General features: G+C 46.1%; 107 protein-coding genes, 3 tRNA genes, 1 pseudogene and 1 other annotated feature (2 of these 112 cut by a window edge). Of the genes and pseudogenes, 83 read left to right on the top strand and 28 right to left on the bottom strand.

Features of this window, described 5'->3' with window-relative positions; translation table 11 throughout:
* Positions 1-1,200, top strand: partial view of a PhoH family protein gene (locus AC3WTJ_RS29200; protein ID WP_127451916.1) — the 3' portion only. It extends 132 nt beyond the left edge of the window; only the last 1,200 of its 1,332 coding nucleotides appear in the window; its start codon lies beyond the left edge, outside the window; the stop codon is at positions 1,198-1,200.
* Positions 1,201-1,254: 54 nt separating this feature from the next.
* Here the strand turns inward: AC3WTJ_RS29200 and AC3WTJ_RS29195 are convergent, their stop codons facing one another.
* The 3 genes from AC3WTJ_RS29195 to AC3WTJ_RS29185 form a co-directional block, all read right to left on the bottom strand.
* On the bottom strand, positions 1,255-1,743 hold the full coding sequence (locus AC3WTJ_RS29195; protein WP_492524716.1) for a hypothetical protein: 489 nt from the start codon (positions 1,741-1,743) through the stop codon (positions 1,255-1,257).
* Between the two features lie 37 nt (positions 1,744-1,780).
* Positions 1,781-2,875: a coiled-coil domain-containing protein gene (locus tag AC3WTJ_RS29190; RefSeq protein WP_492524715.1), complete on the bottom strand. Its 1,095-nt coding sequence runs from the start codon at positions 2,873-2,875 to the stop codon at positions 1,781-1,783.
* Between the two features lie 103 nt (positions 2,876-2,978).
* Complete coding sequence (locus AC3WTJ_RS29185) at positions 2,979-3,944, bottom strand: hypothetical protein (RefSeq protein WP_492524714.1); 966 nt, start codon at positions 3,942-3,944, stop codon at positions 2,979-2,981.
* 90 nt (positions 3,945-4,034) lie between these two features.
* On the opposite strand from AC3WTJ_RS29185, the gene AC3WTJ_RS29180 reads away from it, so the two are divergent.
* Positions 4,035-5,156, top strand: a complete 1,122-nt coding sequence (locus tag AC3WTJ_RS29180) for a class I SAM-dependent methyltransferase (protein WP_492524713.1) — start codon at positions 4,035-4,037, stop codon at positions 5,154-5,156.
* 59 nt (positions 5,157-5,215) lie between these two features.
* On the opposite strand, the gene AC3WTJ_RS29175 is transcribed toward AC3WTJ_RS29180, so the two are convergent.
* On the bottom strand, positions 5,216-5,446 hold the full coding sequence (locus AC3WTJ_RS29175) for a DUF2626 domain-containing protein (RefSeq protein WP_028558057.1): 231 nt from the start codon (positions 5,444-5,446) through the stop codon (positions 5,216-5,218).
* 367 nt (positions 5,447-5,813) lie between these two features.
* Between AC3WTJ_RS29175 and AC3WTJ_RS29170 the strand changes: the two genes are divergently transcribed.
* The 38 genes from AC3WTJ_RS29170 (at position 5,814) to ileS (ending at position 48,808) form a co-directional block, all read left to right on the top strand.
* A complete protein-coding gene (locus AC3WTJ_RS29170) occupies positions 5,814-6,467 on the top strand; it encodes an RsfA family transcriptional regulator (RefSeq protein WP_157321609.1) in 654 nt (217 codons plus the stop codon).
* Positions 6,468-6,576: 109 nt separating this feature from the next.
* On the top strand, positions 6,577-7,536 hold the full coding sequence (locus AC3WTJ_RS29165) for a ketopantoate reductase family protein (protein WP_492524712.1): 960 nt from the start codon (positions 6,577-6,579) through the stop codon (positions 7,534-7,536).
* A gap of 15 nt (positions 7,537-7,551) precedes the next feature.
* On the top strand, positions 7,552-7,953 hold the full coding sequence (locus tag AC3WTJ_RS29160; RefSeq protein WP_492524711.1) for a DUF3397 domain-containing protein: 402 nt from the start codon (positions 7,552-7,554) through the stop codon (positions 7,951-7,953).
* A gap of 401 nt (positions 7,954-8,354) precedes the next feature.
* Positions 8,355-10,037 carry a peptide ABC transporter substrate-binding protein gene (locus tag AC3WTJ_RS29155; RefSeq protein WP_492524710.1) on the top strand — a complete coding sequence of 561 codons (1,683 nt, stop codon included), beginning with the start codon at positions 8,355-8,357 and terminating at the stop codon, positions 10,035-10,037.
* 105 nt (positions 10,038-10,142) lie between these two features.
* A complete protein-coding gene (locus AC3WTJ_RS29150) occupies positions 10,143-11,075 on the top strand; it encodes an ABC transporter permease (protein ID WP_407867912.1) in 933 nt (310 codons plus the stop codon).
* A 3-nt stretch (positions 11,076-11,078) separates the two neighbouring features.
* On the top strand, positions 11,079-12,011 hold the full coding sequence (locus AC3WTJ_RS29145) for an ABC transporter permease (protein ID WP_157321598.1): 933 nt from the start codon (positions 11,079-11,081) through the stop codon (positions 12,009-12,011).
* 13 nt (positions 12,012-12,024) lie between these two features.
* Positions 12,025-13,062, top strand: coding sequence for an ABC transporter ATP-binding protein (locus AC3WTJ_RS29140; protein WP_157321596.1), 1,038 nt, complete (start codon positions 12,025-12,027; stop codon positions 13,060-13,062).
* On the top strand, positions 13,055-14,017 hold the full coding sequence (locus AC3WTJ_RS29135; protein WP_157321594.1) for an ABC transporter ATP-binding protein: 963 nt from the start codon (positions 13,055-13,057) through the stop codon (positions 14,015-14,017). Before AC3WTJ_RS29140 ends, AC3WTJ_RS29135 begins: the two co-directional genes overlap by 8 nt.
* Positions 14,018-14,169: 152 nt before the next feature.
* Positions 14,170-15,804 carry a bacillithiol biosynthesis cysteine-adding enzyme BshC gene (gene bshC, locus AC3WTJ_RS29130; RefSeq protein WP_492524709.1) on the top strand — a complete coding sequence of 545 codons (1,635 nt, stop codon included), beginning with the start codon at positions 14,170-14,172 and terminating at the stop codon, positions 15,802-15,804.
* 12 nt (positions 15,805-15,816) lie between these two features.
* Entirely contained in the window at positions 15,817-17,079 is a 1,263-nt protein-coding gene (locus AC3WTJ_RS29125; protein ID WP_407867909.1) for an adenosylhomocysteinase, read from the top strand.
* 137 nt (positions 17,080-17,216) lie between these two features.
* A complete protein-coding gene (locus AC3WTJ_RS29120) occupies positions 17,217-18,302 on the top strand; it encodes a DUF4349 domain-containing protein (RefSeq protein ID WP_492524708.1) in 1,086 nt (361 codons plus the stop codon).
* Between the two features lie 125 nt (positions 18,303-18,427).
* Positions 18,428-18,865, top strand: coding sequence for a division/cell wall cluster transcriptional repressor MraZ (gene mraZ / locus AC3WTJ_RS29115; protein ID WP_157321586.1), 438 nt, complete (start codon positions 18,428-18,430; stop codon positions 18,863-18,865).
* Between the two features lie 27 nt (positions 18,866-18,892).
* Complete coding sequence (rsmH, locus tag AC3WTJ_RS29110) at positions 18,893-19,843, top strand: 16S rRNA (cytosine(1402)-N(4))-methyltransferase RsmH (protein WP_407867907.1); 951 nt, start codon at positions 18,893-18,895, stop codon at positions 19,841-19,843.
* Between the two features lie 20 nt (positions 19,844-19,863).
* Positions 19,864-20,298: a septum formation initiator family protein gene (locus tag AC3WTJ_RS29105; protein ID WP_492524707.1), complete on the top strand. Its 435-nt coding sequence runs from the start codon at positions 19,864-19,866 to the stop codon at positions 20,296-20,298.
* Between the two features lie 15 nt (positions 20,299-20,313).
* Positions 20,314-22,521 carry a penicillin-binding transpeptidase domain-containing protein gene (locus tag AC3WTJ_RS29100; protein WP_492524706.1) on the top strand — a complete coding sequence of 736 codons (2,208 nt, stop codon included), beginning with the start codon at positions 20,314-20,316 and terminating at the stop codon, positions 22,519-22,521.
* Between the two features lie 94 nt (positions 22,522-22,615).
* Positions 22,616-24,544 carry a stage V sporulation protein D gene (locus AC3WTJ_RS29095; protein ID WP_492524705.1) on the top strand — a complete coding sequence of 643 codons (1,929 nt, stop codon included), beginning with the start codon at positions 22,616-22,618 and terminating at the stop codon, positions 24,542-24,544.
* Between the two features lie 112 nt (positions 24,545-24,656).
* On the top strand, positions 24,657-26,144 hold the full coding sequence (locus AC3WTJ_RS29090) for a UDP-N-acetylmuramoyl-L-alanyl-D-glutamate--2,6-diaminopimelate ligase (protein ID WP_492524704.1): 1,488 nt from the start codon (positions 24,657-24,659) through the stop codon (positions 26,142-26,144).
* Complete coding sequence (locus AC3WTJ_RS29085; RefSeq protein ID WP_492524703.1) at positions 26,141-27,523, top strand: UDP-N-acetylmuramoyl-tripeptide--D-alanyl-D-alanine ligase; 1,383 nt, start codon at positions 26,141-26,143, stop codon at positions 27,521-27,523. Before AC3WTJ_RS29090 ends, AC3WTJ_RS29085 begins: the two co-directional genes overlap by 4 nt.
* A 96-nt stretch (positions 27,524-27,619) precedes the next feature.
* Positions 27,620-28,555 carry a phospho-N-acetylmuramoyl-pentapeptide-transferase gene (gene mraY / locus AC3WTJ_RS29080; RefSeq protein WP_127452395.1) on the top strand — a complete coding sequence of 312 codons (936 nt, stop codon included), beginning with the start codon at positions 27,620-27,622 and terminating at the stop codon, positions 28,553-28,555.
* Positions 28,556-28,558: 3 nt separating this feature from the next.
* Positions 28,559-29,953 carry a UDP-N-acetylmuramoyl-L-alanine--D-glutamate ligase gene (murD, locus tag AC3WTJ_RS29075; protein WP_492524702.1) on the top strand — a complete coding sequence of 465 codons (1,395 nt, stop codon included), beginning with the start codon at positions 28,559-28,561 and terminating at the stop codon, positions 29,951-29,953.
* A gap of 101 nt (positions 29,954-30,054) precedes the next feature.
* Entirely contained in the window at positions 30,055-31,152 is a 1,098-nt protein-coding gene (gene spoVE, locus AC3WTJ_RS29070; RefSeq protein ID WP_157321576.1) for a stage V sporulation protein E, read from the top strand.
* 7 nt (positions 31,153-31,159) lie between these two features.
* Positions 31,160-32,230, top strand: coding sequence for an undecaprenyldiphospho-muramoylpentapeptide beta-N-acetylglucosaminyltransferase (murG, locus tag AC3WTJ_RS29065; RefSeq protein ID WP_492524701.1), 1,071 nt, complete (start codon positions 31,160-31,162; stop codon positions 32,228-32,230).
* Positions 32,231-32,430: 200 nt separating this feature from the next.
* Positions 32,431-33,336 (top strand): UDP-N-acetylmuramate dehydrogenase, encoded by a 906-nt coding sequence (gene murB, locus AC3WTJ_RS29060; protein ID WP_407867900.1) that lies wholly within the window; start codon positions 32,431-32,433, stop codon positions 33,334-33,336.
* A gap of 15 nt (positions 33,337-33,351) precedes the next feature.
* Entirely contained in the window at positions 33,352-34,632 is a 1,281-nt protein-coding gene (gene murA, locus AC3WTJ_RS29055; protein WP_492524700.1) for a UDP-N-acetylglucosamine 1-carboxyvinyltransferase, read from the top strand.
* A 115-nt stretch (positions 34,633-34,747) separates the two neighbouring features.
* Complete coding sequence (locus AC3WTJ_RS29050; protein ID WP_492524699.1) at positions 34,748-35,638, top strand: cell division protein FtsQ/DivIB; 891 nt, start codon at positions 34,748-34,750, stop codon at positions 35,636-35,638.
* A 302-nt stretch (positions 35,639-35,940) separates the two neighbouring features.
* Entirely contained in the window at positions 35,941-37,188 is a 1,248-nt protein-coding gene (gene ftsA / locus AC3WTJ_RS29045; protein WP_127451985.1) for a cell division protein FtsA, read from the top strand.
* A gap of 30 nt (positions 37,189-37,218) precedes the next feature.
* A complete protein-coding gene (gene ftsZ / locus AC3WTJ_RS29040) occupies positions 37,219-38,355 on the top strand; it encodes a cell division protein FtsZ (protein WP_157321566.1) in 1,137 nt (378 codons plus the stop codon).
* A gap of 234 nt (positions 38,356-38,589) precedes the next feature.
* Positions 38,590-39,513, top strand: a complete 924-nt coding sequence (gene spoIIGA, locus AC3WTJ_RS29035) for a sigma-E processing peptidase SpoIIGA (RefSeq protein WP_407867896.1) — start codon at positions 38,590-38,592, stop codon at positions 39,511-39,513.
* 139 nt (positions 39,514-39,652) lie between these two features.
* A complete protein-coding gene (gene sigE, locus AC3WTJ_RS29030; RefSeq protein WP_090816111.1) occupies positions 39,653-40,375 on the top strand; it encodes an RNA polymerase sporulation sigma factor SigE in 723 nt (240 codons plus the stop codon).
* Between the two features lie 215 nt (positions 40,376-40,590).
* On the top strand, positions 40,591-41,373 hold the full coding sequence (sigG, locus tag AC3WTJ_RS29025; RefSeq protein WP_127451991.1) for an RNA polymerase sporulation sigma factor SigG: 783 nt from the start codon (positions 40,591-40,593) through the stop codon (positions 41,371-41,373).
* A gap of 136 nt (positions 41,374-41,509) precedes the next feature.
* Positions 41,510-41,809 (top strand): YlmC/YmxH family sporulation protein, encoded by a 300-nt coding sequence (locus tag AC3WTJ_RS29020; RefSeq protein WP_127451993.1) that lies wholly within the window; start codon positions 41,510-41,512, stop codon positions 41,807-41,809.
* 107 nt (positions 41,810-41,916) lie between these two features.
* Entirely contained in the window at positions 41,917-42,768 is an 852-nt protein-coding gene (pgeF, locus tag AC3WTJ_RS29015; RefSeq protein ID WP_492524698.1) for a peptidoglycan editing factor PgeF, read from the top strand.
* Between the two features lie 45 nt (positions 42,769-42,813).
* Entirely contained in the window at positions 42,814-43,500 is a 687-nt protein-coding gene (locus AC3WTJ_RS29010; protein WP_492524697.1) for a YggS family pyridoxal phosphate-dependent enzyme, read from the top strand.
* Positions 43,501-43,541: 41 nt separating this feature from the next.
* Positions 43,542-43,964, top strand: a complete 423-nt coding sequence (locus tag AC3WTJ_RS29005) for a cell division protein SepF (protein WP_127451999.1) — start codon at positions 43,542-43,544, stop codon at positions 43,962-43,964.
* Positions 43,965-43,996: 32 nt separating this feature from the next.
* Positions 43,997-44,269, top strand: coding sequence for a YggT family protein (locus AC3WTJ_RS29000; protein ID WP_309491760.1), 273 nt, complete (start codon positions 43,997-43,999; stop codon positions 44,267-44,269).
* A 2-nt stretch (positions 44,270-44,271) separates the two neighbouring features.
* Positions 44,272-45,054 carry a YlmH family RNA-binding protein gene (locus AC3WTJ_RS28995; RefSeq protein WP_127452001.1) on the top strand — a complete coding sequence of 261 codons (783 nt, stop codon included), beginning with the start codon at positions 44,272-44,274 and terminating at the stop codon, positions 45,052-45,054.
* Positions 45,055-45,170: 116 nt separating this feature from the next.
* Positions 45,171-45,650 (top strand): DivIVA domain-containing protein, encoded by a 480-nt coding sequence (locus AC3WTJ_RS28990; RefSeq protein WP_127452003.1) that lies wholly within the window; start codon positions 45,171-45,173, stop codon positions 45,648-45,650.
* Between the two features lie 73 nt (positions 45,651-45,723).
* Positions 45,724-45,970: a binding site (T-box leader), on the top strand.
* Between the two features lie 69 nt (positions 45,971-46,039).
* Positions 46,040-48,808, top strand: coding sequence for an isoleucine--tRNA ligase (gene ileS, locus AC3WTJ_RS28985; protein ID WP_492524804.1), 2,769 nt, complete (start codon positions 46,040-46,042; stop codon positions 48,806-48,808).
* 55 nt (positions 48,809-48,863) lie between these two features.
* Here the strand turns inward: ileS and AC3WTJ_RS28980 are convergent, their stop codons facing one another.
* Positions 48,864-49,604, bottom strand: a complete 741-nt coding sequence (locus AC3WTJ_RS28980) for a TraR/DksA C4-type zinc finger protein (protein WP_127452004.1) — start codon at positions 49,602-49,604, stop codon at positions 48,864-48,866.
* Between the two features lie 179 nt (positions 49,605-49,783).
* Here AC3WTJ_RS28980 and lspA point away from each other — a divergent pair, with 179 nt between their 5' ends.
* Genes lspA through AC3WTJ_RS28965 form a run of 3 tightly spaced genes read left to right on the top strand, consistent with a single transcriptional unit; the run spans position 49,784 to position 52,413 of the window.
* Complete coding sequence (lspA, locus tag AC3WTJ_RS28975; protein ID WP_127452400.1) at positions 49,784-50,302, top strand: signal peptidase II; 519 nt, start codon at positions 49,784-49,786, stop codon at positions 50,300-50,302.
* A complete protein-coding gene (locus AC3WTJ_RS28970) occupies positions 50,277-51,227 on the top strand; it encodes an RluA family pseudouridine synthase (protein WP_157321559.1) in 951 nt (316 codons plus the stop codon). Before lspA ends, AC3WTJ_RS28970 begins: the two co-directional genes overlap by 26 nt.
* Positions 51,228-51,258: 31 nt before the next feature.
* Positions 51,259-52,413 (top strand): aminotransferase A, encoded by a 1,155-nt coding sequence (locus tag AC3WTJ_RS28965; RefSeq protein ID WP_492524696.1) that lies wholly within the window; start codon positions 51,259-51,261, stop codon positions 52,411-52,413.
* A 53-nt stretch (positions 52,414-52,466) separates the two neighbouring features.
* Here the strand turns inward: AC3WTJ_RS28965 and AC3WTJ_RS28960 are convergent, their stop codons facing one another.
* The 4 genes from AC3WTJ_RS28960 to AC3WTJ_RS28945 all read right to left on the bottom strand — a co-directional run bounded on the left by AC3WTJ_RS28960 (position 52,467) and on the right by AC3WTJ_RS28945 (position 58,034).
* Positions 52,467-53,588: an N-acetyldiaminopimelate deacetylase gene (locus AC3WTJ_RS28960; RefSeq protein ID WP_492524695.1), complete on the bottom strand. Its 1,122-nt coding sequence runs from the start codon at positions 53,586-53,588 to the stop codon at positions 52,467-52,469.
* A 20-nt stretch (positions 53,589-53,608) separates the two neighbouring features.
* On the bottom strand, positions 53,609-54,319 hold the full coding sequence (dapD, locus tag AC3WTJ_RS28955) for a 2,3,4,5-tetrahydropyridine-2,6-dicarboxylate N-acetyltransferase (protein WP_492524694.1): 711 nt from the start codon (positions 54,317-54,319) through the stop codon (positions 53,609-53,611).
* A gap of 107 nt (positions 54,320-54,426) precedes the next feature.
* On the bottom strand, positions 54,427-56,313 hold the full coding sequence (locus AC3WTJ_RS28950) for an ABC transporter ATP-binding protein (protein WP_492524693.1): 1,887 nt from the start codon (positions 56,311-56,313) through the stop codon (positions 54,427-54,429).
* Entirely contained in the window at positions 56,310-58,034 is a 1,725-nt protein-coding gene (locus AC3WTJ_RS28945; RefSeq protein ID WP_492524692.1) for an ABC transporter ATP-binding protein, read from the bottom strand. The genes AC3WTJ_RS28950 and AC3WTJ_RS28945 overlap by 4 nt, the downstream gene beginning before the upstream one ends.
* 405 nt (positions 58,035-58,439) lie before the next feature.
* Here AC3WTJ_RS28945 and pyrR point away from each other — a divergent pair, with 405 nt between their 5' ends.
* The 7 genes from pyrR to pyrE all read left to right on the top strand — a co-directional run bounded on the left by pyrR (position 58,440) and on the right by pyrE (position 67,185).
* Entirely contained in the window at positions 58,440-58,994 is a 555-nt protein-coding gene (pyrR, locus tag AC3WTJ_RS28940; protein ID WP_127452017.1) for a bifunctional pyr operon transcriptional regulator/uracil phosphoribosyltransferase PyrR, read from the top strand.
* A gap of 2 nt (positions 58,995-58,996) precedes the next feature.
* The gene (locus tag AC3WTJ_RS28935; protein WP_157322282.1) at positions 58,997-59,896 is read left to right on the top strand and encodes an aspartate carbamoyltransferase catalytic subunit; all 900 of its coding nucleotides are present in this window, start codon (positions 58,997-58,999) and stop codon (positions 59,894-59,896) included.
* A 19-nt stretch (positions 59,897-59,915) separates the two neighbouring features.
* The gene (gene pyrC / locus AC3WTJ_RS28930) at positions 59,916-61,199 is read left to right on the top strand and encodes a dihydroorotase (protein WP_492524691.1); all 1,284 of its coding nucleotides are present in this window, start codon (positions 59,916-59,918) and stop codon (positions 61,197-61,199) included.
* A 158-nt stretch (positions 61,200-61,357) separates the two neighbouring features.
* Positions 61,358-62,542, top strand: coding sequence for a carbamoyl phosphate synthase small subunit (locus AC3WTJ_RS28925; protein WP_127452021.1), 1,185 nt, complete (start codon positions 61,358-61,360; stop codon positions 62,540-62,542).
* 14 nt (positions 62,543-62,556) lie between these two features.
* A complete protein-coding gene (carB, locus tag AC3WTJ_RS28920; RefSeq protein ID WP_492524690.1) occupies positions 62,557-65,766 on the top strand; it encodes a carbamoyl-phosphate synthase large subunit in 3,210 nt (1,069 codons plus the stop codon).
* A gap of 55 nt (positions 65,767-65,821) precedes the next feature.
* Positions 65,822-66,511, top strand: coding sequence for an orotidine-5'-phosphate decarboxylase (gene pyrF / locus AC3WTJ_RS28915; protein ID WP_492524803.1), 690 nt, complete (start codon positions 65,822-65,824; stop codon positions 66,509-66,511).
* Positions 66,512-66,543: 32 nt separating this feature from the next.
* On the top strand, positions 66,544-67,185 hold the full coding sequence (gene pyrE / locus AC3WTJ_RS28910; protein WP_127452026.1) for an orotate phosphoribosyltransferase: 642 nt from the start codon (positions 66,544-66,546) through the stop codon (positions 67,183-67,185).
* A gap of 130 nt (positions 67,186-67,315) precedes the next feature.
* Here pyrE and AC3WTJ_RS28905 read toward each other — a convergent pair whose 3' ends face one another.
* Positions 67,316-68,200: a LysR family transcriptional regulator gene (locus AC3WTJ_RS28905; RefSeq protein ID WP_492524689.1), complete on the bottom strand. Its 885-nt coding sequence runs from the start codon at positions 68,198-68,200 to the stop codon at positions 67,316-67,318.
* Between the two features lie 123 nt (positions 68,201-68,323).
* On the opposite strand from AC3WTJ_RS28905, the gene dapA reads away from it, so the two are divergent.
* Positions 68,324-69,199 carry a 4-hydroxy-tetrahydrodipicolinate synthase gene (gene dapA, locus AC3WTJ_RS28900; protein ID WP_492524688.1) on the top strand — a complete coding sequence of 292 codons (876 nt, stop codon included), beginning with the start codon at positions 68,324-68,326 and terminating at the stop codon, positions 69,197-69,199.
* A gap of 19 nt (positions 69,200-69,218) precedes the next feature.
* Entirely contained in the window at positions 69,219-69,608 is a 390-nt protein-coding gene (locus tag AC3WTJ_RS28895) for a RidA family protein (RefSeq protein ID WP_492524802.1), read from the top strand.
* Between the two features lie 98 nt (positions 69,609-69,706).
* Here the strand turns inward: AC3WTJ_RS28895 and AC3WTJ_RS28890 are convergent, their stop codons facing one another.
* Positions 69,707-70,213, bottom strand: coding sequence for a GNAT family N-acetyltransferase (locus AC3WTJ_RS28890; RefSeq protein WP_492524687.1), 507 nt, complete (start codon positions 70,211-70,213; stop codon positions 69,707-69,709).
* An 18-nt stretch (positions 70,214-70,231) separates the two neighbouring features.
* Entirely contained in the window at positions 70,232-71,614 is a 1,383-nt protein-coding gene (locus tag AC3WTJ_RS28885) for a dipeptidase (RefSeq protein ID WP_492524686.1), read from the bottom strand.
* A gap of 189 nt (positions 71,615-71,803) precedes the next feature.
* Here AC3WTJ_RS28885 and AC3WTJ_RS28880 point away from each other — a divergent pair, with 189 nt between their 5' ends.
* The 15 genes from AC3WTJ_RS28880 to AC3WTJ_RS28810 all read left to right on the top strand — a co-directional run bounded on the left by AC3WTJ_RS28880 (position 71,804) and on the right by AC3WTJ_RS28810 (position 90,238).
* Complete coding sequence (locus AC3WTJ_RS28880) at positions 71,804-72,349, top strand: GNAT family N-acetyltransferase (protein WP_492524685.1); 546 nt, start codon at positions 71,804-71,806, stop codon at positions 72,347-72,349.
* Positions 72,350-72,602: 253 nt separating this feature from the next.
* Positions 72,603-73,373 carry an ABC transporter ATP-binding protein gene (locus AC3WTJ_RS28875; RefSeq protein WP_492524684.1) on the top strand — a complete coding sequence of 257 codons (771 nt, stop codon included), beginning with the start codon at positions 72,603-72,605 and terminating at the stop codon, positions 73,371-73,373.
* Complete coding sequence (locus AC3WTJ_RS28870) at positions 73,336-74,430, top strand: efflux RND transporter periplasmic adaptor subunit (protein WP_492524683.1); 1,095 nt, start codon at positions 73,336-73,338, stop codon at positions 74,428-74,430. Before AC3WTJ_RS28875 ends, AC3WTJ_RS28870 begins: the two co-directional genes overlap by 38 nt.
* A complete protein-coding gene (locus tag AC3WTJ_RS28865) occupies positions 74,430-77,375 on the top strand; it encodes an ABC transporter permease (RefSeq protein ID WP_492524682.1) in 2,946 nt (981 codons plus the stop codon). Before AC3WTJ_RS28870 ends, AC3WTJ_RS28865 begins: the two co-directional genes overlap by 1 nt.
* A gap of 1 nt (position 77,376) precedes the next feature.
* Positions 77,377-78,300: an ABC transporter ATP-binding protein gene (locus tag AC3WTJ_RS28860; protein WP_407867878.1), complete on the top strand. Its 924-nt coding sequence runs from the start codon at positions 77,377-77,379 to the stop codon at positions 78,298-78,300.
* Positions 78,297-79,769 (top strand): ABC transporter substrate-binding protein, encoded by a 1,473-nt coding sequence (locus AC3WTJ_RS28855; RefSeq protein ID WP_407867877.1) that lies wholly within the window; start codon positions 78,297-78,299, stop codon positions 79,767-79,769. Before AC3WTJ_RS28860 ends, AC3WTJ_RS28855 begins: the two co-directional genes overlap by 4 nt.
* A gap of 53 nt (positions 79,770-79,822) precedes the next feature.
* Complete coding sequence (locus AC3WTJ_RS28850) at positions 79,823-81,973, top strand: COG1470 family protein (protein WP_492524681.1); 2,151 nt, start codon at positions 79,823-79,825, stop codon at positions 81,971-81,973.
* 287 nt (positions 81,974-82,260) lie between these two features.
* Positions 82,261-85,371: an efflux RND transporter permease subunit gene (locus AC3WTJ_RS28845; RefSeq protein WP_492524680.1), complete on the top strand. Its 3,111-nt coding sequence runs from the start codon at positions 82,261-82,263 to the stop codon at positions 85,369-85,371.
* Positions 85,372-85,400: 29 nt separating this feature from the next.
* Positions 85,401-86,660, top strand: a complete 1,260-nt coding sequence (locus AC3WTJ_RS28840) for an efflux RND transporter periplasmic adaptor subunit (protein ID WP_492524679.1) — start codon at positions 85,401-85,403, stop codon at positions 86,658-86,660.
* Positions 86,661-86,683: 23 nt separating this feature from the next.
* The gene (locus tag AC3WTJ_RS28835; RefSeq protein WP_492524678.1) at positions 86,684-88,435 is read left to right on the top strand and encodes a hypothetical protein; all 1,752 of its coding nucleotides are present in this window, start codon (positions 86,684-86,686) and stop codon (positions 88,433-88,435) included.
* Positions 88,436-88,592: 157 nt separating this feature from the next.
* A complete protein-coding gene (locus AC3WTJ_RS28830; RefSeq protein WP_164484139.1) occupies positions 88,593-88,757 on the top strand; it encodes a hypothetical protein in 165 nt (54 codons plus the stop codon).
* A gap of 89 nt (positions 88,758-88,846) precedes the next feature.
* Positions 88,847-88,923, top strand: a tRNA-Met gene (locus tag AC3WTJ_RS28825).
* 10 nt (positions 88,924-88,933) lie between these two features.
* A tRNA-Ile gene (locus AC3WTJ_RS28820) sits at positions 88,934-89,007 on the top strand.
* Positions 89,008-89,082: 75 nt separating this feature from the next.
* The gene (locus AC3WTJ_RS28815; protein ID WP_127452054.1) at positions 89,083-89,370 is read left to right on the top strand and encodes a DUF2277 domain-containing protein; all 288 of its coding nucleotides are present in this window, start codon (positions 89,083-89,085) and stop codon (positions 89,368-89,370) included.
* A 133-nt stretch (positions 89,371-89,503) separates the two neighbouring features.
* Entirely contained in the window at positions 89,504-90,238 is a 735-nt protein-coding gene (locus AC3WTJ_RS28810) for a DUF1906 domain-containing protein (RefSeq protein WP_492524677.1), read from the top strand.
* A gap of 46 nt (positions 90,239-90,284) precedes the next feature.
* Here AC3WTJ_RS28810 and AC3WTJ_RS28805 read toward each other — a convergent pair whose 3' ends face one another.
* Entirely contained in the window at positions 90,285-91,514 is a 1,230-nt protein-coding gene (locus AC3WTJ_RS28805) for a hypothetical protein (RefSeq protein WP_492524676.1), read from the bottom strand.
* Between the two features lie 87 nt (positions 91,515-91,601).
* Between AC3WTJ_RS28805 and AC3WTJ_RS28800 the strand changes: the two genes are divergently transcribed.
* From AC3WTJ_RS28800 to AC3WTJ_RS28780, 5 genes are all read left to right on the top strand, one after another.
* Entirely contained in the window at positions 91,602-92,447 is an 846-nt protein-coding gene (locus tag AC3WTJ_RS28800) for an alpha/beta hydrolase family protein (RefSeq protein ID WP_492524675.1), read from the top strand.
* Positions 92,448-92,455: 8 nt separating this feature from the next.
* Complete coding sequence (locus AC3WTJ_RS28795) at positions 92,456-93,796, top strand: Na+/H+ antiporter NhaC family protein (protein ID WP_492524674.1); 1,341 nt, start codon at positions 92,456-92,458, stop codon at positions 93,794-93,796.
* A gap of 19 nt (positions 93,797-93,815) precedes the next feature.
* Positions 93,816-94,328, top strand: coding sequence for a metallophosphoesterase (locus AC3WTJ_RS28790; RefSeq protein ID WP_492524673.1), 513 nt, complete (start codon positions 93,816-93,818; stop codon positions 94,326-94,328).
* Positions 94,329-94,404: 76 nt separating this feature from the next.
* Positions 94,405-94,578 carry a hypothetical protein gene (locus AC3WTJ_RS28785; protein ID WP_157321493.1) on the top strand — a complete coding sequence of 58 codons (174 nt, stop codon included), beginning with the start codon at positions 94,405-94,407 and terminating at the stop codon, positions 94,576-94,578.
* A gap of 321 nt (positions 94,579-94,899) precedes the next feature.
* Positions 94,900-95,406 carry a hypothetical protein gene (locus tag AC3WTJ_RS28780; protein ID WP_492524672.1) on the top strand — a complete coding sequence of 169 codons (507 nt, stop codon included), beginning with the start codon at positions 94,900-94,902 and terminating at the stop codon, positions 95,404-95,406.
* A gap of 71 nt (positions 95,407-95,477) precedes the next feature.
* On the opposite strand, the gene AC3WTJ_RS28775 is transcribed toward AC3WTJ_RS28780, so the two are convergent.
* The 4 genes and pseudogenes from AC3WTJ_RS28775 to AC3WTJ_RS28760 all read right to left on the bottom strand — a co-directional run bounded on the left by AC3WTJ_RS28775 (position 95,478) and on the right by AC3WTJ_RS28760 (position 97,071).
* On the bottom strand, positions 95,478-96,131 hold the full coding sequence (locus tag AC3WTJ_RS28775) for a DUF3231 family protein (RefSeq protein ID WP_492524801.1): 654 nt from the start codon (positions 96,129-96,131) through the stop codon (positions 95,478-95,480).
* Between the two features lie 9 nt (positions 96,132-96,140).
* A pseudogene (locus AC3WTJ_RS28770) lies at positions 96,141-96,556 on the bottom strand (DUF3231 family protein); the annotation flags it as partial.
* A 197-nt stretch (positions 96,557-96,753) separates the two neighbouring features.
* Positions 96,754-96,826, bottom strand: a tRNA-Val gene (locus AC3WTJ_RS28765).
* 77 nt (positions 96,827-96,903) lie between these two features.
* Positions 96,904-97,071, bottom strand: a complete 168-nt coding sequence (locus AC3WTJ_RS28760) for a hypothetical protein (protein WP_492524671.1) — start codon at positions 97,069-97,071, stop codon at positions 96,904-96,906.
* A 127-nt stretch (positions 97,072-97,198) separates the two neighbouring features.
* Here AC3WTJ_RS28760 and AC3WTJ_RS28755 point away from each other — a divergent pair, with 127 nt between their 5' ends.
* Positions 97,199-97,393 carry a hypothetical protein gene (locus AC3WTJ_RS28755; protein ID WP_079420361.1) on the top strand — a complete coding sequence of 65 codons (195 nt, stop codon included), beginning with the start codon at positions 97,199-97,201 and terminating at the stop codon, positions 97,391-97,393.
* A gap of 97 nt (positions 97,394-97,490) precedes the next feature.
* Here the strand turns inward: AC3WTJ_RS28755 and AC3WTJ_RS28750 are convergent, their stop codons facing one another.
* The 3 genes from AC3WTJ_RS28750 to AC3WTJ_RS28740 all read right to left on the bottom strand — a co-directional run bounded on the left by AC3WTJ_RS28750 (position 97,491) and on the right by AC3WTJ_RS28740 (position 98,485).
* Positions 97,491-97,784, bottom strand: a complete 294-nt coding sequence (locus tag AC3WTJ_RS28750) for a hypothetical protein (protein ID WP_157321486.1) — start codon at positions 97,782-97,784, stop codon at positions 97,491-97,493.
* 198 nt (positions 97,785-97,982) lie between these two features.
* Positions 97,983-98,192, bottom strand: coding sequence for an alpha/beta-type small acid-soluble spore protein (locus AC3WTJ_RS28745; protein WP_127452072.1), 210 nt, complete (start codon positions 98,190-98,192; stop codon positions 97,983-97,985).
* Positions 98,193-98,329: 137 nt separating this feature from the next.
* Complete coding sequence (locus AC3WTJ_RS28740) at positions 98,330-98,485, bottom strand: hypothetical protein (protein ID WP_492524670.1); 156 nt, start codon at positions 98,483-98,485, stop codon at positions 98,330-98,332.
* Between the two features lie 305 nt (positions 98,486-98,790).
* Between AC3WTJ_RS28740 and AC3WTJ_RS28735 the strand changes: the two genes are divergently transcribed.
* The 3 genes from AC3WTJ_RS28735 (at position 98,791) to AC3WTJ_RS28725 (ending at position 100,388) form a co-directional block, all read left to right on the top strand.
* A complete protein-coding gene (locus AC3WTJ_RS28735; protein ID WP_127452074.1) occupies positions 98,791-99,117 on the top strand; it encodes a hypothetical protein in 327 nt (108 codons plus the stop codon).
* Between the two features lie 169 nt (positions 99,118-99,286).
* Positions 99,287-99,835, top strand: a complete 549-nt coding sequence (locus AC3WTJ_RS28730; protein WP_492524669.1) for a superoxide dismutase family protein — start codon at positions 99,287-99,289, stop codon at positions 99,833-99,835.
* Between the two features lie 22 nt (positions 99,836-99,857).
* Positions 99,858-100,388: a hypothetical protein gene (locus AC3WTJ_RS28725; protein WP_492524668.1), complete on the top strand. Its 531-nt coding sequence runs from the start codon at positions 99,858-99,860 to the stop codon at positions 100,386-100,388.
* A gap of 336 nt (positions 100,389-100,724) precedes the next feature.
* Here the strand turns inward: AC3WTJ_RS28725 and AC3WTJ_RS28720 are convergent, their stop codons facing one another.
* The 4 genes from AC3WTJ_RS28720 to AC3WTJ_RS28705 form a co-directional block, all read right to left on the bottom strand.
* On the bottom strand, positions 100,725-101,816 hold the full coding sequence (locus tag AC3WTJ_RS28720) for a Ger(x)C family spore germination protein (RefSeq protein ID WP_492524667.1): 1,092 nt from the start codon (positions 101,814-101,816) through the stop codon (positions 100,725-100,727).
* On the bottom strand, positions 101,813-102,889 hold the full coding sequence (locus AC3WTJ_RS28715; protein ID WP_492524666.1) for a GerAB/ArcD/ProY family transporter: 1,077 nt from the start codon (positions 102,887-102,889) through the stop codon (positions 101,813-101,815). Before AC3WTJ_RS28715 ends, AC3WTJ_RS28720 begins: the two co-directional genes overlap by 4 nt.
* A gap of 42 nt (positions 102,890-102,931) precedes the next feature.
* On the bottom strand, positions 102,932-104,242 hold the full coding sequence (locus AC3WTJ_RS28710; protein WP_492524800.1) for a spore germination protein: 1,311 nt from the start codon (positions 104,240-104,242) through the stop codon (positions 102,932-102,934).
* Between the two features lie 357 nt (positions 104,243-104,599).
* Positions 104,600-105,031, bottom strand: coding sequence for a CBS domain-containing protein (locus tag AC3WTJ_RS28705; RefSeq protein WP_161405984.1), 432 nt, complete (start codon positions 105,029-105,031; stop codon positions 104,600-104,602).
* 161 nt (positions 105,032-105,192) lie between these two features.
* On the opposite strand from AC3WTJ_RS28705, the gene AC3WTJ_RS28700 reads away from it, so the two are divergent.
* Positions 105,193-105,654 (top strand): divergent PAP2 family protein, encoded by a 462-nt coding sequence (locus tag AC3WTJ_RS28700; RefSeq protein WP_407867861.1) that lies wholly within the window; start codon positions 105,193-105,195, stop codon positions 105,652-105,654.
* 75 nt (positions 105,655-105,729) lie between these two features.
* Positions 105,730-106,167, top strand: a complete 438-nt coding sequence (locus AC3WTJ_RS28695; protein WP_157321469.1) for a GNAT family N-acetyltransferase — start codon at positions 105,730-105,732, stop codon at positions 106,165-106,167.
* A 30-nt stretch (positions 106,168-106,197) separates the two neighbouring features.
* Here the strand turns inward: AC3WTJ_RS28695 and AC3WTJ_RS28690 are convergent, their stop codons facing one another.
* Together AC3WTJ_RS28690 and AC3WTJ_RS28685 are read right to left on the bottom strand one after the other, a co-directional pair.
* Positions 106,198-107,775, bottom strand: coding sequence for a sensor histidine kinase (locus tag AC3WTJ_RS28690; RefSeq protein WP_492524665.1), 1,578 nt, complete (start codon positions 107,773-107,775; stop codon positions 106,198-106,200).
* A 167-nt stretch (positions 107,776-107,942) separates the two neighbouring features.
* Entirely contained in the window at positions 107,943-108,695 is a 753-nt protein-coding gene (locus AC3WTJ_RS28685; protein ID WP_492524664.1) for an MBL fold metallo-hydrolase, read from the bottom strand.
* Between the two features lie 145 nt (positions 108,696-108,840).
* On the opposite strand from AC3WTJ_RS28685, the gene AC3WTJ_RS28680 reads away from it, so the two are divergent.
* From AC3WTJ_RS28680 to AC3WTJ_RS28670, 3 genes are all read left to right on the top strand, one after another.
* Positions 108,841-109,734, top strand: coding sequence for an alpha/beta hydrolase (locus AC3WTJ_RS28680; RefSeq protein ID WP_492524663.1), 894 nt, complete (start codon positions 108,841-108,843; stop codon positions 109,732-109,734).
* An 81-nt stretch (positions 109,735-109,815) separates the two neighbouring features.
* Entirely contained in the window at positions 109,816-110,436 is a 621-nt protein-coding gene (locus AC3WTJ_RS28675; protein WP_315951327.1) for a stalk domain-containing protein, read from the top strand.
* Between the two features lie 91 nt (positions 110,437-110,527).
* Positions 110,528-110,839: a DUF1292 domain-containing protein gene (locus tag AC3WTJ_RS28670; RefSeq protein WP_127452090.1), complete on the top strand. Its 312-nt coding sequence runs from the start codon at positions 110,528-110,530 to the stop codon at positions 110,837-110,839.
* 135 nt (positions 110,840-110,974) lie between these two features.
* Here AC3WTJ_RS28670 and AC3WTJ_RS28665 read toward each other — a convergent pair whose 3' ends face one another.
* Together AC3WTJ_RS28665 and AC3WTJ_RS28660 are read right to left on the bottom strand one after the other, a co-directional pair.
* The gene (locus AC3WTJ_RS28665; protein ID WP_326062152.1) at positions 110,975-111,394 is read right to left on the bottom strand and encodes a DUF1885 family protein; all 420 of its coding nucleotides are present in this window, start codon (positions 111,392-111,394) and stop codon (positions 110,975-110,977) included.
* Positions 111,395-111,479: 85 nt separating this feature from the next.
* Positions 111,480-112,949 carry an aminotransferase class I/II-fold pyridoxal phosphate-dependent enzyme gene (locus tag AC3WTJ_RS28660; RefSeq protein WP_127452094.1) on the bottom strand — a complete coding sequence of 490 codons (1,470 nt, stop codon included), beginning with the start codon at positions 112,947-112,949 and terminating at the stop codon, positions 111,480-111,482.
* A gap of 170 nt (positions 112,950-113,119) precedes the next feature.
* Here AC3WTJ_RS28660 and AC3WTJ_RS28655 point away from each other — a divergent pair, with 170 nt between their 5' ends.
* Positions 113,120-114,370: an MFS transporter gene (locus AC3WTJ_RS28655; protein WP_492524662.1), complete on the top strand. Its 1,251-nt coding sequence runs from the start codon at positions 113,120-113,122 to the stop codon at positions 114,368-114,370.
* Between the two features lie 34 nt (positions 114,371-114,404).
* On the top strand, positions 114,405-115,343 hold the 5' portion of the coding sequence (locus tag AC3WTJ_RS28650; protein WP_492524661.1) for an MFS transporter. The gene runs 234 nt beyond the window's last position; 939 of the gene's 1,173 nt are visible here — the first part of the coding sequence; the start codon lies at positions 114,405-114,407; its stop codon lies beyond the right edge, outside the window.

The raw sequence follows: 115,343 nt of genomic DNA, 5'->3' as shown, positions 1-115,343 counted from the left end.
GATGAAATAGGCCGAAATGCGAGACATGTCTCCCGATTACTCGATGGGTTAAGGACCAAAGGTACCTTATCTGACGGCATTAGCCTTGAACGAGGCGGAAGCATTAAAGTGGAGCTTAACCATCGAAGTTTTGCGAAATTGCAGGATACTTTCTCCGAATTAACGAATGATAACCGCATACTTGCCGTGGCGCTCAACTATCATCTGGAAGAGCAGGCGAATGATATTCCGAGACCCGTTATCATCGTTAGTAAAGATACGTTGGTGCGGATCAAAGCTGATGTGCTGGGCATTCCTGCACAAGACTATTTAACCGATCGCATCGTAGCTCAAACAGATATGTACACTGGCTGCATCACCTTATATGTTCATCCGTCTGTGATTGACGAATTTTACTCATATCGCTTCTTAACCGTGACATCATTGAATTTGGGTTATATGCTTCACCCGCATGAATTTGTTATCTTACGGGATGAGCTGGGTTCTTCGAAATCCGCTCTGCTGAAAGTAACGACAGATGCCAAAAAACTTGAGCCGCTCTTTATGAGTAACGATCCCATCTGGGGAATTGCCGCGCGAAATGCGCAGCAGCGCATGGCTCTTGAGCTTTTGCTCAATGACGATATCCCGCTCGTCACCCTGACTGGGAAAGCGGGAACTGGTAAGACGCTATTAACGCTTGCTGCGGGTCTCATGAAAATTGAAGATGACCGCAAATACAAAAAGCTGCTTATTGCTCGACCAGTTGTTCCTATGGGCAAGGATATTGGTTATCTGCCTGGTGAAAAAGAAGAGAAGCTGCGCCCATGGATGCAGCCGATCTATGATAATCTGGAGTATTTGTTTGATACGAAGAAACCCGGAGATATTGAGAAGGTACTGGCTGGTCTTGGCAGCATTCAAGTCGAGGCGCTCACTTACATTCGTGGGCGTTCCATCCCGGGACAGTTCATCATTATCGATGAGGCTCAAAACTTATCGAAGCATGAGATCAAAACGATCGTATCTCGTGTGGGTGAGGGCAGTAAAATTGTTCTGTTAGGCGATCCGGATCAAATTGATCATCCTTATTTAGATGCTTCGAGCAACGGATTAACCTATGTGGTCGAACGATTCAAGCAAGAAGGCATCAGCGGTCATATTACGCTGGAGCGAGGCGAACGTTCGCATCTAGCGCAGTTAGCGGCTGATTTACTCTAACACAAATAAACCCCTCCTCCCAGGTAATCTGGGAAAGAGGGGTTTATTTGTGTGTTAAGCGAGCATGTCGATGCGGCATCGATAAGCTTTGGCGATACCTTGCATCAGCTCTTCGAGCTGACGATCGACAACGTAAATATCACGCCCATGATCCTTATAAAGGGCGAGGAGATGTTCTTCGATTTGCAGCGAGGCTTGATCGACATCCGCTTCCTTACTGTCTTCTGTGAAACGGAAGGAGACGACCAGCTTCTCGTACAAGTAGTTGTTCTCACCTTCGCTAGTAAATCCATAATCGCTGAAAAGATCCGTTAATTCAGCATCTGATGGCAGCATCAGCAATTTCATTTGATCCGTATTCACGCCCAGTCCTGCCATCACCTCGATAACGGCGAATTTCTCTGCCTCCGAACTGACAATGATCATTTCGTTGTCTTGATCGAAGATATTTGCTTTGCCTGCCAGAGCTTTTTCAATTTGCGTATAGAAATCGACCAGCTTGCCATCAGGTACATCCATTAAAAGTCCAATTTTTGCTTCCATGCTAGGTCCTCACTTTATTTAATTATCCATAGCTAGTTTACAGGGATAATTTAAGTTTCACAACTGCGGTGCCGTTTTTCGTTTCTACACTGACGACATCCAGGTAACTGACGATTTTTTTCGGGATGAAGCCAAGTTGGAATTCCTTCGAAAAATCTTCAATTGTCGTATCAGGCAGCTGAAAGCCGTTGAATTCAAGCTTATCCGCGACAAACCGAACTTCATTCATGTCGGGATTTTCCTTCAACAGGAATCGGCCTTCGATGGTCATCTGTATTTGATCTTTTTGGCCTTTGGCAATAATGGAACCGTCGGTAAATTGAAAATTCAAATTTTGCAGCGACTCATTTTTGCCGTGCAGATAGGCGTTGAAATCCGTATCGCTGATCGTAATGACTGGATTTTTGATGGAAGATAAGTCCATAAATTTGCTTTCTTTCGTTACATATTGCGGAAGCTCCCGAAACGCAGCGGACAGATTTTTCAAATACTCGCGGAACAAAGGGATGCCTTCTGATTTCCATTGATCGTTTAAACTCTTTATCTGTTCTTGAATGACACCGGCTTGAGCGCTGACAGCGAGTTGTTTGTCCAATTCATCTTGGAGTTTGACGAGCCTTTCCCGCTGTTCCAGATAGGTATCTTTTGTCTTTTGCAGGTCGGTACGGGATGTTTCCAGATCTTTTTGTAAGCTTTTCAATTTATTGAACGAATCTGTAAAAGCAGCTAACGCGCGGTGATCATTGGATATGATCATTTGCAAATACTCGAACATCCGCAAGGCATCGGCGAAAGAATGGACGGAAAACAGCAGCATCCAAATCGAATCTCGATCCCCTGTGTAATAAGCCCTCATCACATTGCCGGCGTGTTTGCGTGTGCTGTCAACATGACTGTTTTGTTTCGTGATATCTTGTTCATTTTGCTTGATTTGCAGGACGATTTTGGCGTCTTGTTCATTAAGCCGGCTTACTTCTTTATCGATTTCAAAAATGGTAAGTCCTTTCTGGACGAGTTCCTTGGCATCGTCGACTGCTGGCTTATTCTCTTCAGCAAATGCAGGATGGAGCGGAAGCGTAAGCTGCATCATCAGCAGGATGGACATCATGATTGATAGGCATTTATATCTCATTGAACGCATTCTCCCCCTATGAACAGATTATCATATTTCTATTAAATGAAGCACAAAAAAATACTTACCTCGGGGGACGAAATAAGTATTTCCTATAGGTTTCTTATTTCTTGACAGGTGCTATTAGCTTCAGAATCTCATCAAAACTTTTGACATTCTTCGGTATTTCCTTCGTTAAAGCAGTTGCTTGGTTGATAGCGTCATACGTTTGATGAACGACGATGTGGTTCTCCTGGGGCTTGCCATCCACGGTCATTTGAAACACAACATCGATGGATTGGTCCCGGATAAAACCGCTGTCGTCAATCGCGACAACCATTTTGCTCGGAGCTTTCAGCTGGATGGCACTCGACTGTGATATCTTTAGCTGTTCCGCTTTGTCGGCAGGTATAAAGCCGTTATTTTGAAGTGTCCCGATAAACTCAGGCAGCTTAGTTTGAAATACGGTATTAATGTCTTTTTCATTTTTGCTTGTGAGCTCAACACTGATGGACTTGGCCGATGATCCGTCCTTTAACTTGACAGGCTCCTTGGCTTCTTTGTACCATTTTGGATCAATGCCGCTAAATACTAGATTGCCTAATGAAGTGGAGAGCTGGGAAGTATTTTTCAACGTATCCAACGTTAATGGGCTTTTGCTGGTTTGACTCATTTGCTGTAAATCAATCGCATAATACTCGTCAGCCGTCTTATTTAATGCTGGCATATTAAAATACATTTTGCTATCTTTAATGAGAATTGGTATCTCGAAAGGTGACGTAGAGCCCTTAGGGGTAATTTTCAAATCCGTTTGGAATTGAAGCGGTTCTACATTGCTGATGCCTTTCCAATCTATCGTGCTGTCTTTGACCAGAGATAAAAGGCTATTCGTCAAAGGGTTGGATGTTTTCAACAAAGCATCACTGATGGCGAGTGTTGTGCTTCCTTCAAAGGTGTAAGACTTCATTTCCTTCTGTTTATTGAGAGATTGTTCCAAAGCTTCTTTTACTTTTGTGTTGTCTGTACAAGCTGTCAACGATACCAAGCTGATGGCTGTTACCGCTGTAAGGGTTATCCACTTCTTTGTCATGCGTGATTTGTCTCTCCTTCCATGATCCTTATTCATTATAATGGTTTCCTGCTGCTTTGTCTTTAAGTAAAGAAATGGAGGTGGCTTCAATTGGATCATAAGCTCGGACATCCTGAGTTGGTTTCAACGATCATTCACGCTATACATTCCTCAGATAAACAGGCGATTTCGTTCCGGGACTATATGGAGCTATGCCTCTATAGCGAACCGTACGGGTATTATCGAAATGAGAGCCTCAAAATCGGAAAAGAAGGCGATTTTTATACCAGTTCTTCCATCGGATCTGTGATGGGGGAAATGATAGCCTCTTTTATTGGAGATGAGCTTCAAAGAATGGAACTTCTCGGTTTGGAACCGCTGCATCTCGTTGAGTGGGGCGGGGGAAATGGTCGCATGGCTCTGCATCTCTTGGATGAATTAGAAAGAAGTGCGCCGTCAGTTTACGAACGCGTGACCTATACAATCATTGAAACTAGCGCTTTTCACCGTGGACTTCAGCACAGTGCTCTGAATAAGCACGAGCAGCATCTTCGGTTTACAAGTGAGCAGGAATGGTTGGACGAGGAACCTCAAGCGAATATGTTTATTTTGGCAAATGAACTGTTGGATGCTTTTCCGGTCCATCGAATCCGATATGTAGACGGGACTTTTCAAGAATCTTATGTCACGTGGCAGGAGCGAGATCGGACTTTTAGTGAAATTTGGCTGCCTATTAAGTCCAAGCCTCTATTAGACACCATAGATCGCCTAAAGGTTCATTGGTTAGATGGCCAAATCGGTGAGCTTAATCTTGAGAACGAGGCTTGGATATCACGAATTTCCAAACGGATGACTAGCGGCAGTTGTCTCATTATTGACTATGGCGACACCGAAGAAGAGTTGTTCGCGGCTCACAGGCACTTGGGCACATTGATGTGTTACCGGAAGCATCAAGCGCATGAGAATGCGTGGATCTATCAGGGCGAACAGGATCTAACTTCCCATGTAAACTTTAGTGCAGTGGAAGCGGCCGCCCGACAGAACGGTTTTGCCAATTGCCGACTTCTGACGCAGAGAGATTTTCTGGTGGAACGTGGTATTTTGGAAAAATTGCAAAATCATTACGATCCCAATCCCTTTAGTGAAGTTTCGAAGCGCAACAGGGCTATAAGGCAATTGCTCCTTAGTGATCAAATGAGCGAATTGTTCAAGGTGCTAATTGCCGCGAAATGAAAAAAGGTGAACCGATGGACAACCATCGGCTCACCTTTTTGTTTGTTGTTGTCCTTGCACTAGATGGACATTTTGAAAAATGACCAGTACGTAAACCCACTGAAGGAAATAATCATATATCCCCAGAACAACAATATGTAAGTTCGTTCTGACAAGCGCATATAGCCTAGAATGACGAATACAGCTGTTTGGAAAAAGAAAATCAGAGACATAGGTATCATATCGCCTGCTAAACTCATCAGTGCGATAACAAGTGTCCAAAAACCTAGAACCCGAAACATGCGATCCATTCTCGTTACATCCCCCTCTCGTACCACGTTGCACTTTAACTACAACACATTATACCTTTTGAACTGAAGAGTGTAAACCGTCAAACGGTGACGAAATTGCAAACATTTCATCATATAGATGTAGTATGTCTTTTTATCGGAATCCCATGTATGAGTGTCAAAAAATTTGGCAATACCATTTAGTATCAAATAGATTCTATGAACTCTAGTACGGGCATAGAAATAGTAATAATGGCACGAATCAATTTATACACGGGTACTCACGAATTGATTCTTCTTTATTCATACTGAAAGATGGCCCACTGAATCATGGGTTCACCTCTTTCAGTTCGTTGCATCTGTACATTATGTTAGGAGGTTTAACCTTATGTCGGCTATAAGACAAGATGCTTGGAGCGATGAAGACGATTTGATCTTAGCGGAAGTGACTTTGCGTCACATTAGAGAGGGAAGTACGCAATTATCTGCGTTTGAAGAAGTTGGGGAGCGAATTGGACGTACGGCGGCAGCATGCGGATTTCGATGGAATAGCTTTGTAAGAAAAAAATACGAGGCGGCCATCCAAATTGCGAAAGCTCAACGCCAAAAAAGGACGCAGCTCAAGAAGCATGCGGCTGTATCCATTTCCGGATCATCTTCCATTGGATTACTGGATGCTCCGGAACTGTCAACGGGCAAAACGGAAGCTTTTACAGAAGAAACGTTATCTATTGATGCCGTGATCAGGTTCTTGAGACAATGGAGAAATACGTATCAAGATATGAATCGCCATATTAAAAACTTGGAAAAAGAACTGCAGGACAAAGAAGACGAACTAGATAGACTGGGCAGAGAAAATAATAAGCTCAATAAACAAGTAAACGAAGTTGAAACAGATTATCGGGTTGTCAACGATGATTACAAGGCGCTGATTCAAATCATGGACCGTGCGCGGAAGATGGCCTTCTTGGTGGAAGAAGAGGAAGAAGAGAAGCCTCGTTTCAAAATGGATGCCAACGGCAATTTAGAGAGAGTAGAGTAAACCAACCTGCTGCTCCAGTCGAGAGAAAAGCTTCAGATCAAGGTGAATCCTTGGACTGAGGCTTTTTTGTTGTATAATGAGGACGAATGCTATGAGTGGAGGAACTAGAATGCGAATTATGATAATTGGAGCAGGCTCGTTAGGTCTTTTATTTGCTGCCAAGCTGTCCGCTTTGTGTGAGCATTTGACCGTAATTGCACGAACGAAAGAACAAACTGATCAGCTTGCTCAAGAAGGCATAATGCTAGGCGGAACGACCGAGCGACATAGGACAACTCGCGGTGGTTTCATAGAATTTAGTCATTATCAAGAAGACAAGGAGTCTTTGGCTAGTTCTACTGGTCCTGTACATCCTTATGATTATATATTTCTCATGGTCAAGCAGCCCGCAATTACGAAAAAACTCGCGCGATATATAGATTCTCGGCGCTCAGAGAATACGTATCTAGTTAGTTTCCAGAACGGAATCGGACATGAGGCTGATCTGAGTGAAAGTGACGGAGAAAATAAGCTGCTGCTTGCTGTGACAACAGAGGGAGCTAGGCGCGAAAGTCCAACTGAAGTCTCTCACACAGGTCATGGCGTAACCTATATAGGTGCGTCTAGGTGCACGGATCCTGATCATAAAAAATCCACGCACTTTTTGTTAGTGAACTTGCTGGAAGAGGCAGGATTTCGGGCAGAGATGTCGAAGAACATGGAAGTAAGAATTTGGAGTAAATTGATTATTAATGCTGTGATTAATCCGCTTACAGCTATTTTGCATGTGAAAAATGGGGAGTTATTGGAGTCAACTTATACTAAGGAATTGATGTTTGACCTTTACCGAGAGGCTTGTTTCGTGGCTGATGGCAAAAATATCAAGCTGCCTGATACGTTATGGCAAACCATTTTAACTGTTTGTGAGGCTACAAGTAGGAACCATTCATCTATGCTACAGGACATCGAGCAGTCCAGGCCCACAGAAATAGACCGAATAAACGGAAGTTTATTGCAGATGGCTGATGAACTGAACCTCGAGCTTCCTACACATCGTACGGTGTACCGATTAGTGAAAGCACTAGAATAAAATAGGTGGTTGAAGATGATGGATGTATTGATGAATTGGATTTCCACACTTTATGCAGTCCTGGCTGTTGCACCGTTTATTACTTTTGTTTTATTATGGTTTCTAGTGTTTTACTTCCTTCGTGATAAGAAAATGACGACTAGACTGACCATGGATGTTACGACCTTTTTTCTCCTGGGTTCGGTTTCGTTAATGTGGAATCGATTGTTTGATACAAATTTTGGGTTCTGGATGATCGCGCTTGTACTGCTTATTGCTTTTGGCATTATTGGCGGTTATCAAACGCATTTAAAAGGGAAAACAGATTTGCTTAAAGTAAGCAGAGTGGTTTGGAGGCTTAGCTTTTTAGGGCTTTCGATGCTTTACATTTTGCTTTTTTTCGTCCATATTGGCAAAAATTACATTTTTTCGACATAAATGAAAGTCTCTTTTGTTGAAATTACACGAAAAAAGAGACTTTTCTTCTGTTCTTTGTAATATTTATTTGAGATTTGTAGAAAATAACAATGAAAATCGTGTAGATTTTATTGACCGATGGTTGTATAATTAGAATCCGGAAGACACTATAAATTCCAATGTTTCTAACATTTATTCTTACTTAGGTAAATTAAGTCTGGACAAAGCGTGGTTATATGTTATAATTCCTTGCGTAGAGTCTAGTAAATTTTTTTACCAGAGGTTTGCGTGATATATTATGACATGTCTGAAGCGGTTTCATTTATTTTCGGGTCTGAGGTGTGAGGTTGATGTTAATTAAACTATCAAATGCACCTAACCATAGATATTCTAGACATACATAATTTTAGAGGAGGCGTTTTATGAAAGCGACAAAGTGGGTTACAACAGCAGTAGCATTAACACTTATGGGTAGCGTAGCGATTGGTTGCGCGAAGAATGAGGAAACTCCTTCTACGTCCCCATCTGGAGATACGAAAGGTACTTCAGCACCAGCTTCCAACAAACCGCAAGAAATTAAAATTAACTTTAGTGCAGAGCCTCCGATCATGGATAGCTCCAAAGCAACAGCAAATGCCGCTTTTACATTTATCAGCGCATTTAACGAAGGTCTTTATCGTACGGACAAAGACGGTAAAGCCGTTGCTGGTCTTGCTAAAGACATGCCGAAAATCTCTGCTGACGGTTTGACTTACACAATCGACATTCGTGACAATGCGAACTGGTCGGATGGACAACCGGTTAAAGCACAAGATTTCGTTTATTCCTTCAAACGTACATTAGATCCTGCTACAAAAGGGCAATATAGTTTCGTAGTAGCTTGGATTAAAGGTGGAGAAGCTGTTACAAAAGCTACAACGCCTGAAGAAGTTAAAAAAGCTCAAGATGCTCTTGGTGTAAAAGCGATCAGCGACAAACAACTTGAAATCACACTTGAGAAACCAGTTACTTTCTTTACACAAATGCTTGCGTTCGGAACTTTCTTGCCACAACGTGAAGATTTCGTAACAAAAGCTGGCGATAAATACGGCGCGGAAGCTGATAAAGTTATCGGTGCAGGTCCGTTCATCCTTAGCAAATGGGATCACGGCCAAACGCTTGAACTTGTTAAAAATGAGAAGTATTGGGATGCTGCTAACGTAAAAATTACTAAAGCAACAGTTAACATTGTGAAAGATCCGAATACAGGTCTTAACCTGTATGAAACTGATGCTGCTGATTTGACTGAAATCAACCGCGATCAATTGAAACTTTACGCTGGCAAACCGGACAACCTGCCTAAACCAGAGTTGACTAACACATACTTGATGTACCAAACGAAAAAAGTTCCAGCCTTGGCTAACAAGAAAATTCGTCAAGCACTAGGCATGGCAATTGATCGTCAAGCCTTTGTTGATACCGTTCTTGCGAATGGTTCCGTTCCTTCCACAGGGCTAGTACCTGGTGGTACTTCCGACGGTGCAGGCGGCGATTTCCGTAAATCTGCTGGCGATACTCAACCAAAATTCGATGCTGCTAAAGCTAAAGAATTGCTTGCTGAAGGTTTGAAAGAAGCTGGCTTGACAGCTCTTCCAAAAATGAAAGTGAATGCAGATGACACTGAAACTGCTAAAAAATCACTTGAGTTTATCCTTGCACAATGGAAACAAAACCTTGGATACGAAGCAGAAGCGAACCCGGTTCCACACGCACTCCGTATCGAATTGTCTTCCAAACATGACTTCGACATCGCTCTTTCCCTATGGGGCGCAGATTACAACGATCCAATGACATTCTTGGATATGTGGGTAACTGGTGGAGAGTTTGACGAAGGTGATTACAGCAACCCTGAGTATGACAAACTAGTTAAAGCAGCTCAAACAGAAATTGACCCATCCAAACGCGCGAAAAACTTGGTTGATGCTGAGAAAATCCTGATGGATGATCAAGGTGTAGCTCCAATTTACTTCCGTACTCGTGCTTACTTGAAAAAGCCAAATATCGATGGTTTGATCCTTCCTTCCTTCGGTCAAGAGTGGGAATTGAAATGGGCTTCTGTTAAGTAATTTTTGAACTATAAGGTTTTAATCAAAGGAAGGGGCCGTTCGCACCTCGTGGGAGCGGCCTCTTCTAAATTTCTTAGAGCTGTAAATTATTAAAGGAGGAGCAATATGGTCAAGTTTATTCTTCGCCGTCTCTTATATGCGCTTATCACGTTATGGCTGATCTCATCATTTACTTTCGTATTGATGAAAAACTTACCAGGGAATCCACTAGGAGAAGGCGCCGAAAAGATTCCTAAAGCTACAAGAGATATGCTGCTTAAGCAATACGGACTAGATAAGCCGTTATGGGAACAGTATTTGACTTTCTTGAACAATATCATCCATGGCGATCTAGGAGCTTCCTTTCAATTCCCTGCACACAAAGTTACAGATATTATCAAACAAGCGTTCCCGTCTTCATTGGAGCTTGGTTTGATCTCAATCGCTATTGCGATTATTGCTGGTCTAACTTTAGGGATTATTGCGGCGCTTAAGCATAACAAAGCAGGCGATTACACCGCTATGTTTATCGCGATTTTGGGTGTTTCAATCCCATCATTTGTATTAGGTCCATTGCTTTCGTATTATGTTGGTGTTAAATGGGGAATTCTTCCGGCTGGTTTGTGGAAAGGACCAAGCTATCGTGTTTTGCCGGCGATTGCGCTCTCTTTCGGAACCATTGCCATTTTGGCCCGCTTGATGCGTACATCCATGCTAGATGTTCTTAACCAAGATTACATTAAAACGGCCAAATCCAAAGGTTTATCCAATATGACGGTTGTTGTGAAGCATACAATTCGAAATGCGATATTACCCGTTATCACAATTATCGGCCCAATATTTGTAAACGTTATTACAGGTACCCTTGTCGTTGAACAAATTTTCTCAGTGCCAGGTTTGGGTAAACACTTCGTTTCATCGGTTTACTCCAACGATTACACCATGATTTCTGGATTGACGATTTTCTATTCAGCCATTCTCATTTTGGTTATCTTTATCACAGACATTGTGTATGGTTTTGTAGACCCTAGAATTCGTCTTGGGAAAGGCGGGAAATAATTCATGCAAACTCCGAATAACGCAACAGAGAATAGCTACAAGTTTGCTCCCGTTGCAAAAGAAACATTAACTGGCGAAAGAATCGTAAGACCTTCGCTTAATTATTGGCAGGACGCTTGGAGACGACTTAAGAAAAATAGACTGGCTATGGCTGGCTTAATTATATTGGTTGCTTTAATCGTATTAGCGATTATTGTTCCTTTTGTTTCAAGCTACGATTATCAGACGCAGGATCTTAAAATTAAAAATATAACGCCTAACGCCCAACATTGGTTCGGGACAGACGACTTCGGTCGTGATCTCTGGACACGTGTATGGTGGGGAACTCGTATCTCGTTATTCATCGGGATTGTTGCTGCATTAATTGACTTGGTTATTGGTGTAATTTATGGTGGTATTTCTGCTTATTACGGCGGAAAAGTGGATGAAGTGATGCAGCGTGCGATTGAAATCGTTTATGCGATTCCTTTCTTGTTGATCGCGATCCTACTTATCATGGTTATTGGATCAGGTGTTTCTTCTATTATCTTGGCGATGGCAATAACGGGTTGGGTTCCTATGGCTCGTTTGGTACGTGGTCAAATGTTGACGCTCAAAGAACAAGAATTCGTACTTGCTTCTCGTACACTTGGCGCATCGCCAATGAGAATCATCTTGCGCAGTTTGATTCCGAATGCGCTTGGGATCATCATCGTACAAATTACATTCGTTGTTCCATCAGCGATTTTTACGGAAGCATTCTTAAGTTTTATCGGTCTTGGCGTAAAGCCGCCGCTGGCATCACTGGGTAACTTGTTGTCTGACGGCGCCAACTATATTCGGTTATATCCGCATCGCCTCATTTTCCCGACAATCATTTTCAGCTTAATTTTGTTAAGCTTCAATTTGCTCGGCGATGGGCTTCGTGATGCGCTTGATCCAAAAATGCGCAAGTAAGAAGGGGTGAATAATGATGAGCACCAAAGACAATTTGCTTGAAGTGAAAGATTTGCGAGTTTCTTTCCGTACGTATGCGGGGGAAGTTCAAGCTGTTCGCGGCGTATCTTTTTCTTTGAAAAAAGGTGAAGTGTTGGCGATTGTAGGCGAATCCGGTTGCGGTAAATCCGTTACGGCACAAACGCTCATGCGTTTAATTCCTACTCCGCCTAGTTATATAAAAAGCGGCTCTATCATGTTTGACGGAAAAACGGATATTACCAAACTTTCCAACAAACAAATGGAAAAAATTCGCGGATCCGAGATCGGCATGATTTTCCAAGATCCGATGACCTCCCTGAATCCGACGATGAAAATCGGCGATCAAATTACAGAAGGTCTTATCAAGCATGAAGGATTAAGCAAGAAGGCGGCAACCGAGAAAGCGATTGAAATTCTAAAGCTAGTCGGAATCAACTCGCCGGAGGGCCGTATCCATCAATATCCGCATGAGCTCTCTGGTGGTATGCGTCAACGCGTTATGATCGCGATTGCGCTAGCTTGTTCCCCTAAGCTTCTAATTGCGGATGAGCCAACAACAGCTCTGGACGTTACGATTCAAGCTCAAATCATCGATTTGATGAAAACTATTTCCGTGAAGACGGACTCATCTATTATTTTAATTACGCATGACCTCGGTGTTGTAGCTGATATGGCGCAGCGCGTCGTGGTTATGTACGCAGGTAAAATTATCGAGCAAGGAACTGTAGACGAGATTTTCTACAATCCGCAGCATCCGTATACATGGGGTTTGCTTCGTTCTGTACCACGTTTGGATACAAATGCGAACGAAGAACTTGTACCGATTCCTGGTACACCGCCAGATTTATTTGCACCTCCAAAAGGTTGTGCCTTTGCAGCTAGATGTCCATATGCAATGAATCATTGCTTGGAAGTAGATCCGGAACACACTACGCTATCCGAGACGCATAGTTCTGCTTGCTGGCTGTTGCATCCTGATGCGCCGAAAGTTGAACGTCCTGTTGGAGTGGGAGGTCATCAACATGTCTAATGCCAATAAACCAATTCTGCAAATTCGCAATATGAAGAAGCATTTTAATCTTGGCAACGGGAAAGTGTTGAAAGCCGTTGACAATTTTTCCATCGAAATCAACCGCGGTGAAACATTTGGTCTCGTAGGAGAATCCGGATGTGGTAAATCCACGGCAGGTAGAACGATTATTAAGCTTTATGATGCGACAGAGGGCGAAGTTATTTTCGACGGCGAAGATGTCCATAAGCTGAAAGGCAAAAAGCTGAAAGAATTTAACCGGAATATGCAAATGGTATTCCAAGATCCTTACGCATCCTTGAATCCGCGTATGACAGTTGGGAATATCATTGCCGAAGGTATTGATATTCACGGATTGTACAGCGGTGCGAAACGCAAAGAACGCGTTATGGAGCTGCTTCGCGCAGTTGGTCTGAATGATGAGCATGCGAACCGTTTCCCGCATGAGTTCTCCGGTGGTCAACGTCAGCGTATCGGGATTGCCCGCGCGCTTGCGATCGAGCCGAAATTCATTATTGCCGATGAGCCGATCTCGGCATTGGACGTTTCCGTACAAGCTCAAGTTGTTAACTTGTTTAAGAGATTACAGAAGGAAATGGGCCTGACTTACTTGTTTATCGCGCATGATTTGGCGATGGTGAAGCATATCTCCGACCGTATCGGAGTTATGTATCTTGGTAACTTGGTTGAAGTTACAACATCCGATGATCTTTACGCGAAACCGCTGCACCCGTATACGCAATCGCTGCTTTCAGCGATTCCGATTCCAGATCCGGAAATCGAGCGTACACGCGAGCGTATCATTCTTCAAGGCGACGTACCAAGCCCGCTCAACCCGCCTAGCGGTTGTCCGTTCCGTACGCGCTGTCCGCAAGCGATGCCGCAATGCGCGGAATCCATGCCGCCAAGCAAAGAAGTGGAACCGAATCACTTTGTAGCTTGTCACTTGTACTAAGCCTGCATTTGCCGTCCCGATAGGGGCGGCTTTTTGGCATTCGTGTATTCAATTGTAATGATTTGAAATACAGTTTTGACGATTGGATGCCTACCGTGTACAATCAAAGGATAGTCGTTTTATTTGGTATGAAGAGGGGACACTAGTCGCATATGCAAATGGAAACTTTTCATTGGAAAAAGAGTCAGAAGCTAGCTGAAGATTATATTCAACAGTCAGCAGAAGCTGCACCATTATTTCCATATCATTTTGGAAATCAAGAAGATTGGCAATCTCGCGTTAAGTGGCTGGATGAAGGGCATTCCGCACGGAAGGCTGATCGCGGACGCTTGGTGGAAGTGCTGAAAACATACAACGAGCGAATTGGTAATACCGGGGCTGCCCTGGATCAAATTACCGCGCTAGCGAGCCAAGAGGCACTTGCCATTGTTGGAGGACAACAAGCAGGGCTGTTTGGCGGTTCGCTGCTTGTTTTGTACAAAGCCATCACGATTATTCAGCTCGCCCGTGAATGGAGTTCCAAATTAAATCGTCCAGTCGTTCCTGTCTTTTGGATCGCTGGCGAAGACCATGATTTTGACGAAGTAAATCATATGTACGTCCTGTCAAATGCGCAGCAGATTGACAAAATGAAGGTGGATCACCCAACGGGGCACCGCACGTCAGTCAGCAAGCTTCCGCTGGAGCCTGAAGCGTGGAAGGACGCTCTGGCGGCCTTGGATCAGACCTTGATGGATACAGAGTTCAAAGCTTCCTTGATGGCGAAGTTAGAAAGCACGACGGAAAGCGGCGCTACGTTATCCGATGCATTTGCCCGTTGGATGGCTGTTCTGTTTGGCGAATACGGACTTGTTCTGATTGATTCCGATGAACCCGCGCTTCGTGCAATAGAAACGGAGATGTTCGAACAGCTTGTTTTGCAAAATGAAGCCTTCGCTGCATCACTCATGAAGAGTCAAGACGAGGTACAGCGGGCAGGTTACAGCAGTCAAGCGGAAATTGCAGAGGATGGGGCTAATCTTTTCATTTATGCAGGAGGGCACCGTTTGCTTCTGCATCGAGAAGGTGAATATTTTACAGATAAGAAAAAGGAATATCGCTTCACGAAAGAGCAGCTGCATGATCTGGCGGTAACAAGCCCCGAGCAGTTGAGCAACAACGTCATGTCCAGACCGCTGATGCAGGAGTTTCTGTTCCCTGTGTTGGCCAGCGTGTTAGGTGCCGGTGAAATTGCCTACTGGGCGCTCACGAAGCAGGGGTTTGAGCAGTTTGGTATGAAAATGCCGATTGTTGTTCCACGCTTGGAATTTACCTTAATTGAAGGTACTGTTCAGAAGCAGATGCACAAATATGATTTTACATTTGAGGATGTTCTGCATCGTTTTGAGCAAAAGAAACAGAATTGGCTGGATGCGCAAGATACAATGCGGTTAGGCGAGCGTTTCGATAAGGTGAAAACTGAGTTTGAGACCAGCTATGCGCCTCTTGTTGAATCACTGGCCCAAATTAATCCAGGCATTAAAAAGCTTGGAGATACGAACTTGACGAAGATTATAGAACAGATTGAATTCCTGCAAAATAAAGCTTCGGATGCGTACAAAACACAGTTTGATGCGACGTTAAGACAGTTAGAGCGCATTCGACTAACCATAATACCGTTAGCAAAGCCGCAAGAAAGAGTGTATAATGGGTGTGTTTATATGAATCGATATGGGAATGATTGGCTGCGTGCGCTTGTCGAGACGCCGATTCCTGTGGACGGTTTGCACCGTGTTTATTATTTGTAGGAGGAAATAGATATGACAACTGTTGAAAAAAGTATTGTTACGGATATGGCGTTGGCCCCTGAAGGCCATTTGAAAATTGATTGGGTTCAGGCGCATATGCCTGTTTTGAACCGAATTCGTGAGCAATTTGAAAAAGAACAACCTTTTAAAGGGTTAAAAGTAACCATCTCCTTGCACTTGGAAGCCAAAACAGCTTACTTGGCTAAAGTGGTAAAAGCAGGCGGAGCGGATGTTACGATTACAGGCAGTAATCCTCTTTCTACACAGGATGACGTTTGTGCTGCGCTTGTCGAGGACGGTATTACGGTATTCGCGAAATACAACCCTAGCCCGGAAGAATACAAGGAATTGTTGATTAAGGCGCTTGAAACGAAGCCTGACCTGATCATTGACGATGGCGGGGATCTGGTATCCATTCTTCACTCCGAGCGTAAAGATCTCGCTGCTCAAGTTCGCGGCGGTGCGGAAGAAACAACAACCGGTATCCTTCGTTTGAAAGCAATGGAAAAAGAAGGGAAACTGGAATTCCCGATGGTTGCTGTGAATGATGCCTTCTGTAAATACTTGTTTGACAACCGCTATGGCACAGGCCAATCCGTTTGGGACGGTATTAACCGTACAACGAACTTGGTTGTTGCGGGTAAAACAGTTGTTGTTGTCGGCTACGGCTGGTGCGGTAAAGGTGTGGCGATGCGGGCTAAAGGCCTTGGCGCTAATGTGATCGTAACAGAGATTGACGCTATCAAAGGCGTTGAAGCTTACATGGACGGTTTTGCGGTGATGCCGATGATTGAAGCGGCGAAATTAGGTGATTTCTTCGTGACGGTAACGGGCAACAAGGATGTTATCCGCGGCGAACACTATAAAGTGATGAAGGATGGCGCTATTCTTTCGAATGCAGGCCATTTCGACGTAGAAGTTAACAAACCTGAGCTTGAAGCACAATCGGTTTCCAAACGTACGGTTCGTCGCAACATTGAAGAATATCAACTGACTGATGGCCGTAAAATCTATGTATTGGCTGAAGGTCGCCTTGTCAACCTTGCTGCAGGTGACGGACACCCGGCTGAAATCATGGATATGACGTTTGCGCTGCAAGCGATGTCTCTCAAATATGTGAATGACGAGTATAATAAATTAGGGAAAACAGTTGTTAACGTGCCTTATGTACTGGATGAGCAAGTGGCCAGATTCAAATTGGAGTCGTTAGGCACTAGCATTGATTCCTTAAGTGACGAGCAAAAGCTGTACCTTGACAGTTGGGCAGAGCATTAAAAGAACTAGAGAACCTTTCGGACCGCTTTTCAGTGGTCTGAGAGGTTTTTTTTATTTGTAAAAATTTTGCAACATTTTTTATTCGTTACCCGTTTATAGGGTGTATAACCTATATTTGGTAGCGAGGAGATGGCAAGATGGGGGTCAAAAAGTGGGGTCGAAAAGTTTCATTGCTGCTTGCTGTGAGTATGCTGGTTAGCAGCCTAGTAACTGGATGCAGCTCATCCAAAAATGATACCGGATCATCTTCAGAGCAAAAAATGAGTTCAAGCAGTGAGGCAATGGCGAAAGAAGCATCGCGTGCCGAAAGTCAAAATGCCGCGGCTCCTGCCGTTCAGGTACATGCGACGAGTGACCTCAAAGCGGCAGAGTCAGGGACGGCTCAAACGCCGGCCGATGGCAAAGATGCGACGATGACTGTCATGCCGGCATTGGGCAGCGATGAAGCAGCGGGATTTAATCGTAAGCTGATTTACCGGGCTAATTTGGTTATGCCCGTTGATGACTACGGGAAGGCTCAAACAGCGCTTAGAGACCTTGTGACTTTGAGTGGTGCTTACATCCTGCAGTTTTCGGAGAACGCTAATACAGGAGAGAGAGGTGGCACATATACCATCAAAGTAGCGGCCAATGGCTTTGTTTCTTTGTTGGATGGCCTGGAGAAGATTAGTCCGTCTCTGCAAAGGAATGTGCAAGGGCAGGATGTAACGGAAGAATACGTTGATCTCAGCTCGCGTTTGAAAGCCAAACAGCTGGTTGAAACGAGGTTGCTCGGATTTATGGAAAAAGCCTCAAAGACGGATGATTTGCTGGCTTTTTCGAATGAGCTCTCGAAAGTGCAAGAGGCAATCGAACAGATCAAGGGTCGAATGAGGTATTTGGATCAAAATGTTGCTTATTCCACGATTGAAATTCGGATGTATCAACAAACGGATAAGAAGCCGTTCCTTTCGGATCCAAGCAAACTTAGCTTAAACGAGCGGATCGAGAAAGCATGGAACTCTAGCCTAAATGTACTAGTAGCTGTGCTGCAAGGGATCCTTGTTTTCCTGGCGGCTGCGTTCCCAATCCTCGTAATTGCACTGTTGATCGGTATTCCGATTTGGGTATACAGGCGCAAAAGAAACAAGCAATTGGCTGCGATGCGAAATCAGCTCAAAGAGCAAAATGCTTCTTTCAACTCACTTGAAGATGAGAAACAAGGAACAATAGACGCAGAATAGACCCAAAAATGAAAATTTTTTCACAAATCCTGCTCAAAAAGCAGGATTTGTTGCGTTATTGGCGAATTAACATTAAAAAGTGGTGAAAAGTGGTACGAAGTGGAGGGAAAGGGGGACGCCATGCTATGTTCATGGGGGAATATCAACATAGCATAGACGAAAAAGGCCGAATGATCATCCCGGCCAAGTTTCGCGAAGCCCTTGGCGAATCCTTCGTTATCACTCGCGGTCTAGATCAGTGTTTGTTCGTGTACCCTCGCTCCGAGTGGACCATTCTCGAACAAAAACTGAAGGCATTGCCGCTGATGAAATCAGATGCACGTGCATTCACCCGCTTTTTCTTCTCGGGCGCAACCGAATGCGACCTTGATAAACAAGGTCGGGCGAATATTCCTGGCAATCTCGTCGATCACGCCAAGCTTGAAAAAGATTGCGTCGTTATCGGTGTTTCCAACCGAGTAGAGATTTGGAGTAAGCAAATTTGGGAAAGCTATGCCAATGAATCGGAACAGTCGTTCAATGAAATAGCGGAGAAACTCGTCGACTTTAATTTTGATTTATAGATGCTTGATATTTAGGAGGACACCAAGTTGTTTCATCATGTGACGGTACTAAAAGAAGAATCAGTTGAAGGTTTACATATAAAGCCTGATGGCGTATACGTGGATTGTACGATGGGAGGTGCGGGGCATAGTTCCCTCATAGCTTCTAAATTAGGTCCTAATGGGTTACTGATTGCCCTTGACCAGGACGATGTTGCTCTTGCTAATGCTCAAACCGTACTAGCTCCATACCTGGATCGCGTGAAAATCGTGAAAAGCAACTTCAGAGACTTGGAGCAGGTGCTCATGAATGAGCCAAGAGCACTACGGGATGGAAAACCGCAGGTTGATGGGATTCTCTTCGATCTTGGCGTATCGTCCCCGCAGTTGGATGATGGAGAGAGAGGCTTCTCCTATCATCAAGATGCAGAGCTTGATATGAGAATGGATCGTACGACGGAATTAACCGCCAAAACGATCGTCAATGAATGGGCTCCTGAGCGAATCGCGAAAATTTTGTTTGAATACGGGGAAGAGAAATTTTCACGGCGCATTGCAGGCGTCATTGCCGAAGCTCGGACCAAAGGGCCGATTGAAACCACAGGTGAGCTTGTTGAGCTGATTAAGGAAGGAATTCCCGCAGCCGCAAGAAGAACAGGCGGCCACCCGGCTAAGCGAAGTTTTCAAGCGCTGCGCATTGCGGTAAACGATGAGTTGGGCGCTTTTGAAGAAGCGTTGGAGCAATCTGTGAGATGTTTGGCTCCGGAGGGCAGAGTAGCGGTTATCACGTTCCATTCTTTGGAGGATCGCATCTGCAAGCAATTTTTCGTCAAAAATGTGGAGAAATGTACGTGCCCGCCGGCGTTTCCGATGTGTGTTTGCGATAAATCCGGTGATCTTAAATTAGTAACACGTAAACCGATCATACCTAGTGAGAATGAACTTGAGGTGAACCAAAGAGCAAGATCCGCCAAATTACGTATTGCCGAAAAGCTTTGACACAAAAGGAGGAAGTTGATATGCCATCTTACATCCAGGGGAATTTAGCTCTTGACCGGAAACGGACTGTTCCAGCAGCTAAGGTTAAGATTAAAGAGACAACGAAAGTTGTGTACCGTAATAAATCGCTGCCGACCCAAGAAAAAATGCTGTATCTGTTCACAGTTCTCCTCTGTGTCCTTGTTGCAGGTGTGATCATTTGGCGGTACGCGTCCATCTATCAAATGAATGCAAGCATATTGAAAATGCAAGGAGAAATTCGCGAGATTCAAGCTCAGAACAGCGCTTTGAAGCAGGAAGTAGAGAAGCTGCAAAGCCCTGATCGTATGAAAGAGGAAGCTGTGCGCCTCGGATTTAATTTGGATGATGACAAGAAGGTAAGTTTAGTGACTCCGGCCAAACCGAAAACTAGCACGAGCAGCAGTAAAAATACTAAAGCTGCTTCTAAACCGTAACGGGCAGGTATCGATATGACAAAAAAAATTAAGCTGCGTTCTTTACTCATTGGAGGGTTTTTCACCCTTCTTTTTGTTGTCCTTATTGCTAAAGTCTATTGGATTCAAGTAGTAGATGCCTCTTGGTTGCTAGAACAAGCGGAAGAAAAATGGGAGACGGACAAAATTATCGCGCCTGTTCGTGGAACCATTCTGGATCGGAATAATAAAGTGCTCGCTGAAGAAGGAACCGCCTACACCGTTACGCTGAATCCCAAAATGATTGATAGTCTGCGTGCGGCGGATGATATCGCCAGAGGGTTGGCGGATATTTTGAAAGAATCCGATGTGACCAAAGCAACGCTTGAAAACAAGATCCGCGAGCTGGCCACGAGAAAGAAGCCGGACGGCAGCGATTTCGCGGTCAATGTCGAAATTCGCAACGAAGGTTGGAAAATTGACAAGGAGAAAGCGGATCAAGTTCGTGACTTCATTACAACCATGCAAACGCGATTGAATAAATCGGCGAAAACGAACATCGGGATTGGGATCATTGAAGAAAAGAAACGGTATTATCCAGGTGAAACGCTAGCTGCGCATATTCTTGGATATACGAACAAAGAAGGTAAAGCTTCACTTGGCTTAGAGTTGAAGCTGGACGACACGCTGAAAGGCGTTCCTGGCATGCTGAGCTATGAAAAAGACGGCAAAGGCGTGGAGCTGCCGGATGCCAAAGTTGATTTTAAACCGGCGGAAGACGGCAATAATGTGCGGCTCACCATTGACAAGAACATTCAGTTCTATTTGGAAAGCGCGTTGGCCAAAGTAAATGATAAATGGCATCCCAAAAGCTTGACGGCTATTGCGGTCGATCCGCAAACAATGGAAATTTTGGGTATGGCGAACACACCGACCTTTAATCCGAATACGTACTGGAATATTAAAGATCAAAGTGATTTTAAAAATAATGCGGTAGCATCCCGATATGAGCCTGGCTCGACATTCAAGATTGTCACTTTAGCTGGTACGGTCGAAGAGGGGTTGTTCAATCCCAATGAGATGTATCAGTCAGGTATGATTCGTGTGCAGGATAGAGAGCTGCATGACCACAACCGTGTTGGTTGGGGCAAAATTTCGTATCTGGATGGTCTTAAGCGGTCTAGTAACGTAGCTTTCGTCAAATTAGGAATTGAGAAGCTCACACAACCTAAACTCAAGAGTTACATAGAGAAATTTGGATTTAACGAAAAAACGAACATCGATATGCCTAATGAAGTATCCGGACTCATCGACATGAAATATCCATCGGAGTATGCAACTGCAACTTATGGGCAAGGGAAAGTCGTTGTTACGGCCATTCAGCAAACGGCCGCTTATGCAGCAATGGCCAATGGTGGCAAATTAATGTGGCCGCACATTGTGAAGGACATCTTAGACCCCAAAACAGGGAAACCCATTCAATCCTTCGCACCGCAAGTCGTGCGTCAAGTCGTGAGCGAGAAGACGGCAGCTACGGTCAGCGGCTACTTGGAACAAGTCGTCTCCGATCAAGATATCGGAACAGGGAAGTTAGCCTACATGGAAGGGTACCGCGTAGCCGGCAAAACAGGTACGGCAAACTTGGTACTTCCTGGAGAAAAAACGTACTCAACCAATACCTGGGTTATCTCTTTTATTGGTTATGCACCCGTTGAAGATCCGAAAATCCTCGTCACGCTGATCGCAGATCAACCTGATCTTGGCGGCAATTACCATTTGGGCGGACAAGTTTTAGCGCCGGCTTTTAAAGATATTGTTGGGGAATCCCTGCAATATATGGGGGTTAAATCAAGCAAGCAAACACAAATGGTTGCCAAAGAAGCGAACAAATTAAAAGTGCCTAATTTCATGGAAATGACATCGGCCAATGCGAAAGCAGCGGCGAAAGAGAGCAATTTACCATTGGAAGTTTTCGGCAAGGGAGATCAAGTTGTCGATCAATTCCCCAAACCGGGAACTGAAATCTTATCCACGCAACGAATATATGTGGCCATGCAGAACGTTAGTGAAATGCCCCTGCCAAACCTAGTGGGTCGATCCTTGCGCGATGCTGTAGAAGCTTGCTCCTTCTTCAAAGTGGATTGCCAAACTTCTGGCGAAGGTTATGTCTCGGAGCAAACGAGTGCAGGTGAGGGGGAAGGGCGCAGCGCAACACTGACGTTGAAACCATTAAGTGATAAACCGGCGGTAGCAAGTACAAAGTAGCCTGAAAGTGGCAGGCTTGTTCTAACCCCTGTTTGTCCCGAATAGTCATGTTAGGAATGAGACTGACTTATTTGGGAAGGGAGATTGAACGTTCATGCGTGCTTCTAACGTTACTGTTCGCCGCAGACTGTTTACTGCGCTCATCATTGGCACGATTATTTTCACTGCACTTATTCTCCGTTTGGCCTACGTCCAGCTATGGATTGGACAAGACTTGGCGAATAAAGCGGAGGATAGCTGGAGGAGACAGATTGAGTTTGCGCCGAAACGAGGAGAAATTCAGGATCGCAACGGGATCACTTTGACTTATAGCATGAGCACGCCGACGATCGTGGCGATACCGGTTCAAATTCAAGATCCTCAGAGTACGGCAGCCAAACTGGCGGAAGTGCTTCAAGGAAATGCGGATGATATCTATAAGCAAATTACGAAAAAAACGTCCCAAGTCGACATCAAGCCGTCCGGTCGGAAAATAACGATTGAGAAAGCACAGGAAGTCCGCAATCTGCACCTTCCCGGGGTAGTAGTCGCCGAAGATAATAAACGATACTACCCATTTGGCAGCTTGGCAGCACACATCCTGGGCTTTGCAGGCATAGATAAAGGTCTTACAGGGATTGAAGCAAAATACGATAAGGAATTGACGGGCATCCCCGGCAACATTTCGTATATGACAGATGCTGCTGGCAGGCCTCTGGCAGGGACGACGGATAAGTATACAAGCCCGAAAGACGGGCTTAACGTGAAACTGACCATCGATAATCATTTGCAGTCTGTGATGGAAAGAGAATTGGACCAAGCCATGGTTCAGTATCAAGCGCAAAATGTCGTCGCCATTATGATGGATCCAAATAATGGTGAAATATTGGCAATGGGCAGCAGACCGACCTATGAGCCGGGCAATTATAAGAATTTTCCAGCAGAAACGTATAACAGGAACTTGCCGATTTGGAAAACATACGAGCCAGGTTCGACGTTTAAAATCATCACGCTTGCAGCAGCTTTGGAAGAAAAGAAAGTGGATCTCAAGAATGAACCTTTCTATGATCCTGGTTTTATTGAAGTTGGGGGAGCTAGACTGCGCTGTTGGAAACGTGGCGGCCATGGCAGTGAAACGATGCTCCAAGTTGTTCAAAACTCTTGCAACCCGGGCTTTGTCGTCATGGGGCAGCGGCTGGGCAAAGAGAAGTTGTTTGACTATATTTCCAAATTTGGCTTCGGGAAAAAGACAGGTATCGACCTCGGCGGTGAAGAGAACGGGATTATGTTCAAACCTTCCCAGGTAGGGCCCGTGGAACTTGCAACGACCGCTTTCGGTCAAGGGGTTTCCGTAACGCCGATTCAACAAATTACAGCTGTATCTGCAGCAATCAATGGCGGGAAGCTGTTTAAGCCTTATGTGGCCAAATCGTTCTCGAACCCGGATACGGGCGAAGTCGTTGATGTCGTAGAGCCGGAGCTTGTGCGCAATGTCATCTCCGAGGGAACCTCGAAACAGGTCCGAGAAGCGCTCGAAAGCGTAGTAGCTCTAGGTACAGGGCGCAATGCTTTTATCGACGGCTACCGGGTCGGAGGGAAAACGGGAACCGCGCAAAAGGTTATCAACGGCCGTTACTCACCCGATGAACATATCGTGTCCTTTATCGGTTTTGCCCCGGCGGATAACCCGAAAATTGTTATTTATGCGGCGGTGGATGACCCCAAAGGCATTCAATTCGGTGGCTTGATCGCAGCGCCTTTAGTGAAGAATATGATGGCTGACGCTTTGCGCTATATGAAGGTTGAGCCGAATAAGCAGCAACTTGATAAAGAGTACCGATATGGGGAAACACCGGTTGTTGAGGTGCCGGACTTGGTTGGAGCGTCAGTTGATGATATATTAGAAGATCTGAACATGAATTTTAAGCTGGCGAAGTCCGGCAATGGCAAATATGTGATCAGCCAAGCGCCGAAAGCAGGCACAAGGGTCGATCAAGGTTCAACGATTCGTATTTTTTTATCGAACAATGCGCCGCCGCAATAGGGAGTTAGCTTCCGATTCAAAAAAAAGATTTGCAAGTAAGACATGTTTAGCTTTTCCATATGCATAAAATTGTCCATAATAGATAGGAAAAATGTTAAGGAGAGGGTTGCTCATGAAACTGCAGGAGCTTGCTTCCGCACTGCTCATTACCCACATACATGGAAATGCGGATACGGAGATTACGGGGATTGAAGCAGACTCTCGTAAAATTAAACCAGGCGATATATTTTTGTGCATCCCAGGACTGACGGTTGACGGCCATGATTACGCCCCAAAAGCGATTGCGCTTGGGGCTTCTGCGCTTGTTACCGAAAGAGTGCTGGATTTGCCGGTTCCACAACTGGTGGTGAAGGATGCCAGATACGCGATGGCCGCATTGTCTGCTCATTTCTACGGATATCCTAGTAAGGAATTAAAGTTAATCGGAATTACAGGGACCAACGGCAAAACAACATCGACCTACTTGCTGGAAAAAATATTGCGCGATCAAGGCTTTACCACGGGTCTGATGGGCACGATTCAAATGAAAATCGGTGATACGTACTCCGAGATGGAGCGGACAACGCAAGAGTCCGTTGACCTGCAGCGCAGTTTTCGCAGCATGTGCGAGGCTGGAACCGATTACTGCATTATGGAGGTTTCAAGCCATGCTTTGGAGATGGGCCGTGTGAAGGGCATTCACTTCCGATCAGGCATTTTTACGAACCTGTCCCAGGATCATTTGGACTACCACAAAACCATGGAAGCTTATGCAGCGGCAAAAGGGCTTTTGTTCTCCAGGTTGGGCAACGGTTTTTCAGGCAATCCCCAAGATCGTCAGTATGCGATCTTAAACGCGGATGATGCGGCATCAGAAACGTTCAACAGACTTACTGCCGCACAAGTGATTACATACGGGATAGAGCAGCCATGTGACGTTCGTGCGACGGACATTCGGATTACCGCAAAAGGCACAGCTTTCCAATTAGTCTCTTTTGCCGGAGAAGCGTTCTTCGAAATGAAATTGGTTGGCAAATTTAATGTATATAACGCTCTTGGGTCTATCGCAGCCGCATTGGCAGAAGGTATTCCGTTAGAGGCAATTCGGAACAGCTTGGAAAGTATTGCTGTCGTAGATGGACGGATGGAGGTCGTGGATGAGGGCCAGGATTACTTGGTTCTGGTTGACTACGCCCATACGCCGGATGGACTTGAGAATGCACTTTCTACGGTCCGTGAATTTGCCGAGGGCAAAGTCATTACCGTATTTGGTTGTGGAGGAGATCGCGACAGAACGAAGCGACCGATGATGGGGAAGGTAACAGCTGCCTATAGCGATTATTTATATGTGACTTCCGATAATCCTCGTACCGAGAATCCGGATGCGATCCTTCAAGACATTGTTCCTGGTCTGAAGGAGGTCAATTATCCCGAAAATAACTATGAATTGATTCCAGATCGTAAAAAAGCGATACAAAAGGCTATTGATGGGGCAGGCCCCAAAGATGTAATATTGATAGCGGGAAAAGGCCACGAAACGTATCAGGACATCATGGGGGTCAAGCATGATTTCGATGATCGTTTGGTGGCTAAGGCTGCGATAAAGGGGAGAAAGCGATGATCCAGCGTACATTAGAACAAATTGCAGACATGTTGGGGAGTGAGGTTCGAGGGACAGAAACTGCCGTGAGCGTTGCGGGCGTCTCGACCGATACCCGCTCGATTCCGGCCGGCAGTCTATTCGTCCCGCTGATTGGAGAAAAGTTTGACGGGCACACCTATGCAGAGGAAGCTTATCATAAAGGAGCGGCGGCTGTATTATGGCAGGAGGATCGCGGAGAGGCACCTGCAGGTGTTCCCTATGTCCCCGTGGCAGATACGCTGGCAGCTTTACAGCAATTAGCCAAGGCTTATCGGAAGCAACTGCCTGTACGTATCATAGGCATAACGGGCAGTAACGGCAAAACAACAACGAAAGATTTGGTCGCAGCGGTTTTGGGAAGTACGTATAAAGTGCATAAAACCAAAGGGAATTTAAATAATCATATCGGTTTGCCGGTTACGCTCTTACAGCTGGAGGAAACGACAGAGTTTGCCGTTGTTGAAATGGGGATGAGCGGTCGGGGCGAGATCGAGCTGCTAAGCGATTTGGCCGAGCCGGATGCATCGATCATCACGATGATCGGCGAGTCTCACATGCTTCAGCTGGGTTCGAGGGAAGAAATTGCCCGGGCGAAAGTGGAGATCGTAAGCGGCATGCCAAGCGGCAGCCTGTTAGTGTACAACGGTGACGAGCCGCTCATTGAGATGGCTCTTGCTGAGCGTAGCTTGCCGGAGGGGCTTCACCGCCTCCGGTTTGGACATGGCAAGGACAATGCGAAATACCCGACTGCGATTCGTATGGATGCGGACGGTGCGCACTTCCAGATCAATGCACCCGATTACGCGGAATTGTACATTCCATTGCTCGGCACGCATAACGTCATCAACGCGTTAGCGGCCATCGCCATCGGCGAAGCCTTCGGCGTTCAGCCGGAAGCCATTGCAGCGGGGCTCCGCTCGCTGGAGATGACAAGCATGCGCATCGAGAAGCTGACGGCAGCCTCAGGGCTGACTGTGCTGAACGATGCGTATAATGCCAGCCCGGCCTCCATGCGGGCGGCCATTACATTGACCGAGACGCTGGGCGGCTTCGGTAGGAAGTTCCTCGTGCTCGGCGACATGCTGGAGCTTGGCGAGCACGAAGAGCAGTTCCATCGCGAAATTGGCGCGATGGTTTCGCCGGAACGTGTAGACTACGTCTTCACGTTCGGCCGTTTGGGCCGCTTCATCGCAGAGGAAGCGGCGGCGCGCCTCCCGAAGGACCGCGTGCGCGCCTTCGAGGACAAAGAGCTGCTCGCGAGCGAGCTGGCCGCTTTGGCACAGCCGGAGGATATTGTGCTTGTGAAGGGCTCGCGCGGTATGCGGCTTGAGCAAGTCGTGAACGCTTTACTCACTTAATAAGAACAGAATGAACTTATGATGAAACAGTAGATCGTTTTCGGTTAACGGAAACGAGCAGGGGGAACCAACGTGGAAAACGCAATTTTATTAACGATGGGCGTCGCATTTGTGCTTGCGCTTATTATGGGGCCGCTTTGTATTCCGATTTTGCGGCGTATGAAGTTTGGCCAACAAATCCGTGAGGATGGCCCACAGGGACATTTGAAGAAACAAGGAACACCAACGATGGGCGGCATCATCATTCTGATTGCCCTGGCTTTGGCAAGCCTTCGTTTTGCTGATAAAAATACCGATCTTCTCATCTTGCTGATTGCTTCACTAGGCTACGGCCTGGTAGGTTTTCTGGATGATTACATCAAAATTATTTTCAAGCGCTCTCTTGGCCTTACAGCGAAACAAAAGCTGTTCGGGCAGCTGCTGATCTCGGCTATTGTTTGTTACCTGCTGGTAAGGGAAGGACATAGCACGGACTTATATATTCCTTTTGTGGAGTTCCACTTCAATCCGGGTTGGTTGTACTTCCCACTGATGGCGATTCTCATGTTAGGCGCGTCGAACGCGGTGAATTTCACCGATGGCTTGGATGGTTTGCTGGCAGGGACAAGTGCAATTGCATTTGGCGCTTATACGGTGATTGCGATGAACAACACACAGCCGGAAGCAGCGATTTTCTCAGCGGCAATGGTCGGTGCTGTGCTTGGTTTTCTTGTCTTCAATGCGCATCCGGCCAAAGTGTTTATGGGAGATACAGGCTCGCTTGGCATCGGCGGCGGCTTAGTGGCTGTTGCGATTTTGACCAAAGCGGAGCTGCTGCTGGCGGTTGTCGGCGGCGTGTTCCTGATCGAGATTTTATCTGTCGTTATTCAAGTTGTTTCCTTCAAGACCAGGGGCAAGCGTGTTTTCAAAATGAGTCCGATCCATCATCACTTTGAACTGGTCGGATGGTCGGAATGGCGTGTCGTTATCACATTCTGGGTCGTAGGTCTTGTACTTGCTGCACTCGGATTATATATGAATGAGGTGTTGTAGAACATGATGCATCCGCGGGAATATCGTGGACTTGAAGTGGTTGTATTGGGCTTGGCTCGCAGCGGTGTCGCTGCGGCTAAGCTTTTTCATCAACAAGGTGCCCTGATCACCGTCAATGACAAAAAAGAACGGAGCGCATGCCCTGAAGCCGACGAATTGGAGGCTCTGGGTATTTCTGTTGTATGCGGGTTTCACCCGGAGTCCTTGGTGCATGAGGGTGTTGCGCTCGTTGTGAAAAACCCGGGGATTCCATACTCGGTAGAGCCGATTCGTAAAGCATTGGAGCTTGGTATTGAAGTCGTTACGGAAGTTGAGGTCGCCTATCAGTTCTGTGAAGCGCCGATTATCGGGATTACAGGTTCAAACGGGAAGACAACAACGACGACATTGATTGGATTAATGCTGGATTCAGCAGGCTTATCGCCTGTCGTGGCGGGGAATATCGGGCGTGCCCTTACGGAAGCAGCGCCTGAAGTAACGGCCGACAATTGGATGGTTGTAGAGTTAAGCTCCTTTCAACTTAAAGGGACAACTTCGTTCCGTCCGAAAATTGCGCTGTTCTTGAATGTGTACGAAACTCATCTGGACTACCATGGTTCGATGGATGATTATATTGCCTCAAAAGCGAAGCTGTTTGCCAATCAAACAGAAGAAGATACGGCTATATTAAATTGGGACCAACCGGTATGCCAATCGCTTATTCCTACGCTAAAAGCGAAGCTTTTCCCATTCTCCAGAAAAGAAGCATTGTCTTACGGTGTTTATTATGACCAGTCATCGGATAACCTTGTTTATGCAAATGGACAGGGGGACATTGTGCCGATTATGCCGGCACGGGACATGGGAATGCCTGGCAGCTTTAACATTGAGAATGCTTTGGCGGCAGCGGCAGCGGCTCTCACAGCAGGTGTGGAGCCGCACACGATCGCAGATGTGCTTAGAAGCTTCAAAGGCGTAGAACACCGTCTGGAGTTTGTGAGAGAACTGAAGGGTATCACCTTCTACAATAACTCGAAAGCAACAAACGCTGTGGCAACGATAAGCTCGATTGAAGCCTTCGACCAGAAGCTAGTATTAATTGCAGGAGGCTTGGATCGAGGCTCTGATTACATGGAGCTGCTGCCTACATTCCGTGAGCGAGTGAAAGGGATCGTCACACTCGGACAAACAAAAGAGAAAATTAATCATATCGCAGAGCTGGCAGGGATTAGCAGCATTCAAACCGTCGATACTGCTAAGGATGCAGCGGATGCAATTTTGCAAGCCGTTCAGCTTGCTTGGCAGATGTGTGAAGCGGGGGACATCGTCCTGCTTTCGCCGGCTTGTGCAAGTTGGGATATGTTCCCCTCCTTTGAGGACAGGGGACGCATGTTTAAGGAGTCCGTGCATAACCTTTAAATAGGGCTTATCCACATGTGTTTGCTGGCAGGCGACGGTTGTCTCCTGCTCGGCTATCCATCCTTTGGATGTGGCCCAGAACACATAAAGAGGTGTCTGTTATGGGTAAATCACGGTCTGCTCCTGATATTTGGATTATTATTCCAACCTTGCTGCTTTTGACAATTGGCATTATTATGGTTTACAGTGCGAGCAGTGTACTTGCTTTTCGGGAATTCGGAGATTCCCTGTATTATCTCAAACGGCAGTTAATTTTCGCTGTTTTAGGGATCATTGCGATGTTTTTTACGATGAATGTAGATTATCTCGTTTGGAAAAAGATAGCGCGCATTACACTGATCGTATGTTTCTGCATGCTTATTATTGTGCTCATTCCCGGCATCGGGGTGGTGCGCGGCGGGGCCAGAAGCTGGCTTGGGATCGGCGCCTTCGGTATACAGCCGTCGGAGTTCATGAAGATGGGGATGATTCTGTACTTATCCAAATTGTTATCGGAGCAGCAATCCAAAATTACCCAATTCACCAAAGGGTTGTTGCCACCGCTAGGGATTATGGGGCTAGCCTTCGGGTTGATTATGCTGCAGCCTGACCTTGGAACCGGCGCTGTTCTGGTCGGAGCTTCGCTGCTGATTATTTTTATCTCAGGCGCACGATTGCTTCATCTTTCATATCTGGGTATGATAGGGGTTGCCGGTTTTATTGGACTCATCATTGCTGCTCCGTACCGCTTGAAGCGGATTACTGCTTTTTTAGATCCCTGGCAGGACCCGCTTGGTGCAGGCTATCAATCTATTCAATCTCTCTATGCAATTGGTCCAGGCGGCTTAGTAGGGTTAGGACTTGGTATGAGCCGTCAGAAATACAGTTATTTGCCTGAGCCGCAAACCGATTTTATTTTCTCCATCATTGCAGAAGAACTTGGTTTTATTGGCGGCACTTTAGTGCTTCTATTATTTACCATCTTAGTATGGCGCGGTATGCGGGCGGCTATTACAGCTCCGGATACATTTGCAAGTTTAATTGCTGTTGGCATTATCGGCATGATTGCTGTTCAAGTAATTATTAATATCGGTGTCGTCATTGGGATGTTTCCAGTTACCGGTATTACATTGCCATTCATAAGTGCAGGTGGTTCGTCGTTGACGCTTATGCTGACATCCGTCGGCATCCTGCTCAATATATCCCGTTATTCGAGGTGACAAGGGAATGAAAACAATTGTCTTTACCGGAGGAGGCTCCGCAGGACATGTTACGCCCAACATTGCTCTTATGCATAAACTGAAAGAGTTAGGTTGGGAAATTAAATACATAGGCTCGGCTACAGGCATCGAGAAAGACATCATCGAGCGCGAAGGTGTTCCTTTTTACCCGATATCTTCTGGGAAATTGCGTCGATATTTTGATCTGAAAAATTTCAAAGACCCTTTTAGAGTGATGAAAGGTGTTTATGAATCTTATAGATTGCTCCGTCGTCTGAAGCCCGCCATCGTCTTTTCGAAGGGCGGGTTCGTTTCCGTACCGGTCGTTTTGGGCAGTCGCATGAACAAAGTGCCGGTTATTATTCATGAATCCGATATTACGCCAGGATTGGCTAACAAAATATCGATTCCTATGGCAACGAAAGTATGTGTAACATTTCCGGAGTCCATGCAGCATGTCAACAAAGAGAAAGCGGTTCTAACCGGTTTGCCAATTCGCGAACATATTCGGAGTGGGAAAGCCTCCAGAGGCTGCCAGCTTTGCGATTTTCATAAGCAGAAACCCGTTATTTTGATCATGGGGGGGAGCCTGGGCTCGCAGGTCATCAACCAAGCCGTCAGATCCAATCTGCCCCGCTTGCTTGAGCAATTTCAAATTGTTCATTTGTGCGGGAAGGGCAATATTGCGGCAGAGTTTGCCGGGACGCGCGGTTATAAACAGTTTGAATATTTGAATGAGGAGCTCCCGGATGTCTTAGCTATGACAGATCTTGTGATTTCCCGGGCTGGCGCTACATCTATCTATGAGTTTTTGGTATTGGAAAAACCAATGCTGCTTATTCCCTTGTCTTTGCAAGCGAGCCGTGGCGATCAGATTCTGAACGCCAAGTCGTTTCAGAAAGCCGGCTACGCGGAGGTTATGCAGGAAGATGAGCTTACAGCTGAATCGCTGCAAACCCGCCTGGAGGCTCTCTATGCAAACAGAGAAACTTATAAAGCAGCTATGCAATCCCGCAATGACAGCGATGCTGTTGCTGCGATCGTTAAATTGATTGAATCCTACAGCTTATCGAGTTAGTTTTTCGAAAGCGAATGGGCGATTGTCACACTCTATCCGATTTTACATAAACTATACTATAACCGTGACAGACACCTAAGGCTTAATATGGCGCCAAAGTTTGAAGCCCGGCCATCTTCAACTTGGTCCGTATTTTTGAAATTATGGAGCTTAAGCTGATTCAATAATTTCGCCCTATGTTCTGTGAAGGAGGTTTTCCCATGCAGCAGTTAATATCCGACTTAAAGGCAGCAAATATTGGCGAGATTCGAACGAATGAGCGACTGGCCCCTTATACGACTTGGAAAATCGGTGGTCCGGCCGATTGCCTTATCCTCCCGAACACGAAGGAGCAGGTTGCTGCAGTCATCCGTTTCCTGCATCAACGTGGAGTACCATGGACGATTATCGGCCGTGGCTCTAACCTGCTTGTCAGTGACAAAGGAATTAGAGGGGTAGTTATCAAACTTGGCTCTGCGCTGGAAACTTTGCGCTTTGAAGGTGCGACGGTTTATGCAGGCGGTTCCTATTCGTTCATTAAATTGTCTGTGCTGGCAGCCAAGGAAGGTTTAACCGGACTGGAGTTTGCTTCGGGCATTCCCGGTTCTGTGGGAGGCGCCGTCTACATGAATGCAGGGGCTCATGGGTCCGATGTGTCACGCATACTCAAGCAGGCTGAAGTCATCCTGGACACAGGGGAATTGGTCACGATGCAGGCAGAGGATTTGCAGTATGCCTATCGGCATTCGATTCTGCACACTCTACCCGGCATAGTAACAGAAGCTGTCTTTGAATTACAGGTTGGAGAACGCAAAGAAATCGCGGGAGCCATGGCGGCTTACCGGGATCGCCGTCTTCGCACACAACCGCTTCAATTAGCTTGTGCTGGAAGTGTTTTCCGCAACCCCGCAGGGGGATTCGCCGCAAAGCTCATCGAAGAGGCTGGCCTGAAAGGCAAACGTGTCGGTGGAGCGCAAATCTCCACGCTGCACGCCAATTTCATTGTGAACACCGGAGATGCTAAAGCCGAGGACGTTCTCACTCTCATCGCAGAAGTACAGCAAATCGTACAGAAACAGTACGGCATATCGCTAGTACCGGAAGTTTTGGTGATGGGTGAGAGGTAAATCGGAGGTGGAACTTTGGAGAAGCTCGTTATCGAAGGTGGAAAACCTCTCACGGGAGCCATCCAGATACACGGCGCTAAAAACGCCGCATTACCAATCTTAGCAGCATGCATCCTGGCTAGCGGCACTCATACTCTGCATAATGTTCCTAATTTGCTCGATATCGACACCATGCTGCGCATTCTTCGTGCGTTGGGCTGCCGTGCCGAACAGCAAGGGGATACGGTATCCCTTACAACATCCACAGCTAATTCCTCGCATATTCCAGAAGAATTGATGGGGCAGATGCGTTCATCCATCTTTCTAATGGGACCGCTGCTCGCTAGATTTGGCAGTGTCACCGTGTATCAACCCGGAGGCTGCGCAATCGGCGAACGTAAAATTGATTTGCACCTGAAAGGGCTGCAAGCTTTAGGAGCCAACATCGAAGAATTCGCAAACAAAATTGTTTGCACAGCCGAATCGCTTCATGGCAGTGAAATCGTTCTGGATTTCCCCAGCGTCGGAGCGACGGAAAATATCATGATGGCTGCTGTGAAAGCAGAAGGCATCACAACGATTTATAATGCGGCCCGCGAACCGGAGATTCAGGATTTGCAAAACTTCCTGAACGCCATGGGCGCCGACATTATCGGAGCAGGAACAGATACCATCACCATTCGTGGTGTGGAAACTCTGTCACCTTGCACCTACCGCATCATCCCTGACCGTATTGTGGCTGGAACCTTTATGGTGGCCGCTGCTGCAACAAAAGGGAGCATTACTTTAGAGAAGGTTAACCCTGCTCACTTAACTTCTGTGATCCATGTCCTCAAGCGTGCAGGTGTTCAAATCATCTCTGACGGTGATATAATACATGTAAGCTGTCCGACAAGACCGAAGGCCGTCGAACGTATCGTGACTTCGCCGCATCCATCTTTTCCTACTGATTTGCAATCACAGGTTATGGTGCTGCTATCCTTAGCAGACGGGATGAGCGTAATGAAAGAAACGATTTTCGAAGGTAGATTCAAGCACGTAGATGAATTGTCCCGTATGGGTGCAGATATCCGTGTAGATATGAGTTCAGCCTTTATTCGTGGCGTTCCCAGGTTGTATGGGGCGACAGTGGAGGCGACGGATTTACGTGCTGGCGCAGCACTTGTTATCGCCGGTCTGGCTGCGCATGGTACGACGATCGTTGAGCAAATTCATCATATTGATAGAGGCTATGATAGAATTGAACATATGCTTTCAAGATTGGGTGCATCCGTGCATCGACAATCACCTGTTTCAAGCGAGCAAGCGAACAACTGAATGAATTCCGCGCATCCCTTCCTGGATTCAGGCGGGGATTCACGGTTTCATTTGATTGGTACATACAAGATTGTAAATTTTAACCTTCATTCGAAACGATTAGGTGGTGCCCAGCTTGTCTGACGACCGCAATATGCCCGCTCTGCCGCCCGTTCCAAAGCCACGAGCCCGTACGAATAGAAAACTGCTCATCTTTTTATTTATTTTTTTTATCATCATTTTAGTCATTTTGTTTTTTCAATCTTCACTAAGCCGTGTAAGTGCCATTGAAGTTGAAGGAAATGAGCTCATGACCTCCGAAACGATCGGACAAGCCAGCCAGATTGCCGTCGGGGACCGGTTCTTTGCCTTCAGTTCACAAACGATAACACAACGTATTGCATCTCTACCCATGATTAAGACAGCTACGGTGAAGAAGCATTTTCCAGGCAAGGTTCTCATTACTGTGCAGGAGTATCCGAAGGTTGCTTTCCAGATAGCTCCTGATGGCAAGAAGCAAGCCGTGCTTGCCGATGGCGCTGTCGTTGAATTGCCTGCTGGCAGCAGCATTCCACTGGATATGCCCATTTTGACAGGGTGGACGGATGGTGATCCGAATAAAGCAGCACTATGCAAAGTGCTTGGTGAAATTCCGGAGAGTGCGCTCTCGGACATTTCCGAAATCAAACCGGACCCGTCGGAGCCGTACCCGGACAAAATCAAGCTGTACACGAGATCCCAATTCGAAGTGTATACCACGATAGCTTACTTGCCTGAGAAAATTGACAATCTGCCTGCTTATATAGCAAGCTTACAAGAGGATCATATTACTAGCGGTATTATCAAAATGCTAGAAGTAGAATATCATGCTCCTTTTGAACCTAATGAAGATACAAAGAATGATTCGAATAATACGTCGGGCCAAAAAGGTGGAAGCAACGCAGCAGCAAGCCCATCACCCGATCCTAACAAGGATGGGAACAAGTCGACGCCAAAGGCGACTCCAAAAGCGACACCGAAACCGTAATCCCAGAGACAGCGCGCCCTTCCTGATAAAAAAACGGTTTAATGGACTACTCAACCATGAAAATTAATGTTAAAATTAGTTTTATGGTTAAATAGAAATCTATTGACCCTATGAAGTGTACAAGCAATTACTAGACTTGTTTTATCCCTATTCTATTGAAAATTAACTGTTTAAAAAAACGACTTTGCTTCCGTTAAAAAAAATGTTGAAAAAAGAGGGAATATGGCGGTTGTGTGGAATACGTATTTAAGTAATTGTAATGTAAACACAATATTATCCAAGTTATAGGAGGTGCCAGGGGCTTGAGCAACAATGATATCATTGTTAGTTTAGACATCGGTACATCCAAGGTTCGTGCTATTATTGGGGAAGTTGTTAATGGAACCATTAATATAATAGGTGTGGGATCTGCCGAGTCAGAGGGTATTCGTAAAGGCGCAATCGTTGATATTGACCAAACGGTCAACTCCATCCGGAGCGCTGTTGATCATGCTGAACGAATGGTCGGCGTACAAATTTCCGAGGTTTACGTAGGAATTTCAGGGAATCATATTGCTCTTCAATCGAGTCACGGTGTTGTCGCTGTTTCCAATGAAGACCGAGAAATCGGGGAAGAGGATATTGATCGTGTCATTCAAGCGGCAAGAGTCATCGCATTACCTCCCGAGCGTGAAATTATTGGAGTCGTACCTAAGCAATACTTAGTTGATGGCCAAGAAGGCATTAACGATCCTCGCGGCATGATCGGCGTTCGCTTAGAAGTGGAAGCGACGATTATCACAGGCGCGAAGACGGGGATACATAATCTGATCCGAGTTGTGGAAAAATCCGAACTTAAGGTCGCAGGCCTCATCTTGATGTCGCTTGCATCCGGACAGTTAGCTCTTTCCAAGGATGAGAAATCAGTTGGAACTGTACTGGTTGATGTTGGTGCAGGTGCAGCGACGATCGCTGTGTTTGAACAAGGGAATCTGACAGCCACATCAACGATTCAAATCGGCGGTGAGTATATCAGCAATGATATCTCGATAGGCCTTCGTACTCAGCTCGAAATCGCAGAGAAAATAAAGCTGAAATACGGTTGCGCATCGGTAGACGACTCGGCCCCCGATCAAATGTTTAAGGTTACACGAATGGGAAGCAATGTGGAAAAAGAGTTTTCGCAAGTTGATCTCGCGAATATTATTGAACCCCGCGTTGAAGAAATTTTCCAAATGATCCGTGCAGAAGTACACCGTCTGGGATATGGCGATCTAGCTGGTGGGTATGTACTCACAGGCGGAACCGTTTGTATGCCAGGTGTACTCGCAATTGCACAAGCTCAACTCGCTACATCTGTTCGAATTGCCGTTCCTGATTTCATCGGAGTGCGTGATCCTTCTTACACGAGTGGTGTTGGCATCATTCAATTCGTTTCCAAGTACATGAAAAACCGGAATACCGCTTTCACCAAAAAAGTGGCATCCAAACCTGTAACAAAAAAATCCTCCGAGAGCTCTAAACCTGGTATTTTGGAACGTGTAAAAAGTTTTTTCAGTGAATTTATATAGTGAACGCAACGTTAGGGGGATATGACTCACATGTTTGAATTTGATATGGATATGGAACAGTTGGCTCAAATAAAGGTCATCGGTGTTGGTGGCGGTGGTAGTAATGCGGTAAATCGAATGATCGAGAACGGCGTTAAGGGCGTTGAGTTTATTACCGTTAACACGGATGCTCAAGCTTTACACCTTGCTAAATCGGTGCATAAATTGCAAATCGGGGACAAGCTGACGCGTGGTCTTGGCGCAGGCGCAAACCCGGATGTTGGGAAGAAAGCGGCAGAAGAGTCAAGGGAGATGATTCTGAACACGCTTCGCGGCGCAGACATGGTATTCGTTACTGCAGGAATGGGTGGCGGTACTGGAACTGGAGCGGCTCCCGTTATTGCTGAAATCGCAAAAGAAGTGGGCGCATTAACCGTTGGTGTTGTTACTCGCCCGTTTACATTTGAAGGTCGCAAACGTTCTTTACAAGCAGAGCAAGGGATTGCTGCATTGAAAGAAAAAGTGGATACGCTTATCATTATTCCTAATGATCGTCTCTTGGAAATCGTAGATAAGAAGACGCCTATGCTTGAAGCTTTCCGCGAAGCGGATAACGTACTTCGCCAAGGAGTTCAAGGGATCTCCGATTTGATCGCGGTTCCTGGTCTGATTAACTTGGATTTTGCCGATGTGAAGACAATCATGACAGAACGTGGTTCCGCCCTGATGGGAATCGGAGTGGCAACAGGTGAAAACCGCGCGGCTGAAGCAGCGAAAAAGGCGATTTCCTCGCCACTTTTGGAAACGTCGATCGAAGGTGCTCGTGGGGTGCTAATGAACATCACAGGCGGCGTGAACCTTAGCTTGTACGAAGTCAATGAAGCGGCGGATATCGTGGCATCAGCTTCCGATATTGAAGTGAACATGATTTTCGGAGCCGTTATTGATGATAAACTGAAAGACGAAATTCTGGTAACAGTCATTGCTACCGGTTTTGAGCATAGAGCATCACCGCTGGCTCAACCAGTTAAGCGTCCGGTCAGCGGACATCAAGAGCAACCACAATCCTCGCCATCCGTTTCTTCCGACCGATTGAACAACCTCAAACCTTTTGGCTCACAGCCGTCAAACGATCAATTGGATATTCCGACGTTCCTGCGCAATCGCGGGCGGAATAACGACAAATAATTACACAGAATGTGTAAAGAGACCGAAGTCCTACGTCATGTAGCGGCTTCGGTTTTTTGTTATTTTGAAGGCTTTTCTAGCTAGCTAAAGGCCGCGTCAACTGACAAAAAAAGTAGTAGCTTACTAGCAAGTTTAGACAGACTTTGAACTAGGATTGCCCTATACTGATTTAGAACCTTAAAGTTTCGTCAGGAAAATGGTTGAAAAAGCATCTATCATGGAGGTGAGGACATTGTGATCGTCTACGCGGATCTCATTTTCCTACTGAACTTTCTGATGGATGCGGCCATGCTGATCGTAACGGCCAAAACGCGGAAAATATCGTTCAAGTGGTGGAGAATCGTAGGTTCGTCGTTCTTAGGAGCCTCCTATGTCGTCATTATGTTCTTGCCGGTACCCGTTTTTCTTTTTACATTTTCTGTGAAATGTATGTTTTGTATAGGGATGATTATGACTGCTTTTGGGTTCGGGTCTTTACAAAATTTATTGAGAAACCTCGGAACGTTCCTCTTAGTAAATTTTGCTGTCGCTGGCGGAATGTTTGGTATCCATTACGTCCTTGCATCGTCCTCTGAGGTGATGAAAGGTATTGTATTCACCCAATCCGGTGTGGCCATGTTCCAATTCCAAATTGGCAGCGTGCTCTTTGTTCTTTTGTTACTTATTCCATTGCTCTGGTGGTTCAGGACCGTGCTGCAAAGCACGAAGCAGCGTGAGGTGCTGACAGCCTACGTTGCGGAAGTTACGATTCATGTAGGAGATTACACGGCCTCCTGCAAAGGATTGATTGATACGGGAAATCAATTGTATGATCCACTAACGCGCACCCCTGTGATGGTCATGGAAGTGTCGGAATGGGGCGATGTATTGCCTGTAGAGTGGCTGCAGCGGATTCGGTCAGCTGATGTTGACCAAATCATAAGCGGTTTGGGTGTAGAAGAGTTCGTTTGGCAGGACCGCTTGCGTCTAGTGCCTTATCGAGGCGTTAATCGGAACACCCAATTCATGCTGGCCATTAAACCGGATAAGGTGGTGATTACCCATAATAGTACGCAAATTGAAGCATCTAAGGTGCTTATCGGACTCGACGGTGGAAAGCTTTGCAGTGACGGATCCTATCAAGCGATTATTCATCCGGCATTAATATCTGCTGGTTAGCGCTTTCATTGCCCTGGCGAAGTCTGTTCTGATACGCAAAACTCAGCGTATGCTTACGAAGCAAGTTTTGCTAACGCAAAACTCAGTTTATGCTTACGAAGTAAGTTTTCCTACGGAAAACTCTTAGGAGGAAACTAACATGCTCTTGAAGTGGAAAATGCTTTTTCAACTAGCGTACTATCGAATTTTGATGCTCCTTGGCCTTAAGGGAGAAGAAATCTATTACATAGGTGGAAGCGAAGCTCTACCGCCACCGCTAACGAGAGAAGAAGAAGAATACTTATTGGAAAAATTACCGTCCGGGGATGCCGCTATTCGAGCCATGCTGATTGAACGCAACCTGCGATTGGTTGTTTATATAGCCAGGAAATTTGAGAATACAGGCATCAATATCGAAGATCTGGTTTCCATTGGCGCTATTGGCTTAATAAAAGCCGTTAATACGTTTGATCCGGAGAAAAAAATTAAACTTGCTACATACGCCTCCAGATGTATTGAGAACGAAATTCTGATGTACCTGCGGCGTAATAGTAAAATCCGTACGGAAGTATCTTTTGACGAACCGCTGAATATCGATTGGGATGGCAATGAGCTGCTATTGTCTGATGTACTCGGAACAGAGAACGATACCATTTACCGCAACATTGAAGAACAAGTAGACCGTAAGCTGCTGCACAAAGCGTTGGATAAATTAAGCGAGCGTGAGCGAATTATCATGGAGCTGCGTTTTGGATTACAGGACGGCGAGGAAAAAACGCAAAAAGACGTTGCAGATCTACTCGGCATTTCGCAATCCTACATCTCCAGGCTGGAAAAGCGAATCATTAAAAGGCTTCGTAAGGAGTTTAATAAGATGGTGTAAGGTGAAAAGAGAGCTTGGGATGAGGCTGCGATCCCACCTCTCTTTTTTTTGTGAAAAATATTTTTGACCTGGCGATATCGAAATTGTTCAGGCGTCACAGGGGGGAGCGAGTCGGAGGCCTTTTGTCAAGTGGCTGGACGAGGGGGTAAGCAGGAATAAATCACTCACTCAGGGGGATAATTAACATTAATGTTTCTCCTTGGGAGGTAATCACGGTGACCCGAAATAAAGTTGAGATATGTGGTGTTGATACCGCCAAACTGCCTGTTCTGACCAATGCTGAAATGCGCGAGCTGTTCGCTGATTTGCAGACCAAGCAGGAGCGAACGGCAAGAGAGAAATTGGTGAATGGGAACCTCAGATTGGTTCTAAGTGTGATCCAGAGGTTCAACAATCGCGGAGAGTATGTGGACGATCTCTTCCAAGTTGGCTGTATCGGTCTGATGAAAGCCATTGATAACTTTGATTTAAGCCAAAATGTCAAATTCTCAACCTATGCTGTACCGATGATTATAGGTGAGATACGCCGCTACTTACGTGACAACAACCCGATTCGCGTTTCTCGTTCCTTAAGAGATATTGCTTACAAAGCGCTGCAAGTCAGAGACAGCCTGACGAACGCGAACTCACGCGAACCTACGATTTATGAGATCTCCGAAGCGTTGAACGTGCCCAAAGAGGATGTCGTGTTTGCACTCGACGCTATTCAAGACCCGGTATCGTTATTCGAACCGATTTATCATGATGGCGGTGATCCGATTTATGTCATGGATCAAATCAGTGATGAAAGAAATAAGGACATGTCCTGGATTGAGGGAATCGCACTTCGTGAAGCGATGCGCAAGCTGAATGCGAGAGAGAAAATGATTCTCTCCATGCGCTTTTTTGAAGGAAAAACACAGATGGAGGTCGCCGATGAGATTGGCATTTCCCAAGCACAGGTTTCGCGGCTTGAGAAATCAGCCATCTGCCAGATGCAGAAACACGTGAAATCGTAATTTCTATACATAAAGACCGGAGCAGCTGTGACAAGCTGTGACGGTCTTTTTTTGATATTCAGGACATTTTGCCCACACCGCACATATACTAGTACAAAATCAGTTAAAATCCTATGGATTCGTGGTGAATAGCCTCATGAAAATATCTGATTTCCAGACGAAAGATGTCATCAATATCGTGGACGGCAAAAAACTCGGTCAAATCAGCGATCTGGAGCTTGATCTGCTGCAGGGACGGATCGAAGCGATTGTCGTGCCGAACCAAAGCCGATTCTTCGGATTGTTTGGTACCGGAACAGACGTCATCATACCATGGAAACATATTGTGAAAATCGGCGCAGACGTTGTGCTCGTGAAGCTTGAAGATGCTCGTCCATATCGTCAAACCGATGAAAATGAAGGTGTCTATGAGTTCAACAGACAGTTCCGCAACTAACGTATGACACACGAATGTAGGCTGAATTCGCACAATCAGCCAAGAGACAATCGTGTGTCTTTTTGTTTTGTGCTAAAGTAGAGGTAGTATGAAAGCAAGGGAGTGGAATGATCGTGGAACCATTTGTGAAACAAGTTAGAGAGGGGCAGCCTGCACTCTTTGCGATAGAAAACTGGATGGACCAATTTGAAGAACTGACGGCAGGCTTTACGTCACGACATGGCGGAGTGAGCGAAGCGCCTTATTCAACGCTGAACTGTGGTCTGCATGTGCTGGATAATCCAGAGCATGTGATCAGAAACCGCGAACGGCTTGCCGAGGCAGTCGGTCAGCCATTCGACGCTTTTACCTATGCGGAGCAGGTGCATGGCAATGAGGTGACGGTTGTGTCGCTTCAGCAGAAAGGGATAGGAAGAACGTCGAGGGAGTCAGCCATTCAAGCGAAGGACGGCTTTATTACGAAGGAGAAGGGAATTGTGCTTTGTGCGCAATTTGCAGACTGTGTACCGCTGTTTTTCTACGATCCTGTACAGCACGTTGTGGGACTCTCTCATGCCGGGTGGAAAGGGACCGTGCTAAACATTTCCATGGCTACAATATCCTTAATGACACATACTTTTGGTAGTCAGCCTAAGGACATCAGGGCAGCCATCGGACCTTCCATTGGTGTTTGCTGTTATGAGGTGGATGAAACCGTTGCAACACGTGTGTATGCTGTGCTGGAAGAGATGAATGCAACGCCGGATGAAAGTCTTACGGTGATTACCGGCAAGGACAATGGCAAGTACATGCTGAATTTGCAAGAACTGAACCGAAAATTGTTGGTACAAGCAGGAATTTTGTCGTCCCATATCGAAGTTACTCAGTTATGTACGAGTTGCCGCTCAGATGACTTCTTTTCTCATCGCAAAGAGGGCGGATCAACAGGTAGAATGGTTGCTTGGATTGGTCTTCGGTAAGGAGAAACAAGCAGGCAACGTTTGAAAATTGAGGTGTTTACATATATGACTTTACTAGCGCGTAAAGAAGAAGTTGAAGCTCGTGTTGCCGCAGCTTGCCAGCGGTCAGGACGAAATGAGCATGAGATCAAGATTATTGCTGTGACCAAATATGTGTCCTTGGAGACGACCCGAAGCGTACTGGATACAGGATTGCTGCATATCGGTGAAAATCGTTGGCAGGATGTGAAGCCTAAGTGGGAAGCACTTCATGACCGGGGTACGTGGCATTTCATAGGCCATTTGCAGACGAACAAGGTGAAGGATGTCATTGGCAAATTCGCTTACATTCATTCGCTCGACCGGATGTCGCTCGCCAAAGAGCTGGACAAGCAGGCTGCGGCGCTGGGTATGAAAGTGAATTGTTTGCTGCAAGTGAACATATCCGGAGAAGAATCCAAGTATGGCATGGACCCCGAGCATTTCTTCGAATTTGCTGAAGAAGTCAGCAAACTGCAGCATATACATATCTCCGGTTTAATGACGATGGCGCCTTATGAGATGGAAGCCGATGCGACTAGACCTGTATTTCGCCGTTTGAGAGAACTGAGAGATCGGTTGAATGAGCGCAACATCTTCCCGTATGACATCAAAGAACTATCGATGGGAATGTCCGGGGATTTTGAAGTGGCGATTGAAGAGGGAGCTACTTGGGTGCGATTGGGTACTGTTCTGGTTGGAAAAGAAGCATAAAGGTTATAAAGGATTGAAGAAGCGGATAGGAGGGAATTATAATGGGAGTTTATAACCGTTTTATGAATTTTCTTGGATTACAAGAAGAGGAAGAAGTTGTGGAGCGTGAGCGAATCGTGGAAACAACGGAAGAACCTGAAACCAATCCCTATGAATTGCGTAATAAAAATAAGGCGAATGTCGTCAGCATTCACTCTCAGAAGAACGCGCGTGTCGTGCTGAGCGAGCCTAGAACGTACGAAGAAACGCAAGACATCGCGGATCATCTTCGTTCTCGAAGAGCGGTGGTCGTCAATCTACAGCGAGTTCGCGGTGATTTAGCCATACGCATCGTAGATTTTTTGAGCGGAACAGTATATGCTTTGAATGGGTCTATATCCAAACTGGGACCGAATATCTTCCTTTGCACACCTGATACAGTTGATATTCATGGCCACATCTCAGAGATGATGGGTGAGGAATAGGCGCATATCCTAACACAGAGGTGGATGCGTACGTGGATTACGTTCACTATTATCTTAGTATTTTGATGGAAATTTATTATTTCATGATTATCGGTTACTTAATTCTTTCCTGGTTTCCGAATGCACGCGACAGTTTTGTCGGTGGTCTGCTGGGGAAATTAGTTGAACCGTACTTAAGTCCTTTCCGAAAAATAATTCCAAGCATCGGGTTCATCGACTTGTCGCCGATCGTTGCCCTTATCGCTTTGCGATTTGTGGTCATGGGGATTATTGCCGTTCTAGATTTCATTGTAGGGATGTTTTAAAATTGTCTAAAGAACTCTATAGCCATTTTCATTCAGACGAACATTACTTTGTAGATAAAGCCTGGGATTGGGTGGAGCGGGCGGCACAGAACCACGCCGTGAAGCTGACTGATTTTCTGGATCCCAGACAAGCTTTCATTTTAACCTCACTCGTGAATCGGCATCCGGATGTGCACTGCCGGTTCGACGGAGGCTATCCGGATGCGGAACGCAGAAGGGCGCTAGTCGCCCCTGATTACCGGTCTTTGGATGAAGAAGATATGGAGATGGCAGTTCTCTCCGTTTCATCCGGGGACGGTAAATTTCTAACATTAGAACATGGGGATTACATGGGCGCCATTCTTGGACTCGGCATGAAGCGAGACAAGGTTGGCGATATTCATGTTATAGAGGGTGGCTGCCATTGCCTGGTTACCCGGGATGCAGCCGATTATTTGCACTTGAACCTGTCACAAGTTCACAGAGTGCATGTTCAGACAGAGCTGCTGCCACTGAATAAGCTGGAGCTAGCTGCTGTGAACCTGGACGAGCTGACGTTATCCGTTGCCTCCATGCGGATGGACGGGATTGTAAGCGATGTATTCAGGCTTAGCCGCGCTAAAGTGCTGATCCCTATTCAAGCGGGGCGCTGCCGCGTGAATTGGAAACCTGAAGAAGATCCGAGCAAGCCGCTGAAAGAGGGCGACATGGTTTCTATGCAAGGCTTCGGCAGATTCAAGGTGCTTGAAGTTGAAGGCGTAACGAAAAAAGGTAGGATTCGTGTGAAGATCGGCAAGTTTGCGTGAGTGTGGATAATTTATCCACGAACCATGCAGGAATTGCTAATTTTCTGTCGAACTGATTCAGTATAGATGTGCGTATTGCCGTGCAAAGCTGTGCAAAACGCAAAGGAGGGGCACTGATGCCATTAACACCGTTAGATATACATAATAAGGAATTTTCCCGTTCTTTTCGCGGATACGATGAAGATCAAGTCAATGAATTCCTCGATCAAGTCATTAAAGATTACGAGGCATTGATTCGTGAGAATAAAGACTTAGCTAATCAAACGGTGGCCTTGCAGGAGCGTCTGGATCATTTCACGAACATCGAAGACTCGTTAAGCAAAACCATCATTGTTGCCCAGGAAGCAGCGGATGAAGTTAGAAATAACGCCAAGAAAGAAGCGCAGCTGATCTTGAAAGAAGCTGAGAAGAACGCAGACCGGATTATTAACGAATCCTTGACACGTTCACGTAAGGTAGCTCTGGAGATTGAAGAGCTGAAGAAACAAGCGTCGATTTACCGTACGCGTTTCCGTACGCTGCTGGAAGCTCAGCTGGAGCTTTTAAACAATGAAGGCTGGCAGAGCATGCAGTTCGATCAAAAGGAAGAAGCCTAGGATGGCGGCTGCCAGGCAGCTGTCATATTGACTATGTCTAGTGAATTCGGTATACTCCTGTTATTAGTATCTCAGTAAAGCTATGACTGGAACGAGTAGGTCGCCTAAGCAGTGTCAGCGAATTAGGGTATCGGTGTGAGCCTAATCTCTGTTGCGTACCGAATATCCCCCAGGAGCGTCTCTTGAATCAAGTAGAGAGAACCGGGTCATGCCGTTATACATGATCGAGTGAATGAGTGAGGAATTGTACGCGTTTAGCGCGTATGTTCGGTGGCTCATTAACGAGGGTGGTACCGCGAGTAGAGTTTCTCGTCCCTTTTAGGGGATGAGAGGCTTTTTTTGTTTTTTTGGATGATAAAATGTATGAAGGTAAGAATGGAGTGGTTGAGTTGGATTATGGCAAAACATTAAACTTATTACAAACCGATTTTCCGATGAGAGGGAATTTACCTCAAGCGGAACCTAAAATTCAAGAACATTGGGATGCTGAAGACATCTATGCCAAAGTACAGGAGAGTCGCAAAGGCAGAGAAAAATTTATTTTGCATGATGGACCTCCATACGCGAATGGGGACATTCATATTGGACATGCCCTAAACAAAGTATTGAAAGATGTGATTGTTCGTTTTAAAACGCTGCAAGGATATGACGCTCCTTACGTGCCAGGCTGGGATACACATGGCTTGCCGATCGAGCAGGTGATTACGAACAGCGGGAAAGTCGACCGCAAGAAAATGACGGTCCCTGAATTCCGTGAATATTGCAAAGAATACGCGCTGCAATCCGTTGAGAAACAGAAGAGCCAATTCAAACGTCTAGGTATTCGAGGCGACTGGAAGAATCCGTATATCACTTTACTGCCGGAATATGAAGCGGGACAAATCCGTGTATTCGGCAAAATGGTGCAAAAGGGTTACGTCTATAAAGGTTTGAAGCCTGTTTACTGGTCTCCGTCTTCTGAAAGCGCGCTAGCTGAAGCGGAAATCGAATACAAAGAAAAAACGTCCTCCTCCATCTATGTAGCATTCCCGGTTAAAGACGGAAAAGGCAAGCTTCCTCAAGACGCAGCAATCGTCATCTGGACGACTACAGCTTGGACGCTGCCAGCCAACTTGGGAATCTCTCTGCACCCGGAATTTGATTATGCTGTGGTGCAAGCCGGCGGGAAGAAGTATGTGCTTGCGAAAGGCTTGCTGGAAGCAGCGGCCAAAGAAATCGGTTGGAGCGATTATGAAGTCTTGTCGACTGTGAAAGGCCAAGAGTTGGAGTATGTCACTTGCCAGCATCCTTTCTATGATCGTGAATCGCTTGTTATGGTTGGCGAGCATGTTACGCTTGAAGCCGGTACAGGTTGTGTACATACGGCTCCAGGTCACGGGGAAGATGACTTTGCAATCGGCCAACGCTATAACCTCGGGGTCCTTTGTCCAGTGGACGACCAGGGTCATTTTACAGCGGAGGCTCCTGGATTTGAAGGCATGTTCTATGAAAAAGGCGGCAAGCTGATCATTGAGAAGCTGCAGGAATCAGGCTTATTGTTAAAAGCAGGGGAAATTCAGCATCAATACGCGCATGACTGGCGTACGAAGAAACCGGTTATTTATCGTGCTACGGAGCAATGGTTCGCTTCGATCGATAAATTCAGACAAGAGATGTTGGATGAAATCAAGAAAGTGAAATGGACGCCAGAGTGGGGAGAATTGCGCCTGCACAACATGATCGCCGATCGTGGAGACTGGTGTATTTCGAGACAACGTTCATGGGGCGTACCAATCCCTATCTTCTATTGCCGCAGCTGTAATGAACCGCTCGTCAATGAACAAACGATTGAGCATGTGGCCCAGCTATTCGAGCAAGAAGGATCGAACGCTTGGTTTATTAAAGAAGAGAAGGACCTACTTCCTGCGGGAACTAGCTGCTCGAAATGTGGTCATGGCGAATTCCGCAAAGAAACAGACATCATGGATGTTTGGTTTGATTCCGGTTCCAGCCATGTGGCCGTGCTTGAGGCCCGTCCTGAGCTTCAGTGGCCGGCAGATTTGTACCTGGAAGGTTCTGACCAATACCGCGGTTGGTTTAACTCCTCCTTGATTACAGGTGTTGCGACGAAAGAGCAATCTCCTTACAAGGGCATTCTAAGTCACGGTTTCACACTGGACGGAGAAGGGCGTAAGATGTCCAAGTCCATTGGGAACACGATTGATCCTAATGTGGTTTGTGGCAAGTTAGGAGCTGACATTCTGCGTCTATGGGTATCCTCTGTAGATTACCAATCAGACCACCGGATTTCGGACAACATTTTGAATCAAACGACGGAAGTTTATCGCAAAATCCGCAACACGATGCGTTTCTTGCTCGGGAACCTGAGTCACTTCAATCCAGAGACAGATCGCGTTGCTGTTGAAAGTTTGTCAGAGCTTGACCGTTATGCATTGATTCGTCTGAACCGGATGATTGATAAGGTTGTAAAAGCTTACGATGCTTATGAATTCAATATGGTGTATCAAACGATTCATCATTTCTGTGCGGTTGAGATGAGCTCGTTCTACTTGGATATTATCAAGGATCGCTTATATGCCAACGCACCGCAAGATCCAGCACGGAAAGCTTCGCAGACAGTGTTATATGATTCATTAGTCGCGGTGACTAAGCTAATTTCGCCAATTTTGGCTCATACAGCTGATGAAGTGTGGAAGTACATCCCTGGCGTAACATTAAGCAGTGTTCAGTTGGCTGAGCTGCCGGAAGTGGATTCGAGCTTGTACAATGTGGAATTGGAAAATAAATGGAACAGCTTCCTCGACATTCGCGACGAAGTGCTGAAAGCGCTGGAAGAAGCGCGTAAAGAGAAAGTCATCGGTAACTCCTTAGGGGCTGCTGTGCATCTGTATCCGAACGAAGCGACTTTTGCTCTGCTTAGCCAGCTTGAACAGCTAGATCAATTGTTCATCGTGTCCGCTGTAACTGTACATCAGCCAGGTACAAGTGCACCTGAAGGTGCTCATCAGACGAAGGATTTAGCTATTGCTATTGAAGTAGCGAACGGTGAGAAGTGCGAGCGCTGCTGGATAGTGACTCCAGAGGTTGGGCAAAGTAAAGAACATCCAACGCTATGTGTCAGATGTAATGACGTGGTTACTGCTCATTACCACGAGTAAGAAAGGAGCAAACGAGCTTGCGCTATTATAGCGAAGCTCGTTTGTCCTGTTTATGTTAGAGCGGCTCGTCATCAAGGGAACGGTTTTCCGGCTCAAGAAAAGGGTCGCCTTCCTCGCTGTGCATATAATCCCGGTAAGCTTTGCTGCGCACTATGGTGACATGTTCACCATATAAATCTGTGGCTACGAAGCTTTCGAAAGATTCAACATAGCCGACATTTTCATCAGCTTCAATGTACATTTCGTTGTAATTTTCAACGTTTGGGTCTTCTGCGAATGCAGGCGTATTGGACGTACCCCAGCTTTCAACGATTTGCCAAGCGTCTTCACCATCAAATTCGGTTTCGTCATTACGCTCGTCAAAGCTTGTTCGGCCAAATGGCGGATAAAGCACTTGCTCTTCAACCGGTCTTCTGATGGACTGTTCAGGATCAGGCACATGTTCTTTGCAGTAGAGCGTGGTTGGAATGGCTTGCAATCGCTCAAAAGAAATCGGGCTATGGCAGAAGATACATTGGCCATAATCGCCTTTTTCCATATGTGCTAAAGCTTCATCAACTTGCCTCAAATGAAACTCAGCATGCTCATTGAGCGAGATATCTTTTTCACGTTCGAAGATTTCTGAGGCCACGTCAGCAGGATGATTATCGTACATGGAGAGCTCACCTGTGCTGTCTTTGAATGAGTTTGACAGGCCAAAATGATCGTTCGTGGCAAAATGTTTTTCAAGACCCAGCTTTTCCTCCAATAATTGCAGGTATAATTGATTTGATTGCTCCTCGGTTAGATGGCTCATAGGTCGTACAGCTCCCTTCTTACAGCTGATCCTTACCGTTATAATGCCGAGCAGCCGCGTTTTTTAGTGAGGTAATTCCTTGAAATTAAGGTATCTTTCTTGCTTACGGATAGATGTGAATGTTTATGAAGTGGGTTTTTGCAGAGGCAAAGCTCTTAGGAGGAAAAGAAATGAAGTATATGAAGTATTATTTCTATGCGTTAATCGTATTTATTTTGGATCAAGTGTCCAAATGGTTCATCGTAAAGAGGATACCACTCGGCGAAGAAAGATCTGTCATTGGTGAGTTTTTCATGATCACTTCCCATAGAAACCGGGGAGCCGCATTCGGCATTTTACAAAACCAACGATGGTTTTTCATTATCATTACGACTTTTGTGTTGATCGGTATCATTTGGTATATGCGCCGGACCATTCGTGATGGTAAAACGTTATTGACATGCGCGCTTAGCCTACTCCTCGGAGGAGCTATCGGAAACTTTGTAGACCGCGCATTATTCGGAGAAGTCGTGGATTTCCTGCAGGTGACTTTTGATTTCAGCTTGTTCGGTAAGGACATTTATTATATTTATCCGATTTTCAATATCGCTGATTCCGCCATCGTGATCGGGGTTATCCTCATTTTCTTAGATTCAATTCTTGCGTGGAGAAAAGAGAAAAAAGGAGCGGCTCATGAACACAAATCAGACCTCGTCTGAAATGGCATCTCAAGATGTTATCGAATGGACAGTTGATAAAGAGTATGCGGGTGAACGGATCGATAAATTCATCACCGAAGCGTTGGAAGAAGATGTGTCCAGAACCTTGGTGCAGCAATGGGTCAAAGACGGGCATGTTAAGGTAAATGAGAAAACGATCAAACCGAACTATAAGCTCTCGGAACAGGATGCGATTTCACTGCAAATCCCTGATCCGCAAGGTGTCGAGCTGCTGGCTGAAGACATTCCGCTTCATGTGGTTTACGAAGATGCGGATGTCATCGTCATCAACAAACAGCGCGGGCTCGTCGTACATCCTGCCCCAGGGCATTATTCAGGCACGTTAGTGAATGCCTTGATGCATCATTGCAAGGATCTTTCCGGAATCAACGGAGAGCTGCGTCCCGGCATTGTACACCGCATCGATAAGGACACATCCGGCTTGATTATGTCTGCTAAGAATGACAAGGCGCATGCCAGTCTGGCAGAACAACTGAAGGCACATACTGTTAATCGCAAATATATCGCGTTGGTCCACGGACACCTTCAGCATGATCAAGGCACGATTGATGCGCCGATCGGGCGCGATTCCCATGATCGCAAGATGTACACGGTGACGGAGAAAAACAGCAAGCATGCAGTGACGCATTTCGTCGTGCTGGAACGTTTCGGCGATTTCACTTTAGTGGAACTCAAGCTCGAAACAGGGCGAACGCACCAAATTCGCGTGCACATGAAGTTTATTGGACATCCCTTAGTCGGAGATCCGATGTACGGCAAGAGCAAAGGGATGTTGATGGATGGTCAAGCGCTCCATGCCGCAGTGCTGGGGTTTGAGCATCCTCGGACAGGGGAATGGCTGCAGTTCGAAGCGCCGATTCCATCGGACATGGAACAGCTGCTGCAAACAATACGAACATCCTAGGGTTCATCTGATGGGGAGAGGAGCGAATCATATGGAGCATTTAATTAATCCACAAGTAAAAGACATTCAGATTTCGGGTATTCGTAAAATCTCCAATCTGGTCAGCACGATTCCGGGTGCACTGACACTAACGATCGGACAACCGGATTTCCCGACGCCGCGGCATATTATTGAAGCGGGACAGAGGGCGCTGGACGAAAATAAAACCGTCTATACGCAAAATCCGGGCTTACTTGAGCTTAGACAAGCGGTATCTCACTTTGTGAAAGTGAAATATGGCCAAACCTACCGTGCAGCAGACGAAATCATCGTGACTGCCGGCGCAAGCCAAGCGGTAGATATCACGTTGCGGACCATTCTTACACCGGGCGCGGAAGTCATCCTGCCGGCTCCGATTTATCCGGGGTACGAGCCTTTGATACGACTTGCCGGCGGGGTTCCAGTTTATGTAGACACCAGAAAAAACGGCTTGAAATTAACTGCCGAACTGTTAGCGCCATACTTAACTGACAAAACGCGCTGCGTGATCTTATGTTATCCGTCCAATCCAACAGGCCAAGTGCTATCGAAGCAAGAATTGAACGACCTGGCACAGCTGTTGGAAGACCGTGAATTATTCATTTTATCCGATGAAATATACAGCGAGCTTGTCTATGGGGATACCCATCAATCCATTGCAACGATCGGCAACCTGCGAGACAAAACGATCGTCATCAATGGGTTGTCCAAATCTCACGCCATGACAGGATGGCGGATTGGCTTCACCATGGCGCCGGCTAATATAACTGAGCATATGGTCAAGGTGCATCAATACAATGTCACCTGCGCCAGCTCCGTAAGCCAGTACGCGGCTTTAGAAGCATTGACAGCAGGGATCGACGATGCTCTGCCGATGCGAGAAGAATATGAAGCTCGCCGAGATTACGTCTTTAATCGTTTGCTGGCCATGGGCTTTGAACTGGAGAAGCCGGATGGGGCGTTCTATCTGTTCCCGTCCATCGCCAAATTCGGATTATCCTCTCAAGAGTTCACGATGAGACTGCTTCAAGAAGAGCATGTCGCGGTAGTACCTGGGGATGCTTTTACCACCTACGGCGAAGGTTTCATCCGTATTTCCTATGCGTATTCGCAGGAAGTACTGGAAGAGTCGCTGAATCGTGTGGAACGTTTTATCAGCAAATTGTAAGACGCAAAAAACCTCCAAAGCCGAAGGGCTTGGAGGTTTTTTTTGGTATCCATTTACTGAGATTTAAATTGGAAGTAAGCAGTAATGGTGTTAATGGCAACATCAATCGCCCGTTCATCCGGGTCAAGTTTGGCATTGTGCAGTCCGTGAGGCGTGTCTACCCCTAACCAGAACATGAAGCCGGGAATTTGCTCCAAAAAGTAGCCGAAATCTTCGCCGGTCATAGCTTCCGTACATTCTACAAGCTGAACCTGATCGGTTGTTCGCAGCCACGCCATGAACTCCCGAGTCAAAGCAGGATCGTTAAAAACTTGACGGTAATTTGAGCCGTAATCGATCGTTACTTTGCATTCAAAAGAGCTTTCGATGCCAGCAGCGATGGCTTCAATCCGTTTCTTGATCTTGTTCATTGAACTAGCGGAAAGCGTGCGAATCGTGCCTTCCAATCGACCTTTTTCGGCAATGATGTTCTGTTTAGTGCCAGCCTCCATTTTGCCGATGGTTACGACAGCCGAATCCAGCGGATTCACATTACGGGAAACGATGGTTTGCAGTTGGCCAACCATTTGCGTCGCCGCGATAATCATATCATTCGCTTGATGCGGGTAAGCGGCGTGTCCGCCTTTGCCTAGAAGGTCGATGAACAATTCAGAAGTGTTGGCGAACAAGATCTCAGGCCGTGTGGCAATGGTGCCAACCGGGTACTCAGGCGCGATATGGAGGGCAACCATCTGATCCGGCATCCAGTCCTTCAGCTCTTCCGAAGCAAGCATGGGCAGTGCGCCCCCAGGTCCTTCTTCGGCCGGCTGGAACAGGACAACAAGATCATCCTTCATAGGCTGGTTAACAAAATGGGTGATCACGCCCATCCCGATCGACATGTGAAAATCATGACCGCAGGCGTGCATATACCCAGGATGCTGCGAAGGAAACGGAAGCGTGGTTTCTTCCGTAATCGGCAGCCCGTCCATATCCGCCCGATAGCCAAAGCGTTTGGTCGGATTTGTTCCTTTAATATAAACCAAAATGCCTGTCCGCCAAGTCCGGATACTGATCCGATTCTGAGGCAGCTTAGCAAGTTCGTCTAAGAGCAGCTTTTGCGTCTTGAACTCTTCAAAGCCCGGCTCCGGAATTTGGTGAAGCTGACGACGCAATGCGATGAAAGGGCTAGACATAGGTGTTCCTCCAGATGATCTTACAGGGTACGCAGATCTTGTAAGATTTCTGTTTTGGATTTTGTTTTATCGTCAACTTTCTTGATTACACGAGCAGGAGCGCCTGCAACGACTGTGTACTCTTCAACATCTTGTGTAACGATAGCGCCAGCGGCTACTACAGAACCTTTGCCAATGCGAACGCCTTCCAAGATTACAGCATTAGCACCTACAAGTACGTCATCTTCAATAACGCAAGGTTGTGCAGAAGGAGGCTCAATAACGCCGGCAACAACTGCGCCAGCACCGATGTGACACATTTTACCGATTTGCGCTCTGCCACCGAGAACAGCGTTCATATCGATCATTGTGCCGTCGCCTACGGAAGCACCGATGTTAATAAGAGCGCCCATCATGATAACCACGTTGTCTCCGATATGTACTTTATCGCGAATAACCGCGCCTGGCTCGATACGAGCGTTAATTCCTTTTAGGTCAAGCATAGGAATTGCGGAATTACGGCGGTCTGATTCAACCACGTAATCAACGATTTGCTCTTTGTTGGCTTCAAGCACAGGGGAGATTTCGCTCCACTCGCCAAATACGACGCCGCTGCCTCCGGAAATGAAGGATTGGCTGCCTTCTCCGAATTCAATACCTTCAAGGTTTCCTTTTACATATACTTTAACGGGAGTTTTTTTCTTGCTTTCTTTAATAAACTGAATGATTTCTAACGTATTCATTTCGCTCATGGTGACATCTCCTTAAATTAAATTGACTCTCCTATATTATCAGATAGGGGGCGACGTGAAAAGGACTGCGTAACGAGTCGAATCAACTCGAATGCGCAGTCCTTCGATTATGAGATCGCTTTTGAAGCAAATTGGCTGTTGTACAGGTCGGCATAGAAGCCATTTTGCGCCAAAAGCTGCTCGTGTGTTCCTTGTTCAATCACAGTTCCATGATTCATCACTAGAATGAGATCAGCGTCACGGATGGTAGATAAGCGATGGGCAATAACAAAGCTCGTGCGGTTCTCCATCAAATTGTTCATCGCCCTCTGAATGGAGACTTCCGTGCGAGTATCTACGGAGCTGGTCGCCTCATCCAGAATCAAAATCGCAGGATCCGCTAATATCGCTCGAGCAATGGTTAGCAGCTGCTTTTGGCCATGGGAAAGATTGGAGGCTTCTTCATTTAAAATAGTGTTATATCCATCCGGCAGCGTTCGAATGAAATGATCGGCGAACGCAGCGCGAGCCGCATTCACGATCTCTTCCTCGGATGCGCCGTCTCGTCCGTAAGCGATGTTCTCCCGAATCGTGCCGTTGAACAGCCACGTGTCTTGGAGGACCATGCCGAACAGTCCGCGAAGGTGGCTGCGAGACATTTTACGGGAATCAACGCCGTCGATGGAGATCGTTCCGCCTTTTAACTCATAGAAGCGCATGAGCAGGTTAACAATGGTTGTTTTCCCAGCACCCGTCGGGCCGACGATGGCGACCGTTTGACCTGGCTCGACTTCGATGTTCATCTGCTCAATAAGCGGCTCATCCGTTTTATAGGAGAAAGCGACCTCGTTGAACTGGACGTGCCCGCGCACCTGCGTAACGGACTTGTTTGCGGTATCCTCCAACACCTCTTCCTGCTCATCCAGCAGCTCGAAGATCCGTTCCGCGGCTGCGATGGTGGACTGAATAATGTTTGCGATATTAGCAACCTGTGTGATAGGCATTCCGAATTGCCCGGAGTACTGGATGAAGGCCAAAATATCACCAATTTTGATCGTGCTTTGTGTCACCATGATACCGCCAATGACACTGACGAGCACATATCCGATATTTCCGATAAATGACATGAGGGGAAAGATCATTCCGGAAATAAATTGCGCCTTCCAGCCGGAATGATACAACCGGTCATTGATTTCATTGAATTTCTCGATAGAGTGGCGTTCACGCCCGAATGCTTTAACAATGGTATGTCCCGTATACATTTCCTCGACGTGGCCATTGAGCTCGCCAAGTGTTTTTTGCTGGCCTTTGAAATATTTCTGCGAGCGGGAAGCAATCATTTTCGTTGCCATAATGCTTAAAGGCAGCGTGATGATGGTTACCAAAGTCAATAGGGGACTAATCGTAAGCATCATAATGATAATCCCGAGCAGCGTGACGATGGATGTGATGAGCTGAGTTAAACTTTGCTGCATGGTGGAAGAGATCGTATCGACATCATTCGTTGCGCGACTCATCGTATCTCCATGACTACGGGAATCAAAGAAAGAAAGTGGAACCCGAGTCAGCTTGTCGCTAATATCTTTGCGGAGATTAAACACAATTTTCTGTGTGACACCAACCATAATCCTTTGCTGGATAAAAGTTAAAACAGAGCTGAATACGTATAGCGCAGCTAGTATCAAAACAATTTGCAGCAGCGCATCAAAGTCAATTTTCGCACCAGGCACACCCTTGAGCTTAGCCATGGAGCCTTCGTACAGCTTTGTCGTTGCATTCCCCATGAGTTTGGGACTAATGATGCTGAAGACCGTACTGAGCACGGCAGCTATAAAAACAGAAATGATAGATACCCGGAAAGGCTTCATATAGCCGGACAGCCGACGCAAGGTACCCTTGAAATCCTTCGCTTTCTGAACTGGCATGCCCATCGCACCCATACCGCCTCGGCCAAAATGAGCTGGATTCACACCTTGGGAGGGAGGACGCTGCCCGTTTCTTGGTTGATCACTCATGCAATTTCCTCCTCTGACAGCTGGGAAGCCACGATTTCTTGATAAACACTGCAGGTGCTCATCAGCTCGGCATGTGTGCCGATCCCGGCAATGCGTCCGTCTTCTAGCACGATAATCCGGTTGGCATCCATGATGGTGCTGACTCGCTGAGCTACGATGATTTTCGTCGCTTGCGCGGTTTCAGCTTTAAGTGCCGCCCGCAGCTTCGCGTCCGTTTTGAAATCAAGCGCAGAGAAGCTGTCATCGAAAACGTAGATTTCCGGTTTGCGGGCGAGGGCTCGGGCAATGGCTAACCGCTGCTTTTGACCGCCGGATAAATTCGTGCCTCCCTGAGCCAGGATGGATTGATAGCCGTCTTTCAATTCGGCAATGAAATCTGCAGCTTGCGCCGTCTGCGCAGCCTGTTGGATCTCGTCCTCCGTTGCAGACTCGCGTCCGAACCGGATATTGTCGGCAACCGTACCGGAGAAGAGCGCCGCTTTTTGCGGGACATATCCAATTTGTTGTCTCAGGCTATCTATTTGTAAGGTGGGTAAGGGATGGCCGTCAATCGTAATGCTGCCTTCATTAACATCATAAAAGCGCAGCAGCAAATTGATCAGCGTTGTTTTGCCAGAACCCGTACCGCCAATAATGGCTGTTATCTCACCCGGCTCTGCGCGGAATGAAATATCACGGATGGCAGGCTGCTCGGCACCCGGGTAGCTGAAAGTCACATGTTTGAATTCAATCGCTGCCTGATCGGAAGGAAGAGCCTGTGCCTCTTTGGTATTTTGTATCGTAGAGGTCAAAGCCAGAACTTCATTAATACGCCCGGAAGAGGCGGATGCTCTAGGGATCATCATGAAAATCATTGTCATCATGAACATCGAAAACATAATTTGCATCGCATATTGAATGAAAGCCATCAAATCGCCAATTTGCATCTGTTGGCTATCAATGCGTATTCCCCCATACCAAAGGATCACGACAATCCCCAAATTAAAAACCAGCATCATGATTGGCATCATCGTCGCCATGATCGTGTTCACTTTGATGGCCGTTTGGGTGTAATCCATATTCGCTTTTGCAAACTTCGTCTGTTCATGACCGGAACGGTTAAAAGCGCGAATGACTCGAATACCGGTCAAATTCTCGCGAAGCACGAGATTGATGGCATCTATTTTGATTTGCAGCACTTTAAATAGAGGAAGCCCTTTGGACATGATTCCTATGATGGCTAATGCGAGAATCGGAATGACGGCAATGAGGACAATGGCCAGATGGGCATCTTTATAGGTCGCCATAATGACACCGCCGATCAACATGGTCGGCGCACCGATGAACATTCGCATCATAACGATCACTTGCTGTACTTGTGCGATGTCATTGGTGGTTCGTGTAATCAGCGAGGAGGTGCCGACCTTGTCAAACTCATTTAAGGAAAAGCTCTCGACATGGCTAAAAAGCTTGCGGCGCAAATCCCTGCCGAATCCAGTGGCTGTCCGTGCCAGCAAATAGCTGGCGACCATCACGCAAACCATCGCGCCCATAGCTACCAAAAGCATGTAGGCCCCATAACGGAGAATATAGGCAACATCCCCATGCAAGACTCCGACATCGACGATGTCCGAGAGCAAAGTGGGGAGATACAGTTGAGACAATGACTGAAGAAGCATTAAGGCGATGATGGCAACAACTGAAACTTTGTACGGATTCAAAAGTCTAAACAGTTTGAACAAATGTTTTCCTCCTTAGGGAATTGTGAGTAATGCCATAGTGGATTTTGATATGTAAATTATAACACATGATAAAAATTCTGTTCAAAAATTCAACGCAATTCATATTGACTTATCTTGTCGAAAGTGGCATAATGCTTTTAATTACATATGTACCTTTAAAAACAGTCCAGAGAGGCTGGCAAGGTAGTCGATAAGAAAAGACGGGATAAATTGAATCGTGAATTCAGTTTATGAACAAGCTTGGGGATGTGCGCATCCTTATGCCCCGCTCTGTATCTTTATGCACGCTAACTCCTTGCCAATGAATGGGCAAGGAGTTTTTTGGTGTGTTTTAACCTGGCCAAAACTCAGCTAATGCTTACGATGCCAGTTTTGCTAAAGCAAAACTCTCAGGAGGCGAATCAAATGAACGAAGCAACCGAGCACACGATTATAGACGAAATGGGAATTCGTCGTGCTCTTACGCGGATTGCACATGAGATACTTGAAAAGAATAAAGGGGTAGAAAATTGCACCCTAATTGGGATTCGGACACGAGGCATTTATTTAGCGAAGCGAGTCGCTGAGAGAATCATGGAAATCGAAGGCGTGCCGGTTCCTGTCGGTGAGATTGATATCACTTCGTATCGAGACGACCGCGTTAAAGTGAAATCGGCCCTGAACGTCCAAGAAGGCGGCCGCATCCAAATTCAAGACCGGAAAATCATTCTGTTCGACGATGTCCTGTTTACGGGACGCACCGTGCGGGCAGCGATGGACGCCTTGATCGACTTAGGCAGGCCGCAAATGATTCAGTTGGCCGTGCTAGTGGACAGAGGGCATCGCGAACTGCCGATTCGCCCGGATTATGTAGGAAAGAACGTACCTACCTCCAAAAGTGAAAGCATTGAAGTGCTGCTTACGGAAATCGACGACAAAGACGGCGTCATTATACTTCAACAGAGGGGGAAACAGGAGTGAGCATGGTGAGTACACAAACCAAACATTTTCTAGGACTAAAAGGAGTTAGCGCAGATGAGATCATAAGCATCCTTGATCGCGCGGCTTATTGGGAGCAGAGTCCTGCGAAAGTGACCAATCAATTTAACGGCAAATTCGTTTCCAACTTATTTTTTGAAAATAGCACAAGAACCCGCTTTTCCTTCGAACTGGCGCAAAAGCGTCTAGGCGCAGATGTTCTGAACTTCTCAGCAGCGGAGTCCAGCGTTCAGAAAGGCGAATCCATCTACGACACAGTCCGTACGCTGGAGTCGATGGGGATCGACGCAGGCGTCATCCGCTTGAAGCCGAACGGCGTGCTCCAGGAGCTCGCGGAGAAAATCAAAATCCCGCTTATTAATGCGGGGGACGGCAACAACGAGCATCCAACGCAAGCGCTGCTCGACTTCTACACGATGCGCAAGCAATTCGGCGCCATCAAAGGGCTGACGGTCTCCATCGTTGGAGACATTCTGCACAGCCGCGTGGCACGCTCCAATCTGTGGGGACTGCTTGCTCTGGGGGCGAAAGTGCAGTTCTGCGCTCCAGCAAGCATGCAAGCTCCGGAACTCGCAGAGTTCGCGCCGTATGTGTCCTTCGATGAAGCACTGAAGGCAGACGTTGTTATGATGCTGCGCGTGCAGCTGGAACGCCACGATACAGGGCTGCTTCGCTCCGCAGAGGAATACCGCGAGCAATACGGTTTAACGGTAGAGCGCGCAAGCCGAATGGCTCCTCACGCGATCATCATGCATCCGGCTCCGGTTAACCGCAACGTGGAACTGGACGATGAATTGGTTGAACATGAGAAATCAAAAATTTTCACACAAATTGCTCACGGCGTACCGATTCGTATGGCCGTCATTGAACGAGCTTTATCATAAAACAGGGGGACTTACAACAATGGGCATTTGGATTCTAAACGGAACGACAGTTGACGCAAATAATGTACAAGCGAAGAAACACATTTTAGTTGAAAATGATAAAATTGCTCAAGTTCTGGACGCTGTTGAAGGTTCAACGCCACAAACCGAAGGGCATGAAGTCATCGATGCAGCAGGCAAATTGGTAACACCTGGCTTTATTGATATGCATGTTCACTTGAGAGAGCCCGGGTTTGAACATAAAGAAAACATTGCGACCGGAACGCGTTCCGCTGCAAGAGGCGGATTCACAACGATTGCTTGTATGCCAAATACAAGACCCGTCATCGATACGGTAGAGACGGTGAACTACATATTGGACAAAGCAGCTACAGAAGGCGTAGTTCGTGTCCTTCCTTACGGCACGATTACGAAAAACGAGCTTGGCCGCGAGTTGACTGACTTTGCCGCGCTGAAAGAAGCGGGCGTCATCGGCTACACGGATGACGGCGTTGGCGTGCAAAGCGCGCAAATGATGAAGGATGCCATGGCCTTGGCCGCATCCATCGGAATGCCCATCATCGCTCACTGCGAGGACGATACGCTTGTTGTCGGAGCGCCGGTCAGCGAAGGCTCCTTCGCCAAGAAGCACGGCCTGAAAGGCATCCCGAATGAATCCGAAGCGATTCATGTTGGCCGCGACGTGCTGCTGGCTGAAGCAACAGGTGTTCACTACCACGTGTGCCACGTTTCTACCGAGCAATCGGTTCGATTGATCCGTCATGCGAAACAGTTCGGAATTAAAGTAACTGCAGAGGTTTGCCCGCATCACCTTGTGCTATCCGATGAAGATATTCCAGGGCTTGACGCGAACTGGAAGATGAACCCGCCGCTGCGCACACCGCGCGATGTGCAAGCTGTCATCGAAGGCCTTGAAGACGGGACGATCGACATTATCGTGACGGATCATGCGCCTCACTCGGAAGAAGAGAAAGAGAAGGGCATGATGCTGGCGCCATTCGGTATCCTTGGTTTCGAGACGGCCTTCAACCTGCTGTACACGAAATTTGTCCTGACCGGCAAATGGACGCTTGGCTTCCTGGTAGATCGTATGACTAAGAAACCAGCTGATGTATTCGGACTTCCATACGGAACGTTGAATGTAGGCAGCATCGCGGACATCACTATCGTGGATTTAGAAACAGAACGCGAGGTTCTCAAAGAAGAGATTGTTTCACGCAGTAAAAACACACCGTTTATCGGATGGAAACTGAAGGGGTGGCCCGTTGTTACCATCGCTTCCGGAAAAATCGTTTATTCATAAAAACGACACGAACGATCTATACGGCAACCCGAAAATCGTGTATATTTATACAAACTGATCATTTTTTATGCAAGTCTACGCATAAAGATGATAACAAATAAGCATGACATCTGCGGTTCGTTAGAATCGCCTGACAATAGTGAAGGAGCTGAACATACATGCAGGCAAGATTGTTGCTGGAAGACGGCACGCTTTTTACAGGAAAATCGTTCGGTAGTGAAGGAGAGTCCGTCGGTGAGGTAGTATTCAACACGGGAATTACAGGGTATCAGGAGGTTCTTTCCGACCCTTCCTACTGCGGTCAAATCGTAACGATGACTTACCCATTGGTGGGGAACTACGGTGTGATTCGTGATGATTTTGAATCCGTACGCCCATTCATTCATGGTTTTGTCGTTCGTGAGCATGAAGAAATCCCAAGCAACTGGAGAGCTCAATACACACTGGGCAGCTTGCTTAAGGAATACGGCATCGTAGGCATCAGCGGTATCGATACGCGCATGTTGACTCGTAAGATCCGTCACCACGGCGTTATGAAAAGCTTGCTGACAACTTCCAATAAATCCGTTGCCGAGTTGACTGAAATCCTGAGAGGAACTTCCCTCATGACGGATCAAGTAGCGCGCGTCTCCACGAAAAGCGTGTACGGGGCACCAGGTCACAAAGAGCGTATCGTATTGGTTGACTTTGGGGCAAAAAGCGGAATTATCCGCGATCTGAGCAAACGCGACTGTGACGTTGTTGTTGTGCCTCAAGATGCAACAGCAGAACAAATTCGCCGACTTGCACCAGACGGCGTCCTGCTGTCTAACGGCCCTGGGGATCCAAAAGACGTTCCACACGCTGTCGAAATGATCAAAGGTTTGCTTGGCGACATTCCGCTTTTCGGAATTTGCTTGGGTCACCAACTGTTCGCACTTGCTTGCGGCGCTGACACTGACAAACTGAAATTCGGACATCGCGGCGGTAACCACCCGGTGAAAGATTTGGCTTCCGGCCGCTGCTACATTACATCGCAAAACCATGGCTACACAGTGAAAGATGAGTCCGTTGCCGGAACTGATCTTGAAGTGACGCACATTAACAATAATGACCGTACAATTGAAGGTTTGAAACATAAGAAATTCCCGGCTTTCTCGGTTCAATACCATCCGGAAGCTGCACCTGGGCCGTTTGACTCCAGCTATCTGTTCGATGATTTCATCTCGATGATTCGTCAGCACAAACTAGATAATCCAGAACAACCGCGCCAAGCGCAAATGCTTGCTCAATGGAAAGCGTCCGCGGCATCGACATCTGTAAGTAAAGCTTACGAAGCAAGTTTTGCTGAAGCAAAACTCTAGGGAGGAACTGTAATATGCCAAAAAATAATACACTCAAAAAGATCCTCGTTATCGGTTCCGGTCCGATCGTTATCGGTCAGGCAGCGGAATTCGACTATGCGGGAACGCAAGCTTGCCAAGCATTGAAAGAAGAAGGCATGGAAGTTATCCTGATCAACTCCAACCCGGCTACGATCATGACGGATACGAACATGGCCGACAAAGTATATATCGAACCAATTACGCTGGAATTCGTTACACAAATCATTCGTCAAGAGCGTCCAGACGGTTTGCTTCCGACTTTAGGTGGTCAAACAGGCCTGAACATGGCTGTAGAACTTGCTCGCGCAGGAGTTCTTGAGAGCGAAAACGTGAAGCTTCTGGGTACGCAGCTTACTGCGATTGAGAAAGCGGAAGACCGCGATCTTTTCAGAGACTTGATGAGAGAGCTGGAGCAGCCTGTTCCGGATAGCGTTATCGTAACAACTGTCGCGCAAGCGGTAGATTTTGCAAATGAAATCGGCTTCCCGATCATTGTTCGCCCAGCCTACACACTTGGTGGTACTGGCGGCGGTATCTGTAACACGATGGAAGAGCTGACGGACATCGTAGCTTCCGGAATTCGTTACAGCCCAATCGGCCAATGTCTGGTTGAGCGCAGCATCGCAGGTATGAAAGAAGTCGAGTATGAAGTTATGCGTGACGCGAACGACAACTGTATTGTTGTATGTAATATGGAGAATTTTGATCCAGTAGGCGTACATACAGGAGACAGTATCGTAGTAGCGCCAAGCCAAACATTGTCGGATCGTGAGTACCAAATGCTGCGTTCCGCATCCCTGAAAATTATTCGCGCTTTGAACATCGAAGGCGGTTGTAACGTACAATATGCGCTTGATCCGCACAGCTTCCAGTACTATGTTATCGAAGTTAACCCTCGTGTAAGCCGCTCTTCAGCGCTTGCATCCAAAGCTACAGGTTATCCGATTGCCAAAATGGCAGCTAAAATCGCAATTGGCTACACGCTCGATGAGCTTGTAAATCCAGTAACAGGTCAAACGTATGCTTGCTTCGAGCCTGCACTTGACTACATCGTGTCCAAAATCCCGCGTTGGCCTTTCGATAAATTCACGGCGGCTAACCGCAAATTGGGTACACAAATGAAAGCAACCGGCGAGGTTATGGCGATCGGACGTACATTCGAAGAGTCCATTCACAAAGCGGTTCGCTCTTTGGAAATTGGCGTACATCGTTTGTTCCTGAAGGAAACAGACCTTTTAGATAAAGAAACATTGGAATCCCGTTTGCAAAAACCAGATGATGAGCGCTTGTTCTTGCTGGCAGAAGCTTACCGCAGGGGTTATTCTGTAGAACAATTGCAGAATTTGACGAAAATTGATTGGTGGTTCTTGAACAAGCTTGAAGGTTTGATCAAGTACGAGAAAGAAATCGCCGCAAGCGAATTAACGGCTGATCTGATTTTTGAAATTAAGCGCAAAGGTTTCACAGACCGCGCTGTTGCTGAAATTCGTACGCTTGCTGGCTGCACAACATTCATTAACGAAGCGGATGTAAGAGCTTATCGCTTGAAGCAAAACATTAAACCTGTTTACAAAATGGTTGATACTTGCGCAGCGGAGTTTGAAGCTTCGACGCCATACTACTATTCAACTTATGAGCAAGAAGATGAAGTAACGGAAACAACGAAAGAGAAAGTTGTTGTACTTGGTTCCGGTCCAATCCGTATCGGACAAGGGATTGAGTTTGACTACTCAACAGTACACGCTGTATGGGCGATTCAAGCTGCTGGCTACGAAGCTGTTATTATCAATAACAACCCAGAGACGGTATCCACGGACTTCAACACGTCCGATCGCTTGTACTTCGAGCCATTGTTCTTCGAAGATGTGATGAACGTCATTGAACGCGAGAAACCAATCGGGGTTATCGTACAATTCGGCGGTCAAACCGCGATCAACTTGGCAGCTCCTTTACACAAAGCAGGAGTTCGCATTCTAGGTTCCGATCTGGAAAGTATCGATACTGCGGAAGATCGCAAGAAATTCGAAGCTTTGCTAAGCAAGCTTTCCATTGCTCAACCACCAGGCGGTACAGTAACTTCTGTGAATGAAGCGGTTGGAACTGCAGCAAAATTCGGTTATCCGGTTATCGTTCGACCTTCCTATGTCTTGGGCGGACGTGCGATGGAAATCGTCTACTCCGATGAAGAATTGCTGAGCTACATGGAATATGCGGTGAAAATCAACCCTGAGCATCCGGTTCTGATCGACCGTTATATGCTGGGTAAAGAGGTAGAAGTAGACGCGATTTGTGATAGAGAAACGGTTCTAATCCCTGGGATTATGGAACACGTTGAGCGTGCAGGAGTTCACTCCGGCGACTCCATCGCGGTATATCCTCCGCAATCGCTCTCTGATGAAATTAAGGCGCAAGTTATCGAGATTACGACAAAAATCGGTCTGGAACTTAACGTAGTGGGCTTGGTCAACATCCAGTTCGTTATCCACAACGACCAAGTGTATGTAATCGAGGTTAACCCGCGTTCTTCCAGAACGGTACCATTCTTAAGCAAAGTAACGAACATACCGATGGCTAACGTGGCGACACGCGTCATTATGGGACAAAAGCTGGCGGATATGGGTTACCAAAGCGGTCTATGGCCGGAAGATAACTATGTCTCCGTAAAAGTGCCGGTATTCTCCTTCGCGAAACTTCGCCGTGTCGATACAACACTCGGACCTGAGATGAAATCAACAGGTGAGGTAATGGGTCGCGATACGAACTTTGCCAAGGCGCTTTACAAAGGCTTAATCGGTGCGGGCATGAAAATCCCGTCTGCAGGTTCAGTCGTAGTGACTGTTGCTGACAAAGACAAGGAAGAAGCGATTGAAATCTTGAAAGGCTTCTACCGCCTCGGTTATAAAATCATTGCAACCGGCGGAACGGCCACAGCGATTGAAGAAGCTGGCCTTCCAGTCACAACGGTGCATAAATTGAGCGAAGGCTCACCGAACATTTTGGATCTGATTCGCAGCGGCGACGCGCAGTTTGTTGTCAACACGCTGACCAAAGGCAAAACGCCTGAGCGCGACGGTTTCCGTATCCGCCGTGAAGCTGTTGAGAACGGTGTGGTTTGTATGACATCGCTTGACACAGTAAGAGCACTTGTGAATATGCTTGAAGCGATCAACTTCTCCTCACGCTCCATGCCGGTTCATGTCTAAGAAAGAGGTGACGGACTTGTCAGTATTAACTCGTACGGATGTTGCAGGACGCATTATGGTCGCGCTCGATTATGCGAATGCGGCAAGCGCCGAAGGGCTGCTGAAGCAGCTCGAGGGCATCCCTTGCTACGTGAAGGTGGGCATGCAGCTGTTCTATGCTGCAGGTCCAAGCTTCGTCGCGAGCCTGAAAGATCGCGGTTATAAGGTGTTCCTCGATGTGAAGATGCATGACATTCCGAACACGGTCAAAGGCGGCGCGGAAAGCGTAACGCGCCTAGGGGTGGATGTGTTCAACGTCCATGCCGCCGGAGGCAAGGACATGATGGTCGCTACCTTGGAGGGTGTCGACAAGGGATTGGCCGCAGGCGCAGCACGCCCGATCGTTATCGGCGTGACGCAGCTGACCAGCACCTCGCAAGCGGTGCTGAACGAAGAGATCGGCTTGACCGGTACGGTGGAGCAAGCCGTCATTCGTTATGCCCGCTTGGCGCATGCCGCGGGGCTTCAGGGCGTCGTCGCGTCACCGCTAGAGGTGACGGCGATTAAGGAGGCGTGCGGTGACGGGTTCGTCACCGTAACGCCGGGCATCCGCCCGGCAGGCGCGGATGTGGGCGACCAGTCGCGCATTATGACGCCAGGCGAGGCGTTTGCGCAGGGTACGGACTACGTCGTGATCGGCAGACCGATCACAGGCGCGGCGGACCCTAGGGCTGCATTGGAATCGATTATTGATTCCATCTTGTAACATCTAACAACGGAAGGAACGGTGGAAGTAACATGAGTCAACTCGAAACGATTGCGAAGCATGTCGCGGCTTCCTTATTAGATATTCAAGCGGTAGCGTTAAGACCGCAGCAACCTTTTACATGGACATCGGGCTTGAAATCCCCGATTTATTGCGACAACCGTCTGACAATGTCACACCCGGCGATTCGCGAAGCAATCGCTGACGGCTTCGTCAGCTTAATTCAAGAGAAGTTCCCGGATGCCGAGGTTGTAGCCGGTACAGCAACAGCTGGTATCCCTCATGCGGCATGGGTCGCTCAGAAGCTGGGTCTCCCAATGATTTATATTCGCGATAAAGCGAAAGGCCATGGCAAAGAGAACCTGATTGAGGGTTCTGTGAAGCCAGGCCAAAAGGTCATCGTTATCGAGGACCTGATTTCAACAGGCGGAAGCTCTTTGAAAGCAGCGATTGCTGTCAAAGAAGCCGGAGCCATTCCGTTAGGCGTACTAGCGATTTTCTCCTACCAATTGGATAAAGCGACTGACGCTTTCCAAGCTGCGGAGATGCCGCTTCATACGCTTTCCAACTACTCTACGCTGCTTGAAGTAGCTTTGGAGAAGGGTGCAATCAAAGCTGAGGATATGGCTTTGCTCCGTTCATGGAGAGAGAATCCTGCTGCGTTTGGTGTATAAAAGGAATTGAAGCGTGCTAGTTTCGGCTGGTTACCGCACCGGCGGCGCCATACTTGGATGACATTCTCGACATCCACATATTAATGAAATGCGAAGAAGCCCTACCTTTTCGAAAAGGAGGGCTTCTTTTTTATTTGTCTTCCTCGTTATTGGTCAACAGTTGGATAAAAGATTGCAAGGGCTGGGAGATCCACTTTTTGGGATGAAGCAGCAGTTGGATATCCAGTTTCAAATCTTCATGTGAAAAAGGGAGGGAAACAAGCCTTTTTTGTTCAAGCTCGCTCTGAACGACAATTCTGGGAAGCAGCGCGATCCCGAGCCCGTTCATGACGCATTGCTTAATGGCCTCTAAATTGCCTAGTTCGAAGCCAATTTGGAGCGGGATGGCGTGATCTTTGAGCAGCTTTTCAAACATGCCCCGATAAATGCAGCTTTCCTCTGTCACAATAAACTCAGTTTGTTGAAGATCGGTAAGCTCAATTCGGTCTAATTGTGTGAGCGGATGAGTCAATGGGACGACGAGCAGCAAGGGTTCTTCTTTAATTTTCGTACAGGTTAAGAGGGGCTCAGCTGGATATCGGTCCAAAAGCAAACCCAGATCGTAGTCGCCTTCTCTGACTTTGGTCATCAGGGAGGCTTCGCTGTCCGGATATAACTGAATATTGAGGCCGGGATAAAGCTGTTTCAAAGCTTGTAAATAAGGAGGCAGGTAATAAGCTGCAAGCGAGTTGATCGTGCCAATCGTCAAAGTACCGGTGACCTGGCTTGCCACCATTTCTTTGGATTGATCATAGAGATCGAGCATCTGCACGGCCAGTTTCAGAAGGCTTTCACCAGGAGAGGTCAGCCGCAGCTGCCGACCAAATCGTTCAAAAAGAGGCACCCCGTATTCACGCTCAAGCTTCTGAATTTGCATCGTAATGCTGGATTGCGCATAGCCTAATTCTTCGGCGGCTTTGGTAAAGCTTTTTCTTCGAGCAACCTCCCGAAAGGTGCGGAAATACGTTAAGTCCATGGTTGCCTCCTAATCTTACTTCAAAATTTTTGATGAGTAGTATCACTAATTATAGCTAACTGTGATGCATTATTCCATGCTAAAGTGGATGTACAACATCAAATTAACGGGGAGATGGCTTATATGTTAAATGAAAAAGACTTGCATGGTGTGTATGTTCCTATCATTACGCCTTTTGATGAAGAAGGAGAGTTGGATGCTGCCTCCTTTTATAATCATGCCTACAATTTGTTTCAAGACGGAATCGATGGGCTCGTCGTTAATGGTACGACAGGGGAATCCCCGACGATTGCGAGCGATGAACTGGGCGTTATGTTTGCAACCGCTCAAGCTGCTCGAGATGCAGCCCATGTGCATGTCCCGCTTGTAGTGGGCACGGGCACGAATGATACGCGTTCTACGGTGCGTAAAACAGAAGAAGCTGGAAAACTTGGCGCTGACAGTGCTTTAGTCGTGGTGCCGTATTATAATAAACCTAGTCAGCAAGGGATTATTGAGCATTTTCGCCTTGTTGCGAGTGTTGGTGTGCCCGTGATTCTCTACGAGGTTCCCCATCGTACAGGGATTAAATTAGAACTGGATACGGTTCGGACCATTCTCGAACTGGATGGTGTGATTGGAATGAAAGACAGTACGCCCAACACTCAGCTAGTCTCGGAGCTTACTAGATTGGGCTCGAAGCCGATTTTGTGCGGTGAAGATACGTTGCTTTTCGAGGCTCTTCAATCTGGAGCAAAGGGTGTAATGAGCGCATCTGCGAATGTGGAGACAGAGCGGTTTGTAGCGTTTTACCGCCAATTTCTGGCAGGGCAGCAGGAGAAAAGCCAAGAGCTTTTTGAAGAATTGCTTCCGCTGATTCGCCTGCTTTTCCAAGAGCCTAATCCAGCTCCACTGAAATGGCTGCTTGAGCAGCAAGGGGGCATTGAAACGGGTACGCTTCGCTTGCCGCTTATGCCAGTATCGGAAGGTTTGCGCGCTAAGCTTGCATCTTATCTGTGAAAGGGGAGTTGAGTGAATGATGACTCGAACAAAAGTATTTACAGGCTCGCCTTGGGAGGCAACGGTAGGTTATTGCCGCGCAATCCGAGTAGGAAATCGCATTGAGGTGGCCGGAACAACAGCAATGAGGGATGGCGAAGTGGTTGGCGAAGGCAGCGCTTATGAGCAAGCGCGTTATGTGCTGGAAACGATTGAGAAAGCACTCTTAGAGCTTGGAGCCACGATGTCGGATGTCATACGAACGCGCATGTTTGTGACGGATATTTCCTTATGGGAGGAATTCGGCCGTGCGCATGGGGAATATTTCCGGGATGTTCAGCCTGTGGCAACAATGGTTGAGGTGAAAGCTTTAATTGATCCCAGGTTAATGATCGAAATTGAAGTTGAGGCGTTGAAGACCGAAGAGTAGAGATGTGTTCAGGTTTAAAAAATAAATAGCGCTTTTCCGTTTTGTCGATGATGTCATGTCGCTGACAAGAGGAAAAGCGCTATTTGCGTTGTTATTTCTTAACCGACCCGTTTACCAAGAATAATCAGGTCTCGTTCGATGCCGTCAAGCTCGGCAATGCCAGGCAGATGCGCCCAATTTTCAAAACCAAATTTACGGAAAAGCTGCAAACTAGGTTCATTATGGCCGAAAATAAAGCCGAGCAAAGTCTTAAGCCCCAGCTTTGGGCAAGCGTCTAAAGCCTGCTCCATGAGGTATCGTCCGATTCCTTGGCCGCGGCACGTTTCGTCTATGTAAATACTGACTTCAGCCGTGGCATTGTAGGCCGGGCGGCCATAAAAGGATTGAAAACTTAGCCAGCCGCAGATCCCGCTGCCATTTTCCAGTACCCATAAAGGCCGGAAATCGGCAGAGTGCTCATGAAACCAGCCTTCACGACTGGCTGTCGTTACGGGTTCCGTATCTGCGGTAACCATACGCCCTGCGATTGTTGAATTATAGATACGTACGATATCCGCGAGATCTTCCAAATTGGCATCGCGAAGAGATAGATTTGTTGTGCTCATGATGTTCGCTCATTCCTCTCATGCATTCTCATTTCGTGCAGCTAGTTTCAGCCAGAAGCGGCTGATGGTTTCCGTTCCCTTTTCCCAATTGATCAAATGGAAGTGCTCATTAGGTGCATGCAAGTTCTCACCCGGAAGGCCAAAGCCGAGCAGAACAACAGGGGCATCCAGCACGCGGCCCAATACCTCCACGATTGGAATGGAGCCGCCGCTTCGTGTGTACACCGGCCATGCGCCATAAGTATCTTCATAGGCTTCAGCGGCTGCAACCATGACAGGCTCGTCGATTGGCGTAATAAACGGATTGCCGCGTAATTGACGATCGAGCGTTACTTTAACGCCAGGCAAATCTTGGGCATGTATATGCGCTTCAACGGCATTCATGATCTCATCCGGGTCTTGCGCAGCAACGAGACGGCAGGCAATCTTGGCCGAAGCACGGTTAGGGATAATCGGTTTAATCCCTTCACCTTGAAAACCGCCGCTCACCGAGGTTATTTCCAACGTGGGTCTCGACGTTGTTTGTTCGTAGAACGAGAATCCTTTTTCGCCATATAACTTGTCGACATTTAGATTTGTACGGACTTTATTTTCATCAGGCTCAACTTGTTTAAAAGCTTCGCGCTCTTTGTCTGAAAGCTCGATGACACGATCGTAGAAGCCTTCGACAGCTACTCGGCCATCGGCATCATGAAAAGAGCTAAGCAGCTTGGTTAAAGCATGAATCGGATTTTGCACAGCTCCGCCAAATAACCCGGAATGCAGGTCGCTGTTCGCTCCATCGATCGTAATCTCAAAACCGGCAAGACCGCGTAAGCCATACATAAGCGCCGGTTTGCCAGGGCCGTGCATCTGAGTGTCTGAGAGGGCAACAGCGTCAGCCTGCAATTTGTCTTTGTACTTTTCTACAAAGGGAGGCAGGTTTTTACTGGCAATTTCTTCTTCGCCTTCAATGCAGAATTTCACATTCACGGGAAGACTGCCCTGCGTACGCAGGAAAGCTTCCACCACTTTTACATAAAGCAGGAGTTGACCTTTATCGTCAGTGCTGCCTCGGGCAAAAAGCTTCCCATCGCGGATGACAGGCTCGAATGGCGGAGTTTCCCATAATTCCATAGGGTCAGCCGGTTGAACGTCATAGTGTCCATAAATAAGTACGGTTGGTTTACCTTCTGCATGCAGCCAGTCAGCATAAACGACAGGATGCCCATCTGTAGGCATGATTTCAATATTTTCTAAACCGGCTTTTCTGAGGGAGTCAGCCGTCCACTCCGCACAACGTTTTATATCCGGTTGGTGTTCGGCAACAGCACTAATACTTGGAATCCGCAAAAATTGCATCAATTCCTCTATGTGTTGGTCTCTTTGCTCTTCCAAATAGGTTTTGATTGTTTCAATCATGTCGGTATTCTCCTTCTTTGTAAGCAATTCTAAATAAGCTGCTTCTTTTAACTTCCCCAAAGGGCGGCAAAATCCTGCAAATGAATGCTGCTGTTTCACAATTTGTAGGAGAGTTGCATGCAGCTAAGGGAAGCAGGTATTATTGTAAAGCCAAATAAACGGAACCGCGACGGTTAAGGAGGAGTAAACATGCAGCTTGTTTGTAAAACAGAACGAATGTCTTTGGTTCATTTGGATCCAACTTCATCTGAGCTGGTGCTTGATTATGTGAATCGCAATCGTGCTTTTTTGAAGGAATGGGAAATTGAGCGCAATGAGCTGTATTATACGAATTCGTATCAAGCTGATTTACTTGAGAAAGAAGTGAAACTGATCGAGGACGGTCTGCTGCTGAAAGTATGGATGTTGTTTGAAGACCGCTTGATTGGGTCAATTTCTCTAAGCAATATTGTCAGAGGAGCCTTTCAATCCTGCCATTTGGGCTATCGAATGGATGGAAGCCTCGTTAATCGCGGGCTTATGACGGAAGGTGTACAAGCAATGATTGATTATGCTTTCGAGGTTATGGGGCTGCACCGCATTGAAGCCAACATCATGCCACGCAACGTTGCCTCTTTGAGGGTTGTGGAGAAACTGGGGTTCTATGAGGAGGGCTTGGCGTTCAAATATTTGAAAATTCATGGTGTTTGGGAGGACCATATTCATATGGTGCTGCGAAATACGGCTATGGAATAAAAGCGGTAGATGTAGATAAGGATCATCTTAAAAGTCTGCAAGGACTTTCAGGATGGTCCTTTTTTGGATAAAATTAGGTATTTTGTTGTATAACATTTTTTTACAAATGATAGTATATTTTAATAGATTCATACAAGATATCGTTCGTGCTAAAAACTTTCAGCAAATTTTCAGTTTCGTGGAACTTTTTGAAAACATCTAACGTCTAATTTATCATACAGGTTATTTTGGAAATGAAAGGAAGAAGTACCATATGGCGAATTGGTTTCGCAAAAATAACAGGGCTGAGCCTGCAGGTACTGAGGATAAGATAATCCCTAACGAGTTGCAAGCAGCTACGCACGTACATCATTCGCCGCTGCTGACGGTAACGGGTGTTCATCGTTCTTTTCAAGTCGGCGGCGAGCGTTTAGAGGTGCTGAAAGGGATTGAGATGGAACTCAGACCGCTTCAGCTTGTGATGCTCAAAGGCCGCTCAGGCTCAGGCAAAACAACACTTTTGAATTTGATTGGGGGGCTTGATCAGCCGAATGAAGGAGAAATCATGTTCCTAAATCATGCTTTTCATTTAGGGAGCGACAATGAACGAACATTAGTTCGCCGAAAGGAGATCGGCTTTATTTTTCAATCGTATGCCTTAATGCCGTTGTTATCAGCATGGGAAAATGTGGAGCTTGCGCTTCGCATGGCGGGTGTTCCTCGGTCTGAATGGAAAGAACGGGTTGCGTATTGTCTTGAACTCGTCGGGCTCGGTAAGCGAATGTACCATCGGCCTTTCGAGTTGTCTGGCGGTGAGCAACAGCGTGTTGCCATTGCCAAGGCGATTGCGCATCGACCTTCCTTGATTTTGGCTGACGAACCGACGGCTGAGCTGGACTCCCAGATGGGAGCACAAATCATGTCTGTTTTTCGCAGTATGATTGCAACGGAGCAGGTAACAATTTGTATGACGACCCATGACCCTACGATTTTGGAGGATGCCGATCATGTTTACGAAATGGTGGACGGGAAATTCGTCTCCTAACTGGGGAAAACCCGTAACTGCACTACTTATCTCTACTACACTTATTTTATCTTCCGGCTGCTCGCTGCTGCCAAAGGAACAGGAAGAAGAGGCGCTTCCAAGCATTAATCCGCCTAAGTTATCCAAGAAGCCTGAATACACGGTGAAAACAGAAACGCTTGAGACGAAAGTAAGAGGGAGCGGGCGTCTCATGGCGCTGCAGGAAGAGAAGTTGTTCTTCTCCGAAGATATGACCTCCAAACGGATCAGTGCCATTCTCGTGAAAAATGGCGATGCGGTTGAGAAAGGCCAGCCTGTTGCTGAGCTTGACGTGTCGGATATGGAAAGCGATTTGAAGCGGAAGAAGCTTGAGACCCGCAAAGATGAGCTGACAATGATCGAAACGCTGCGGAAAGCGGACGAAATGACGCCGGAGCAAATTGAGCAGGCGAAGATTGATTTTGAGCTGAAGCGAGAGGAACTCACGAAGTTGGAAACCCAAGTGAGCAAAGCGAAGCTTCTCGCACCGTTTAGCGGAACGATCGTGACGGTTACAGCGAAAAAAGGCGACACTGTGAAATCGGAAGAGTCCGTCGCAACAATTGCGGACTTGAATGAGTTGACGGTGGCGGCAAGTATAAGTGCAGACGATGCGAAGAAAGTCTCCATCGGCATGGATGTCCAAGTGGATATTAACTCTGCCGGACAGCACAAAGGAAAGGTCAAGCAGCTGCCAAATCCGCAAGCGGCAGGGAATAATAACGGCGGCTTCCCGGGAGGCGGGCAAGACGGCAAACAGGATTCCATTGATCAATATTTAGTCGTTCAGCTGGATGAATTTCCAAAAGGCCTGAATCGTGGAACTCCTCTTAGCGTGACAATTATTACCCAAAGGAAAGAAAACGCGACAACGATACCGCTTGCGGCGCTTCGTTCCTATTCCGGCCGGAATTATGTGCAGGTGGTCGATAATCAGGGAAATAAGAAGGAAGTCGATGTGGAAATCGGTCAACAGACGTCAACGGATGTAGAGATTGTAAAAGGTCTTACCGCCGGACAGAAAGTAGTTGGTCGCTAATGTCTATTCCCATGCTGCGGTTTTTATTTCGGAAAATGTGGAATACCCGCTGGCTGACGCTCAGCACATTGCTTGGTTTGATTATGGCGGTTGCGTTCACAACCAGTATACCGATGTATGCGGACGGGTCGCTGAAGCGTGTCGTAGCCAAATCGCTCGAAGAGAAAAGCAGCGGACTTCCGGCTGGATCTGTGCTTATGCGATATCAAGCGGTTGGGACGGAACGTGCAGGGTTAGACGAGCTAAAAGACGTCAATGTGTACATAGGAGAAGAAATTCCCAAAGAAATTGGATTTCCGATTGAAACGTTCGCCAAAAGCTACACGATCAAAGCAGCTCAAATAACCCCTGTTGATACATCGAAAGTAGATCCCAGCAAGAGGCGGCAAATGGCGCTTACTTCATGGAGCGAGCTGAATAATCACGTGGATTGGTCCATCGGTCAAATGGCTTCGGATCAAGTGCAGAACGGCATTCTGGAAGCTGTTGTTTTGGATGAAGCTCTATACCGGAATGATTTGCATATCGGCGATGTGTTCAACTACTCGGTGTCTGGCGCAGGTGGCAGCCAACTGCTTAAAGTGAAGATCGTCGGCTCTTTCAAGCCCAAAAATGAAGCTGATGCCTATTGGTTTCAAGGTTTAGAGGGGTTACTTAACTCACTTATCGTAAGTGATGATGTTTTTATGAAGACGTTGTTAACAGAGAAGAAAATTCCGCTTCAGTTGGCTAATTGGTACTATGCCTTTGACCTGCGGAATATTCAAACAAGTCAGTTGTCACCGTTAGATCACCGCCTGGAGAGGTTGGATATCAACCTGTTCCAGAAACTTAAAAATACGAAAGTCGATGTTTCCTTCAAGCCGATGCTTGCTGAATTTAAGGCGCAAAGCTTGCAGATGCAAATATTATTATTCACGCTAGCGGCACCTATGATTGCCATGGTTTTCTATTACATTGTTATGAATGCCAGACAATCCCTGGATCGGCAGCGGGGAGTCATTGCCACTCTGCGAAGCAGGGGCGGCAGCACGAAGCAAATCATTGGCATTTATTTTTTGGAAGGTTTATCGCTAGGGATCATAGCGTTGGTGGTTGGACCGTTCATGGGTTGGTTTATGGCTAAGAGTATAGGTTCTTCCAGCGGGTTCCTGACTTTTGTTGACCGGAAATCAATTCCAGTCAGTTTTACCAAGGAAGCATTGCTGTACGGCGGGCTAGCTGTGCTAATCGCCATCCTGGCAAGTGTCATTCCTGCGGTTCTTTTCGCCAAAGCTTCAATCGTGAACTACAAGCAGCTGCTTGCTCGATCTGATCGATCTCCGCTTTGGCAGCGTTGGTTTATAGACATAGTACTGCTCGGTGTTGTAGGTTATGGCTTTTATCTGTTTGATCAGCGTCAGGTGTTGTCTGTACAGACTGGCTTAACGACCGATCAACTGCAAGTTCATCCGTTATTGTTTTTTGTGCCTGCACTCTCGATTTTCGCGTTGGGATTATTCTTTTTGCGAATTTTCCCGTGGCTGCTGCGTTTTTTTGGATGGCTTGGGCGGAGATTCCTTCCGGTGCCTCTGTACTTAACACTTGTGCAGCTTTCCCGGTCGGCCAAAGCTTACTATCCATTAATGCTGTTGTTGATTCTTACACTGGGACTCGGTGTATACAATTCTTCGGCGGCACGCACGATTGATCTGAATTCCACAGAGCGAACGCTCTATCAATATGGAACGGATGTGGTGCTGCAAACGGTTTGGGAAGGCTTCTCCGATGATCTGCCTAAGGATCCTAATGCAGGCGGAAATTCTGGAGGTTCTCAGGGTGGTGGTGCTGGAGGTAATAACGGCGGCAACGGTGGCTCCGGTAACGGAGGAAATGGTGCTGGCGGTGGCCAAGGAGGCCAAGGCGGTCAGGGTGGTGGAAATCCCGGAGAGGAAACACCATCGAAGATTCGCTACGTCGAGCCGCCATTTCAAGTTTTTCGCGAGCTTGAGGGCGTTCAGGCGGCGGCAAGAGTACTACAAACCAAAGGCAACGTCGTGGTTTCCGGGAAATCGACGGGCCAAGGGCTTGTCATGGGCATCGATAACGTCGATTTTGCCAAAGTCGGGTGGTTCCGGCCAGATTTATTTCCAGCTCCTCCGTATCAATATTTGAATTTGCTTGGCAGCTATGAGCAAGCCGTTATCATTCCTTCTAATTATGCAAGCAAGTATGCGCTGAAAGCCGGGGATCTGCTCTCGATTACCATTAGCCAGCAGCCTGTGGAATTCGTCATCGTTGGCATTCTTCCGTACTGGCCAAGTCAATATCCCGATCAGACGCCATTTTTCATTACAAATTTGGATTATGTATACGATCAAGCGCCTATGGTTCCTTATGAGGTTTGGCTGAAAATGAAACCAGACGCGAAAGTGGCACCGATTGTTACTGCTTTGCAAGAAAAGGGGATCGAGTTAGCTTCTGTGAAGGATGTTCGCAATGAGCTCATTGTCCAGAATAAGCTTCCAGCAAGAGGCGGAGTTTTCGGGATTCTAAGCTTAGGGTTTCTCGTATCTGTCCTTGTGTCTTTAATCGGCTATATGTTGTACTGGTTCTTTAATCTTTCAAGTCGTGTCGTGCAGTTTGGGGTCCTTCGCGCGATGGGGCTTTCCCGCAAGCAATTGACCGGCATGCTGCTACTTGAGCAAGGTTTTACAGCAGGTTTATCAATTGCCTTAGGAATTGCAATAGGTAAACTGACGAGTTATTTCTTTCTGCCTTTCTTGCAAACCTCTCAGAATGTGAAGACTCAAGTGCCGCCTTTCCGGGTTGTTTTCGATTCCAAAGACACCAATCAGCTCTATTTCGTTGTAGCTTTCATGATGGCAACAGGAGCTTTACTGCTGTTCCTGCACATTAGAAGGCTGCGTGTTCATCAAGCTGTGAAGCTCGGGGAGGAGAAATAGAATGATTACTTGTGAAGGCTTAGTCAAAATTTACAAATCAGACGAAGTGGAAGTTGTCGCTTTGCAAGGATTGAACATCCAAGTTGACGCCGGCGAGCTCATGGCCATTATCGGGAACAGCGGAAGCGGCAAGTCTACTTTGCTGAACATCTTGGGAGGTCTGGATCGTCCTTCCGCAGGTCAAGTGAAGGTCGGCGACTGGGATTTGTTGAAAATCACTGATAAACAGCTGGTCGAATACAAACGGCATACAGTTGGCTTCATCTGGCAAAATAACGCCCGCAATCTTGTTTCCTATTTGACTGCACTCGAGAATGTAGAGATGCCGATGATGCTCAGCGGGAAATATGATCCCGCCTACGCCAAGCAATTGTTGGAGTGGGTCGGGCTGAGCCATCGGCTGAACAATAAACTGCAAGAGCTGTCAGGAGGCGAACAGCAGCGTGTAGCCATCGCGATTTCGCTTGCTAACCGTCCGAGGCTGTTGCTTGCCGATGAACCTACGGGTTCCGTAGATTCCAAAACGGCGGATATGATACTAAACATTTTTCAGCGTCTGAATAAAGAATTGGGGGTTACGATTGTGATTGTTACCCATGATTTATCCATGGCTGGAAAAGTGGGAAGAGTCGTTGCCATCCGGGATGGAATGACCAGTTCAGAGTTTATTGCGCGCAGTCCGTCACTTGTAGGCACGACGGGTATTGCGGGTGGACTTGCGAATAAGGACCATGAAGAGTTTGTGGTATTAGACCGTGCAGGCCGCTTGCAAGTGCCCAAAGCTTATCTGAACGCTTTGCAAATCGAAGGCAAAGCAACGATGGAGTTTGACGGCGAGAAAATTATGATTAAAGCGCCAAAAGCCATACCGGCTTTTGGGGGCAAAGATATGAATTCACATGCTGACGGAGGTAAATCCAAATGAAATCAATTACACGTAAAATGGTCGCTACATCTTTGACCTTGGCCATGGTCGTACCCCTTGCAGTAGCTTGTACCAAGGGTGAGAAAACGGACGATAAACAGGAGCGGGTGCTGAAGATCGCCACATCCATGGGGTTCGGTGATGATGAGTATTTCCGACAACAGTTTACAGAAATATTTGAGTTCGCCAACCCGAATATTAAGATTGAAATGATTCCAACGATGGATGATAAGTATCGCTATGGCGGGGTGCAGCCTGGTGAGAAGATGCCGGATCCGATGGAGAAGCTGAAAGAGGTCATGCAGGGAGATAACCCGCCGGATGTTGTGATGGTCGGCTTCGAACAGCTGCCGGATATTATTGAAAGCAATATGCTGACGCAACTGGATCCGCTGATTACAAAAGATAAATTCGATACAACAGGCATTGTTCCTGCTGTCATTGATGGCATCAAAAACGCCGGCAGCGGTAAGTTGTATGCACTTGCGCCAACCTTCTCGTCCTCGGCATTGATTTATAATAAGAAAATGTTCACGGATGCCGGTGTTGATTTTCCAAAAGACGGCATGACATGGGATGAGGTTTTTGACCTTTCCAAACGGTTGACCAAAGGAGAAGGAGAGAACCGATTGAACGGCTTCTCATTCTCAACGCAAGCTCAAGGCGATTTATTCTATGGCATGCAAATGTACACGGCTCCTCTGCAAATCAAGATGTTTGATGATGCTGGAGATAAGATGACAGTGGATACGGATCAGTGGGAAAAAGTATGGACGAAGATGGCACAGCTGCAAAAAGACAATGTGTTCCCTGAGCTTATGGATCCACAAAAGGGGATGAATCGTAAATTCGATCAAGAAAACCCTTTTGCTTATGACGATTTCATGTCGAACCGCTTGGCGATGGGTATCATTAATTACGGTCAAATTCAACAAATTACGAATGCGAACAAAAACGCTGCCAGCTACAAAGGATTTACACCGATTGATTGGGATGTTGTAACAATTCCTTCCCATCCTGAAGCGAAAGGCGTGGGCGGTTCCATTTATATGAATGGGATTATGGGGATTAACGCGAAAGCGCAAAATCCTGATGATGCCTGGAAATTCATTAAATTCGTGAATGGCGATGACTGGGCCAAACTGAAATCATACAGTTCTTATAACTTAGTTGCTCGTTCCAAATATTTGAAGCCGAAAGACGGTTTGGACTTCCATATGGAAGCATTTTACAATGTTATTCCTGCTCCGTCGGATAATAACTTCAAAATTTATCGGGATAAGCCAAACATTTATCAAGTCCAAGAGATTGGCCATCAATTGTTTAACAATGTGTTACAAGGAAAAACGACGGCTCGTGAGGCACTGAAAGAATGGCAAACCCAAGGCGATGCGATGCTGAAGCAAATGAAGGAAAATCCAGGTGAGCCACCGAGACCTATGACTATGCAAGCCGTGCCTGCCGGTTAATAACCACGAACGATAAGATGACAGTTACAACGATGAAGGAGGCCATTCACATCATGAAGATCAAGTTCGGCTACAAATATGCGGCCACAATTGCTTTGTCTGCCACAATGGCATTTGGCGCCATAACTCCCGTTTGGGCGTATGGCAGTCCAGCCGCCGTAACCATGGCGATAGGTAAGGTACCGATTACAAATAGCAGCTATTTTGAATTAAAGCAAATTCATGTTTTACCTGATCAAAGCGGCAAGATCGCAACGTTCACGATTACAATTCATAATGAAGGCAGCAGTGAACTGCAATTTATTGATTACTGGGCTAGATTAAAAAGTAAATCAGGTAATCAATTCTCAGCGCGCCTGCTGCCTGCTGATAAGGATAAGAACCGGGTAGCCCCCGGTTCTACAACTGATTTAACATTCTATGCAACGGTGAATCCAAGCACGAATCTTCAGGACCTTGTTGTCCAATTCATCAAGTGGGATTTTAGCCAAACGAATTTCGAACGGGTGCTTGGAGAGGTCGCTGTACCGGAGAATTATACAGATGTCGTCCCCTCTGAAGGTACGGGCACCATTTCGATTGGCGGCGTGGAAGTACGAGCTTCTATTAAAAAGTTCGTCAGCAACAAAAACGAGAAATATCATGTTCCTACGGTTTATCTGACGCTTGAGAATGCAGGTAGTCATGCTGTAACTATACCTGCTTACTTATTCTCAATTAGGACACAGGACGGGCTCTTGTATCCTTTGGAAGCCAAAGGGATCAAGGATTTGAAAATTAATCCAAAAGAGAGCAAAGAAATTCAGCTTTCCGGTTCGATTCCCGTTGCGGTAGCCGCGGATGCTTGGCAGCTGGCCATTGCGGATACGATTGCGGATTTGAAGCTTAATGTAGCCGTAGCCAATTTCCAACTTCCTGCCGTATCATCGCAAGAAGGTGGTTCCATTGGCAAAGAGTACTCTTTCACGAATAAATCAGGCGTTTACACAGCTCAGCTAGGTGGTCTTCACCGTCTTCCTTGGGAGGATCAAGATCTTTTGACAGCAGATCTCGTACTGAGCAATAAGGGAGATGAGTCGCTGCCCATTCCGAAACTGTCCGGATATTTCCTCCTGGATGATGCGGTCAAAATCGATGCGAAGCTTATCCAGACAGCTAAAGTGATTGGGCTTGGAGCGGGTACAAGCGTTAACCTGCAGCTTGCCGGCAAATTGCCGTATACGTATGAGTTCTCTCACGTGAAGCTTGTACTCCAAGAAAATGAGGGAGAGGAACCGGCTACGGGAACAGAGACAACAAGCACAACAACAACGGATGTTCTGGAGTTCTCAACACAAGCTGAACTACAAGCTGTTCCTTTAATTGGATTGGGCGAATCCTACTCGTCGACAGATGTCGGGCGCAAAGCCAAGTATGCGGTTAGAAGCGTATCGACCTATGAGGACAAAACGAGCATCATGTATTCCGCTATGGTTGAGGTGACTAACCTGGAGAAAAGATTCACGAACGCCACCAAGCTTGTCGCAAATTTCCGGTCACCGGACGGAACCGTATTCCCGGCTTCTGTTGCGGAAGTGAAGAACAAAATTTCTCCATCGGGAAAAGGGCTGCTTAATGTTTGGGCGCCTGTGCCAAAAGGCTTTTCAACAGAGAATATGAATTTGCTTCTTGGCGAAGCCGTAACGGAGGGCAAATTGTCCGAAGGTGACAAGGCTGTTGCTGATTCCTATGTAAATCCAGTTGCTTATAAACTGCCAGCGGAGATTACGAATGTGGCAGATACACTTACAAATGTGAACTTATTCCCTTACACGATTAGCATTAATAAAATTGGGACGAGTATTGAGGATAGGGTATTTACACTCAAATTCAACTACGAGTTAACGAAAGAGAAACTGACCGAAATTAACACCGAAGGCCATAACTTATTGCTTGTATTTGAAGATGGCGGCGGAATTAAACGTTTTGAGAAAAAATTCGATTTCAAAGATTTTGACGTCTTCAATGGAGATTCCACGGGGGATGAGGATACGAAGATTCGACTTGGGAAAAGAGAGAATTTCAAAATTTCGATCCCCGATGAAGGCCTTATTTTTAATACAAAATTCCTGAAAAAATATACACTTAGTGTGTACGACGAATTCCAGGGGCAACGAAAATTAGTTGCTTCTCAGAAGGCAGATTGGTTTATTACTACGGATTAAACATACATCTAAGGGTTGTCTCAAATGGTCTGCTATAGCCAATGAGCAGCCCTTTTTTTGTGTCCAGTCATAAGAAGTCATAACAGAATTGCCCACCATATGACCAATATATGACTGAAATATGACTTCACTCACCTGTTTTTATACATAGCCCGATATATAATAAATCCAGACCGAAAAAAACATAAATTTTCCAACGTAATTTTATGTTTTGTTAAGAAATTCCAAGTATGATGGTTGAGTGAGTGTTTCAAAGTATTAAAGCTGGTGATAGGGGAGAAGTGAGAATGATCAAGTTAACCGAGTTTTCAATGAAAAATGTAGCAGCAATTTTCATTCTGATGCTGCTTTTGGTCGTAGGTGGTACGTACTCCACAACGACGCTCAAGGTAGAAAGCTTTCCAGACATTACTTTTCCGGTCGTCATTGTAAGTACTACATACGTAGCGCCTCCCAAGGATGTGCTAGACGAAGTTACAAAGCCGCTCGAAAAGGCGGTTGCAGGATTAGACGGTCTAAAGACGCTTAGCTCAAGTTCACAGGATAATTACTCACAAATTATTTTGGAGCTTGAACAGGATAAGAAGCCGGAAGATGTGAAGAAGGACGTTGAGAGCCTAATCTCCAATGTTAAGCTTCCGCAGGGATCTGAGAAGCCTAAGGTGTTAACTGCCGGCTTTGCTTCCGAACCGGTCTACTATCTCGCCGTATACGGTGACGAGGGAATGAACCAGGCTGAGCTGGATAATGCGTACAAGGATACAATTCTTCCAGGCTTTAATGGACTTAAAGGGGTTGACCATGTCGACTCTGTCGGTAACCAGGACGCTGTGCTTACAATTAAGCTGGATGCGCCTGCGATTAACAATTATGGTCTGACTCCAGCGGATGTATCTGGATCCATTAAGGCAGCATTGGTTTCCAGCCCTGCTGGTACCGTGGATTTCAATGGTAACCAACAGATGGTTCGTGTTAAAGGCGAGATGGATACCATCTACAATTTGGACAATTTAAAAATTACGACGAAAGCAGGCGATACGCTTCTCCTTAAGCAAATAGCCAAGGTTGAAGCCATTAGCGAGTCCAAATTTATTGCCAGATTAGACGATAAACCGGCAATTGGTGTGCTTTTATACAAAACCAAAGCGGCCAACGCCGTTGAATTTGCAGATAGCGCAGATAAATTAATGACAGACTGGGCCCAGACTTTGCCTGGTGTGAAGTTTCACAAAATTTATAACTCAGCCAACGATATCAAAGATTCTATCCATGGAATGGTCCAAGAAGGCGGCTTAGGTGCAATCCTGGCATCTGTCATGATCTTGCTGTTCCTCCGTAATATACGGATGACACTGATCGTACTCGTTTCCATTCCTCTATCGATTCTCGTCACACTGTTAGTCATGGGACCATTGGGCATTTCCCTGAATATCATGACGCTTGGCGGTATGGCAATCGCGGTTGGCCGGGTAGTAGACGACAGTATCGTCGTTATCGAAAATATTTATAGCCAGCTGCAAGTGGCTCAACAACGTAATGAATCCGTTATTCGATTAGCAACGAAACAAGTTTCGAGTGCAATTACGTCTTCAACCATTACAACCGTAGGTGTATTTGGTCCGATCGGCTTCGTAAGCGGGGTTGTCGGCGAAGTTTTCCGTCCTTTTGCGATAACGCTGGTTGTTGCTCTTTTATCTTCATTGATTGTTGCGTTAACTGTCATTCCCATGTTGGCGAAGCTGATGGTGCTTAAATCCAAAAAGCTTACCAACCACGATGAAAATCATGTTGGACCGATGGGGGAGAAGTATAAGAAAGCGATCATCTGGTCTTTAAACAACCGCATCAAAACGCTTTTGATAGCCGGAGTAGCCCTTATTCTTTCTATTGTTATTACGGTTCCGAATTTAGCGGTGGCTTTCATGCCAAACAGTGAAGCTGTGAAACAAGGGGCCATTGAAATAAAAATGCCTCGCGAAACATCCATTGAGATGATGAATGAAAAATCCAAAGAACTCGAAAGAGAGTTGAAGCAGCATAAAGATAAATTAGGTAATCCTGCTTTCAAGTATATCGAATCACTAGTTGGTTATAACCAAAGCAGCGATCGGTATGCCTATAGAGCGATGATGTTCTTCGAATTAACCGCAGACACAGATGCGACAGAGGCTGTCAAAATCTACAAAGAAGATATGCTGAAATTGATGCCGCCAGGTTCGGATGTCAACCTCCAGTTATTTACGGGTGGACCTCCAACATCAACAGGTTCTGATTTTGCCTACTCGCTGAAGGGCGATGACCAGTTATATCTCCAACAAGCTGCTAAGATGGTGGAAGAAAAGCTGAAAGAGTTTCCAGAAATAAATGATATCAAAGATAGTCTGAGTGATTCTAAAACGGAAGTTGAGATTACTGTCGATCAAAATAAGGCGCGATTGTACGGACTATCTTCAGCGCAAATTCTACAATCTGTTAGTTCCTGGATTGCAGAAGAAAAGCTCGGAGATTTGAAGTTTAACAATGTTACTTATGCAACCAAGGTTATGCTTAATCCAACTTATAAAAATTCCGTGGACAAATTAGGCACATTCTTGGTCAAAACACCTACGGGTCAAACGATCCAGTTAAATGAAGTTGCTCATATTGCGCAAATTGACGCGCCTAATAGCATCAGTCGTGAAGATGAAGAACAAATTGTAAGTGTAAGCGCCAAAATTGACAGCACGGATAAAGGTGGCGTGAGCCAGAAAATAACGGCTGAGCTGGCTAAGTTGGAGCTGCCGTCTGGGGTCTCACGTGAAGTCAAAGGCGTTTCTGATGATATTAACAGAAGTTTTATGCAAATGTTTGTCGCCATCTTTGCATCCATTTTCATTGTTTATATTGTCATGGTAATCGCATTTGGTAACGCAAGAGCGCCACTGGCTATTCTTTTCTCACTGCCGCTTGCGGCTATTGGGGGGCTTCTAGGGCTTCTGATTACGGGAGAATCCATCAATGTTACTTCACTCATCGGATTCCTCATGCTGATCGGTATCGTTGTAACGAACGCGATTGTACTTGTAGACCGTGTACAGCAGCTTAGGGAGCATGGCCATTCCATCCGTGATGCACTTATTGAGGCAGGGATTACCCGTTTAAGACCGATCATTATGACGGCCGGTGCAACGATTATTGCCCTACTGCCGCTTGGATTAGGTTTATCCAAAGGGACCATTATTTCCAAAGGATTGGCGGTCGTTGTTATTGGGGGACTTACAACTTCAACGTTGTTAACACTGGTCATTGTGCCGATTATGTATGAGATTTTATTTAAAAAGAGAGAGCGTCGTTGGTTCAAAAGAAAAGGGAAATCGTCAACCATACAAACAGAGCAAGCACCATCTGCGCTTCAATAAGCTGAATTGGGGAAAAGGAGAAATCGAATATGAAACGTCAGTTGTTCACGATTAAGCAAAGTGCCAAATTATTCGGTGTCGTCGCGCTTAGCGCGGCGATCATCGCAGGATGTTCCGCATCACCTGCTGCAAGCCCGAGCGCAACGCCGGGAACTGCTGCTGAGCAAGGAGTTAAAGTTGTAAAAACGGCTAAAATTGCTAAACAAAAGATTGGTAATCCGATCGAGCAAGTAGGGGATGTTGTCTCTTCTATACAATTGGATGTGGTAGCGAAGTCAGGCGGGGAAGTTATTGAAATTCTTAAAAAACGCGGAGATAAAGTTGAAAAAGGCGATGTGCTGTTCCGCTTGGATCCGACCGATGTTTTGATTCAAAAAGACTTGAATACCGTGAGTATAAAAGGAGCCCAGGCCGGGCTTGTTGAAGCTAAACAAAAGACGGCCAACGGGATTGCTGATGCCAAAGATGGTGTGTCTAAATTAGAAACAGCTGTTAGCGATCTTGAGAAGGCCTATAACAAGGCTCGTAATGAATACGATCTGGGTACAGCAACGAAAACGCAGTTAGAACAGTCCGAAACAGCGCTAACAAATATGAAAAAAGATTTGGAGAGCGCACGTAGAACGCTGAAAACTGCACAAGAGACGAATTCCCTTGCACAGGTGGAAACTAGTCTGGAGTCAGCACAGGTAAGCGCACGAAGTATAGATAGAACACTAAGCAACCTTGATGTAAAAGCGCCTGCTTCCGGCGTGCTAACGGATCTTAATGTGACCGTTGGTGAAACATTGTCACCAGGCGGCCGTGTCGGTGAAGTGCAGCAGACGAACCCGGTCAAAATCAAGTCTCAACTGACCGAAGCATCAGCAGCTCTCGTTCGAGGCAAAAACGAACTTATTTTCTACATACCAGACGTTACAGACAAAGCGAGCGCTAAAGTCACGTATTTATCAGATGTAATCAATGGTCAATCCAAGGCGTATGATTTGGAGTTAGAGGTCCCGAATCCGGATGGCAAGTTGAAACCGGGCTCCAAGGCCCAAGTCGAGCTCACCAAAGACGATGAACAAATCGTACCGGTTATTCCGAGCCTTAGTATCGTCCGCGAAGGCGGCGACAGCTATGTGTATATCGCGAACGGGGATACCGTACAAAAGCGTAAGGTTGAACTTGGACGATTAAACGAAACGAATCAAGAAGTATTATCCGGTGTTAAGGAAGGCGAGATGCTCGTAATTTCCGGACAGCACCAGCTGAAAGATCAAGATAAAATTAAAGTGAGCAACTAGCAGGGCTCAAGGAGGAGAACTACGTGAATAAGAAAATGAAGAGATCACTGGCCACTATTGTACTATCCGCTGCACTTTTAACTACCGCTTCTTTTCCTGCATGGGCTGCGGAGGGTGTGAGCTCGGCAGTTTTCGCTCAAACAAGTACGAATACCAGCTATGCGTTGACAGATAAAGTTGAAGTGGAGATCAAAAGCATACTCAACGAGCATGAATCGGATACAACGAAGCTGGGAGCCGTCATTCGGATTAAAAATACAACCGATAAAATAACTCGTGTCCCTGATTATGAATTACGTGTTCGTATGGCGGATGGCATCGAATATACGCTGCAACCAAGTGCCAAAAATCCAAAGTCGATACTGCCGAAGACGCAGCAAGAGCTTAGCTATCTAACGAATGCAGAACGCAGCGACGATGCTGAGCTTAGTGAGCTTAGCTTTGTGGATGTGGATATGGAAGTTTATCCGAAAAAAGAAACAACACTGCTGAGCGTACCCGTTGACGCGGCGCTCGTGTGGAAAGGCAGTGACAGCACAATCACCAAAGCTTCTGCGCTTCTGAAGTGGGGCGAGGCTTTCACGCTGCCATCACTGAGGACATCGGTAGGCTTCATTCCTGTGGATATCCACAAAGAAATTACTGCCAAAGGCGTGTCTACTGTTGTGCAAATTCAGGTCGTCAATCCAACGAATGAACGTCAAACCGTGCCGAGTTTCGGAATCGACGGCAAGACGGAGAGCAAGGTTTATTCCGGCGATCGTGCCGAAGCTTCCGTTGTGCTTGATCCGGGTGAGAAAAAGTATATCCATATCGTTATTCCAACCGATTTGGATACCGAATTCACGAGTTTGAATGTCGTGACGCCAGAGAGTTTCTTCGCCTCGCAGGCGGATGGCAAAATGCAAGAAGATACTTACCGTGTAGGGCGTGCGAACATTCTACTGCCTGTTGGAGCGGCGACACAAGGCGTCATTCCGGCTCCAGATTACACATTAGGAACGCCAGTTAAACTGGATTCAACGAATAAATTCGTACCGTCCAATGTCGATGTGTCGCTTGTTGAACTGCATGTTACCAACAATGAAGATGATGGATTCAATACGGCAGTTGCCAAATTTAAACTAACGAATAACAGCGATCGTCCAGTCCCTATTCCAGCGATACAAACGGAGCTTGTAAGCAAAGACGGCTTTGCTTATGGAGGAAGAAGACAGTTGGCAACTGCTCTTAGTGTTGTTCCTAAGGCTTCATATGTTGTCAGCTATTCCTATGCGCTTCCTGCTTCCGAAACGGGGGAGGGTTTGAAGATGAACTTATACAGCCAACAAGTTAGCGGGGATACGGTGTATAAGTCACTGCTAGCAACTGCGAAAGTGCCCGTTCAGGCCAACGAGACAACGAGTAAAGTGCTTAACGTTTACCCTTATGAGATCAATATTAAGGACTGGAGTATTTCAGCGATGTACCAAGCTTCCTTGACCTATGATTACAAGTTGAAGCTGGAGCTCGACATCAAACCGGATAAACAAGTAACAGCGGATAAGTATAACAACATGCTTTCCTTTGAGTTATTTGATAAAGTTGGCAATCCTATTGGAAAAACAACGAGAGATTTGTCAGGCGAAGGAAGATTGTACAATGGTACGAACACAATTGACCTAAGTGCGAGATCCGGTCAACTGGATTTCCCGATCCAAGTCAAAGTTTATGAGACCTTTACGAACGAATACGGAGAAACGGTTAAACGTTTCCTTACAACGTTTAAACAATAGCCTTTCAATGGATAAATCGCCTGGTGGTGCATGAAGCACTGCTAGGCGGTTTTTCGATTTTATCGTGCATGCAGGATGTTCGTGAGGTGAGACTCATAAGTCTGATCTGTTTTGGATAAGATAGGTTTATCGATTTCATTAAAACGGAGTGATTGCGATGAACTGGATATATTGGGCAAAATTATATGATTCCAAGTTTCAAGCGGGCTGTCTGGCGAAAAGAATGGAAGAAGACTGGTGGATTTATGGGTATGAATGCCCACAAGAAGTGGAAGTTTTCAAGTCGAAAAAGGGACGTTTCGGCGTTCGTTACAATACGTAATTTCGTGCATTTTATCTAAAAATTAACGCTTGACTTACCACTCGCGCTTAGTGTATATTTATTTTTGTCGCTGTTGAGTGGCAACATGACGCGGGGTGGAGCAGCTCGGTAGCTCGTCGGGCTCATAACCCGAAGGCCGCAGGTTCAAATCCTGCCCCCGCAACCAAATTTTATTTGGGCCTATAGCTCAGTTGGTTAGAGCGGTCGGCTCATAACCGATTGGTCGGGGGTTCGAGTCCCTCTGGGCCCATAGTACGAAAACCCTTTGAATAAGGGTTTTTTATTATTTATGTAACTTTATAGCCTTGCAAAGGAGCTGCTTGCTATGTGCCGAAATATTAAGCCGCTTTTTAACTTCAATCCAGTTGCTACAGATGCTGAGATTCAGGCGGCCTCTTTACAATTTGTTAGAAAAATTTCGGGTTTTACCGCGCCATCCAAGGCAAATGAGGAAGCTTTCAACCGAGCGGTCACTGAAGTTGCGCTAGCTGCACGTCAATTAATGGATTCACTCGTCACTACTGCGGAGCCGCGCAATCGTGAAATCGAAATCGAGCGTGCACGCGCTAGAAACGCCAAACGATTCGGAACCGTAAAAAAACTGGAGTCCTAACAAAAAGGCTTTTACCTTCTTAGGTAAGAGCCTTTTTTGTTGCTTTCCTTTCAATAGCAACTCATTTGAAGGTAGCAATCTATTGTCTACGAGCATATGATGTAACAAACTAGTAGAAATTAGGTGATAGAAAGTGACCAAAGGTTTTGATTGCTCAACGCCTTTAACGGCGCAAACCGCCGCCGCTTTCGTCAAAGATGGCTACTCGTTTGTGGCCAGATATCTCGTCCCGAGCGGGTATAAGGCTTTAACGAAAAGTGAAGCGGAACGAATCAGCCAAGCAGGTTTGGACATCGTATCTGTTTTCGAAACTACGGCAAACCGGGCTCTTGGCGGTAGAAACGCAGGATTGGCTGACGGCGCTACCGCGGTACAGGTGGCTCATCAGTTGGGACAGCCCGCAGGAAGCTGTATCTATTTTGCTGTCGATTTTGACGCGACTAGCGCTCAAATGGCTACGGTTATCGCGTACATCCAAGCGGCAAGTGAAGCGACTCCGGAGTATACCACCGGGGTATATGGGTCGTATGCGGTTATGGAAGCTGTGAAGCAAGCAGGTGCTTGCTCGAGGTTTTGGCAGACCTACGCATGGAGCGGCGGTAAAAAATCCACATTCATTAACATTTATCAATATTTGAATGATGTTTCCGAGAATGGCATCCAAATAGATCATGACGAATCCTATGGAAGTGAAGGCTGGTGGAACACGCTGACACCAGTGAACTATCCACTTACAACGCATGATGCCAATGTCATTATCCCATTTCTGTCTGCCGGTTATATGGCGACGACTTCGCTTCCGGCCCGAGCGGAATTCAATCGCTTGGCGAATGAACTGCGCAAGGCGTCTGGCCAGCCGCTGCAGTAAATGTAAAGCCCGTTAACTCTCGTTACTGAGAGTTAGCGGGCTTTTGTCATTGCATGACAGCGCTGCGAATGTACCAGCGCGAATCCAGCGATGCTCTTTCGAGACGAAAGAGCACACGCCTGTGGGCAGGCGCGGAAGCACGTGCCGGTGTAACCGTAACGTCGACCGCAGCCTCAAGCTCAAGGAGCTGGGACACGTCCCGCTCCGGGAACTTGGACAGCCGGCGCATGCTTCGCACATGCAACGCCTGCTCTTGCCCTGAGGTGACCTGCAGCAGCTGCAGGTCACCTTGGTTGGCGCCGCTGATCCAGACGTCGATCAGCGCCCAAGGCGAAAGCTTGCTGATGTAGGACGTCAGCAAGCCTGCCGCGCGGTGCACCATGACCTGGTGCGCCGGATCCGAGGAGTGGGAGCCGTGCGTCACGCTCCCGAGGAAGTGAATGCAGAAATGACCGTTGAAGTCATTTCCGGGAATACCGTCTCCGCCATGCGGCATGCCATGCATGGAGCCGGCCAGCGTGCGGCCGTTAAACTTCACGAGGACTGCTTTGCGGTCCCAGCTCCAGGCGCCGCCATAGATGGTTTTGAGCGTCGCAGAGTCGGTCTTCGTCAGCGGTTGCACATCCGCGTGGCTGGAACCCGCTCGGCGCTGTCCTTCAAAGCTAAGACCGCTTTCCACGTCGGTTATCGTGAATTTACTATATTTGGGGATGACGGCGCTTGCGTCTTCCCAACTCAGGATTTCGCCATAGTGCTGAGCTCTAAGCGCTTGAACTTGCGTGCGAAGCGCTTCTTGCACGCCCGGCGACACCGCATAAATGGATTTGGTCATCGGATCAACCAATTCCCCATTTTCCGTGACGCCGTAATGTTGCGTCTGCCCTTTTTTATGATAAATGAGGGTGGTATCCGGCGGCAAAGGCTCCGTATACGAAGCGCCTGCCTGTAGTTGCTCAAGGTCTCGCTGTAATTTTTTATTTTCAAAAGATGATTCTGATCGGTAGGCGGCATGTGGAGAGGCTTGGACGATCAACTGAAAAGTAGTCGTATTCGTCGTTTCTTGAGACCTGAGGGCTTGACCATAAGCATGGTGGCCGAATGGACCAAACAAACAAATGGACATCACAGAAAGCAACAGGGTGCAGATCATCGTTCGGAGCAAGCGGGTTGCTCGGGCATGATGCATAGGTAAGCTTCCTCCTGAATTGATTTTAGTAGCGGTCCACATTTGAACAGCAGGATGAAACGCCATAGTCAAGTTTTTACTAATTGCCATAAATTTATGAACAAATTCATCGCCATCTGCAGCCCGAATGGCATCTGTGTTAAAATATAGCAGTACTTAGGAAAGGGAGGTTATCTCATGCAACCAAGTGAAGGTAAAGCATTTAAGCTACATATAGCAGAGGATCGGATAGTGAGAGGTGATTTCTATGAAGCGGCGTCTGGGCCGGCTCTGGGGACTATAGTCATTTGCCATGGATACAAAGGGTTTAAAAACTGGGGGATGTTCCCTCGCGTAGCGCAATCCTTATCTGAGGATGTAAATGTTATGGCCATCAATTTCTCTCACAATGGTGTTGGAGAGGATCTGCTTGAATTTACAGAGCTGGAGAAGTTCGCGCGAGATACATATTCGAGGGATCTTGAAGATTTGGAAGCCGTTGTGGAGGAAATTCGGCGAAATGAACAGCTTGCTAGTGCCGGTGCCGGAGAGAAACCGATTTTGCTTTTGGGTCATAGTAGAGGGGCGGGGGTGTGCCTTATCTATGCGCTTGATCATCCCGATCAAATTGCTGGTGTTATTAGCTGGAATGGCATTTCGAATGTTGATCTGTTGACAGAGGATAATAAAAATGAGATGCGCACAGCGGGAAGATCGTATACGTTGAACGGTCGTACAAAACAAAATATGCCTTTAGATCTTGAAATCCTTGAAGACATGGAGATCAACAGTGAGCGATTCAATATAATGGGCAGAATTAGCGGCGCAGCGTTTCCGATTGCTTTAATTCAAGGAACTGAGGATAGCGAAAGGCTTATTCGAGGCTCACGACAGATGGTCGAGCAAAACTCATCTATTCAATGGATCCGAATTCCTGAGGGCAATCATACCTTTGGCTCGGTTCATCCTTATCAAGGAGAGTCCCAAGCGCTGAAGCAAGCCATTCAAGAGACTCTTCAAACCATTCGAGAAATGTTAGGATAAAAAGACACATGTTAACGAATAGACAACTTGGCGTAACGATACTTATTACCATTCTTGGACTCGCTGCCGCATATGTGCTGCATATCGCCTTGGCGATTGGTTTTTCATTTGGACTCATCACATTGGTCGTCATCGTATGGCGAGGCGGAGCTGCATTCAGAGGCATTCTACGAAGCATGGGGGAGGGCGTCAAGCATACCAAAGAAGTGATGTGGATTCTTGCATTGGTTGGCGTTGTTATCCCTACGTGGACAGCTAGCGGGACTATTCCCTATATGATCGATTTAGGACTTCGCATCGTGGATCCCAGCTTTTTTCTTACATTTTCGTTTGCTCTTTCCGTATGCATTTCCATGCTGCTTGGAACTTCCACGGGCACGCTAAGTTCCGTGGGAATCCCGCTAATCGGTCTTGCTGTGCTGCTTCAAATCCCTTTGCCGATGGTTGCAGGAGCACTAGTTTCGGGCGCATTTGTCGGCGATAGGACTTCGCCTTTTTCCAGTGCGAACCGTTTGGTGGCATCTTCCACAGGTGTTTCCGTCAAAGATTTATTTAAAACCTTGCTGCCAACTACGATTGGGGCTGGATGTATCTCCCTCGCTTTTTTCTTGTTTTGCGATATGAGAGGGAAGTGGCATCAAGAGGAAAACAATGTGCTTAGTCAGCAATTTGGTTCCGGTTTTAACTACAGCATTTGGCTGTTATTGCCTGTGCTGCTTTTATTGCTTTCAATATTGCTCAGATTTAAAACAAGAAACGGATTTCTTCTTTCCATCGCTAGTGCAATCGGAATCGGCCTCATTTTTCAAGGAGTAGCTTGGGAGGAATGGCTGCATGCGATGTGGTTTGGTTATCACTCTGTTACTTTTGAATCGCTGCAAACCAAAGGTTTGTCTAGTATGGTTGAGTTAATTGTACTTATTGCACTCGCGGGAGCGTTCAACGGAATTTTAGAGGAAAATCGTGTATTACAAGCCTATATGCAAAAATTGTTGGGAGGAAGCTCCACTTCCCTATTCACCGCCACCATTCGAACCGCCTTGTTTGGCTTAGGACTTGGTCTTGTTTCGTGTACACAAACCCTCCCGATCATGATGACTGGCAGGAGTTTGCTGCCTTTCTGGGAGGAGCGCTTCCCGCGCAGCCAGCTTGCCAGAGTTGTTGCAGATTCAAGCCTCATTCTAGCAGCTATGATTCCTTGGAATATGCTCGCGATTGTGTGTGGAACCATTGTAGGTGTGCCAGTCGAACATTATATTAGTTATGCGCCATTTCTTTGGGCTTTGCCACTATGTACCTTGATTTGGTCATATGGGTGGGGTCGTCGTGGCAGAGCCGTCGGATATTGAATTGAAGGAGAGTTGCAAGATGCCTACAACTTATTTTATTTCAGATCACCATTTCGGCCATAAAAACATCATTGACTTCGAGAACAGGCCTTTCGGAGATGTTGATGAAATGACAGAAGCCATGATAGTAAAGTGGAATGCTGTCGTCCGTAAAGAAGACAAAGTTTTTCATTTAGGCGACTTTTCATTTTTAAATAAAGAACGCACTCAGGCAATTGTTTCACAGCTGAACGGGTATAAAATCCTCATCCTGGGCAATCATGATCGTGGGAGACCGAGGACCTGGTGGCTTGATGCTGGATTTGATGAAGTAAGTGAGTATCCACTTATTTATACGAACTTCTTTTTCCTTTCACATGAGCCAATGTATATGAATAAACAGATGCCATATTTGAATGTTCATGGGCATATTCATGGACAGAAATATGAGGGACGTCAATATTACAATGTGAGTGTAGAACAATTAGACTATACGCCGGTGTCTTTTGAACAGATTCGCGATTCGGTTGTGATGGATGAGGAACAGGCATAATGGCGCTTGAACGATAAGTATGAAGGTGTATAAAAGGTGGGAATAATGAGATTAATTGTTCGAGGAGGTTGATTTTATGTTAACGAATGACAAGCTGAGTGAAGCCGATATCGAAGTCATTTTGATGGCCATAGACACTTCAAAAGACGCACTACTTAAAGTGTATACGAAAGATTGGCTCGAAACGAAAATCGATGATATAAAAAATAAGCTTCACGCACAGCAAGAGGAACTGGAACGAAATCATTGAATCGTGCAATCGATTCTATCGACAAAAAGCACTAATGATCATTGATCATTCGGGTGCTTTTTTTACAATGGATTAAGGAGCATTTGAAATTGTCATCGTATAAATTGCCTTGTGGAACTAAGAAATTTTATCCTGAAAAGCTTGATTAATTAACACGTAAAGGAAATTATCTATTGTTTCATACGTTAAGAGCACTTGAATTTATTCAAGTGTTTTTTTGTTGTAATAGGTGCTCAGTGATAGGGGTATTTCGAGATGATTTATATAATTACACAATTTGGGAATACTGTCTGGATATCAGAAAGTACAAGGTGGTACAAGATGTTCTATAAAAATCAACAAAAGTTTTATCAAGAACGCGTGTACAAGTCTCCTTACGCTGCTGCACTTTGGTCATTATGTTTGCCAGGATTCGGGCAACTTTATGTACGTGAGTATTTTATCGGTGTTATCTTACTCGGTTCTGAAATCGCGTTTAATGTTTTGTCTAAACTAAACTGGTCTATTTATTACTCGTTTACTGGAGAATTGCAAGAGTCCTCCGAGATTGTCAATATGGGATGGGGGTTGTTCTATCCCTCTGTATATGCATTCAACATCTGGCATGCTTATAATACGGCAAAGATCATGAATGCTAAGCTAGAAGCAGAAGGAATACCTAGGCCTGAAAAACTAGCGCATAATATGGGCTTTTTTACTGGGCTCGTTTTTGGTATGTTTTTCGGGCTGCATTGGGCATTTTTGATAAGTCCTGTTTTTTCTGGTATTGTACTGGGGATTTCTTTGGCGATTATTGGGCATTTAATTGAGAAGTATATAGATCGATGAATTGGAATGTAAAGGGCATCCTTGAAAGTTGGATGTTTTTTATATGATGTGCCTAGCTAAGCGCGGATCTTCTAGCCGGTGAAAGGATAAGGGGTAAATATGCTGGGGCTACATATCTTTTTGGGAAAAAGAAAAAGCGCCCCTGACAGAAGCGCAAGTTCCTTACGATTGGGTGCAAGTGGGGGCTCTTCCAGCCATTCTCTTTCAATAAGCAAGTCCATGACATCCTTACCGAAATTCATGATTTCAGTAATAAGTTTGTAATATTCACCCGCCAAATCTATGCGTGTCGTTACTGACAATGAACTTCTAATATAAAAGAGAGCGGTTGAATTCAGTATGTTAAGAAGATTTAGGATCAATCTATCTGAAAATGGAGAAACTGTTGATCTCGTGACTTCCGTATTAACCATGACGGTGCCAATCAAATCATCTTGAATTAATTTGTTATTGATAAAAGTAATTTGATCCAAAGACAACTCTTTTCCTTTAATGAGCAATTTCTTAATATCTTCATCCTTTACGACTTGAATAAAAGATGTAAGAAGAATTAGTCCAAAATAATTACGCTCGATGTTAAAGAACATCTCCGATATTTCCATAACATTCAACATTCTCTGCGGACCAAACCATTTAGAAAAGAAGTTTTCTTTCATTTGAACAAAATCAGCATGTTCTGGATATGGAATCATGGGTGGCCGATAGTAGATTCCCTTTTGCAGCATAAGTGTGACGGACTCGTTGTATAATTCAGTTGTCGATTCAATACACTTCGTAAAATAGTTTCTAATATCTTCTCGAGCTGTACAAGTTAAAAAAGAAGCGTACTTATTCAAAACAATACGGCTCATTGAGTACACGTAACTCAGTGGGAAAGTATCGAAGAAAAGAGGGGGAGCCGTAACATTAACGTCTGCTTCAGTAAATCCGATGGGGATAGGGAATTTTTCTTTTCAAAGAGATGCTGAATAGTTTCGATGTGAGATTGTGATAGGCTCAATGACTGCTCGATCAATGGCTTGATTTCATCATCTTCAGTTATTTGTAGTAAGTACTTTGAGATACATACCGCGAGACTGTCACTGATATAAGATGACCATAATGCTGAAACTTCTGTTGAGGAGAATCCAATAACGTGGGAACCGACCATGAATACAACCCCTTATTGACGTAATAGAATTAAATTAGCGAATAGCAGAATTATAGTTAGTATATCCCTCACCATATCTATAATATTTTTTATTGTATAAAGTGTTTATTTCCATTTTACTAATGGGAGGTTTGTTGAAGACTGTACTAATAAACAAAACCCGCAAAGCACAAGGCTTTGCGGGTTTCTGTTATATATGACCTGTAGTGGGCTCGAACCACTGACCCCTACCCTGTCAAGATAGTGCTCTCCCAGCTGAGCTAACAAGTCGTTTTGTGAAGACAATTAGTAATATACCAAGAATTCTCAAGCATGTCAATATATAAGTTGGTTATTTTGTAAACGGATTAATTGCGCCAAAATCGAAAAAGCTTGGTGAGGAGATAGTAAGTTTTACGCTTCTTTTTGGACCTGGGCATGAAGGAGAATTCGTTTGTTGAAGTATCTAAAGTTGCTGTATGGCCTTTCCCCAGCAGGATGGACAGTTCATCGTCGGTTACGCCTTGCATTGTCATGGATTAGTCAACCTTTCCGCTCAATCATGTCATTAATATATCAAAAAAGTCAGCGCTTTGATATAGGACTTTCATATTAGCGGGATTTATGGTAACTTGGTGTCATTAGAGTTTGGGAGGAACAGGAATGACGAAGCAGCAGCATCGATGGAATTTGCGTTTAAAAAGCAGTAATGTATATCTAGGTACCGTATATTTGGGCGATCCGCTTCCTGAAGTTGAAGATGTGATTATGATTGGCGATAAGAAATATACCATTCTTGAGCTCGGTAGTAATCGCGATGCAAGCGATGTGTTTGTAGAAGAAGTGAAGAAGAAATAAATCATGGTAAAAAGCGCTGTCTAGGAGGATTGATTCTTCTAAACAGCGCTTTTTATTTTAACGGATTCTTATACTGGATCCTATGCTTATGTATGTACTAGGCAAGATTGTAGAGAGAGGCCAGGCAATCAACGAACATTTTGTTATATTCCTCACGGGTGTAGTCTTTGTTGCAGGCAATGTCTCTTCCCAGGAATTGAAACCAGGTGATTTCTGTTTGCGCTTTTTTGTAAATAAATTTGCCGTGTTGGATGAGGAAGGTGTCATTCTCGAAGTAGGGTACGTTGTCAAACTGAAGCGTTTTTTCGCCTTTTTGTTCGGAGACTAATGTCGCCAATAGAATAAGCATGCGGTACGGATCACGGAAAATTTCATATTGTTGTTCAGTCATGGTTTACCACTCCATTCGTGTATACGGGCTAAAGCCATCATACTAGAGAGGTAATCTGAATAGAATATGCGAACGAAAACTCGTGAGGATATCGAAGGAACAGATGACAATATTGAAGAAATAGAAAAAAGACTGACAGTCACTCTAAGGAGGATCGAGTGAAATCAGTCTTTTGGAGTTTGCGTCTACATCAAAAGATTAACGTTTGAAGCTGGAAAGTTGTTGTTCTGCGATTTGTACCAAACGCTTCGTGATGTTTCCGCCGATCGCGCCAGCATCACGAGTTGCCAAGTTACCGTTGTAGCCAGTAGGGGAGAGGGGGACACCAATTTCCTGAGCGACTTCAAACTTCAGTTGATCCAATGCTGCTTTTGCTTGTTGTACGACTAAAGTGTTGTTACTAGCCATTCAAAATCATCTCCTTTTTTATGGTACACCAGTATTATTAGAATGTTCAGAAAATTTATACACAAAAAAATATCTATATCATCAATAAACCCCCAACCGGTTGGCTGGGGGAGGATATATTTTAAAATAAGGATCAATTATTCCTCTTCGGATTCCGCGCTTTCTTCAGCCGCAGCAGCTTCTTGACTCGCCTCTGCAACTTCTTCAGCCGCCTCTTCGTTCACTACTTCTTCAGCGGACTCTTCAGCGATTTCTTCTTCATTTTGGGATACAACTTCTTCTTCTTGGCTCATGCACTTCACCTCCTCGGTTATGTATAATATCATTCTATCCGCTTCTATCAGGCCCTACAAGAGGGTTTAGAGGGCTATGCATAGATTTAATGAAACCTTAATTCGTTTGTCAAATCCTGCTAAAATGGGGTAGCGAGGAAACTCGGTTTTTGTGCTTAAATGACTTATTTTCGCCGGATTTCTCTAATGAGCATGTTTTATTTTTCTATGAATATACATGAGGCAAGCAGCGAAAGTTTATGAATGACTAAGCTGAGCACGCTATAAAGATAGTTTTCTTACGAAAACTCTTAGGAGGAGTCCGAATGAACCGGTCGGATGTTATTTTGGAATTACAGTTAGTCCCTGAGCTGCTCAAGCAAGCTGAAGCGATCTATGTGGATGCGGTATCTGAGCTTAGTTGGGCCAAGCACGAGCTATTGACGAAGGAATGTGAGGTCATTGGTGACGGATTGGTGACAGGGAAAAATGAACAGCAGCGCCAAGCTGAAATGTGGCCTTACACGAAAGATTTGCAGCAGCAAGTGTTAAGAATGGAAGATGCCGTCGAGCATACGAAGGTAGAGTTCCATTTTTACAAGCGAAAGCTTGAAAATCTACAAATTATAGCCAAATTGATGACCATTCTATAAGGGGAAATAAATGATGAGAAGCCTGCGATCGGATGATTGCGGGTTTTTTACTATTTTTGAGCATAGATGAAAATTTTATTTTTGTTATACGGTTACAGCAGAAGGCAGTTGTGCATCCTAAGGGTAGATTATGTAAAATGCTAAGTTTTCGGGAGGACGAAGATACGTCATGAAATCATTAAAAATTGTTGTGACTGTGAGTTTGGGGCTATTCGTGCTGACAGGCTGTCAAAGCGTGAAAAGTACGGCAACAGCAGAAGCTGGCTCTACGCCACCTCTAGAGGTTACATTAATTGGGGCAAGCGGACAAACGGTTGGAAAGGCGCAACTGGCAGCCGCTCCAGAGGGTGTACAAATTGATTTGCAAGTAAGCGGACTAACGCCTGGGGCCCATGGTTTTCATATTCATGAAAAAGCCGCTTGCGATGCGCCGACATTTGATTCGGCAGGTGCTCATTTTAACCCGATGCATAAAGAGCATGGTTTTCTTAATCCCAAAGGTGCGCATGCTGGGGACCTTCCTAACTTGGTCGTAGATCAGCAGGGAAATGGCCGTTTGAGTACGGTCACCAAATCCGTGGTGCTGCTTCCTGACAAGCCAAATTCGTTGTTTAAGCCAGGGGGAACCTCTCTTGTCATTCATGAGAAAGAGGATGATTTGAAGACGGATCCATCCGGAAATTCTGGTAAACGAATCGCCTGCGGTGCCGTGAAATAAAGGAAGGAGCATTCATGACAACATGATCAAAACACAGGATCTCAAACTGCAGATGGATGAACTCACCAAACAGAACGACTTAGTGCTAATTGAGCTCGAACAGGTAAAGAAAATGTTGTTAGGCGGATCCCAAAGCTCGCAAGGTGGCCAAAATCAGCAGCAAGCTTCGAATTCCGGTCAATCGCAAGCGCAGGGTGAAGATCAAGGACAGAACCAGGATCAAACTCAAAGTCAGGCCCAAGGACAAGGACAAGATCAGGGACAGCCTCAAGGACAATCTCAAGGTCAGGACCAAGCACAAGGCCAGCAAGCCGGACAAAATGGCGCTAACGGCCAGCAAGTCTCAGACTTAGCCAATGAACTATTGAAAATTAAGGATTTGGTTGAAAAGCTGGAACAAAAAACATCCCAGTATGTCAGCAGCCAGTCCAACAACGGGACATTAACAGAGAAGGACGCTGTCAATCTGATATTGACGTTAATGAACGGCATGGTCGATTGGGCCAGCGAATTTGTCTCATCCAAAGCCTCTTCAAGTGGACAGCTGCAATAACATAAGAGATCATCACCCAAATAAAAGAGCTGCCCGTGCAGCTCTTTTTGGTTTTTTGTCGAAACAAAACGCTTTTCGTTTGTTTTTTCGGTGACGCGTTTTATGGATTCTTTAGGCGATTCGACAATATGCACTTATTTACATAATCGAATCTGACCGATAAAGTAAAGAAGAGTAAAACGTAAAGAGACAAACCATAGATGGGGTGTAGTGTATGAGAGAAATAGATATTCATCATCTGATGAATCAACTCGGAATTCAGCCTGATCATTTACATAAATGGATGTCTGATCAAGGGAATGCTGCTAAGGTTGAAACGACTCGTAGACCCGATCATTATTTGATCACGCCGACCCCTTCGAGCTTCATTTCGACCCCGACGCGGAACTCTAATTCGGGATAAAGAGCTTGCCATGTATGCCATTCCTCTTCTACGGTTCCGAAGTGACGCGATCGATACTTCAATCCGAAGCCAAGAGGATCGAGGTTGTTATCTCGAAATTTTTTCAAAAGCCGGACTATTTTATCTTCAGAGGATTGGCAAACCGCCGCTTCATATTGCGAAAGCTGATTGATTTCGAGGGGGCCTGATGCCGATTCTTCAATGACACCTCTCATCTTAATGTGCATATCGACATAAGGAGGTCCATTTTTGGGAATGCGAATGTGATATTTTGAATTAATGTTATCCACCGAAACGAAAAATTTCGAATCCTGGAAGGGCGCTTCAATTTCAACTTTGTTAATACTTGCTTTTATAATATTAAAAAGTCGTGTTTCATTCGAGTTTAGTGTAAGCTTTACATTCTCCTTATCGAAAAGGACGGCAGTGTTAATCGTAAAATGATTGTTAGCCGATTCCACAATGGAGAGAATGGGATCTAATCCCAGTTCTTTTTTTTTGCGATAAAAGTTGAATAGGTACTCGGAAACCACATAACCGGATTCTACCCCCGTCTTCCCAAAGCTTAGCAGCAAAGAGTTGCCAGGCATCCTCTCATGGGATATTTTTGTTCCCAATACGGCTTCTGCTGAAGGTTGTCCGACAGCAACCCAGGACACAAGTTGGATATCTCTGCGGCGATTGAGCCAATCCAATTCATTTATGCCATTTTCCTTCAGAAACGGATACCCAAAAATAATAATTTTGGCATGACCGAAATCCAATTCTTTGTCGACCTTAGACTTCAGCAATCGAACAGCCTCTGTGATGGAGTTGGCATCCTGTGTGATCAATTCGTATTGCGCGGAACTATTATCGAGACTATTTCCAGGAACGGCTAATTTCAGCGATATCCGATATTTCATATCTTTATATTCAGATTTATCAATGCCAATGGAAACAACAAAAAATTGTTTGTCAATATCCTTGAAGCCGCACCCTCCGCACAGGCACAAGAGCAGCAGGATGATGAGCCATTTCTTCACGCCATTTTCCTCCTGGCAAAAATAACGATGATGATCACCAAGGCAATTTCAGAAACCAACCTCACATTTAAATAAAGAGTGCCGAAATTGAATAGAGAGTTGTCGTTGAAAAAGTAGCTGAGGAGAAACGTGACCCCTCCCATAAGGGCTATTACAGCCCAAGTGAAGTAGCTTTTTTCTTTCTGGCTAGGAATCAGCTCTTTAATAAATTCAATCCCCACATGCCAATGAATAAAGGAACCGGCCAAGCTAATATTGGTGTACAGCAGCATGAAAATAAATAAAACCCTTTCGACTAAACCAAATTCTACCCGCATAGAATCTGAGGTTGAAATCCAAGGGTAAATGTAAGTATTCACGGCCATTGTTCCATGGTAGCCCGCAGGAATCAGGAAGCTCGTTAACAAAACACAAGTGCCAACAATCGGGATTGTCCAGAGTAAGGGGATTTTTTTATTTGGTGTAAGAAGCCTGTTGAAGATAACTAAATTCGTATACCCTGTGAAAATGTAGGTGCCAGCAGATATGGAGTCCCATGTTGGCCTGTTCAGAATATGAGTGGCAATTTCAAAACAAGCATCATAATGCATGGCTTCGTTCGTTACGGCTTTATACAAGACCCATACAATAACGGGGACATTGGTAACCAGTAAGATTTCCATGCAAAAAAGTACGGATTCCGATTTCAAACGGGCAATCATGCCGACAACAGTCACGAAAGCCAGCACGATTAACATCGATGAAATGTCCGGATTAATATATTTTTTTGTGATCTCGCTAAATGCAATCAGCGTGATCATCCCGGCCAAATACCAGATAACAATGAAATAGATCAAAATGGGAATACGCACCCATCGCGGCGCGTGTTGTTTTAATATTTCCGGGAAACCCTGTCCGGGGAACTTCGCGATTGATTTGACGAACACATACAAGAGGGTGAAACCGATCGGTATGGACAGAACCAACGCCAGCATACTTCCTTCAAATCTGTGTGAGAGCAGAATGCGAGGCACGAAAAGGATGATATTCGCCAGCATATTTAATAAAACCAAATAGTAAAAATAACGGACCATCGGTGCAATCACCCCACTCAATTGAGACTCGTAGGACTCGCTTTATTTTCGGTAGAAAAATAAGCGTAAATAAGGAACGCCAAAGCTTCTTAAATTTGACAAATAGGCTGTCATGCCAATAAGTCCAAGTACGACGCCAGTGATGTCTAACATGGATGCCAGCAGGACAAGTGGATATTTCATGATTCTCATGGCGAAGCTCATTGAATTGACGGGGACGACAAAATTGGAGATCGCCACCGTCGATACAATGATGATCATGATGTTGCTGATTAAGCCTGCGGAAGTAGCGGCTTGTCCCAGAATTAATCCGCCAACGGTAGTCGCTGTGGACCCAACGGACTTCGGCAAACGGATGCTTGCTTCCAATAATAGCTCCATCAGGATCAACATGAGCAAGACTTCGACATACGCCGGATAAGGCACAGAAGCCCGGCTCCCGGCAATGGACAGCGCAACCTGGACCCGGAATATTTCCGGATTATAGGCAGTAAGCGCGACATAGGCAGCAGGTAAAATCAAACTTAGGAACAACGCAATATAGCGTAAGATAAGCAGAAAATAACTGACTAAAGAAAGCTGATAGTTATCATCCATCGCCGAGTAGAAATCGTAAAACACAACAGGCAGAATCAGAACAAAGGGCGTGCCTTCAAGCATTAAAATTATTTTTCCTTGCGAGAGATTTAGAATGGCTCTGTCAGGACGTTCTGTCGTGAGGAAGGTGGGAAAGATAGAAAATTTTTGTTTGTTTAAAAGTTGGATAAGCTCGTTAGTCGATTGCAAAGTGTCAACTTTGATCTCATCAATCAGTCTTCTTACTTGCTCAAGCACCTGACGGTCGACTTGCAAATCATCGTACATGATGCATAATCTGGATTTGGATAACCGTCCGAGCTCCAAGCACTCCACGCGCAAGGAATTGTTCTGATAGCGGAAGCGGATCAAGTTGATATTTGTATCAATGTGCTCGCTGAAGCCTGTCTGCGGGCCTTGAATCGTTGCTTCCACTTGAGCATCGCTTAACGCGGCGGCTTTTACCTGTGCAGCATTGAAGAGCAGAATACGCTCTCTGAGCACAATGGCGACATGGCCCGAAGTAATTTTGTTCAGAGCATCAACATTGGAAGCGGGTCGATTGCAGCCTGGAAAAGAGAGTAAATAATTTTCATACTCAGCTTCCTGTTTCATTTGGAAAAAGGGTTGAATGATCTCATCCCGGATCAAACTGCTGTCACAAATATTGGTAATAAATAAAATTTCGGCCTGAATATGATTGGATTGCATCATGCGATGCTCCAAATCGTCGGAAGGGCCAAGTTTATCTAGCAGCCATTGCTTGTTCTGGCTCATTGGATTCAAGGATATCCTTCCTTTCCAAGCAAAGTTTTCCTCTTAGTCTGTCTCTGGAAGGCTGACCCTATCCATGGCTTAAGGGAAACTGGCGGATTCAGGAAGCAAGGAAGATATCTTGAAATTGCTGTGGGTGGCGATGTTTTTGCTGGTGGAAGGAGCGTTTCTGCTTGGGAAATAAGAAATGTGAAAGGGGGGGAGTAATGAGATTTGGCAGCGGGGGAAGCGGGTGATCCGTTCCTGGAAGGAACGGACCCGATCTTCCGAGATTCCATTGCGTGGACAAAAGGACCACAAAGACGCGATTTTGGATAAAATGGATGAGAGTGGAAAAAGGGCAAGTCCGGAATGCTGTGCCTATCTCTCTCCTGCAGCGGAGGGGGATTTGAACACAACTTGCTTCGCACAATATTCAATGATTTCGCTTCTTCGCACAATGCCGATGAATTTATCGGAATCATCAACAATCGGCACGAAGTTTTGTACTTTGGCTAAATCAATGAGATCCACCATGTCCGCATGGATATGAACCGGTTTATTCTGCACGCGCAGCGGAACCTCAGAAAGTAAATGTCGGTGCGCATTCTCAAACGATACGCCTTCCGAATTTTTCAAAAACCATAACAAATCGCCTTCGGTGACGGTCCCTACATAATGGCCATCGTCGGATAATATCGGTACCGCGGTATAACGGTGATATTCCATACGCTCAAGTGTCTGACGAAGCGTTGTTTGTAATGTTGTTGTAATAACTTCGGATTTCGGTAAAAGGAAAAAAGCGATATTCATCATTCACACTCCTTAGAGTTTTCATAAGAAAACTGACGTCGCTAGCAAAGGCTTGGAGTTTTTCGCAGGAAAACTTTCTTCGTAAGCTAACACTCCTATTGTATCAAAATTTACGAATAGAATCTAAACCTGTGATGGATGCTAAAAGAGAGGTGAGCAGAATGAATAGAGCGCTTATAACAGCATTGCTAGGAATCGGTACCGCACAGGCGATAAAAATGCCTCTTACTTATATGACAACGAAGAAGTGGGATTGGTCGCAACTCATTCAAACCGGTGGAATGCCCAGTTCACACTCCGCCGGTGTGTCGGCTTTAGCTACTTATATCGCTATGAAAAGAGGGCTCTCTGCCGTTGATTTTGCCATTACCTCGGTGTTTGGCGCTGTCGTCATGTACGATGCCATGGGAGTTCGTCATGCGGCTGGGGAGATTGCCGTAGAAGTGAATGAAATTGATGTGCAGGTAGAGCGGTTAGCTAAGCAGCATCCGGGTTTATATCATGCTCGCAGACGGAAAGCTTTGAAGGAGAGGTTGGGGCATTTGCCGCGGGAAGTTTTGGGCGGTGCGATTTTGGGGGTAGCCATCGGGGCATCGAGCTATTTGTTGGAGAAAAAGAGGTAGGCTTTGACGTGTGTGGACATCCTTTCTTGAATGAGATAAGATCAAGGAATATTCATTGAAAGGAAGAAAGTCCACATGGAAATCATTCGCGTTACTAGTCATGATCAACTGAAAGATTGCTTTAAGGTTCGTTTCAAAGTATTTGTAGACGAGCAGCAAGTGCCTGAACATTTGGAGATGGACGAAAAGGATGAATCGCCGGAAGCCAGCCATCATTTTCTTATTCTAGACGGCGAACAACCGGTAGCCGCAGCCCGTTGGTATGAATACCAGCCCCAAACCGCCAAATTGCAGCGTGTAGCTGTTTTGAAAGAATATAGAGGCCAATCCCTCGGCAAGCAAATCATTCTGGCTATGGAGCAGCAAGCCCGCGAATTGAACTGCACGTCATCCATTCTGGATGCGCAGTGCCAGGCTGAAGGCTTTTATAGTCAATTAGGTTATCATGTCATCTCGACAGAACCATTCTACGACGCAGGCATTCTGCACGTAAGAATGAAAAAGCCGCTGTAACAACAGCGCCTTTTTTTTGCTATGACGATGTTATTGCGCCAATGGGAAAGTAATGATGAATCGTGTGCCGGTGCCAAGCTCGCTCTCCACCTCCAGCGTTCCTTGGTGATCTTGCACGATTTTGTAGCAGATCGATAAACCAAGCCCTGTGCCGGATTCTTTGGTCGTGAAGAATGGATGGAAAATCTTCTCTAACTGTTCGTTCGGAATCCCTGGACCATTATCGGCAATGACGACCGTCACGCTTTTGGCATCAGACGTTAATTGCATGTGTACGACACCGTTTTCTTCCATGGCTTCGCAGGCATTTTTTACGAGATTGAGAAGCAATTGAATCATTTTATCTTGATCCATCAAGACTAGGACGGGTTCCGTCGCTTCTTTGTAATGAATTTGATGGCCGAATCGGGTTGCTTCCGACTCCATCAGCGCAATGACCCTGAGCACACACTCGTGCAAGGAGTAGACGCGAAAATCGATGCTATGAGGCTTGGAGAATTGCAGGAATTCACCGGTTAAATCACTCATGCGATCAATTTCTTCCATAATCAAGCTGTACCAATTTTCTATATTGTAACCGTTTGCTTTGGAGATTTGCAGAAATCCTTTGACCGTTGTAAGCGGGTTCCGTATTTCGTGAGCCATACCGGAAGCCAATTCGCCGATTACCCTTAGCTTATCGGATCGAAGCATATGCTCTTCACGTTTTAGCCAAGACTCCCGTTTCTTCGTAAATAAGTTATTCTCAGCTAACAAGATCAGATCATCTTTCGTCAAGCCGTCCAGCGGATAGGAAGCAATTCCGTATGTAATTTGGATCCCAGTCAGTTTGGGCAGTTCGGAGTCCAGCTTTAGTTTTAAAGAAGAGGTGGCTGATTGGTCAGCTACTAGCGGCATAACGACTGCGAATTCATCACCGCCGTATCTCGCTATGAAGAGCGCATCTTTAAACAAGATTTGGAGAAGCTCCGCCATCTGCTTCAAGATAAAGTTTCCAGCCTGAAAACCGCGGGTCGTATTCATCGATTTCAAATCCGTGCAGTCGATCAGAATCAGGACCAACCCCTGTTTCTGACGAATGAGCTGCTCAAGCCGGCGATGGGACTCTTCATAATTGTAAAGGCCTGTTAGCGAATCTTGCTGCGTAAATAAGTAACGTTCCTTTTTCAATCGATCAGCTTGTTTGAGCGTGGAATAGGTTGCTTTCGTAAGCAATGCAACCGTTGTGAAATGCAGCAAGCATTCAATCGCATAAATCCATAGCAAGTCATATAGCCCTTTAATAAGATAAACATTGCCTAAAAAAATAAGTGCGTAGGACGCGGACAGCACCCACGATTTTTTGCGATTTTCTTCTGTATAAATATCGTAAAGCAGCGTTAGTATGTATAGAGGGAAGATCAAGTTTAAATGACCTATGTAATGTAAGAAGCCAATGATCAGTAGGCGAAGCCATGGCATTCCTGCATGTTTGAATGGAATACGGAAGCTTATCAAGTACAGTAAAACGAGAAGGATTTGTAAAGGAGTGTTAATGGAAGTGTGGAGTACTGTCGTATATAGCATGAAAACAAATGCGTAAGCAAAAAGAATCCAATTGATTATCAAAGTATCATCTCCTGCAAATTACGATGTCCAGAATAACCACTCTTGTGACATGTTCTCTGTCTCTTACCCAAATCCTGCTTTCAGGCAAAAAGAATAGGAAATAAAGACGGATTTTCGCGAAAAAAGAACCTTCAGGGGGTTGAATTCCTAAGGTTCCATGATGATAATTATTCTGGGAGATCAATAATTTCGTGCTGGGCGGCAAACCGCATATGGCCGGTTTTGCCAATGAAATCGCTCATATTGTCGGCATAATGCATGAGATAGATCCGCTGCTGAATATGCTCAGGTAACGTAAGCAATTCGTCAAGTGTAGCATGGATGAAACCTTGGCCGCTTAACTGGCAATCATGAAAAATCGTATGGCAGTTTCTTTTGGCGGCAACTTCGTGAATGAGCAGCTCTTCACTGAAGCGGACATCCGCACTATAGAAGATTCGGTCGTTGATAAACAGCGAGTAGCTGGGCTTGCTGGAAATATGAAGTGTGGGCACAAGTTCAATGGTTAAACCAGGGCCTATGACAACAGGCACTTGTTCCTCAATCACAATGACGTCAAAATAATCCTCGAGGGAATGATAGCCGTCTTCCGGATTATACATGCCGCCTTTCAAAGTGTTCTCCCATAACGTATCTGCAATTGCTTGAGTCAGGTAGAGCTTTGTTTTCTTCTGGTTGCTTTCATATAATAAGCGGAAAGCCATTTCTTCCAATCCGCCAACGTGATCGGCATGAATGTGTGAAATCACGATGCCATCGATTTGATCGGGCTGTAGCTGTATGTCGTATAGTGATCTTGGCGTTGTTGAGCCACAGTCGATGAGTAAATTTCTTTCGTTTGAACGGATTAATGCGCTTGTATTATAAAATGTTTTGGCAAAAGCACTGCCGGTTCCCAACATTTGAATTTGCAAACTCATTCAGCCGCCCCCATTTTTCGACAAAAAACATCTTTTTCTAATGTAGCATGGGAGGTTGTTCGATTTCAACCATTATATGTATGGCGTATAAGCTTAAAGTACGATGTATACATAAGTTTAATTCATTTAAGGTGATGATATTGGGATGATTTGGTATTTAATTGGAGCGCTGATCGTGACGATTGGCTTGATTTTGGTGGGTATTTCTACCTATGTAGGTTGGCAGTTAACACATCCGAAACGAAAAATCGTCGATGAGTTTCCTGAGCAATATGGCTTGCAGAAGCAGGATATTGTTTTTCCGAGCCAATCGCAGGACGTTGCACTGGATGGATGGTTTTTTAAATCGCCTTCCGCACCCCAAGGGGAGTTGGCAACGACGGTCATTATGTCACATGGATATGCGGGTACACGACTGGAAAAGGGGCTGCCGGCGCTTGCTTTAACGAAGGCGATCGTTGATGACGGCTATCATGTGCTTATGTTTGATTTTCGCAATTCGGGCAATTCGGAAGGCAACTTGACGACTGTCGGATATTTGGAGAAGCAAGATTTGTTGGGGGCTATTCAGTGGGTGCGGGAGCATGTCCCTAGTAAAATTTGCTTGCTCGGCTTCTCGATGGGAGGAAGCACGTCATTATTAGCTGCAGCGGAAGAATCCTCCGTTACGGGGGTGATTACAGATAGTGCTTTTAGCCAGCTAAGCCCATACTTGCGAGATAACTTGCCGGTGTGGTCGAAACTGCCAAGGTTTCCGTTCACGCCTTTGATTTTGGGCATTTTGCCAAGGCTGATAGGGATTAATCCCCGGCATGTAGATGCGCTTGCGGCCGTTGATCACATTTATCCGAGGCCGATTCTTTTCATACACAGCAAAGATGACGATGCGATTCCTTGGTCAAATAGTGAAGGGATGTGGCGTCGGCATCCAGACGTTTTTGAGCTATGGCTCACACAAAAAGCGGGGCATGTCGGGTCTTATAACATGCAGCCGGAGGCGTACAACCAACGCGTTCTATCATTTTTATCAAAATTATAAAATCATCGCAACTCTTTTTAACCTTCGGAGTATAAAGATGCAGACATAAAGTTTACTAACGAGAGCTGGAGGTTATTCAAAATGAAAGTTGTTCAGCGGATATTTACGTTGATGCTGGTGTTTTTTGTTCTAAGTACGGCTGCAGTGGTGGCCTCGTCGATATGGGGGGATTATAAGGGATTTAACATTGCCCGACTGGTCGTCAACGATACGACATCGGAGTTCGGGGATTCGGATGTTCCGCCTCTTATCGTTGATGGCAGCACCGTTTTACCTTTACGTGCGGTTAGCGATGCCTTGCAAGCGCTGGTGAAATGGGATAACACCAATAAGACGGCCTATTTGTACAAACCGAACGTGCACTTGTTCTTTACAACAGAAGTGCGGAAAGACTCAGCCATCGTTCCATTTGGCGTCGTTGAGCGCGGGAAGCAAGCGGATTTTATTGTGTTTGCACAAGTGGATAATTTGAAAACAAGCATTTCCTCTGTCAAAGTTTCCATTGTATCGCCAAGCGGCAAAAGTGTGGTTACTCCTGTAGTGAAAGCCATCACAGATTCCAAAGAGTCTTTCTGGCTGAAGGTGCCTTTGTATGGCGTTTCTTTTGACGAAGCAGGCACTTATGTTGTGAAATTTGCGATGCAAGCGACAGGTGCTAGCGACTATTCCGTCGTATCCGAGAAGCAGATCCAATCCGAATAGGATAAGCTCGCAAGAAAGTGGTTTGACCTCTGAATATGAAAATGTTAGGATAATGACGTAACTAATTATTCGACGAAATGAGGTTCTGCCTGTGAGCGATGAGAAGCACGATCATGTACACGGCCCGGACTGTGACCACGATCACGAGCATGGGGAAGATGTTTTTATCGTAACGGACGAGAACGGTGAAGAGCACGAGATGGTTATGGTGTATACCTTCCAATCTCAAGAGCAAGCTTATGCGGTATTGCTTGATCGCAATGATCCTGAAGCGGACGGCGTCATTTTCCGTGTTGAGGAAGACGGCGACGATGCCTTCCTAGTCAACATTGAGGATGAAGAAGAATGGGAACGCGTAGTGACCATTTACAATGAGATCGTAGCTCAAGAAGGCGAAGAATAAGAGCTATACATAAGGAAGGGCTGTCCAGTCAGTAGGTGATCTACTGAAGGGCAGCCCTTTCACTATTTATTATGAAACGGGGCTGTCCTAATGGTTTGAATGAACCATTTGGGACAGCCCCGTTCGTGTAAAATGTCATTTTCGAGGATTGAAGTACATGATTCTGCCATTAAATAGATGAAGTTCAGCTTTCAACAGTTTGCCAAGGTATTTGCAAAACTCATTGCCTTTGCTCTTGTCGCCATGAGTGGCGTCGTCAGGCAATACGACTTGAACATAATGCCGGTCTTCCTCTTGAACCTTCTCGCTGCCGACACCAATCACGATATATTTGTATAAAGGATTGATACCCTTCAGATAGAACCATTTGCCTTCGCCTTCCGGCTTCGTCTCAATGGTATAAGGGAATCCGGCCTCGTCATATTCCCAGCCAAGCTGCTTGGCTGTCAGACTGAGCTGCTCACGGTAATGCAAAAGCCTGTCCTTGAGTTCATCCAAGGTGAGTGCGGGTACTTGGGAGCCTGTTACGAATTTAATATAAGCGCTTTGAGCCATTCCTTGATCACCTCATTCGCTAAACATCACCAACATCATAGCATCATGTAAACGGTTTTACAATATATACCTATCAGTTATAGGCTTAGAATATCGCCTGTGTCTCGACGATAACTTTGACGTTTTGAACGCTGCGGTCCTCAGGGCCCTTGACAGGAAGTCCAACCTCAACATGCTCGACGATGTAATCAATAAGCTCTTGCGTGATGACTTCACCTGGAAGCAAAATCGGAATTCCCGGTGGATAAACATAGATGAACTCAGCGATGATCCGGTCGGCGGAATCTTTGAAAGGCAAAATTTCGGTCTCGCCATAGAAAGCGTCACGCGGTGTCAACGTTAATTGAGGAATAGCAGGAACTTTAATGACAACCTCTTTGACTTCAACAACATCGTCATTCATATGCGAGAGTTTGCGCAGAGCTTCTAGTAGAGTCTCAATGTTCTCAGGCGTATCCCCCGGCGTAATGAGGCAGAGAATGTTGTACATATCGCTCATTTCGACTTCGATATTGTAGTGCTCGCGCAGCCAGTTCTCGACTTCGAAGCCCGTGACGCCGAGCTTTCGCACGTGGACACATATTTTCGTCGGGTCATAAGTGAAAGTCGCTTCTTCGCCGAGAATTTCTTCTCCAAAACAGTAGAGGTTCTCGATTTCATTAATTTGCTTTCTTGCATACTGAGCAAGGGCAATTGTACGTTCCGCCATTTCATATCCGTTCAAAGCCAAGTGCCTGCGGGCTGTGTCCAGCGAAGCTAACAAGATATAGGACGTAGAAGTCGTCGTTAGCATAGAGATAATCGTTTGAATCCGCTTCGGATTTACGCGATTTCCTTTTACGTTCAAGACGGAGCTTTGCGTCATGGACCCGCCTAGCTTATGAACGCTAGTCGCTGCCATATCGGCGCCTGCTTCCATAGCGGACATCGGCAGTTTGTCATGGAAGTGAATGAGCACGCCATGCGCTTCATCAACAAGAACCGGCATGTTATAGCTGTGTACCAGATCAACGATCTCTTTTAAATTCGTGCATACACCATAGTAGGTCGGGTTGATGACCAAGACAGCTTTGGCGTCGGGATGCTTTTCGAGCGCTCTGCGGACAGAACGAGTCGGAATACCGTGGTCGATTCCTAAGTTTTTGTCACGAGCTGGTTGAATAAACACTGGCTTAGCGCCTACGAATATAATCGCGGCAAGTACGGATTTATGTACGTTTCGCGGAACGATAATTTTATCGCCCTCGGAGCAGACGGTCATAATCATCGTCATGATGGCTCCGCTTGTTCCTTGTACGGAGAAAAACGTATGGTCGGCGCCATAGGCGTCCGCAGCTAGCTTCTGGGCTTCCTCAATGACACCCATCGGTTGATGGAGATCATCCAGCGGTGCTATATTGATGAGGTCGATGGACAGCGCGTTGTCTCCAATAAAGGAACGAAACTCCGGGTCCATGCCGACTCCTTTTTTGTGGCCAGGAATGTGAAATTGAATCGGATTTCTTTCAGCATGCTTGAGCAATGCATTGAACAGGGGGGTACGGGTATGATCCACCTGATTATCGCTTCCCTTCTATCGTGGATTGCTTGTCGAAAGTTGCAACAAACAAAATGAGTATATCAAACTAGAGATTTCATGCAAGCTAATTTTTTGAAAATAGTTTGTGCAAATTGGGGAAAAACTAACAACACTTGTTAAAATACGGCCAAATAAGGAGAAATCCCATGATTTTGAGACAAAAATGGCGGAAAAACCAGCTGTTTTCCCCATTTGTGATCGAATTGTTAATTATTATGTTTATCGTCGAATTTGTGAAGGGTGCACTGCTCATTACCATATTGCCGGTATATATGAAAACAGGGCTTGGCGCATCCGCGTTTATTATCGGTTGGACACTTGCGGCGCAATATATCGGTGATAATGTGCTGCGCACGCCCGTTGGCTGGATTATTGATAAACTCGGTTACCGTACAACCATGCTCACAGGTGTGCTCTTGACCTTTATATCCGTAATCCTGATGGCGACGACGTCCCAATATATATGGATGATAGCCGGCTGTGCGCTGCTTGGCTTTGGTACAGCTCCGCTATGGCCTTGCGTAATTACAGGCACGACGGAAGTGGCGGGAGAGGATGGCAAAGCGACGATTATGAGCGTCGTTTACATGGCATGGTTATCAGGTGTCGGGCTGGGTCCGGTAGCGATCAACTTTTTTGTAGGCGAAAATCACTACACTATGGCATTTCGTTTATTAATTGCCTGTATGACGGTTGTAGTGCTTGTAGCACTGATGCTGCCTAGGAAAAGTTCAACTGAGGATGTGGCGATTGAAAAGGTCTTGACGCATGCTAAAATACAGAAAGCGCCGCTTGCTCAGCGAATTTCAGTTTATCTGAGTGAAGTAAGGCGATCGATGTCTGTTAGTCCGCTGATGTTTCCCGCGATGTTCGCGCAGACGTTTGCTCTCGGTATATTGACACCGATTTTAACCCTGTATGCCAAAGAGGTGTTAAAGCTTTCCTCCTTCGAATACAGTATGTTTTTGATTGCCGGAGGTGCTGTCACGGTCATTTGTTTAGTTCCGATGGGGAAATGGGTGGATCGCCGAGGCATACGTCCGTTTTTGATAGCGGGATTTACGATAAGCGCCGCAGCGCTGCTGCTGTTTACATATGCCAAGTCTATGACCATACTGTATGTATTGGTAGCCCTGCTTGGAATCGGCTATGCGTTTATCATACCTTCCTGGAATGCATTGATTGCTTCAGCGATCCCGCCTGAGAAAAGAGGGGCGGTATGGGGATTTTTCCTGACGATTGAAGGGCTTGGTATGATCGTCGGCCCGATTGTTTCCGGCAAGCTTTGGGATGTATATGGCTATCATGCGCCTTTCTTGATGAGCGGTTCAGTCCTCGTACTGTTACTTGTTCTTCAAATGTTCATTTCCATCCCCAAAAAAGGTATGGTACGATAAGGAAAAATGTTTGGTTTGGAGGCTCATAAGCATCATGAATAAACAGATTGGAATCATCATGTTGTTGTTGATGACCATTTTCGTAGGGTTTGGCATTATCATTCCCATCCTGCCGGAAGTTGTCAAAGGAGCCGGCTCTGAGTATCATAACGCGTTGTTGCTATCAGTCTACTCTGCGGCTTCCTTTCTGATGTCTCCGATATGGGGCGCGGTGTCGGACCGTATTGGACGCAGACCTATCATCTTGATTGGCTTGCTAGGTTTTAGTATCAGCTTTTTGATTTTCGGATTTGCCAATGGGCATCTGTGGATCATGTATGTGTCACGTATCTTGGGGGGCTTATTCTCAGGTGCTGCCACAGCTTGCGCTGTCGCTTACGTGGCGGACATTACAACTGCCGAGAATCGGACGAAAGGCATGGGCATGGTGGGCATGTCGATCGGCTTAGGTTTTATCTTCGGGCCGGCGCTTGGAGGCATTCTAAGCCGCTGGGGGACTTATGTGCCTTTCTTCGCAGCTTCGATCCTGGCGTTTGCTTCGTTCTTATTTGCTTTTGCGATCCTATCGGAATCGCTGCCGGCAAATAAGCGATCTTCCGTGAAGGAGAAAGCTCCTTCACGATGGACCGCATTCTCCGGAGCTTCCAAGTATCTGTATGTGTTATCTTTTTTCGTCTCGTTTACACTAGCCGGCTTAGAAGCGACACTTCAGTATTATCAAATGGACAAGATCGGCGCAACGCCATTTGATATCGGCATGATGTTCCTTGCCAGCGGCATCGTCGGCGCGTTGATTCAAGGCGGCGTCGTTCGCCGCCTGGTCAAGCAGGGTGCCGAGCAGAAAGTGATCGGCATCGGCTTATTGCTCTCAGCAGCTGGCTTCTTCCTGCTGCTGTACTCCAGCAGCGTAGTCACCGCTGCGATTTACTTGTCCGTATTCGGCGCGGGGAACGCGCTGATACGGCCTTGTGTG

Source organism: Paenibacillus sp. FW101-FHT12H11 (assembly GCF_058790355.1).
This window is presented reverse-complemented; position numbering and strand designations above follow the sequence as displayed.

What these genes read in the sequence shown, in the direction of transcription:
- AC3WTJ_RS28790 (WP_492524673.1), top strand. Translation starts at nt 93,816, where the DNA reads ATGCCTACAACTTATTTTATTTCAGATCACCATTTCGGCCATAAAAAC.
- AC3WTJ_RS28880 (WP_492524685.1), top strand. Translation starts at nt 71,804, where the DNA reads ATGCAGCTTGTTTGTAAAACAGAACGAATGTCTTTGGTTCATTTGGAT.
- AC3WTJ_RS28850 (WP_492524681.1), top strand. Translation starts at nt 79,823, where the DNA reads ATGAAGATCAAGTTCGGCTACAAATATGCGGCCACAATTGCTTTGTCT.
- AC3WTJ_RS29020 (WP_127451993.1), top strand. Translation starts at nt 41,510, where the DNA reads ATGAAAATATCTGATTTCCAGACGAAAGATGTCATCAATATCGTGGAC.
- AC3WTJ_RS28715 (WP_492524666.1), bottom strand. Translation starts at nt 102,889, where the DNA reads ATGGTCCGTTATTTTTACTATTTGGTTTTATTAAATATGCTGGCGAAT.
- AC3WTJ_RS28965 (WP_492524696.1), top strand. Translation starts at nt 51,259, where the DNA reads ATGGAGCATTTAATTAATCCACAAGTAAAAGACATTCAGATTTCGGGT.
- AC3WTJ_RS28700 (WP_407867861.1), top strand. Translation starts at nt 105,193, where the DNA reads ATGAATAGAGCGCTTATAACAGCATTGCTAGGAATCGGTACCGCACAG.
- AC3WTJ_RS29090 (WP_492524704.1), top strand. Translation starts at nt 24,657, where the DNA reads ATGAAACTGCAGGAGCTTGCTTCCGCACTGCTCATTACCCACATACAT.
- AC3WTJ_RS28795 (WP_492524674.1), top strand. Translation starts at nt 92,456, where the DNA reads ATGTTAACGAATAGACAACTTGGCGTAACGATACTTATTACCATTCTT.
- AC3WTJ_RS28735 (WP_127452074.1), top strand. Translation starts at nt 98,791, where the DNA reads ATGAACCGGTCGGATGTTATTTTGGAATTACAGTTAGTCCCTGAGCTG.
- AC3WTJ_RS28695 (WP_157321469.1), top strand. Translation starts at nt 105,730, where the DNA reads ATGGAAATCATTCGCGTTACTAGTCATGATCAACTGAAAGATTGCTTT.
- AC3WTJ_RS29160 (WP_492524711.1), top strand. Translation starts at nt 7,552, where the DNA reads ATGATGGATGTATTGATGAATTGGATTTCCACACTTTATGCAGTCCTG.
- AC3WTJ_RS28805 (WP_492524676.1), bottom strand. Translation starts at nt 91,514, where the DNA reads ATGGCAATTAGTAAAAACTTGACTATGGCGTTTCATCCTGCTGTTCAA.
- murG (WP_492524701.1), top strand. Translation starts at nt 31,160, where the DNA reads ATGAAAACAATTGTCTTTACCGGAGGAGGCTCCGCAGGACATGTTACG.
- AC3WTJ_RS29145 (WP_157321598.1), top strand. Translation starts at nt 11,079, where the DNA reads ATGCAAACTCCGAATAACGCAACAGAGAATAGCTACAAGTTTGCTCCC.
- AC3WTJ_RS28685 (WP_492524664.1), bottom strand. Translation starts at nt 108,695, where the DNA reads ATGAGTTTGCAAATTCAAATGTTGGGAACCGGCAGTGCTTTTGCCAAA.
- lspA (WP_127452400.1), top strand. Translation starts at nt 49,784, where the DNA reads ATGAAGTATTATTTCTATGCGTTAATCGTATTTATTTTGGATCAAGTG.
- AC3WTJ_RS28780 (WP_492524672.1), top strand. Translation starts at nt 94,900, where the DNA reads ATGTTCTATAAAAATCAACAAAAGTTTTATCAAGAACGCGTGTACAAG.
- AC3WTJ_RS28740 (WP_492524670.1), bottom strand. Translation starts at nt 98,485, where the DNA reads ATGAGCCAAGAAGAAGAAGTTGTATCCCAAAATGAAGAAGAAATCGCT.
- pyrF (WP_492524803.1), top strand. Translation starts at nt 65,822, where the DNA reads ATGGTCGCGCTCGATTATGCGAATGCGGCAAGCGCCGAAGGGCTGCTG.
- AC3WTJ_RS28655 (WP_492524662.1), top strand. Translation starts at nt 113,120, where the DNA reads ATGATTTTGAGACAAAAATGGCGGAAAAACCAGCTGTTTTCCCCATTT.
- AC3WTJ_RS28905 (WP_492524689.1), bottom strand. Translation starts at nt 68,200, where the DNA reads ATGGACTTAACGTATTTCCGCACCTTTCGGGAGGTTGCTCGAAGAAAA.
- AC3WTJ_RS28885 (WP_492524686.1), bottom strand. Translation starts at nt 71,614, where the DNA reads ATGATTGAAACAATCAAAACCTATTTGGAAGAGCAAAGAGACCAACAC.
- AC3WTJ_RS28680 (WP_492524663.1), top strand. Translation starts at nt 108,841, where the DNA reads ATGATTTGGTATTTAATTGGAGCGCTGATCGTGACGATTGGCTTGATT.
- AC3WTJ_RS28785 (WP_157321493.1), top strand. Translation starts at nt 94,405, where the DNA reads ATGTTAACGAATGACAAGCTGAGTGAAGCCGATATCGAAGTCATTTTG.
- AC3WTJ_RS28710 (WP_492524800.1), bottom strand. Translation starts at nt 104,242, where the DNA reads ATGAGCCAGAACAAGCAATGGCTGCTAGATAAACTTGGCCCTTCCGAC.
- AC3WTJ_RS29085 (WP_492524703.1), top strand. Translation starts at nt 26,141, where the DNA reads ATGATCCAGCGTACATTAGAACAAATTGCAGACATGTTGGGGAGTGAG.
- AC3WTJ_RS28675 (WP_315951327.1), top strand. Translation starts at nt 109,816, where the DNA reads ATGAAAGTTGTTCAGCGGATATTTACGTTGATGCTGGTGTTTTTTGTT.
- bshC (WP_492524709.1), top strand. Translation starts at nt 14,170, where the DNA reads ATGCAAATGGAAACTTTTCATTGGAAAAAGAGTCAGAAGCTAGCTGAA.
- murB (WP_407867900.1), top strand. Translation starts at nt 32,431, where the DNA reads ATGCAGCAGTTAATATCCGACTTAAAGGCAGCAAATATTGGCGAGATT.
- AC3WTJ_RS29010 (WP_492524697.1), top strand. Translation starts at nt 42,814, where the DNA reads ATGACTTTACTAGCGCGTAAAGAAGAAGTTGAAGCTCGTGTTGCCGCA.
- AC3WTJ_RS28970 (WP_157321559.1), top strand. Translation starts at nt 50,277, where the DNA reads ATGAACACAAATCAGACCTCGTCTGAAATGGCATCTCAAGATGTTATC.
- AC3WTJ_RS28760 (WP_492524671.1), bottom strand. Translation starts at nt 97,071, where the DNA reads ATGACAATGCAAGGCGTAACCGACGATGAACTGTCCATCCTGCTGGGG.
- mraZ (WP_157321586.1), top strand. Translation starts at nt 18,428, where the DNA reads ATGTTCATGGGGGAATATCAACATAGCATAGACGAAAAAGGCCGAATG.
- AC3WTJ_RS28705 (WP_161405984.1), bottom strand. Translation starts at nt 105,031, where the DNA reads ATGAATATCGCTTTTTTCCTTTTACCGAAATCCGAAGTTATTACAACA.
- sigE (WP_090816111.1), top strand. Translation starts at nt 39,653, where the DNA reads ATGCTCTTGAAGTGGAAAATGCTTTTTCAACTAGCGTACTATCGAATT.
- AC3WTJ_RS28665 (WP_326062152.1), bottom strand. Translation starts at nt 111,394, where the DNA reads ATGGCTCAAAGCGCTTATATTAAATTCGTAACAGGCTCCCAAGTACCC.
- AC3WTJ_RS29140 (WP_157321596.1), top strand. Translation starts at nt 12,025, where the DNA reads ATGATGAGCACCAAAGACAATTTGCTTGAAGTGAAAGATTTGCGAGTT.
- AC3WTJ_RS28935 (WP_157322282.1), top strand. Translation starts at nt 58,997, where the DNA reads ATGGTGAGTACACAAACCAAACATTTTCTAGGACTAAAAGGAGTTAGC.
- AC3WTJ_RS29155 (WP_492524710.1), top strand. Translation starts at nt 8,355, where the DNA reads ATGAAAGCGACAAAGTGGGTTACAACAGCAGTAGCATTAACACTTATG.
- AC3WTJ_RS28840 (WP_492524679.1), top strand. Translation starts at nt 85,401, where the DNA reads ATGAAACGTCAGTTGTTCACGATTAAGCAAAGTGCCAAATTATTCGGT.
- AC3WTJ_RS29125 (WP_407867909.1), top strand. Translation starts at nt 15,817, where the DNA reads ATGACAACTGTTGAAAAAAGTATTGTTACGGATATGGCGTTGGCCCCT.
- pyrC (WP_492524691.1), top strand. Translation starts at nt 59,916, where the DNA reads ATGGGCATTTGGATTCTAAACGGAACGACAGTTGACGCAAATAATGTA.
- AC3WTJ_RS28960 (WP_492524695.1), bottom strand. Translation starts at nt 53,588, where the DNA reads ATGTCTAGCCCTTTCATCGCATTGCGTCGTCAGCTTCACCAAATTCCG.
- AC3WTJ_RS28730 (WP_492524669.1), top strand. Translation starts at nt 99,287, where the DNA reads ATGAAATCATTAAAAATTGTTGTGACTGTGAGTTTGGGGCTATTCGTG.
- AC3WTJ_RS29135 (WP_157321594.1), top strand. Translation starts at nt 13,055, where the DNA reads ATGTCTAATGCCAATAAACCAATTCTGCAAATTCGCAATATGAAGAAG.
- AC3WTJ_RS28895 (WP_492524802.1), top strand. Translation starts at nt 69,219, where the DNA reads ATGACTCGAACAAAAGTATTTACAGGCTCGCCTTGGGAGGCAACGGTA.
- murD (WP_492524702.1), top strand. Translation starts at nt 28,559, where the DNA reads ATGATGCATCCGCGGGAATATCGTGGACTTGAAGTGGTTGTATTGGGC.
- carB (WP_492524690.1), top strand. Translation starts at nt 62,557, where the DNA reads ATGCCAAAAAATAATACACTCAAAAAGATCCTCGTTATCGGTTCCGGT.
- AC3WTJ_RS29165 (WP_492524712.1), top strand. Translation starts at nt 6,577, where the DNA reads ATGCGAATTATGATAATTGGAGCAGGCTCGTTAGGTCTTTTATTTGCT.
- AC3WTJ_RS28815 (WP_127452054.1), top strand. Translation starts at nt 89,083, where the DNA reads ATGTGCCGAAATATTAAGCCGCTTTTTAACTTCAATCCAGTTGCTACA.
- AC3WTJ_RS29175 (WP_028558057.1), bottom strand. Translation starts at nt 5,446, where the DNA reads ATGGATCGCATGTTTCGGGTTCTAGGTTTTTGGACACTTGTTATCGCA.
- AC3WTJ_RS29195 (WP_492524716.1), bottom strand. Translation starts at nt 1,743, where the DNA reads ATGGAAGCAAAAATTGGACTTTTAATGGATGTACCTGATGGCAAGCTG.
- AC3WTJ_RS28725 (WP_492524668.1), top strand. Translation starts at nt 99,858, where the DNA reads ATGATCAAAACACAGGATCTCAAACTGCAGATGGATGAACTCACCAAA.
- AC3WTJ_RS28870 (WP_492524683.1), top strand. Translation starts at nt 73,336, where the DNA reads ATGTTTACGAAATGGTGGACGGGAAATTCGTCTCCTAACTGGGGAAAA.
- spoVE (WP_157321576.1), top strand. Translation starts at nt 30,055, where the DNA reads ATGGGTAAATCACGGTCTGCTCCTGATATTTGGATTATTATTCCAACC.
- AC3WTJ_RS29170 (WP_157321609.1), top strand. Translation starts at nt 5,814, where the DNA reads ATGTCGGCTATAAGACAAGATGCTTGGAGCGATGAAGACGATTTGATC.
- AC3WTJ_RS28865 (WP_492524682.1), top strand. Translation starts at nt 74,430, where the DNA reads ATGTCTATTCCCATGCTGCGGTTTTTATTTCGGAAAATGTGGAATACC.
- pyrE (WP_127452026.1), top strand. Translation starts at nt 66,544, where the DNA reads ATGAGTCAACTCGAAACGATTGCGAAGCATGTCGCGGCTTCCTTATTA.
- AC3WTJ_RS28845 (WP_492524680.1), top strand. Translation starts at nt 82,261, where the DNA reads ATGATCAAGTTAACCGAGTTTTCAATGAAAAATGTAGCAGCAATTTTC.
- AC3WTJ_RS28890 (WP_492524687.1), bottom strand. Translation starts at nt 70,213, where the DNA reads ATGAGCACAACAAATCTATCTCTTCGCGATGCCAATTTGGAAGATCTC.
- AC3WTJ_RS28925 (WP_127452021.1), top strand. Translation starts at nt 61,358, where the DNA reads ATGCAGGCAAGATTGTTGCTGGAAGACGGCACGCTTTTTACAGGAAAA.
- AC3WTJ_RS29185 (WP_492524714.1), bottom strand. Translation starts at nt 3,944, where the DNA reads ATGACAAAGAAGTGGATAACCCTTACAGCGGTAACAGCCATCAGCTTG.
- AC3WTJ_RS28990 (WP_127452003.1), top strand. Translation starts at nt 45,171, where the DNA reads ATGCCATTAACACCGTTAGATATACATAATAAGGAATTTTCCCGTTCT.
- AC3WTJ_RS28830 (WP_164484139.1), top strand. Translation starts at nt 88,593, where the DNA reads ATGAACTGGATATATTGGGCAAAATTATATGATTCCAAGTTTCAAGCG.
- AC3WTJ_RS28855 (WP_407867877.1), top strand. Translation starts at nt 78,297, where the DNA reads ATGAAATCAATTACACGTAAAATGGTCGCTACATCTTTGACCTTGGCC.
- AC3WTJ_RS29100 (WP_492524706.1), top strand. Translation starts at nt 20,314, where the DNA reads ATGACAAAAAAAATTAAGCTGCGTTCTTTACTCATTGGAGGGTTTTTC.
- AC3WTJ_RS28800 (WP_492524675.1), top strand. Translation starts at nt 91,602, where the DNA reads ATGCAACCAAGTGAAGGTAAAGCATTTAAGCTACATATAGCAGAGGAT.
- AC3WTJ_RS29120 (WP_492524708.1), top strand. Translation starts at nt 17,217, where the DNA reads ATGGGGGTCAAAAAGTGGGGTCGAAAAGTTTCATTGCTGCTTGCTGTG.
- dapA (WP_492524688.1), top strand. Translation starts at nt 68,324, where the DNA reads ATGTTAAATGAAAAAGACTTGCATGGTGTGTATGTTCCTATCATTACG.
- ftsZ (WP_157321566.1), top strand. Translation starts at nt 37,219, where the DNA reads ATGTTTGAATTTGATATGGATATGGAACAGTTGGCTCAAATAAAGGTC.
- AC3WTJ_RS28875 (WP_492524684.1), top strand. Translation starts at nt 72,603, where the DNA reads ATGGCGAATTGGTTTCGCAAAAATAACAGGGCTGAGCCTGCAGGTACT.
- AC3WTJ_RS28950 (WP_492524693.1), bottom strand. Translation starts at nt 56,313, where the DNA reads ATGAGTGATCAACCAAGAAACGGGCAGCGTCCTCCCTCCCAAGGTGTG.
- AC3WTJ_RS28860 (WP_407867878.1), top strand. Translation starts at nt 77,377, where the DNA reads ATGATTACTTGTGAAGGCTTAGTCAAAATTTACAAATCAGACGAAGTG.
- dapD (WP_492524694.1), bottom strand. Translation starts at nt 54,319, where the DNA reads ATGAGCGAAATGAATACGTTAGAAATCATTCAGTTTATTAAAGAAAGC.
- AC3WTJ_RS28980 (WP_127452004.1), bottom strand. Translation starts at nt 49,604, where the DNA reads ATGAGCCATCTAACCGAGGAGCAATCAAATCAATTATACCTGCAATTA.
- pgeF (WP_492524698.1), top strand. Translation starts at nt 41,917, where the DNA reads ATGATCGTGGAACCATTTGTGAAACAAGTTAGAGAGGGGCAGCCTGCA.
- pyrR (WP_127452017.1), top strand. Translation starts at nt 58,440, where the DNA reads ATGAACGAAGCAACCGAGCACACGATTATAGACGAAATGGGAATTCGT.
- mraY (WP_127452395.1), top strand. Translation starts at nt 27,620, where the DNA reads ATGGGCGTCGCATTTGTGCTTGCGCTTATTATGGGGCCGCTTTGTATT.
- AC3WTJ_RS29095 (WP_492524705.1), top strand. Translation starts at nt 22,616, where the DNA reads ATGCGTGCTTCTAACGTTACTGTTCGCCGCAGACTGTTTACTGCGCTC.
- AC3WTJ_RS28745 (WP_127452072.1), bottom strand. Translation starts at nt 98,192, where the DNA reads ATGGCTAGTAACAACACTTTAGTCGTACAACAAGCAAAAGCAGCATTG.
- AC3WTJ_RS28755 (WP_079420361.1), top strand. Translation starts at nt 97,199, where the DNA reads ATGACGAAGCAGCAGCATCGATGGAATTTGCGTTTAAAAAGCAGTAAT.
- AC3WTJ_RS29005 (WP_127451999.1), top strand. Translation starts at nt 43,542, where the DNA reads ATGGGAGTTTATAACCGTTTTATGAATTTTCTTGGATTACAAGAAGAG.
- AC3WTJ_RS28750 (WP_157321486.1), bottom strand. Translation starts at nt 97,784, where the DNA reads ATGACTGAACAACAATATGAAATTTTCCGTGATCCGTACCGCATGCTT.
- AC3WTJ_RS29105 (WP_492524707.1), top strand. Translation starts at nt 19,864, where the DNA reads ATGCCATCTTACATCCAGGGGAATTTAGCTCTTGACCGGAAACGGACT.
- AC3WTJ_RS28775 (WP_492524801.1), bottom strand. Translation starts at nt 96,131, where the DNA reads ATGCTGCAAAAGGGAATCTACTATCGGCCACCCATGATTCCATATCCA.
- AC3WTJ_RS29190 (WP_492524715.1), bottom strand. Translation starts at nt 2,875, where the DNA reads ATGAGATATAAATGCCTATCAATCATGATGTCCATCCTGCTGATGATG.
- AC3WTJ_RS29150 (WP_407867912.1), top strand. Translation starts at nt 10,143, where the DNA reads ATGGTCAAGTTTATTCTTCGCCGTCTCTTATATGCGCTTATCACGTTA.